The sequence below is a fragment of the Pseudomonas sp. SGAir0191 genome, assembly GCF_002812565.2.
Lineage (GTDB): Bacteria > Pseudomonadota > Gammaproteobacteria > Pseudomonadales > Pseudomonadaceae > Aquipseudomonas > Aquipseudomonas parafulva_B.
In genome coordinates, this window is the sequence record NZ_CP025035.2 from 4657235 (window position 1) to 4770275 (window position 113041).

Below are 113041 nucleotides of genomic sequence, written 5' to 3' on the forward strand. Positions count from 1 at the left end.
TGTTGGCGCCAATCAGCTCGGCGATGTAGGTGCTGTGGTGCTGCACCTGGTAGTTGCCGCCCAGTGCGCCGTATTCATTCTTGAGTACATGGAAGCTGTGCGGGTCGCAGGTGACGATGCGCTGGAACTTGTACTTGGCCAGGGTCTGGATATTGCGTTTGGCCAGTTGCTGGAACGTCGCTTCGTCACCCAGGCGGCGCGCCACGTCGCCGCTGTCGCGCTCCTCCAGGCCCAGCACGGCGAAGTCCACACCCGAAGCCTTGAGTACCTTGACGAACGAACGCAGCGTGCGCTGGTTGCGCATGTCGAACGCGCCGTCGCCCACCCAGAACAGCACCTCGGTGCTCTTCACCTCGGACAGCAGCTTGAGGTTCAGGTCGGCAGCCCAGTTCATGCGGCCACCCGGGGCGAAACCACCGGGGTTGTCAGTGGCAATCAGGTTGTCGAGCACCTCGGCACCCTTGTTCGGGGTGGCGCCCTTTTCCAGGGTGAGGTGGCGGCGCATATCGACGATGGCATCGACGTGCTCGATCATCATCGGGCACTCTTCAACGCAGGCGCGGCAAGTGGTGCACGACCAAAGTGTCTCGGCATCCACCAGGCCGTTGACGATCGGCTGGTGCGGATGGCCACCATGCTCGCCAATCGGCTTGCCGGGGTAAGGGCTGCCGGCGAACTTGGCGTCAGTGCCACCGGCCAGGCCGACGACCATGTCCTGGATGAGTTTTTTCGGGTTCAGCGGTTGGCCGGCAGCGAAGGCCGGGCACATGGCCTCGCACTTGCCGCATTGCACGCAGGCGTCAAAGCCCAGCAGCTGGTTCCAGGTGAAGTCCACCGGCTTTTCCACGCCAAGCGGCGCACGTGGGTCTTCCAGGTCCAACGGCTTGAGGCCGGTCGAGCGGCCGCCACCGAAACGCTCGGCGCGCCGGTGCCAGGCCAGGTGCAGGGCACCGGCGAAGGCGTGCTTCATGGGCCCGCCCCAGGTCATGCCGAAGAAGAGCTCCGACACGCCCCACAGCACGCCCAGGCCCAGAATGCCGACCATCACCCAGCCGCCCGTGTTGGCCGGCAGAATACCGGCCACCGGCAAGGTGGCGATGAAGAAGCTGGCAGCAAATACCAGCAGGCTCTTGGGCAGGCGCATCCACGGGCCCTTGGACAGGCGCGAAGGCGGGTTCAGGCGACGCTTGAAGACGAAGATGGCGCCGGTGAACATGATCACCGTGGCCAGCAGCAAGGCGTAACCCAGGATCTTGCTCTGCAGGCCAAAACCGTGCACCAGGATCGCCAGCAGCGCCGAGAGCACGAAACCACCAGCGGTGGCCACGTGGGTGTTGGACATGTACTTGTCGCGCTCGACCACATGGTGCAGGTCCACCAGGTAGCGGCGCGGCATGGCCAGCAGGCCGCCGACCAGGTCCACCTTGGAGGGCCGGCCACGGCGCCACATGTTCACACGGCGCAGCGCACCGAGCACGGCAAGCCCGAGCGCGGCGAACAGCAGGATGGGTAGAAGGGTGTTCAACATGGGAAGCTCCCACAACAGCTAGATTCTTGCGCCACCCCGAAGGCCAGCGCGGGCCCCTGTAGGAGCGGCCTGTTGCCGCGAAAGGGCTGCGGAGCGGCCCCAGCATCCGTGGTACTGATCAAATGCTGGGGCCGCTTCGCGACCCTTTCGCGGCGCAAGGCCGCTCCTACAGGGGGGCCAGTCCCGCTTTCAGAAAGGCGGTGCGATCAGAAGTCCTTGCACAGACGCAAGGCATCGTAGATCGCCGCATGCACGTTACGCTGGGCCACACAGTCGCCGATGCGGTACAGCAGGTAGCCTTCGCCTGGCTGGCTCAGGATCGGCTGTGGCTTGATGGCGAACAGCGCCTCCACGTCGATCTGGCCCTTGTTGCGCGAGCCGTCCTTGAGGGCGTAGTACAGCTGCTCGTCCGGACGCACGCCGTTCTCCACCACCACCTGATCGACCACCCGTTCTTCCTTGGCGCCGGTGTACTCGTTCTCCAGCACAGCCACCAGCTTGTCGCCCTCGCGGTAGACTTTCTCCAGCATCATGTCCCCGGTCATGATCACTTCCTTGGGGTACATGCTGCGGTAGTAGGTCGGGAAGGTCGTACCGCCCATGGCCACACCCGGCTTGATGTCGTCGGTGACGATCTCGACCTGGCTCCCCTTGTCAGCAATGAAGTCGGCCACCGACATGCCGGTGAACTCGCAGATGGTGTCGTACACCAGCACGTTCTTGCCCGGCGCGACCTTGCCATCGAGCACGTCCCAGCTGCTGACCACCAGCCCTTCTGCCGCACCCCAGTGTTCGTTCTGCTCCAGGAACGAATGCCCGCCCACGGCCAGCACGATGATGTCCGGGCGCAGATCCTGGATGGTGTCTACATCGGCCGCGGTGCCCAGGCGCAGGTCCACCTTCAGGCGGGCCAGTTCCAATTGGTACCAGCGGGTAATGCCAGCAATCTGGTCACGTTGCGGCGCTTTGGCCGCGATGGTGATCTGGCCACCGATCTGGTCGCGTTTTTCGAACAGGGTCACATCGTGGCCACGCTCGGCGGCCACGCGCGCCGCCTCCATGCCGGCAGGGCCGGCACCGACGATGACGACCTTGCGCTTGGCGCCGGTGGTCTTCTCGATGATATGCGGCACGCCCATGTACTCACGGGAGGTCGCGGCGTTCTGGATGCACAGCACATCCAGGCCCTGGTACTGACGGTCGATGCAATAGTTGGCGCCGACGCACTGCTTGATCTGGTCGATCTGGCCCATCTTGATCTTGGCGATCAGGTGCGGGTCGGCCATGTGTGCACGGGTCATGCCGACCATGTCCACATAGCCACCTTCGAGAATCCGGGTGGCCTGGTTCGGGTCCTTGATGTTCTGCGCGTGCAGGACCGGGACCTTGACCACTTCCTTGATGCCAGCTGCCAGGTGCAGGAACGGCTCTGGCGGGTAGCTCATGTTCGGAATGACGTTAGCCAAGGTGTTGTGGGTATCGCAACCCGAGCCCACCACACCGATGAAGTCGAGCATGCCGGTGCCATCGTAGTAGGCAGCGATCTGCTTCATGTCCTCGTGGCTGAGGCCATCGGGGTGGAACTCGTCGCCGCAGATCCGCATGCCCACGCAGAAGTCGTCGCCCACTTCGGCACGCACGGCCTTGAGTACTTCCAGGCCGAACTTCATGCGGCCTTCGAAGCTGCCGCCCCACTCGTCGGTACGCTTGTTGACGCGCGGGCTCCAGAACTGGTCGATCATGTGCTGGTGCACCGCCGACAGCTCGACGCCATCGAGGCCACCTTCCTTGGCACGGCGCGCCGCCTGCGCGTAGTTACCGATCACCCGCCAGATCTCTTCCACCTCGATGGTCTTGCAGGTGGCGCGGTGCACCGGTTCGCGGATGCCCGAGGGCGACATCAGGGTCGGCCAGTTGAAGCCATCCCAGCGCGAACGACGACCCATGTGGGTAATCTGGATCATGATCTTGGCGCCATGCTTGTGCATGGCGTCGGCCAGGTTCTGGAAGTGCGGAATGATACGGTCGGTGGACAGGTTGACCGACGACCACCATTCCTGCGGACTGTCGATGGCCACCACGGACGAGCCGCCGCAGATCGCCAAGCCGATGCCACCCTTGGCCTTCTCTTCGTAATACTTCACATAGCGGTCGGTCGTCATGCCGCCGTCAGTGGCGTAGACCTCGGCGTGCGCGGTGCTGAGCACGCGGTTGCGGACGGTCAGTTTGCCGATCTGGATCGGCTGGAACATTGCTTCGAATGCCATGACGCTATCTCCGGCTTACAACGGCTTCGTTACGAACAGGCCATCTTCGTGGCCTTCTTCCGACCCGCCATATACCTGCTCGGCAACGGTGCGGATCGAGCTGCCGCGGGCAGCGAGAATCTGGTCCATGGCACCGGCGAACCAGCCAGTGAACATGTAGTCGACCTTGCGGCCGCACTTGCCATAGACGTAGACGAAAGCCGAGTGCTTGAGCTTGACGCTGCACGTGCCCTTGTCCAGGTCGATGTCCTGGATCTCGAACAGCCCCCAGCCACGCTGGCTCAGGCGTTTCATGTAGTGCTCAAAGACCGCGACCCCTTCCAGGCCATGGCACTCGGCTTCCTTCTCGCACCAGTGCCACGCCGACTTGTAACCGGCCTTGTAGAGAATTTCGGCGTACTTGTCGGCGCCCAGGACTTCTTCGATGCCCATGTGGTTGTTGACGAAGAAATGGCGTGGCACGTACAGCATCGGCAAGGCGTCGCTGGTCCAGACACCGGTCTCGCTGTCAACTTCGATTGGCAATTGCGGGGCGATCTTGGCCATGGAAACTCAACTCCAGAAAAAATTTTTATTGGGTTGCCCCGGCGTTGCTGGCAGGGGCTTGAAGCTTGGAGAGCGGCTTATTCGCCCCAGACGTCTTTCAACACGTTGACCCAGTTCTCGCCCATGATCTTGCGAACCACGCGCTCGGAGTGGCCACGTTTGAGCAAGGTCTCGGTGAGGTTGGGGAACTCGCCCACGGTACGAATGCCCAGTGGGTTGATGATCTTGCCGAAGTTGGTCAGGCGACGGGCGTAGCCCTTGTCGTGGGTGAGGTATTCGAAGAATTCCTTGCCGTGACCTTGGGTGAAGTCGGTACCGATGCCGATGGCATCTTCACCCACGATGTTCATGGTGTACTCGATGGCTTCGGCATAATCGTCGATGGTCGAGTCGATGCCCTTGGCCAGGAACGGTGCAAACATGGTCACGCCGACGAAACCTCCGTGGTCGGCGATGAACTTCAGTTCCTCATCGGACTTGTTGCGAGGGTGCTCCTTGAGGCCCGATGGCAGGCAGTGGGAGTAGCACACCGGCTTTTTCGATTCGAGGATGACTTCTTCGGAGGTTTTGGAGCCGACGTGGGACAAGTCGCACATAATGCCCACACGGTTCATCTCGGCAACGATCTCGCGACCGAAGCCTGAGAGGCCGCCGTCGCGCTCGTAGCAGCCGGTGCCTACCAGGTTCTGGGTGTTGTAGCACATCTGCACGATGCCCACGCCCAGCTGCTTGAACACCTCCACGTAACCGATCTGGTCTTCGAAAGCATGGGCGTTCTGGAAGCCGAAGAGAATACCGGTCTTGCCCAGTTCCTTGGCCTTGCGAATGTCGGCGGTGGTGCGCACGGGCATCACCAGGTCGCTGTTCTCGCGGATAAGCTTCTGGCTGGCGGCGATCTGGTCGACGGTGGCCTTGAAACCTTCCCAAACCGACACGGTGCAGTTGGCGGCGGTAAGGCCACCTTTGCGCATATCCTCGAACAGCTCGCGGTTCCACTTGGCGATGATCAGGCCATCGATGACGATGCTGTCGGCGTGTAATTCGGCTGGGCTCATCAGGCGTCCCCTTTTATTGAATGGGCTGGCGCCAAACCTTGTGCCGGCGCTTTGGGGCCAGCATATGCCTGTGCCCCGAGGCGCCCCGATGCAAAAACGACAGGGGGTTTGCCGAAAGCGTCAACGCGCGACAACACGCGCTCTGGCGCGGTCTGTGGCGATGAGACCCAGTCTCGATAACGACCATGGAAGGTCCTTTGATGAAGAATCTGCCCAGGTGATACCGTACGCGCCGAGAGTGCGCGAGAATCGTCGGCATTCGTCAGCCGATGGAGGAAACAGCGAATGAAAGCGATGGCAGGGATGGTACTGCTGGCCGTGGTGGCGGTAGCCCAGGCCGGTGAGGAGGAAAATACCCCGTGTGACAACGTCGAGACCGAGGCGCAAGCCCATGCCTGCGCAGCGTTCAACAAGCAAGCCTCCGAGCGGGAGCTGAAATCGGCTTATGACGAACTTCTCCAGCGCGTTCATGACGCGTTCGACGACAAAGGCAGCATTGCAGCAACGATGATCGAGCGCTTGAAACAGGCTCAGGGACTATGGACGCAGCTTCGCGATGCCGATTGCAAGGCAGAAACCTTCGCCCTGCCAACTAACGGCGGGGCTTACCAGGCAGCCTGGGACACCTGCGTCGCACAGCGCACTGATGACCGGTCCGAGTACCTGCAATCGATTCTGCAACAGTAGAGCGGGACTGCCTAATTAGTAAAGTTTGCGGCTTATTCATCAAACTGCCTCGTATCAAAGTGAGTGCCAAGTGCCCTTATCCAAGGCGCTTCACCCACTTAACAGGAGTCGCAGATATGACCGTGAACCTCACTAAAACCGACATGGACAGTGCCACCGCAGCCTTGAAGAAAGAGGGCGAAGAGCGGGCCGTCATGGTGGCCAACACCGTGTGCATCTTCGCACCAGACGTACCGGCCAGTATCGCTGAAGACGTGCTGGACGGCATGCGCCTGATGAACCTGTCGGCAAACAAAGAAGTTCGACAAGGAAACGCAGCAGCGCGAGTGGTACAACTTCTGCAATGACGGGCCGGGCAAATTTGGCTGGCCGCTCACTGGCGCCGCCCACGTTGAAGAGGCAATCGACAAGGACACCCATACTCTGGCAACCCTGGTACCGGAAATCGTCTCGGTGCAGATTGGCCACAGTCATCGCCTGAACCGCTGCGTCAAACGCTCTTTCGAAGTGATCGCCGAGACACCCAAGGCTCAGCAGCTGCTTGAAGAAAGCGCCGCGAGCGTTTCTGGTAAATCCAGCGCCGTGCAGGTTTCGACCTGCGAAATGTCGCCACAGGGGCTGCCGATCATGCACATGACCAGTGTTCAACTGAGCTACGACAAAGCTGAGAAGACTGCCGGCGCCACTGGCCGCACCCTCGACAAATCCAATACCCGTGTGTATCGCGGTTCGCAACAGGGTTCGTTCAGCATCCGCCACTTCAATGCCATGCGTCATTTTCTGAACAACCTGGAGCGCTACGGCGCCTTTTTATTCGAGCGGACTACCAGGACGATACCGTACGTGCCCACCGAGACAGTTTTCGAAAACATCTTCTCGGGTTGATACCTGTCCCCAAAGGCAAGAATCTCAAGTTCCAACGTGTGGGCAACGACATTCTGCAGGGCCTGAAGCAGCCAGACCTGGCCTTGCTGAAGACTCGATCGGCAAGCTCACACATGCTCATCGACTTCGACACTGACGAGGCGCACGGCCCGTGGCCATCACTCTGCACACGGCCTGCTCGACCCACCCAGATACGAGTCGAACCAAGGCGTTGCTTTAACTGGATCACCTGGGTATCCGGCTTGTCGATGAGTACGCAGCGCTGCACAGAGACTGCGTGGAGCGACGTCTCGAGGCGCATAGCAGCATCGATCACTCCTAATTCGGCGGTGACGACTTCACGATCTTGCGCTCCTCGCGTGGGCAGCGCCCGAAGCGTCGCTTGTAACGTCGGGTGAAGTACGACGGCAGTTCAAAACCGCATGCCACGCTGACCTGGGTGATCGTCATCTGGGTCTGGCGCAGCAACTGGCAGGCCTTGTCCAGGCGCAGGCCAAGGTAAAAGCCGCTGGGCGTATCGTTGAGATGCAACCTGAACAGGCGCTCCATCTGACGACGCGTGATCATCACGCGCGCGGCCAGTTCCGTTGTATCAAGGGGGTGCTCGGTGTGCTTTTCCATCTCTGTGATCACCTGCACCAGCTTGCGGTTGCTGATGCCATAGCGTGCAGCGATCTGCATGCGCTGATGATCCTGGCGCGGTCGAATACGGCTCAACACGAACTGCTCGGAAACCTGCACGGCGAGCTCGGCGCCATGGGCCTGGGCGATCAGATCGAGCATCAAGTCGATCGAAGCGGTCCCGCCCGCACAGGTGATGCGTTGCCGGTCAATTTCGAACAGCTCCTGGGTGGCATGCAGGCTGGGATAGTTTTCCCTGAACGCATCCAGCGCCTCCCAATGCACGGTCGCACGATGACCATCAAGCAAGCCTGCCTCGGCCAGTACCACAGCGCCGGTATCGATACCGCCCAGCATGACGCCCTCGTGACCCAGGCGCCGTAGGCTTTGCTGAAGCTTGGGGGCGTAGCAGCCCAGGGGTTCGAAGCCTGCCACGATCAGCAATGTACGGCAGGGCATATGCGCGCCCAGCGCTGCATCGGCATTGACTGACATGCCATTGCTGGCGTTCACGGCGCTCCCATCCAGGCTCAATACCTGCCAGTGGTATGCCTGGGCTTTGAACCTGTTGGCCACGCGCAGGGGCTCCAGGGCACTGATGAACCCCATGGCAGAGAAACCGGGTAACAACAGAAAGTGGATGATCTGCGCCATGGCATGCTCCAGCGAACAGGTCGCCTGCGTGCAAATGTTGGTCGCCGGCGTGCGATTTTCAATAGTGCCACCAGCGTAGCGTGTTCACACGGTCCGCAGAGGCCGCCACCATAACAATCTGTACTGCCGATGGAGAGCCACCATGCACAGCTTGATCCGCCGCAGCCTGTTGACCTTGGCCCTGACCAGCCTTGCTACCCCCTCGCTTTACGCCGCCGATGCCGCTGCTTGCAAGAATGTCCGTCTGGGCGTGGTCAACTGGACCGATGTGATCGCGACCAGCGCCATCGCCCAGGCTTTGTTCGATGGCCTGGGTTACACCACCAAGCAGACCAGCGCGTCGCAGCAGATCATCTTCGCTGGCATTCGCGACAAACGCCTGGACATGTTCCTGGGCTACTGGAACCCGATCATGACCCAGACCATCACCCCCTTCATCGATGCCGGGCAGGTCAAGGTCATGGACAACGCCAGCCTCGAAGATGCCCGGGCCACCTTGGCAGTGCCCAAATACCTGGCGGACAAGGGGCTGCGCACCTTCGCCGATATACACAAATTCGAGAAGGAACTGGGCGGCAAGCTCTATGGCATCGAGCCGGGTTCGGGCGCCAACACCCAAATCAAGGCCATGATCGCCAAGAACCAGTTCGGCCTGGGCAAATTCCAGCTGGTCGAGTCCAGCGAAGCGGGCATGCTGGCCGCCGTGGACCGGGCAGTACGGCGCAAGGAAGCCGTGGTGTTCTTCGGCTGGACCCCACACCCCATGAACGTGAACATCGACATGGTGTACCTCGGGGACAGCCAGGACGCGCTCGGCCCGGACGAAGGCCGCGCGACGGTGTGGACCGTCACCGCACCCGATTATGCAGCGCGCTGCCCCAATGCCAACCGCCTGTTGGCCAACCTGAGTTTCAGCGCCGAGGACGAGAGCCGCATGATGCAGCCACTGCTCGATCACAAGGATGCGCTGGAGTCGGCGCGCCAATGGCTCAAGGATCACCCCGAGGACAAGGCCCGCTGGCTTGAGGGTGTAACCACCTTCGATGGCAAGCCGGCCGCCGACAATCTCAAGCTTACCGCCAACTGAAACAGCCCCATCACCGACAAACCAGCCCCTACAGATCCATGGACACCAAGGTTCGTCCAGAACCTTGCAGGGGTCGGCTTGCCGGCGAAAAGCCCACAACAGATCGCACAGGATCCCCCATGAACCACGACGTCATCATTACGTGCGCCCTGACCGGCGCCGGCGACACTGCCTCAAAAAGCCATCTGGTCCCCGTCACGCCGAAGCAGATCGCTGCAGCGGCCGTGGAAGCCGCCAAGGCCGGCGCCACGGTGGTCCACTGCCACGTACGCGACCCGCAGACGGGGCGCTTCAGCCGTGATGTGGCCCTGTATCGCGAAGTCATGGAGCGCATTCGCGAAGCCGACGTGGACATCATCGTCAACCTCACTGCCGGCATGGGCGGCGACCTGGAAATCGGGCCCGATGAAAACCCCATGGCATTCGGGCAGGGCACTGACCTGATCGGCCCGCTCGAACGCCTGGCCCACGTGGAGGCGTTATTACCGGAAATCTGCACCCTGGACTGCGGCACCCTCAATTTCGGTGACGGCAATTCCATCTACGTTTCCACGCCCGCGCAACTACGCGCCGGCGCCCGGCGCATTACGGAGCTGGGGGTCAAGGCAGAGCTGGAAATCTTCGATACCGGCCACCTGTGGTTCGCCAAGCAAATGATGAAGGAAGGGCTGCTCGACAACCCCTTGTTCCAGCTGTGCCTGGGAATACCGTGGGGCGCACCGGCTGACACCACCACTATGAAAGCCATGGTCGACAACCTGCCCGCCAATGTCACCTGGGCCGGCTTTGGCATCGGCCGCATGCAGATGCCCATGGCCGCGCAGGCCGTGTTGCTCGGCGGCAACGTGCGAGTCGGCCTGGAAGACAACCTGTATCTGGATCGTGGCGTACTGGCGAGCAACGGCCAGTTGGTCGAGCGCGCGTTAGAGATCATTTCGCGCCTGGGTGCCCGAGTCCTGAGCCCCGCCGAAGGCCGGGCGAAGATGAACCTGAACCGTCGCTGATCGCTTCTGGAGACCCGCATGAACTTCATCACTGACATCAAGACATTTGCCGCGTTGGGCAGCGGCGTGATCGGCAGCGGCTGGGTTGCACGCGCCCTTGCCCATGGCCTGGACGTGATTGCCTGGGACCCGGCGCCAGGCGCCGAACAGGCCCTGCGCAAACGCATTGACAACGCCTGGCCTGCCCTGGAGAAACAGGGCCTTGCGCCAGGCGCATCGCAAGCCCGCCTGACCTTTGTCGATACCGTTGAAACGTGCGTGCGCGAGGCTGATTTCATCCAGGAAAGCGCGCCTGAGCGGCTGGACTTGAAGCTCGACCTGCATGCACGGATCAGCGCCGCTGCCAAACCCGATGCGATCATTGCCAGCAGCACGTCGGGCTTGTTGCCCAGCGAGTTCTACGCCTCGGCCGTTCACCCTGAGCGCTGTGTGGTAGGCCATCCTTTCAACCCGGTGTACCTGCTGCCGTTGGTCGAGATCGTCGGCGGCAAGCAGACTGCGTCGCAGGCCATCGAGGCGGCCAGCACTGTTTATACCGCCCTTGGCATGCGGCCACTGCACGTGCGCAAAGAAGTCCCCGGTTTCATCGCCGACCGGTTACTCGAAGCGCTGTGGCGCGAGGCGCTGCACCTGGTCAACGACGGGGTCGCCACCACGGGTGAAATCGACGACGCCATCCGTTTTGGCGCGGGCCTGCGCTGGTCGTTCATGGGCACCTTCCTGACCTACACCCTGGCCGGTGGCGATGCCGGCATGCGTCACTTCATGTCGCAATTCGGGCCGGCACTGAAGCTGCCGTGGACCTACCTGCCGGCGCCTGAGCTGACCGACACGCTGATCGACGATGTGGTGGAAGGTACGTCGCAGCAATTGGGTGATCGCAGCATCGCCGCGCTGGAACGCTACCGGGATGACACGCTGCTGGCGGTGCTGGCAGCGGTGACCACCAGCAAGGCCAACCATGGCATGTCGTTCAGCGACTGAGGAGAGCACGATGCCGGCATTGATCACCTACCGGACCCAAGTGCTGGAAGACTGGGTCGATTACAACGGGCATCTTCGCGATGCCTTCTACCTGCTGATCTTCAGCTACGCTACTGATGCATTGATGGAGCAGATCGGGCTGGACGCCGACAGTCGTGGACGCAACGGTCGTTCGCTGTTCACCCTGGAAGCACACATCAATTACTTGCATGAAGTGAAGCTGGCCACCGAAGTGTGGGTGCAGACACAGATCATCGGCCTCAACAGTAAGCGCCTGCATATCTATCACAGTTTGCACATTGCAGATTTCAACGACCCCTTGGCAGCCAGTGAGCAGATGTTATTGCACGTCTCTTTGAACCCACCGAAGGCGTGCCCATTCGATGAGCAGACCACCGAATGTTTGCAACGCCTGATTACCCTCCAACGCGACGTGCCACCGCCTGCGTACGCAGGACGCACGATGAGTCTTTCGCCCCGCCAATCCGGGCCGAGCGAAGTGCCAACAGGCTAATTGACCCAGCTGTTCATGGCGCTCATCGTGGCGGTCAATCCACCGCTCGCCATTGCTGATCATCGCCTCCCTTACAGAGCGCCAGTGTAGGCGACGGCTTTTTTCAGACAGCGCCTGTTAAAGAAGCGGTGAAGCTTGCTGCCCGGGGGCTTGAGGCTCAGACCAACGCCAACGCTGCAGCGGGTTAGAGGCATCGCAGTAAGTTAGCTCCACCCTATCGCCTGCTGCCTCGACAGCCAGGCAAAAGCCGTTGTCGGGTTTACCCCACCCCAACATGAACGAACCGTCTATTTGAAAAAACGGGGTCCAGACCAGCCAGGGGGCCTGTTTCGGGTCTGTGCAGCGTGTCAACACCAAATCCCCGCGAAGATCAAATGAACCGACGCACTTATTTGAGCTGTTCAGCGATAGGGTGAAATTGTCGTTGATGTAAATTCGCTTCCAGATGAACTCCGGATTGGGCTCGGCACTTTCTGGGCATGCACGAGCAACCAGCGCCCTCTGCTCCACAGTTGTCAGGCACGTGGTCTTACCGCTTTCCTGATGGCCGTGGTTGATAAGGTAGGGAGGCATGGGCGGATAAAAGTTCTCGACCGTTTCCCTGTACTCATCAAACTGACGCGCAACATCATGGTTTTGAACCGTGCCCAACGCTACGTTTTCATATGTCAACCGCGGATTAGAGAAGTAAGGTATTGCGCCGTGGGAGGTGATCTGCCGAGTATAGAAGTTTGGCGAGTAATGGCGATAACCATGGTTGTAACTTTGGGTGGGATCAGTGCCCTCTAACCCGTGGCCAGCACCAAGATTGTGCCCAAGCTCATGAGCGAGAGAGACCGTACAGCTGATGGTATTGAAGCCTGTTTCCTTTCGCGACCAGCTGTAGGCATTCCCACATATTGAAGTCTCAACGTTATATAGTGACACCAAATCTGCCCCTGACGACGTTCGCCAGGTGGCGACTTGAGCGCCCAACGCACTGTCAGGATTTGCCATTTCCTTCAGCATTACCCACTGGTTTTTTGAATCTTCGCTGTAATCGGCATCGAAAAAGCCCGCCAACTCGTACGTGAGCGGCACTCGGCTGTTGATCAAATACTGGTTAGCATCCTGCAAGGCTTGCACCAGCTCGGTTCGATAATGGGGGGATCGTGACCGACGCTCATTGGTTGTTACGAACATAACCCTGATCGTACTGTGAGGGGATTGGGCAGACTTTTTAGCGCCTTCAACCTGAGGGGAACCCGACGGTGCAATGAAGTTGCCATCGGGTGGCATCTTGGTTTCATCGACCTTGATCAACACATGCTGACCTGCGCCTGTCGGCTCCAGCCTATAGCGCTGTCCTGCAACGTGAATATTGCCTACGACCTGATCGTCGTCCCGGACCAGCGAGATCCAGCTGAATGGATCAAAGTCCACTTCGTCAGAGGACGTATAACGTTGCCTTCTATCAGACGACACATCACCGATCCACCCATGCATTCCCGCCACGTCGCTGGACCGCCTGAGATTGAAGCGAACGATGCCTTGTTCAGGCATTTTGACTGCAAGCTCGGAGTTATTAGCACCCAGCAGTGCAGGCTTGATATTGACCAGCCATACCGTTTGCGAAGAGGGGGCTGTCAACAATGTTGATAGTGAAGGATAGACACCAAGCCGAGATGCGAGCATGTCCAACGTGTGACGATCCGTCCGTGTCTCTTCGAAGAGCAGCGCCTCGCCGCCACCGTCATCAGTCACTTGATTGACTCCGTAAGAGCATGCTGAAATCAACACAAAAAGCTGGGCCAACGACGCAAGCTTCCAGTTCACACGCTTCATATTCAAGCCTCCCTTTCCAGAGACTGTATTGGAAGGCGTTGTGCATAGCCTGCCAACTATCAGAAATACCAGGCGCAAAAAAATAACCCCGGAAAGCCGTGAGCATCCGGGGCCAAGAGCGAGCAACATCCACTGTGCACGAGTGAGGGTGACCAAACCCTCCGTAGCGGTAGATGACTAGAGTGTGCGCAGTTCCCGGGCAGCGGATTTAGCCGGAAACGACCTGTTCATAGCCAAAGCGGCCACTCTGCCCTTTCGAGGTTGCGAGCATGAAGGCGGCGTCACAGAATCGGTCGTGATCACTGCAGCACTCTCTATGCGATAAAAGGGACAACAGCCATGATGCATGCCGATTTGATTGATCAAGACGACCTGGCGGGCCATCTGCGGGCACGCGGGTTCGACATTCCGGCCGGTGCCAGCGCCGAGCAGGCGTGTGAGGCCGTAGTACGCGGGCTCACCGAACCGAACGCGCGGGCGCTCAAGGGGATGGTCGAGCAGATGTACGCGGGCAGCGCCACCCTGTTACCGGCCGTGCGGCAGGCGATTGATAAACAGCTGCTGCCAGCCTTGGCGCAATTCAACAAGCGCGCCTGAGCGATTTCCGATGCCGGCGTGATCGTCGGCAAGCCGGCCCCTAGAGAGGCCGCGCGATGCCGGCGAACGGGCTGCAGCGCAGCCCTGAACCCTTAGAGCCTTACACTGGCAAACGTTGACTCATTACGCGCCTGGCTCAATGCCGCCATCGGACCACTGTGGGGCGACAGGGTGATGGCCTGTGGAATCGGCATCATCGCCACCTGCTGGGTGGTATTGGAGCCAACACGCTCGTCGCGCGGTGGAATGCCGAAGTATTCGCGGTAGCACTTGGAGAAGTGCGGCGTGGACACGAAGCCGCAGACCGAAGCCACCTCGATGATCGACATCGGCGTCTGCTTGAGCAACTGGCGTGCGCGTATCAGCCGCAGCTTGAGGTAATAGCGCGAAGGCGAGCAGTGCAGATACTTCTGGAACAGCCGCTCCAGCTGCCGACGCGACACGGATACGTAGACGGCGAGTTCGTCCAGGTCGATTGGCTCCTCGAGGTTGGCTTCCATCAGCGCGACGATTTCCTGCAGTTTCGGCTGATTGGTGCCCAGCATGTGCTTGAGCGGTACGCGCTGGTGATCCTGCTCGTTACGGATGCGCTCGTAGACGAACATCTCGGAAATGGCCGCTGACAATTCCCGACCATGGTCGCGGCTGATCAAGTGCAGCATCATGTCCAACGGCGCGGTGCCGCCAGAGCTGGTGAAGCGGTTGCGGTCGAGCGTGAACAGGCGGGTGCTCATGTTGACCCGTGGGTAGGCCTCCTGCATGGCCGCCAGGCATTCCCAGTGCACGCTGCAATCGAAGCCGTCGAGCAGGCCGGCACAGGCCAGCGCCCAACTGCCGGTGCACACCGCCCCAAGGCGGCGCGATTGGCGAGCCTGGGCTTGCAGCCAGGTCACGTGCTCACGCGTCACGGTGCGCTGGATACCCACACCGCCACAGACGATGACCGTGTCCATGGGGGGCGCGCTGTGCATGGCAGCATCGGGTGTGATCTGCAAGCCGTCGCTGGCCCAGACCTGGCCGCCATCGACGGTCAGGGTATGCCAGCGGTACAGCTCGCGGCCGGACAGCTGGTTGGCCATGCGCAGCGGCTCGACCGCCGAGGCCAAAGAAATGAGGGTGAAGTTGTCCAGGAGAAGAAACCCGATGGACTGGGGGGTTGTGCGGTTCTGGGTTGGGTTCCCGGAGGTGTACGACGTCATCGCGATTTCTCCTCACACAAATGCAGGGCGTGCCTCAGGCGGACACTGATTTCTTGTTATTGCCCCGGGGTCGTCCACGGGGCTTGGTTGTCTATCACTACGCAAACGCCGTGCCTGAAATTGAACAGCTATCCAAAAAAACCTGAAAACGACCTACTCAGTCGTCAAAATCAGGACTTTCCTACAAGTCTGTTACAACCCTCAAACAGGCGTTCTAGGCGGCATGCGTGTAACCCCTGAGCACTTTGGTGACACGCATTACCCAAGTTGCCCAGAAACGACACTCTTGAGTGTCACCGACAACGCCTGCACCGATCGCGACATCCGACTGACGGTAGGCATCGTCTTGCACGTTTTAAGGTCACGAGGTGGTGCTTTGCACCGTTATGATGAGCGTGGTGCCAGCGCCGATCGCTCGACGATGACACCGCAGGTCGAAGAAGTGCATCAGCACTCGATGGCGCTGACGGCAAGGCCGCCGCGCGAGGTTTCCTTGTACTTGTCGTGCATGTCGGCACCTGTATCACGCATGGTGCGGATCACCTGGTCGAGGGAGATGAAATGCTCGCCATCACCACGCAACGCCATCTGCACAGCGTTGATGGCTTTCACTGCAGCAATTGCATTGCGCTCGATGCAGGGCACCTGCACCAGTCCGCCTACCGGGTCGCACGTCAGGCCCAAATTGTGCTCCAGGGCAATCTCGGCTGCGTTTTCAACCTGGGGCGGGGTAGCGCCCAGTACCTGGGCAAGTCCTGCAGCGGCCATGGCGCAGGCCGAGCCCACTTCACCCTGACAGCCCACCTCGGCCCCTGAGATCGAGGCGTTCTTCTTGCACAGGATGCCCACGGCGGCGGCCGCCAGGAAGAAATCCACCACGCTGGACTCGTCCACCTCGTCACTAAAGCGCATGTAGTAGTGCAGCACCGCCGGAATGATGCCGGCCGCGCCATTGGTAGGCGCGGTGACCATGCGCCCGCCTGCGGCGTTTTCCTCGTTCACGGCCAAGGCGAACAGGTTGACCCACTCCATGGCGCTCATGGTCGAGCCGATCACGTTGGGCTTGCCGATTTCCTGCAGGCTGCGGTGCAGCTTGGCAGCACGACGACGGACATTCAGCCCGCCAGGCAGCGTGCCTTCGTACTTGAGCCCATTGTTGACGCACTCCTGCATGGCATCCCAAAGCCTGTGCAGGCCGGCCCGAATTTCTGCCTCGCTGCGCCAGACCCGTTCATTGGCCATCATCAATTGCGACACACTCAGGTCGTTTTGCTTGCACAGGCGCAACAGCTCGGCCGCGCTGTTGAAATCGTACGGCAGCACGGTCTGGTCGGCGTCCAGCACGCCACTGGCGGCCTGGGCGGCATCGACCACGAAGCCACCGCCGACTGAGTAGTAGGTGTCTCGGTGAATTTCGCCCTGCTCGCCTTCTGCCACAAGGGTCATGGCGTTCGGGTGGTAAGGCAGGTTCTCGTCAAGCAGCAGCATGTCACGGGCCCAGACGAAGTCGATGGGCAGGCGATTATCGAGCCTGAGCACCTGGGTTTCGCGCAGGTCGGCAATACGCGGAACAATCTGGGTAGGGTCGATGGCGTCTGGCCATTCGCCCATCAGCCCCATGATGGTGGCGTTGTCGGTTCCATGGCCGATACCGGTAGCCGACAGCGAACCATACAGGCGCACCTCGACCCGCTTTACCTGTTCCAGCTCGCCGCGCTCGCGCAGCCCCTGGACAAACAGGGCACCGGCTCGCATGGGGCCGACGGTATGCGAGCTGGAAGGCCCGACACCGATCTTGAACAGGTCGAACACGCTGATGGCCATTGTCGAATCACCTCTTGCTGGGCTTGTCTGTACGCGCAATGCGCAGGGCGGGGCAGCTGCTAGGCTGGACTGCAGGCCGCCTTCAATGCACGCATCATCGGGCTTTTGCCACCCTGCTCGCCGTCTGCAACCGACGTAGTCTTGTCCAGCCGCGCCGCCTGTTTTGCAGGCTCAGTGCGCCGCTTTCCGGTGCCTTGGTGACGCAAAAAAGCGGCAGGATGGGTAGAAGAATCCATAAGCGACATTGCCCATACTGGATGCGACCCGTTGCGTACTGGATACGACCCCACCAGTAGGCGATTGCCCGGCGCTGGAGGATTATCGAAAGCGACTCGTAAAGCACGGCCACGCAACCTGCCCTCTGCAGGCCTGATCGATCGGACCCTCAGAACGTCCGACGAACCACGCGAACCCGAAGACAAAATCACAGGAGTCCACCCATGAAAGGTTCACCCACGCTGTTGCTGGTCGCGTTGCTGTCCGCACCGGTACTGGCCCAGGCCGCAGAACCCGAGCAGTGCCAGACGGTGCGGTTTTCGGATGTCGGCTGGACCGACATCACGGTAACCACGGCCACCACCAGCGCTGTGCTCGACGCCCTGGGCTACAAGACGCACACCACCATGATCTCAGTGCCGGTGACCTACAAGTCGCTGGCCGCCGGCAAGGACCTGGACGTGTTTCTCGGCAACTGGATGCCGACCATGGAGAACGACATCAAGCAGTACCGCGACGCCGGTACGGTCGAAACCCTGCGCGCCAACCTGGAAAACGCCAAGTATACGCTCGCAGTACCGCAAGCCCTGTACGACAAGGGCTTGAAGGATTTCAGCGACATTCCCAAGTTCAAGGATGAGCTAGGCGGCAAGATCTACGGGATCGAGCCGGGCAACGATGGCAACCGCACCATCCAGAGCATGATCGACAAGAACGCCTTCGGCCTGAAGGACGCCGGCTTCAAGATTGTCCAGTCCAGCGAGGCCGGCATGCTTTCCCAGGTGGACCGCTCGCAGAAACGTGGCGAGGCCATCGTGTTCCTGGGATGGGAGCCGCACCCGATGAACACCCGGTTCAAGATGCAGTACCTGACCGGTGGCGATGAGTTCTTCGGCCCCGATTTCGGCAAGGCGACGGTGTACACCAATACCCGCAAGGGGTATGCGCAGGAATGCAGCAACGTCGGCCAACTGTTGAAGAACCTGTCGTTCGAGCTCAAGGACGAAAGCACCATGATGGGCTATGTCCTGGACGACAAGATGAAGCCTGACGCCGCTGCGCGCAAATGGCTCAAGGACAATCCCGGCAAGCTGGACACCTGGCTGGCAGGCGTGACCACTGTGGATGGCAAACCTGGCCTCGAGGCGGCCAAGGCCAAGCTGACGCAATAACCGAACTACGCAGTAGCGCTACCTCGGGGCAGGACCGTGCCCGCCCCGGGTTGATTTCAATCTACGCAGGTGGAAGCTCGCTATCATGCTTATCGATCAGAAAATACCCCTGGGCCAGTACATGTCCTCGTTCGTCGAGTGGCTGACCCAGCACGGCGCGAATTATTTCGACGCCATCGCCCAAGGCCTGGAGTTCATGATCCATGGCGTCACCAGTACCCTGACCTGGTTCAACCCGCTCGTGCTCATCGCCCTGTTCGCTGCACTGGCGCACCTGATCCAGCGCAAGTGGGCATTGACCGCCTTCGTCGCATTGTCCTTCCTGCTGATCCTCAACCTGGGCTATTGGCAGGAAACCATGGAAACCCTGGCCCAGGTCAGCTTCGCCACCGTGGTCTGCGTGGCCATCGGCGTGCCGCTGGGTATCGTCGCCGCACACAAGCCGATGTTCTACACCGCCATGCGGCCGGTGCTCGACCTGATGCAGACGGTCCCCACCTTCGTCTACCTGATCCCTACCCTTACCCTGTTCGGCCTGGGCGTAGTGCCTGGGTTGATCTCGACGGTGGTGTTCGCCATCGCCGCCCCCATCCGCCTGACCTACCTGGGCATCTGCGATGTCCCCCAGGAACTGATGGACGCCGGCAAGGCCTTTGGCTGCTCGCGCCGTCAACTGCTCACCCGTATCGAACTGCCCCATGCGATGCCGAGCATCGCCGCAGGCGTCACCCAATGCATCATGCTGTCGCTGTCGATGGTGGTGATCGCCGCCCTGGTGGGCGCCGACGGCCTGGGCAAACCCGTGGTCAACGCACTGAACACTGCCGATATTTCCCTGGGCTTCGAAGCGGGCCTGGCAATCGTGCTGCTGGCGATCATGCTCGACCGTATCTGCAAGCAACCGGAGCTGCCGGCCAGGAGTGAAGCATGAGTATCATTCGATTCGAAGACGTCGACGTCATCTTCTCCAACAAGCCACGCGAAGCGCTGTCGTTGCTGGACCAGGGCAAGACCCGCGAAGATATTCTCAAGCAGACCGGCCTTGTGGTCGGCGTAGAGAAAGCCAACCTGGACATCCAGAAAGGAGAGATCTGCGTACTCATGGGCCTTTCCGGTTCGGGCAAGTCCAGCCTGCTGCGCTGTATCAACGGGCTGAACACCGTGAGCCGCGGCAAGCTGTTCGTGGAGCACGAAGGCAAGCACATCGATATCGCCCACTGCACCCCGGCTGAACTGAAGATGATGCGCACCAAGCGTATCGCCATGGTGTTCCAGAAGTTCGCCCTGATGCCTTGGCTCACGGTGCGCGAGAACATCAGCTTCGGCCTGGAAATGCAGGGCCGCCCCGAGAAGGAACGGCGCAAGCTGGTCGACGAAAAACTCGAACTGGTAGGCCTGGCCCAGTGGCGCAACAAGAAGCCCGATGAATTGTCCGGCGGCATGCAACAGCGCGTAGGCCTGGCACGCGCGCTGGCCATGGACGCCGACATCCTGCTGATGGACGAACCGTTCTCGGCCCTGGACCCTTTGATCCGCCAAGGCCTTCAGGACGAATTGCTGACCCTGCAGAGCCAGCTGAACAAGACCATCGTCTTCGTCAGCCACGACCTGGACGAGGCGCTCAAGCTGGGCAGCCGGATCGCGATCATGAAGGACGGACGGATCATCCAGTACAGCAAGCCCGAGGAAATCGTGCTGAACCCGGCCGATGAATACGTGCGCACCTTCGTGGCCCATACCAACCCGCTGAACGTGCTGTGCGGACGCAGCCTGATGCGCTCGCTGGACAACTGCAAGCGCGTCAACGGTTCGGTCTGCCTGGACCCCGGCGGCGACTCGTGGCTGGACCTGGGTGAAGGCAATTCGATCAAGCGTGCGCGGCAAGGCCAGAATGGCCTGGAGATGCAGAACTGGGCGCCTGGGCAGGCAGTGGAAGGCCTGAGCCGCAGGCCAACCCTGGTGCATGCCGATATCGGCATGCGTGAGGCCCTGCAGATTCGCTACCAGACTGGCAACAAGCTGGTGCTGCAGGAAAACGACAAAGTCGTGGGCATTCTGGGAGACACCGAGCTGTATCACGCGTTGCTGGGCAAGAACCACGGTTGATTGCACGAGGGCCGCACTCGCGGCCCTCTTCTTTGAGGGGAGCGGTTCGCGCTGCGGACTGGCTTGCCTACATCTTCAGAAACGCTTTACAGGCTGCCAATTCATCAGGTTAGAATCGGTTGGCACGCGACCTGCTAGCAAACATCGAATACGCGCTACCACGTCTTCCCTCCTCGTTGTCCCGGAGTACCTGCCTTTGGATGCCAGTACCATCAATAGCCTGTTCCTGATCGGCGCATTGCTGGTAGGGGCAAGCATCCTGGTCAGTTCGCTGTCGTCGCGGCTCGGCATCCCGATTCTGGTCATCATCCTGGCCGTCGGCATGATCGCTGGCGTGGACGGGGGTGGCATCATTTTCAACAACTACCCGACCGCCTACCTGGTGGGCAACCTCGCGCTTGCCGTGATCCTGCTCGACGGTGGTCTGCGCACGCGGGTAGCAAGCTTCCGGGTCGCCTTGTGGCCGGCGCTTTCGCTGGCAACGGTCGGGGTCATGATCACCACGGCGTTGACCGGCATGGTGGCGGCCTGGTTGTTCGACCTGAGCCTGATCCAGGGCCTGCTGATTGGCGCCATCGTCGGCTCCACCGATGCCGCGGCGGTCTTTTCACTGCTGGGCGGTAAAGGCCTGAACGAACGGGTCACCGCCACGCTGGAAATCGAATCGGGTAGCAACGACCCGATGGCGGTGTTCCTCACCGTGACCCTCATCGACATGATCGCCAGCGGCCAGACCGGGCTGCACTGGAGCCTGCTGGGCCACCTGCTGCGCGAGTTCGGCATCGGCGGGCTGCTGGGGTTGGGCGGCGGCTGGGTGATGCTGCAACTGGTCAACCGCATCAACCTGGCAGGCGGCCTGTACCCGATACTGGTCGTGGCCGGTGGCCTGGTGGTCTTCTCGCTGACCAACGCCCTGCATGGCAGTGGTTTCCTGGCGGTCTACCTGTGCGGGCTGGTACTGGGCAACAAGCCGATCCGCAGCCGCCACGGCATTCTGCACATGCTCGACGGCATGGCGTGGCTGGCCCAGATCGGGATGTTCCTGGTGCTGGGCCTGTTGGTGACGCCTCACGACCTGCTGCCTATCGCCCTGCCGGCATTGGGCCTTGCCCTGTGGATGATTCTGGTCGCACGCCCCTTGTCGGTGGTCGCCGCACTGCTCCCCTTCAAGGCGTTCCACGACCGCGAGAAGGCCTTCATTTCCTGGGTGGGCCTGCGCGGCGCCGTGCCCATCATCCTGGCGGTATTCCCGTTGATGGCCGGCCTGCCGGACGCCCAGCTGTTCTTCAACCTGGCGTTCTTCATCGTCCTGGTTTCGCTGCTGGTGCAGGGCACCAGCCTGCCCTGGATGGCCAAACTGCTCAAGGTGACGGTCCCGCCAGACCCGGCGCCCATTTCACGCTCGGCACTGGAAGTGCACATCACCAGCGAATGGGAGATGTTCGTCTATCGCCTGGGTGCCGAAAAGTGGTGCATTGGCGCAGCGCTGAGGGAGCTGAAGATGCCAGAGGGCACGCGCATCGCCGCGCTGTTCCGTGGCGAACAATTGCTACACCCTTCGGGCAGTACGGTGCTGGAAGTAGACGACATGCTGTGCGTGATCGGGCATGAGCACAACCTGCCTGCACTGGGCAAACTCTTCAGCCAGGCACCCCAGCGCGGGCTGGACCTGCGCTTCTTCGGCGACTTCGTGCTCGAAGGCGATGCCGAGCTCGGCGCCGTGGCATCGCTCTACGGCCTCAACGTCGACAGCCAAGATGCCCACATGCCGCTGGCGCAGTTCATCCGACAGAAGGTCGGAGGCGCGCCAGTGGTAGGCGACCAGGTCGAATGGCATGGCACGATCTGGACCGTGGCGACCATGGACGGGAACAAGATTCAGAAAGTGGGCGTCAGATTCCCCGAAGGATCGCGACCAGGACCAGGATTGTTCCTCTAAACTTCGTTTCTGCCTGATCCACAAGTAGTCTGCCTATGTCCTTTCGCCTGCACCTTCGCACAGCCCTGCTCGGGCTGTGCCTTTGCCTTCCCCTGGCGGTCGCCGCCGCTGAAGCCCCCACCACCGCCAGCGTCCAGGAAAGCCTCGACAAGATCGCCGAGCGCAAGCTACCCGAAGCCGATCAGAAGGCCCTGCAGCAAGTGCTCGAGCAGACCCTCGGCCTGCTGGCCAGCAAGGAAGACAACGAACGCAAGCTGGCTGCCCTCAAGCAGCAACTGGCCAGCGCGCCCAAGGAAACCAGCGACAGCCAGAAAGAGCTGGCAAGGCTCAAGCAGAGCTCGGTGCAGTCGGTGGCCCAGCGCTACGCCAACCTCGGCGTGCCGCAGCTCGAGCAGATGCTCAGTGAGCGCACTACCCAGCAAGGCGAGCTGCAAAAAGCGCTGTCCGAAGCCAACAGCCTGATCATCAATTCGCAGACCCGTCCCGAAAGGGCCCAGTCCGAGATCAGCAGTAGCCAGGCGCGGGCCCAGCAAATCAACAGCATCCTCAAAAGCGGCAAGGACGCGGGCAAGCCTGTCAGCCCCGACCTGCGCAACCAGCTCAACGCCGAACTGGCCTCGCTCAACGCCCTTACCCAGTTGCGCCGCCAGGAGCTGGCTGGCAACAGTGTGCTGCAGGACCTGGGCAATGCCCGCCATGACCTGCTGATCGAGCGCACAGCACGCCTGGAACAGGAAATCCAGGACCTGCAGACCCTGATCAATGACAAACGCCTGGCCCAGTCCCAGGAAACCGTCACACAGCAGTCGATCGAAGCCCAGAAAGCCGGCGGCAGCAGCCTGCTGGCCACCGAAAGCGCAGCCAACCTCAAGCTGTCCGACTACCTGCTCAGAAGCACCGACCGGCTCAACGAACTGACCCAGCAGAATCTGCGGACCAAGCAGCAGCTCGACACCTTGACCCAGGCCGACCAGGCGCTGGACGAGCAGATCAGCGTTCTCAAAGGCAGCCTGCTGCTGTCCAAGATCCTGTACAAACAGAAACAGACCCTCCCGCATCTCAAGCTCGACCGTGACCTGGCTGACCAGATCGCTGACACACGCCTGTACCAGTTCGAGGTCAATCAGCAGCGCGAGCAGATGAGCAGCCCGGTCAGCTACGTGGACAAACTGCTGGCAGCCCAGCCCCCCGAAACCGTCACCCCCCAGTTGCGCAAGGCATTGCTGGAAGTGGCCATCACCCGCAGCGACTTGCTCGAACGCCTGAACCGGGAGCTGTCGGCCCTGCTCAACGAATCCATTACCTTGCAGCTGAACCAGAAGCAGCTGCTGGGCACTGCCCAAAGCCTGCGTACTACGCTGGACGAGCAGATGTTCTGGATACCCAGCAACAAGCCATTGGACTGGGACTGGCTGGCCTATGTGCCGCAACGCCTGGCTGACCAGGTGGCGGACCTGCCGTGGGGCTCGGGCCTCAAGGAGCTGGCTGACGGGTTGAGCCAGCGGCCGTTGCTGTTCCTGCCGCTGTTGCTGGTGATCGGCGCGTTGCTGTGGCGACGCAAGTACCTGTACCAGCGCCTGGGCAAGGTGCACCAGGACATCGGCCATTTCCGCCGCGACAGCCAGTGGCACACCCCTCAGGCGATCTTGATCAACATCCTGCTGGCGATGCCGGTGAGCCTGGGTCTTGCGCTGTGCAGCTATGCCTTGCAGATCGACGCCCGCGGACAGAACGCCAACCTTGGCGCGGCGCTGTGGCAACTGGCCCAGGCCTGGCTGGTGTTCTATACGGCCTACCGCATTCTCTCGCCTGGCGGGGTGGCCGAGATTCACTTCCGCTGGTACAAGCCGCAAGTGGAGTTCCTGCGCGGCTGGGTCCGGCGTCTTGGCACCGTGGTGCTGGCATTGGTAGGGGTGGTGGCGGTAGCCGAACACCAGCCCTCGGCGCTGGCCGACGACGTGCTGGGGATTGGCGTGGTACTGACTTGCTACGCATTGATGGCCTGGTTGCTCAGCCGCCTGTTGCTGAGCAGCCCTGCCCACCGCGACACCTCGCTGTTTCGCAAGGCAGTGGGTGTGGCGTTCACGGCCTTGCCCATCGCCCTGTTCATCGCCGTGTGCTTCGGCTACTACTACACGGCGCTGAAACTCACCGACCGCCTGATCTACACCCTCTACCTGCTGCTGTTCTGGCTGGTGATCGAGGCGGCATTCGTACGCGGGCTGTCCGTGGCCGCCCGACGCCTGGCCTACCAGCGCGCGCTCAGCAAGCGGGCTGCGGCCAAGGAAGGGCTAGATGGCGAAGTCGTCGTCGAAGAACCGACGCTGGATATCGAACAGGTCAACCAGCAGTCCCTGCGCCTGATCCGCCTGGCCTTGCTCGGCGGTTTCATCGCCGGCCTGTACTGGGTGTGGTCGGACCTGCTCTCGGTGTTCGCCTACCTCAACAACTTCGTGCTGTACGAATACACCAGCGGTACAGGCGCTGCGGCGAGCATGGTCCCCATCAGCCTCGGTGACCTGCTCGGCGCACTGGTGATCGTGGGCATCACATTCGCCCTGGCCGGCAACTTGCCCGGCCTGCTGGAGGTGCTGGTACTGTCGCGGCTGAACCTGGCCCAGGGCAGCGCCTACGCCACCACCACGCTGCTGTCCTACACCATCGTCGGCGTCGGCATCGTCAGCACCCTCTCCACCCTGGGGGTCAGCTGGGACAAGCTGCAGTGGCTGGTCGCCGCGCTGTCGGTAGGCCTGGGTTTCGGCATGCAGGAAATCTTCGCCAACTTCATTTCGGGCATCATGATCCTGTTCGAACGCCCGGTGCGTATCGGTGACACCATCACCATCGGCAACTTGTCGGGCACGGTGAGCAAGATCCGCATCCGCGCCACCACCATCACCGACTTCGACCGCAAGGACATCATCGTCCCCAACAAGACGTTCATCACCGGGCAACTGATCAACTGGTCGCTCACCGATACCGTCACCCGCGTGACCCTGAAGCTGGGCATCGACTACGGCTCGGACCTGGACCTGGTGCGCGACCTGCTGCTCAAGGGTGCACATGAGAACCCCCGGGTACTCAAGGATCCCGAACCCCTGGTGTATTTCCTGCAATTCGGCGAAAGCTCGCTGGACCACGAACTGCGCATGCATGTCCGTGACCTGGGCGATCGCAACCCGACGCTGGACGAGATCAATCGCTACATCAACCGGGAATTCAAGGCGCACGACATCAAGATCTCCGTACGCCAGGTCGAAGTCTTCCTGATGGACCCCAAAGCCGGCAAACAACAGTTGATACCGATGGACTCGCCAAAATCCGATGGCACTCCACCGGTGTGATTGGACTCCATAGGGCAGATACGCCCGTTCCACCCGCGAGGGCCTGGTCCTCGCTCACGGCCGGTCCGCCCGCACAGGGCCACGCAGCGGCCTCTTGCCACCCCGACTCAGGAGCAGCCCCGTGAAAGCGCTCGACCAGCTCACCTTCGACAACCGCTTCGCCCGCCTGGGCGACGCATTCTCTACCCAGGTACTGCCTGAGCCCATCGCAGACCCTCGCCTGGTCGTCGCCAGTGCGTCGGCCATGGCGCTGCTCGACCTGGACCCGGCCCAGGCCGAGCTGCCGTTGTTCGCCGAGCTGTTCAGCGGCCACAAGCTCTGGGAGGGCGCCGATCCGCGGGCGATGGTGTACTCCGGCCATCAGTTCGGCGGCTACAACCCGCGCCTGGGGGACGGGCGCGGCCTGTTGCTGACCGAGGTGGTCAACGATGCCGGTGAACATTGGGACCTGCACCTCAAGGGCGCCGGCCAGACACCCTACTCGCGCATGGGCGATGGCCGTGCCGTGCTGCGGTCCTCGATCCGTGAGTTTCTGGCCAGCGAAGCCTTGCATGCCCTGGGCATACCCAGCAGCCGCGCCCTGTGCGTGATCGGCTCCAGTACCCCGGTGTGGCGCGAAACCCAGGAAAGCGCTGCCATGCTCACCCGCCTTGCCCAGAGCCATATCCGCTTTGGCCATTTCGAGTACTTCTACTACACCCAGCAGCCCGAGCAGCAGCGCGTGCTGATCGACCATGTACTCAATGAGCATTACCCGCAGTGCAAAGACGCCGAACAGCCTTACCTGGACATGTTCCAGACCATCGTCGAGCGCAATGCCGAGCTGATCGCGCGCTGGCAAGCGTACGGTTTCTGTCACGGCGTGATGAACACCGACAACATGTCGATCCTGGGAATCACCTTCGATTTCGGTCCGTTCGCATTCCTCGACGATTTTGATGCCAACTTCATCTGCAACCACTCCGACGACCGCGGCCGCTACAGCTATGCCAATCAGGTACCGATCGCCCATTGGAACCTCAGTGCGCTGGCCCAGGCCTTGACCACGGTGATCGATGTCGAAGCGCTCAAGCAGGCGCTGGCGCTGTTCCTGCCCCTGTACCAGGCCCATTACCTGGACCTGATGCGTCGCCGGCTCGGCCTGACGACGGCCGAGGACGAGGACATGGCCCTGGTCGAGCGCCTGCTGCAACGCATGCAGAGCGGTGGCGTGGACTACAACCTGTTCTTCCGCCGACTGGGCGATCAACCGCTGGCCGACGCGCTGCAATCGGTACGTGACGACTTCGTCGGCTTGGCGGGTTTCGACGCCTGGGCGGTGGACTATCAAGCGCGCTGCGAACGTGAGCCGAACCAAGCTGCCGGGCGGCGTGAGCGCATGCACGTCGTGAACCCGCTGTATGTGCTGCGTAACTACCTGGCGCAGAACGCCATCGAAGCGGCCGAGGCAGGTGACTACACTGAGGTCAGGCGCTTGCATCAGGTGCTCAGCCGCCCGTTCGAGGAACAGACCGGGATGCAGGCCTATGCAGCGCCGCCCCCTGCCTGGGGCAAGCACTTGGAAATCAGTTGCTCGTCCTGAAACCCACTTACTCGAACGGAGATGAAATGACCGATTCGCTGGTTGTCCCTTGCCCTCACTGCAACGGCCTGAACCGCTTACCCGCCGACCGCCTGGGCGATGCGCCCAAGTGTGGCCGCTGCAAGCAGCAGGTGGTGCTCCAGGCGCCGTTCGTGCTGACCGAGAGCAGCTATGCAAGCCAGGTCAAAGGCGACCTGCCCTTGCTGATCGATGTCTGGGCCGATTGGTGCGGCCCCTGCAAGGCCTTCGCGCCAGTGTTCGAACAGGCGGCCCGCCATTTGAGTGGCCGCTGCCGCCTGGCCAAGCTCGACAGCGAAGCCAACCGCACCCTGGCCGGGCAACTGGGCATTCGCTCGATTCCGAGCCTCATCCTGATGCGCAACGGCCGCGAGGTCGCGCGCCAGGCGGGGGCTCTTCCCCTTCAGGCACTGCTGGAGTGGCTGCGCAGCCGGGGGGTTTGACCTCAGGTACCTGCCAGCAGCGACTCATAGGGGATACGCAGCCCCTCGTGCAGACGTCTGATCATGGAAAGACTCAGCCTGCGCTTTCCATTCAAGACCTCAGACACCCGACCACTGGACCCGATATAGGGCTCTAAGTCTCGAGGGGTAAGACTTTGTTGTTCCATGCAGAACTTGATGGCTTCCAGAGGGGTAGCCGACTGAATGGGATAGTGCTTGTTTTCATACACTTCAATCAGGGTAACGAGTACTTCCATTTCATCGGCTTCGGGGGTGCCCGGTTCGGCTTGGAAGATAGCCTCAAGCCGCCGAAAGGCCGCGTGCAGATCCTCATCACTGCGAATAGGCTTAATATTCACACACTGTCTCCACGTCAATTTCGTCATAGCGTTCATGGGTGCCGACGAATTTCACCCAGGCGATACCCGCCTTATATTGCATTTCCACGACGAGGCGATATTTATTACCGCCAATGTTGAAAACAATGCGGTTCCTTCCACAGATGCTAGCGTTGCCGAGCTGATCTTTCACATCCTGCGGCGTCAGCCAAGTAGCTTTGATCACTAGGTCATACCAGCTTTCCAATGCAGCCTTGGCATCGTGATTACCGGGCATCTCCCAAGATTTCACCAGGCTGCTCTTGGCAATCACCCGCATTTCGCTATTCTCCCGTTTTGGGAGATTATGATCAGCACCAGACTTTTACGCAAGCTGCACCTACTCATCCCCACCCAGCAAATCATGCAGCGCCACGAATTGCTGGGTCAGTTTGTGGCGGGGGTCGAGGTGGATCAGGGGCAGGCTGGCGTGGTGCGACTCACGCATCTTCACCGAACTGCCCAGATACACCGGCAGCACCGGCAAGCCTTCGGCCAGTAGCGCGTCCAGTATCTGCTGCGGCAGGCTGGCACGGGGCTGGAACTGGTTCACCACGATGCCCTCGACGATCAGGTGTTCGTTGTGGTCTTCCTTGATGTCCTCGATCTCGGCCAGCAGCCCGTACAGGGCCTGGCGCGAGAAGCTGTCGCAATCGAACGGGATCAGTACACGGTCCGCTGCGATGAGCGCCGAGACGGCGTAGAAGTTGAGAGCCGGCGGGGTGTCGATGTAAATCCGCTCATAGTCTTCACTCAAGTTTTCGAGCAATTTACGCAGCTTGTTGATCTTGTGCTTGGCTTCGAGCTTGGGTTGCAGGTCGGCCAACTCAGAGGTGGCGGTGACCACGTGCAGGTTGTCGAATGGCGTCTGGTGGATTTCGACCTTGTTCTTCTTCGCTCCAGGTCCGCCGGACAGGCTTTGCTTGAAGAAATCGGCGATCCCCATGGGAATGTCTTCGCCCACCAGCCCAGTGAGGTACTGGGTCGAGTTGGCCTGTGCATCCAGGTCGATCAGCAAGGTTCGGTAGCCTTCATGGGCGCTTACCGCTGCCAGGTTGCAGGCGATGCTGGACTTGCCCACCCCGCCTTTCTGATTGAACACCACGCGTCGCATGACTGAGCTCCGGATAGGGACGAGGTTCCGAGTATGTGGCGACGCTGTGTTCATGACCAGCGCTGCTACAGCGACCGCCCACCACGCGTGGCGCCATGCCGGCTGTCGGAAAAAGGAAACTATTCAATCGGACCACGCCACATCCGCTTGAAGGCGTTGTCTCTTTGGATCCGAATCCATTGCTACATCACCGCCGCACCGGGATAATGCGCGCCACTCGATGAACGCACCACCCCTGACAGGCAGGCGCCGAGTCGTTCGCTCGGCATGGAAGCCCCTCAGGGCGGGAAGAAGACCACCGTGATCACCTTCAACATCACCCAATGGCGTGCATGGGCTCCAGGCCTTTCGGCGCCTGCCGACTGGCACGCCTGGGCTAGCGGCAGTTCGCCATCGAGTGCAGACGCCTGCGCGCCTGACGTGGCCTTCCTGCCGGCCATGCAGCGTCGTCGGCTGAGCCACATGGCGCGCATGGCGTTCGCGGTGGCCTGGCCATTGGCAGAGGGCCAGCCGCCGCTGCCGCTGGTGTTCGTTTCACGCCACGGTGAAACACCCCGCACGTTTTCGATTCTGGGCGAACTGGCTGCCGGGCAGCCGCTGTCCCCTACCCAGTTCAGCCTCTCGGTGCACAACGCGGTCATCGGCCTGTGGTCGATCCTGCGCGGTTCCACCTGCGAGATGACGGCTCTGGCCGCTGCCGGGGATGGTTTCGAACAAGGCGTGGTAGAAGCCGCAGCGCTCATGGCTGATGGCGCCCCAGCCGTGCTGCTGATCGTCACCGAAGAGCAGCCACCACCGGCCTATGGCCCCTGGATAGACGACGTACCGTTCGCCTACGCGCTCGGCCTGTTGCTGACCCCGGGCCGGCAATGGCAGCTGGCGCCCGGCGAGGTCGCCGCGTCACCTGCCGTGCCTGCGCTGCCTCACGGCCTGGCCTGGCTCAAGGCCATGCTCAACGGCCGCGCCGATTTCACTCACACAGGGAAGCGTCGTACATGGAATTGGCACCGACAGCCGTGAGCAGGCCAGGCGACGCCTATATCTGGCGCCTGCTGGCCACCGCCACGAGCTTTATGCTGTTTGGCGTGGGCTGCCTGACCCTGCGGCTATTCGTGTTTCCGCTGCTGGCCTGCCTGCCCGGTGGCCGGGCACGGCACCGCGAGCGGGCCCGGCGCACCATCAGCTGGCTGTTCTGGCGCTTCGTGCAGTTCATGCGCGCCATGGGTGTGCTGACCTACGAAATTGACGGGGCCGAGCGCCTGGGCCGGCCGGGCCAGATGATCATCGCCAATCACCCGTCCCTGATCGACGTGGTGTTCCTGATCGGCCTGGTACGCCAAGCCAATTGCGTCGTGAAGCAGAGCCTGTTCGACAACCCGTTCACGCGCGGGCCGGTCAGCGAGGCGCAGTACATCGGCAACGATGGCAGCATGGACATGCTCGACACCGCCGTCGCCTCGCTGCAACAGGGCCAGACCCTGGTGATTTTCCCGGAAGGCACGCGTACCTCGCCCGGTCAGCCGCCGGCCTTTCACCGCGGCGCGGCTGCGATTGCCCTGCGCGGTGCAAGCGTCATCACCCCTGTCACCATCAAGGTCAGCCCGACCACGCTGACCAAGAACGAACCCTGGTACCGCATACCCGGCAGGCGGGTGCACTTCACCCTTTCGGTGGGCCCGGACGTGCATCCCGACGCCTACACGGCCCTGGGCCCTGCGCCCAAAGCTTCCCGTCTGCTCAACGATTATCTGCACAACTACTACATCAAGGAGCTCGCCGCCGATGAGCGCGCCACAGCAAAACCTCAACCGTGATCTCAAGCAACTGATCATCGACGCCCTGGGCCTGGAGGACATCAGCGTCCAGGACATCGACGACGAACAGACCCTGTTCGGCGAAGGCCTGGGCCTGGATTCGGTTGATGCGCTCGAGCTCGGCCTGGCCATCCAGAAGCGCTATGGCATCAAGATCGACGCCGATGCCAAGGACACCCGCAACCATTTCAGCAGTGTCGCCGCCCTGGCGGCGTTCGTCACCGCCCGTCAGGCCGCCTGAGACCGCATCATGCAAACCCGTGAAGACATCTTCAACATTCTGCGCGACGCCTTGGTCGAATTGTTCGAGCTCGAGCCTGAGCGCGTTAGCCTGGACGCCAACCTCTACCAGGATCTGGAGATCGACAGCATTGACGCCGTCGACCTGATCGATCACATCAAGCGCCAGACAGGCAAGAAGATCGCCGCTGACGAGTTCAAGTCGGTGCGTACCGTCAACGACGTGGTCGAGGCTGTGTTCCGCCTGGTGAACCCGGCGGCATGAAGCGACTGATCGGCGCCGGCCTGCTGATCGCCGGGCTGCTGTATCCGTTCGCCGTGCATTTCGGCATGGCGCACTACGCCCCCTGGCAATTTGGCCTGCTGCTCGGCGGCCTCTGGCTGGCACGTGCGCTGAGCGCGCCTCGCCGGCCCGGCAGCCTGTGGATGACAATCGCCGCCCTGGCGTTCTGTGGGCTGCTGGGGCTATCGGACAGCCAGGCACTGCTGCGTTGGTATCCGGTGCTCATCAGTACCTTCATGCTGGGGCTGTTCGGTAGCAGCCTGGTGCACGGCATGCCGGTGGCCGAACGCCTGGCACGTTTGAGCGACCCGGCGTTGCCGCCGCGCGCTGTGCGTTATACCCGGCAGGTCACCCAGGCCTGGTGCCTGTTCTTCCTGCTCAACGGCCTGATCGCGGCCGCCCTTACGCTGTGGGCGCCGTTGGGCTGGTGGACGCTCTACAACGGCGTGATCGCCTATGCCGCGATGGGCGTGCTGTTCGCCCTCGAATGGCTGATTAGACAACGTGTGCGAGGACGCTCATGAACTGGATCAACCTCGAACACCTGCTGCTGCCGCTGGATGCGCCGCGCCAGGTGACCCAAGCCCCCGGCCTGGACCACGCCGAACTGAGCCAGCAGGCGCTGCGCCTGGCCGGTGGCCTGCGTGCGCGGGGTGTTCGCCGATTGGCGGTGCACCTGGAGGACGCCGCGCAACTGGCCGCCGTCCTGCTCGGTGCATGGCGGGCCGAGGTCGAGGTCTTGCTGCCGGCCGACCTGCAACCGGCCACCCGCGAGCGCTGGAATGCCCACGTAGACCTGTGGCTCACGGATCTGGCTGAGGATACATCGCCCAACAGCTTGCTGGACGCACCCTTGCCACCTGCCATTCTGGACCTGGCCCGGTGCCGCATCAGCCTGTGTACCTCCGGGTCAAGCGGCGAGCCCAAGCGCATCGACAAGCAGGTCACGCAACTGGCCAGCGAGGTGAATGCGCTGGAGCACCTGTGGGGCAAGGCTCTGGGCCCTGCCTGGATCATCGGCAGCGTCGCTACCCAGCACATCTACGGCCTTCTGTTCCGCGTGCTGTGGCCCTTGTGCGCCGGGCGCGGGTTCGAGCGCCGCCAATTGCCGTTCCCCGAGGACCTGCAACGGGCCAGCCGCGCCCACCCGGCCTTTGCCTGGGTCGCCAGCCCGGCGCTGCTCAAGCGCATGGGCGAAAACCTCGACTGGCCAGCCCTGCAACCGGTGCGCAAGGTGTTCTCGTCAGGCGGTGAGTTGCCCGCCGATGCAGCCGAGCGCCTGCACCAGCGGCTGGGCCAATGGCCAGCAGAGATCCTCGGCAGCTCGGAGACCGGCGGGATCGCCTGGCGCCAGGGGCAGTCGTTGTGGCAGCCGTTTGCCGGTGTACAGCTCAGCCAGAATGACCAGGGGGCGCTGTGCATCGCCTCGCCCTACCTCCCAGCGGGGCATGTGGAACACAGCGCCGACGCCGTCGAATTCTCGTCCGACGGGCGCTTTCGCTTGCTGGGGCGACTGGATCGGATCGTCAAGCTCGAAGAAAAACGAATTTCTCTCCCCATGCTCGAACAGGCCTTGTGCACGCATCCATGGGTGTCTGAAGCACGTCTTGGCATGATCGAAAACGGCCGGGCCAGCCTAGGCGCCGTGCTGGTGCCGACCCCCGCAGGCCTGCACGCCCTGCGCAACCAGGGGCGGCGGGCCTTGGTCGAGGCCCTGCGCAGCCACCTGGCAGGCCACTGCGAGGCGCTGGCACTGCCACGCCGTTGGCGCCTGGTGCAGCACTTGCCGCTCAACAACCAGGGCAAGCTGACCCAGGCTGCGCTGCAGGCATTGCTGCTGGCGCCTCGCAGCATGGCCCCGCATGTGCTGGAACAGCACCGCGAAGGTGACGAGCTCCAGCTCAAGCTCGGCGTGCCCCTGGACCTTGCCTGTTTCCCAGGGCATTTTCCCCGCACGCCGGTGTTGCCCGGTGTGGTCCAGATCGACTGGGCCGTCGCGCTGGCCGCTGAGCTGACCGAGTCGCCGCTGCGCTTTGCTGGCATGGAGGTGCTCAAGTTCCAGCAGTTGGTGCGGCCCGGCGATGAGCTGGCGCTGAGCCTTCGCCTGGACACGTCACGCGGCAAGCTTTACTTCGCCTTCACCTGTGCCGGTCAACCGTGTTCGAGCGGCCGGGTTCTGTTGGAGAACGCCTGTGCATAAGCCCTGCGCGGTGATCCCGGTCTACAACCACGAACAGGCCGTCCCGGCGGTCGTGGACGATTTGCTGCGCGCGGGCCTGCCCTGCGTGCTGGTCGACGATGCCAGCGATGCAGGCTGCGCGCAGGTGCTCGCCCGGCTGGCCGAACAGAGGGATGTGTTCCTGGTCACCCTGCCTGTCAACCAGGGCAAGGGCGGTGCAGTCATGGCCGGCCTGCGCGAGGCGGCGCGACTGGGCTTCAGCCATGCGTTGCAGGTCGATGCCGATGGCCAGCACGACCTGGGCGATGTGCAGACGTTTCTGGAGCATTCCCGCCATGCCCCCCAGGCACTGGTATGCGGTTATCCACAGTACGACGCCAGTGTGCCCAGAGGGCGGCTTTACGCGCGTTACCTGACCCACGTCTGGGTGTGGATCAACAGCCTGTCGCTGCAGATTCCCGATTCCATGTGCGGGTTTCGGGTCTATCCGCTGCCAGCCACGCTGGCCCTGATCGACAACGTGCGCCTTGGCAAGCGCATGGACTTCGACCCGGAAATTCTCGTGCGCCTGGCCTGGCGCAACCAACCGATGCGCTGGTTGCCGACGCGGGTACATTATCCACAGGATGGCCTGTCGCATTTTCGCCTGGTCCACGACAACGCACTGATCTCCAAGATGCACGCCAAGCTGTTCTTCGGCATGCTGGTGCGAGCACCTGCAATCCTCTGGCGTCGGTGGCAGTCATGAGCACACCGTCGCAGCACTGGGCCGACCACCAGGAGCGGGGTAGCTTCTGGCTGATGAAGTTGACTGCCACCCTGGTACGGTTGCTTGGCCGCCGTGTGCTCAGCCCATTGATCCACCTGATCGTTGCCTACTTCTTCCTGTTCGGTCGCCGCGCCCGCCGCAGCGCGTGGCAGTACCAGCAACGCTTGCACCAATGGAACGCCGGGCAGACGCCTGCCCCAAGCTCATGGCAGGTCTTTCGTCAGTTCATGGCCTTTGCCGAGGCCCTGCTGGACAAGCTTGACGTGTGGAACGGCAAGCTGCGCATCGAGGATATCGAAATCCACGACCCGGCCGGCTTGCGTCAGCAACTGCGCGGCGCCCGCGGGCAGATGCTGGTGGGGGCCCACCTGGGCAACCTGGAAGTCTGCCGGGCCCTGGCCGAAATCGGCGAGCAGGTGACCATGAACGTGCTGGTGCACACCCGCCATGCCGAGCGCTTCAACCGCCTGCTGGGCGAGGCGGGAGCCACCAATCTGCGACTGATCCAGGTCAGCGAGCTGGACCCTGCGGTGATGCTGCAACTGTCCGAACGCCTGGAGCGTGGTGAATGGCTGGCCATCGCTGGGGATCGCGTGCCACTGCATGGCGGGCGCACTGTCGAGGTGGACTTTCTAGGCCATCGCGCCGCCTTCCCGCAGGGCCCATGGTTACTGGCGGGCATGCTCGAATGCCCGCTCAACCTGCTGTTCTGCCTCAAGCACGACGGCCGCTATCACGTCACCCTCGAACCTTTTGCCGAACGCCTGCAATGGCGACGTGGCCAGCGCGATCAAGTCATCGCCCAATGGGCCGCCCGCTACGCCGATCGCCTGGGCCACTACTGCACGCGCGCACCCCTGCAGTGGTTCAATTTCTACCCTTTCTGGAAGACCGATGACGATGCAAGCGCATGAACCTGTCACGTTCGGCGAATCGCCGCTGGCTATCGAAGACGTCGTGGCGCTGGCCGAAGGTCGTGCCACGGCACACCTGCAGGACGATGCTGCCTACCGCGAGCGCATTGCCCGCGGGGCGCGCTTTCTCGACACCCTGCTCGACAAGGAAGGGGTGATCTACGGCGTGACCACCGGCTACGGTGACTCCTGTGTCGTGGCCGTGCCGCTTGAACACGTCGAGGCGCTGCCACGCCACCTCTACACCTTCCACGGTTGCGGCCTCGGCAAGCTGCTGGACGCCTCGGCCACTCGCGCAGTGCTGGCTGCACGCCTGCGTTCACTCAGCCACGGCGTATCGGGTGTTCGCCTGGAACTGCTCGAGCGCCTGCGCGACTTCATTGCCCACGACATCCTGCCGCTGATCCCCGAAGAAGGTTCGGTAGGCGCCAGTGGCGACCTTACCCCGCTGTCCTACGTAGCCGCGACGCTCTCGGGCGAGCGCGAGGTGATGTTCCAGGGTCAACGCCGCCGCAGCGCCGACGTGCACCGCGAACTGGGCTGGCAGCCCCTGGTGCTCAGGCCCAAGGAAGCCCTGGCCCTGATGAACGGCACGGCAGTGATGACCGGCCTTGCGTGCCTGGCATTTGCCCGCGCCGATTATCTTCTGCACCTGGCAACCCGGATCACTGCATTGAACGTGGTTGCCTTGCAAGGCAACCCCGAGCACTTCGACGAGCGCCTGTTCGCCGCCAAGCCGCACCCTGGCCAGGCGCAGGTCGCCGCCTGGCTGCGCCAGGACCTGGCGATCGACGCCCCCCTGCCGCCCTTGCACCGCCTGCAGGACCGCTATTCGCTACGCTGCGCGCCCCATGTCCTGGGGGTGCTGGCCGATAGCCTGGGCTGGTTGCGCGGTTTCATCGAAACCGAGCTCAACAGCGCCAACGACAACCCGATCATCGACGGTGATGCCGAGCGCGTGCTGCACGGTGGGCACTTCTACGGCGGGCACATCGCCTTTGCCATGGACAGCCTGAAAACCCTCGTCGCCAACGTGGCCGACCTGCTCGACCGACAGCTCGCGCTGGCGGTGGATGTGCGTTACAACCACGGCCTGCCGAGCAACCTGTCGGGCGCACCGGCCGAGCGCGCCATGATCAACCATGGGTTCAAGGCTGTGCAGATCGGGGCCAGCGCGTGGACCGCCGAAGCGCTCAAGCAGACCATGCCCGCCAGCGTGTTTTCGCGCTCAACCGAATGCCACAACCAGGACAAGGTGAGCATGGGCACCATCGCCGCCCGCGATGCCCTGCGGGTCCTGGAGCTGACCGAGCAAGTCGCCGCCGCGGCACTGCTGGCCGCCAATCAGGGCGTTTGGTTGCGCAGCCAGCAGGCTCAGGCACACCCGTTGCCCCCTGCGCTGGCGCAGATGCATGAGGCGTTGCTGCAGGAGTTCGCGCCGGTCATCGAAGACCGCGCACTTGAAGGCGACCTGCGCCACTGCCTGGTGCGCATCGGTCAACGTCACTGGAGGCTGCATGCGTAACCCTGGCGTTTTCCACGTCGACACCGAAATCATCGTGCCGTTTTTCGATGTCGACAGCATGCATGTGGTCTGGCACGGCCATTACGTGAAGTACCTGGAAGTGGCGCGATGCGCCCTGCTCGACCGCCTGGCGCACAACTATGTGCAGATGCAGGCCAGCGGCTATGCATGGCCGGTGATCGACCTGCAGCTGCGCTACATGCGCGGCGCGACGTTCGGCCAGCGCCTGAATGTGAGGGCCAGCCTGGTGGAATGGGAAAACCGCCTGAAGCTGCATTACCTGATCAGCGATGCCGTGACCGGGGAGCGCATGACCCGTGCCAGTACGGTTCAGGTGGCCGTGCACATCGACAGTGGCGAGATGCAGCTGGCCTCGCCGCAGGCCATGCTCGATGCCGTGCAGCAGGTGTTGCCATGACCCCTGCGCTAAAACGGCTGGCCCGCGTGCTGGCAACGCTGGCGGTGCTGATCGTCAGCCCCTTGAGCGCAGCCTTCGACCTGGACGACCTGCAACGCCAGCTCAGCGCACCTGCGGTGGTCAAGGGCCCATTCATTCAGGAAAAACACCTGCGTGCCCTGCCCCAGCCCTTGCTGAGCGAGGGTGAGTTCGTGCTTGCCCGTGATCATGGCCTGCTCTGGATGCTGCATACCCCCCTGCGTCAGGACTACCGGATCGACGCCCAGGGCATTGCCCGGCGCGACCCGAGCGGCTGGCAAGTGCTGCCAAGCCGCAGCGCCGGTGCGCAGCAAAACCAGCTGTTCTTTGCCGTGCTGCAAGGTGACAGCACCGGGCTGCAGCGTGATTTCGAACTGGCGTTGAGCGGCGATGCAACCCAGTGGCAGCTGCGTCTGACCCCACGCTCGTTGCTGCTCAAGCAAATCTTCAGCCGCATCGATATCAGCGGTGGGCGTTTCGTGCAGCGCATCGAGCTGAGCGAGACCCAAGGCGACAGCACGGTATTGCGCCTGCCTGAAAGCACCGGTGCGGCCGAGCTGAGCGACATGGAGCGCAGTGACTTTGCCGACTGAACGCCAGTTGCCACGCCTGTTCGTCTTCGTGCTGCTGATCATGCTGGCCATGGCCGGCTGGCAGTGGCACCGCGGCGCGCCTTTGTCTGCCGACTTGATGGCGCTGGTGCCCGGCGCGACCCAGGATCCTCTGGTGCAACAGGCCGAGCAGCGGATGCAGGAGCCACTGAACCGCGAGTTGCTGCTTCTGGTCGGCCACGCTCAGCGACCACAGGCAGTGGCGCTGGCACAACGGTTGGCGAATCAGTGGCAGGCCAGTGGCCTGTTCGAAAAGGTGCAGTGGAGCCTGGACACCGACCTGCAGGCGGTGCGAGACCAGTTGCTCAAAGGTCGCCTGGCCATGCTGCCGGCATCTGACCGGCAACAATTGCAGCAGCAGCCGGACGCCTTCGTGGCGCAGCGCGTCCAGAGCCTGGTCGACCCCTTTGCGGGGTTCAGCCTGGTGCCGGGCCAGGACGACTGGTTAGGGCTGACCGGGCGCATCCAGAATGCCCAGCCCAAGCCCGCGAACGTGGAACTGGACACCGCCAGCGGTGCCTTGATTGCCCAGGCCGAAGGGTATTACTGGGTGCTGGTGCGCGCGCGCACCCTGGGCAATGCCTTCGACATGCATCTGCCCCTACAGGTGGCGGATTTGCTGGCCCAGGGGCGTGTGCAGGCAAGCGCCGTCGATGCGCGGTTGCTGGCCGCCAGCGGCCTGCTGCACGCCGCCGCCGGCCAGCAGCAAGCCAGCCGGGAGATCACCTGGGTAGGCGGCGGGGCAACGCTGGGTATCTTGCTGTTGCTATTGCTGGCCCTGCGCAGCGTGCGCGCGCTGCTGGCGTTCGTGCCCGTGCTAGTCGGCATGCTGTTTGGCTCAGTGGTGTGCGTGGCAGTGTTCGGCCAGATGCATGTCATGACCCTGGTCCTGGGCTCCAGCCTGATCGGGGTCGCGATAGACTATCCGCTGCATTATCTGACCAAGAGCTGGAGCCTCAAGCCCTGGCAAAGCTGGACGGCCGTGCGCCTGACCCTGCCAGGCATGAGCCTGAGCCTGGCCACCAGTTGCATCGGCTATCTGGCATTGGCCTTCACCCCATTCCCGGCGCTGACCCAGATTGCCGTTTTCTCCGCCGCTGGTCTGATGGGCGCCTACCTTAGTGCGGTGTGCCTGGTTCCGGCCCTACTGACCAAGGCTCAACTGCAACCCGCGGATTGGCCGATGCGTATCGCCCAGGCGCTCACCCGCTGGCGTGATGCATTGCTGCGCAAAGTGCCGAGCGCAGCGTTGCTGGCCCTGCTACTGCTGTTCTGCGCCAGCGGCCTCTGGCACCTGCAGACCCACAACGATATCCGCCAATGGGTGGGCACGCCGCCGCAGCTGTTGCAGCAAGCCCAGGCAGTAGCACGCATCACCGGTTACCAGCCCACCAGCCAGTTCTACCTGGTGCGGGCTGCCGACCAGCAGCAATTGCTCGAACGCACCCAGCAGTTGGGGGCCAAGCTGGACGAGTTGGTGGCGCTGGACAAGCTCAAGGGCTACATGAGCCTCGGCCAACTGGTCGCTACCCCTGCCGAGCAAGCACAGGTGCGCGAGGCCTTGGCTGCGCTACCTGAGCATTGGCAGCCTCTGCTGGCGCTCGGCGTTCCCCAAGCGGCCCTGGACGCTGAAGTCGCGCAACTGCGCGCACTGCCACTGCAGCGCATCGACGACGTGCTGGCAGGCCCATTGGGCGAGGCATGGCGACCCTTGTGGCTGGGCAGCGCAGGTGACGGCGTTGCTGCCATCGTCAGCCTGCAAGGCTTGTCTGACGCCGCCCTGTTGCGGTTGCAGACGCAGGACCTGCCCGGTGTACAGCTGGTTGATCGACTCGGCGAGCTGAACCAGTTGTTCGCCGCCACCCAGGTCAGCGCAGCGGAGCTCAAACTGCTTTCGTGCGCGTTGATTTTGATGCTCCTGGCCGTGCCTTTCGGGTTGCGGGGCTCTTTGCGCATCGTGGCCTTGCCGCTGCTGGCTGCGCTGTGCAGCCTGGCGAGCCTCGGCTGGCTGGGCGAGCCGTTGACACTGTTCAGCCTGTTCGGGCTACTGCTGGTGACAGCCATCAGCGTCGACTACGCCATCCTCATGCATGAGCGCATCGGCGGCGCCGCGGTGAGCCTGCTCGGAACCTTGCTGGCTGCGTTGACCACATGGCTGTCGTTCGGCCTGCTGGCACTGTCCAGCACGCCGGCCGTCAGCAACTTTGGCGTGGCGGTGAGCCTGGGGCTGGTGTTCAGCTTCCTGCTGGCGCCTTGGGCAGCGCCCCGCGAGGGAGCGCACGACCGCTCATGATGATCGTTATCTTCTGGGCGCTGGCGCTGGCGCTCTTCACCCTGGCCAGCAGGCTGGGCAAGCGCCTCGGGTTGATCCCGATCGTCAGCCATCTGTTGCTGGCAACACTGGTGCTCCCTGCCTTGATGGGCCTGTGGGTGACGCCGCATTGGCGCTTGGAGGGCACTGCGCTGATCGCACCGGCATGGGTAAAAACGCTCTACGGCGGTAGTTTCGCCCTGTTGCTCGGCCACATTCTGATCGACGTACTGGCGCTGCGCCCGGACCGCCAGGCGCTGAAACTTGCCGTGCCCAGTTTCCTGCTGCCGTTCGCCTGCGGTATCGCCTGTGCCTTCTGGGTGATAGGGCTGAGCGGTGTCGGTGCACTGGCACTGGGGCTGGTGTTCGCGATCACCGCCATACCGGTGCTCTACCTGTATCTCCAGGCAATCGGTTATCCCCTGGCGGCCAGCCGGCGGTTGTTGCAGGCTGCCATCCTGATCGACCTGGCATGCTGGCTGTTGCTAGGGGTAGGCCAGGGCAGCCTAGACCCCGGCACACTGGCCTTGCCGCTACTGGCGGCACTGCTGCCGTGGCCGTTGCACGCACTGGGTTTGCGTGCGCCTTCGCTGTATGGCGCGTTGTTCCTGGTGCTGTTGTTCATTGCCGAACACTACAAGCTCAACGCACTGGTGCTGGGGGTTGGCTATCTGGCGTGCCTGGCCTGGCTCAAGGTCGCGGCGGCATTGCCGCTGCCAGAGCGGTACAACCGCCGCGTGCAGCAGGGTTTGGCGGTACCCATGATCCTGACCTACGGCGTGGTGCAGATCGATGCCCATCAAGCCTTGGGGCAGTTGGACGCGTGGCAGCTAGTTGCCTTGCTGGTGCTTCCGATCGTCAGCAAGTTGCTGGGCAACTGGCTGGGCCTGTGCTGGGCTGCTCCGTCGCCCGGCGCTGCCGGCAAATGGCGCGAGAGCCTGCTGCTGAACATTCGCGGCCTCAGTGAAATCGTTTTCCTCAACCTGCTGCTTTCCCAGCAGTTGATCACCCCAGCGGTGTACTTCGCGCTCATGCTGATGAGCCTGGTCGCCACCCTGATGCCGGCGCTGGCTGGCCTTCATCGCCTTCCACTCAACACAGAACCCATGGCAAGGAGCCCGCATGCCAAACCTTGAAACCCAACAACGCGAGGTCCTGGTCATCGGTGCCGGGCCTTCCGGCGCCATCGCGGCGGCCTTGCTCAAGCGCAGCGGGCACGACGTACTGGTGATCGAGCGTCAGCGTTTCCCGCGTTTTTCCATCGGCGAAAGCCTGCTGGCGCACTGTCTGGACTTCGTCGAAGAGGCGGGCATGCTGGACGCCGTGCAGGCGGCAGGTTTCCAGTACAAGAATGGCGCTGCATTCGCCTGGGGCGACGAATACACCGCCTTCGACTTCGGGCAGACCTTCACGCCAGGCAAGACCAGCACCTTCCAGGTGCAGCGTGCCCGCTTCGACCAGATACTGGCCGACCAGGCCCAGGCTCAGGGCGTGGAAATCCGCTACGAGCATGAAGTTGTCAGCGCCGACATGGGCGGGCCACAGCCGCAGGTGGTGGTGCGCCGGCCCGATGGCAGCGAGTACCTGCTCCAGGCCCAGTTCGTCCTGGATGCCAGCGGCTACGGCCGCGTGCTGCCGCGCCTGCTGGACCTTGAAGCCCCGTCCGCTTTCCCAGTGCGCAAAGCGGTCTTCACGCACATCGAAGACCGCATCGACCACCCCGGCTTCGATCGCGACAAGATCCTCATCACCACCTACCCCGAGCACCGTGACGTCTGGTTCTGGACCATTCCCTTCAGTGATGGCCGCACCTCGTTGGGGGTAGTGGCCGCCGCTGAGCGCTTTGCCGCTGCCCCTGACGACCTCGATGCGTGCCTGAAGCACTTCGTGGCGCAAGCGCCTGGCCTGGCCAAGGTGCTGGCCAATGCAGTCTGGGACACCCCGGCTCGCACCATCGGCGGCTATTCGGCCAACGTGAAGGCGCTGCATGGGCCGGGCTACGCCCTGCTGGGCAATGCAGCGGAATTCCTTGACCCGGTGTTCTCCTCCGGTGTCACCATCGCCATGCGCTCTGCCAGCATGGCTGCCGGCCTGCTGCACCGCCAGCTGCAAGGGGAGGCAGTGGACTGGCAGAGCGCGTTTGCCGAGCCGCTGCAGCGTGGCGTCGATACCTTCCGTGTGTACGTGGAAGGCTGGTACGACGGCAGTTTCCAGGATGTGATCTATCACCCCGGCAGCTCACCGGAGATTCGCGCCATGATCAGCTCCATACTGGCCGGGTATGCCTGGGATACACGTAACCCGTTCGTCGCCGAGCCGCGGCGCCGGCTGCGTACCCTGGCCGAACTGTGCGCAAGGGACACCCCATGACCCAGCGCCCGTTCCTGAGCGAGACTTATGTGGAAGAAACCCGCATCGGGTTTCGCTTCCTGAGCAGCCACACCTGGCAGCATCACGTGCTGCGGGTGGCAATCGATGACCTCGCCCGGCTCTTCGCAGGCGCCCTTCCCCAGGCGCCGGTTCTGCTCGATGCCGGCTGCGGGCAGGGCAAGTCGTTCAAGCACCTGCAGCAGGTATTCGCCCCCTCCAGGCTGCTGGGCACCGACGCCGATCCGCACAGCCTCGACCTCAGCGCAGCCGAGGCCAAGCGCCTCGGTATCGAGGTGGAGTTGTCAGGCGGTGACTGCGCCAGCCTGCCCTACCCCGATGCCAGCATCGATGTACTGTTCTGCCACCAGACCTTCCATCACCTGGTCGAGCAGGAAAAGGCCCTGGCCGAGTTCTACCGCGTACTCAAACCGGGCGGCTACCTGCTGTTCGCCGAGTCCACGCAAGCCTATATCGATACCTGGGTCATTCGCTGGTTCTTCCGTCACCCCATGCACGTGCAGAAAAGCGCCGAGGGCTATCTGCACATGCTGCGCGTGCAGGGGTTCGCGTTCGGGCCCGACAACGTGTCCTATCCCTACCTGTGGTGGAGCCGGGCCAAGGACTTCGGCCTGCTGGAGCGCCTGGGCCTGCGCAAGCCTCCACCGGTCGGCGAACGCGATGAAACGCTGGTCAATGTAGTGGCTCGCAAGCCCTTGGAGCACGCATGAAACCCTGGATGGCGCTTGCCCTTTGTCTGATGCTCGGTGCCTGTGCCGTTAGGGCACCACTGCCCGCATCCCTTCCGGCGCTTGCCCTGCCGCAGCAACTGCATGTTGAGCGCACCCAGGCCGGGCAGCGCCAGGACTGGCTACTGGTGATCCAGGACGAGGGCGGCCGTCTGCGCTGGTCGCTGCTCGACCTGCTGGGTATTCCCCAGGCGCGACAAGTGCTGGACGGCCAGCAATGGCAGGCCGACGGCTTGCTGCCACCTAACCCGGCGGCCCGCGAGTTGTTCGCCGCCGTGCTGTTCGCCCTCACGCCACAGGACCAGCTGGCCCGGTTGTATCCCCAGGCCCGGGAGCAGCAGGGGCAGCGTTGGCTGGGCGCGCGCTGGCGGGTAACCTACCGCACGGCCCACGCGTTTGACTTGCACCTGGACCAAGGCCTGCGCTATGTAATCGACCCCCTGCCCCGTGAGCACACACCATGACCGCCTACCTCAATGCCCTGGGCCTGATCTGCGCCCTGGGCCATGGCCAGGCCGACGTCGCCGCACGCCTGTTTGCCGGCGACTGTTCAGGGATGCGGCCCGCCCCAGGCTGGATTCCCGAGCGCCAGCCTCCGGTGGGCGCCGTGACGCAGCCGCTGCCAGCCGTCCCCTTGCCGGAGCAGCACAGCCGCAACAATCAGCTGTTGTACGCCGCCGCGCTGCAGATCGAGCCCGCCCTGCGCCAGGCGATTACGCAATACGGTGCCCACCGTGTCGGGGTGGTCCTGGGTACCAGCACCTCGGGCATCGCCGAAGGCAGTGCCGCCATTGGCCACTTCCTGGCGAGCGATCACTTCCCGGCCGATTATCACTATGCCCAGCAAGTGTTGAGCGCGCCGGCGGACTTTCTCGCCGACTGGCTGCAACTCGGCGGGCCGGCCTATGTGATTTCAACCGCGTGCACCTCCAGCGGCCGCGCGCTGCTGAGCGCTCGGCGTCTGCTGGACCTGGGCGTATGCGATGCGGTGTTGTGCGGCGGGGTGGACAGCCTCTGTCACCTCACGCTCAACGGGTTCAGCGCCCTGGAAGCGATCAGCGAGCGCCGCTGCAATCCGTTCTCGGCCAACCGCGACGGCATCAACATCGGCGAGGCTGCCGCCTTGTTCTTGATGACCCGCGCGCCTGAAGCGCAAGGCGAGCGCATCGCCCTGCTCGGCGCAGGCGCCAGTTCCGACGCCCACCACATCTCCGCGCCCGACCCAACTGGCGCCGGTGCCTTGCAGTGCATGGGCAAAGCGCTGGACAATGCCGGGCTTGAGCCCGCGCACATCCATTACCTGAACCTGCACGGCACCGCCACGTCCCATAACGACGCCATGGAAAGCCTGGCCGTCGATACCCTGTTCGGCGCCGGCCTGCCGTGCTCATCCAGCAAGCCGATGACGGGCCATACCCTGGGCGCTGCCGGTGCGCTCGAGGCGGCGTTCTGCTGGCTGAGCCTGAGCAGGCACAACCCGTTGGGCTTGCTGCCGCCGCACTTGTGGGACGGCCAGCCCGACCCTGCCCTGCCTGAACTGACCCTGGTCGACGGCAGCCAGCGCCTGGCAACCCATGGCCCACGGCGACTGATGAGCAACTCGTTCGCCTTCGGCGGCAACAACGTCAGCCTGATTCTTGGAGACATCGCATGATCACCTGGCCCCTGGCCGAGCTGCTGCCCCATGCTGGCGACATGATCCTGATCGATCACATCGAGCACTGTGACGAGGAGCAGATCAGCACCCGTACCACCGTACGGCCCGGCGCACTGTTCAATCGCGCCGATGGCAGCCTGCCGGCCTGGTTCGGCATCGAGCTGATGGCCCAGAGCGTCGCCGCCTACGCCGGTTGCCGGGCGCGACGCAATGGCCAGGCCGTCGAGCTGGGTTTTTTGCTCGGTGCCCGCAAGTACACGTGCGATGTCGAGTTTTTCCCGGCCGGCGCCCAATTGCATGTCCATGCCCAACGCTCGCTCGAAGACGAGAACGGCATGGGCGTTTTCGAATGTCACCTGCGCGGCCCCGGCATCCACGCCACCGCCCGCCTGAATGTGTACCGCCCGCCGCAAGCGGCCAGCTACCTGGCCGAAGCGGGCCCTGAGGAGCCCCTTTCATGACTGATACCATCCTGGTGACCGGTTCGAGCCGTGGAATCGGCCGTGCCATCGCCCTGCGCCTGGCACGTTCGGGTTACGACCTGGTACTGCATTGCCGCAGCGGCCGGTCCGAAGCCGATGTGGTGGCCGATCAAGTGCGTGCTCTGGGGCAGCAGGCGCGCGTATTGCAGTTCGACATCGGCGAACGCGCCGCCTGCCGCTTGGCGCTCGAAGCCGACGTGGAGGCGCACGGTGCCTACTACGGCGTGGTGTGCAATGCCGGCCTGACCCGCGATGGCGCCTTCCCCGCGCTGACCGACGAGGATTGGGACCAGGTGCTGCGGACCAACCTGGACGGTTTCTACAATGTGCTGCAGCCACTGACCATGCCCATGATCCGCCGCCGCGCGCCGGGCCGCATCGTCTGCATCACCTCGGTTTCAGGGCTCATCGGCAACCGCGGGCAGGTCAACTACAGCGCTTCGAAGGCGGGCCTGATCGGGGCGGCCAAGGCCTTGGCAATCGAACTGGGCAAGCGGCGCATCACCGTCAACTGCGTAGCGCCCGGGCTGATCGACACGGCCATGCTCGACGAACATGTGCCGGTGGACGAACTGATGAAGATGATCCCTGCCGGGCGCATGGGCACCGCTGAAGAGGTAGCAGGCGCCGTCAACTTCCTCATGTCGCCGGAGGCCAGCTACATCACCCGCCAAGTGCTGGCGGTCAACGGGGGGCTGTGCTGATGCGCCGCGTGGTCGTCACCGGCATGGCCGGCATCACCTCGCTGGGCAATGACTGGGCAACCATTGCCGGTCATTTCGCCAGCCAACGCAGTGGTATCCGCCGCATGGACGAGTGGGACCGCTTCGAGGAAATGAACACGCGCCTGGCCGGGCCCATCGATGATTTCAAGGTCCCGGCGCACTGGACGCGCAAGCAGCTTCGCAGCATGGGCCGGGTGTCGCGCCTGGCCGTTGGCGCTGCCGAACAGGCCCTCGCCGATGCAGGCTTGCTCGGCGACCCGAGCATTCGCGATGGCCGCATGGGCGTTGCCTGCGGCTCGTCCACCGGCAGTACCGACGAGATCAAGGCGTTCGGCAACATGCTGCTCAACTCGGTGGCCGACGGGCTCAACGCCAATTCCTATGTGCGCATGATGCCGCACACGACCGCCGCCAACATCAGCATTTTCTTCGGCCTGACCGGGCGCCTGATCCCCACGTCCAGTGCCTGCACCAGCGGCAGCCAAGGCATTGGTTATGCCTATGAAGCCATCAAGTACGGGCGCTTGCCGATGATGCTGGCCGGCGGTGCCGAAGAACTGTGCCCGACCGAGGCCATGGTCTTCGACGCCCTCTATGCCACCAGCCTCAAGAACGACACGCCGCACCTCAGCCCGCGCCCCTACGACTGCGGCAGGGATGGCCTGGTGATCGGCGAAGGCGCCGGCATGCTGGTGCTCGAAGAGCTTGAGCATGCACAGGCGCGAGGCGCGAAGATTCATGCCGAGATCATCGGTTTCGGCAGCAACGCCGACGGCCAGCACACGACCCGACCCGAACAGTCGACCATGCGCCGGGCCATGGAACTGGCGCTCGAAGACGCAGGCCTGACACCGGAGGCGATTGGCTATGTGAACGGCCATGGCACCGCGACCGAGCAAGGCGACATCGCCGAAACCCTGGCCACCAGCAGCCTGTTCGGCCCACGCATGCCCCTCAGTTCGCAGAAGAGCTTCCTGGGCCATACCCTGGGGGCGTGCGGTGCGCTGGAGTCCTGGTTCAGCATCGAAATGATGAACAGCGACCGCTATGTGCACACGCTGAACCTGGACGCGGTAGACCCTCGCTGCGGCGAACTGGACTACCTGCGTGGTGAGTTCCGCCACATGAGCCACGGGTTCGTGATGAACAACAATTTTGCCTTCGGCGGGGTCAACACGTCGCTGATCTTCCGCCGCTGGCCCTGACCCTCGATAGGAGCGCAAGGAATGTCCTCACTGCTACGCGCCGCTGCACTAGGGCTGGTACTGGCCGGCCTTGCCGGTTGTACCTCCAAGCCGGTGCTCAACCCCTCGGAACAACTGGCTGCTGCCACCCCTTACACCCAGCAGCAGGTCCAGCAGGCGATCCTCAAGGCCGTCGTCGAGCGCGGCTGGACGGCCCGTTCGGTGGGCGCCTCGGTCATTCAGGCCGACATCACCGTGCGCAATACCTTCTACGCCGCCGTGGATATTCACTACAGCGCCAGCCAGTTCCGCATCGATTACCGCGATAGCCGCGAACTGGGCTATGACGACGGCAAGATCCACCGCAACTACAACCGCTGGGTCTACAACCTGGACCGCAGCATCGTGCGCCAGCTCAACGCACTGTCCGCCGATCAGCTTGTGCAACGCAGCAACGCCTCATCAAACCACTGACCAAGGAAGACCCCGATGCGCTTGAAAACCCTGACCGCCGCCACCGCCCTGCTGCTCGCTGCCCTACCCGGCCTGAGCCAGGCTCGCGACACGGCGCTGTACCTGCCGTTCGAAAAGGTTGTGCAGCAGATGCTCGCCGAGAAGAAGCTCGATGGCTCGGTCAAATTCTACCTGGCCGGTGTAAAGCCGCGCGGCAAGGTCACCGTGATCAGCCCCAACTCGGTCACCAACAAGAAAACCAACGCCTTCAACAAGAGTGACGAGGCTGCCTGTGAGTGGGCCCTGCAATCCGCGTTGCTGACCTTGCAGGACGCTGCTCGCAAGGCCAACGCCAATGCCGTGACGAACATCGCCAGCTACTACAAACGTAACGAGCGCAAGGACGCTTCCACCTACGAATGCCACGCCGGTGCAGTGATTGCCGGTGTTGCGCTCAAGGGTGACCTGGCCCGCGTCAACTGATGACCCGCCCCGCTCACCGGGCTGGTTTCATCCCTGAACCTGCCCGGTGAGCAGCTCGGCAAACGCCTCGGCCATCGCCGACCTGCGGCACTGGCGCTGTACCAGCCAGACCGCCGAGGTGGCTTGCTCGTCCAGCAAGGTGCGGTACACCACGCCCTCGATGCGCATGCGCTGATAGGACGCCGGCAGCACCGACACCCCAAGCCCCGCCGACACCAGGCCGATGATGGTCATGGCCTCCCCTGCTTCCTGCGCGAAATGGGGACTGAAACCCGCCTGGCGCGCCAGATCCAGTAACTGCGCGTACAAACCACTGCCGTAACTCCGTGGAAAGAAAACGAAAGGCTCGTGGGCCAGCGCTGCCAGGTGCACACCCTGCTCGGCGCCGTTGGCCAGCGCATGGGAGGCGTTGATCACTGCCACCAAAGGCTCACGAAACAGTTCGGTCGCAACCAGGCCGCCGGCCAACGGCATGGGTCGCATCAGCCCCACTTCGATGGACTCATCGAATACGCCCTGCGCCACTTCGCGGCTGCTCATTTCCATGAGGTTCAAATGCACGGCTGGAAAGCGCTGCCGGAACGCATGAATCGCCTTGGGAATTTTCGATGTGAACGGGGCCGAGGATGTGAAGCCGATCTTCATTTCACCCAGTTCACCCAACTGTGCGCGGCGGGCGACATCGGCGGCCTTTTCGACCTGTGCCAACACCTGGCGAGCCTCTTCCAGAAACAGTCGCCCGGCCTCGCTGAGCTCGACACGGCGGTTGGTCCGCTCGAACAGCCGCGCACCGAGTTCCTGCTCGAGCGCAAGGATCTGTTGGCTAAGTGGCGGCTGCGAGATGCCCAGTTGCTGGGCTGCCCGGCCGAAGTGCAACTCTTCGGCAACCGCGACGAAATAGCGTAAGTGGCGCAGCTCCATCACCCACCTCTCATAGGTCGTGAAACGTCTTAATTATGTCGAACAATATATTGGACCTAATTATTAGCCAGCTATATGATTTTTTCACTGCCCCTGAGGTTCTTGCCCGTGAAAACCGCTGTAGCCCTCGTATCGACCAAACCCGAACCCGAGCCTGTGACCTCGCACGACGCCTGGATCGAAAAGGGCACCCCGGCGTTCATGAGAACGGTACTGGCGCTGTTCAGCGGCGGCTTCGCCACCTTTGCCCTGCTCTACTGCGTACAACCGATGATGCCCTTGCTGTCGAAGGAATTCGGCATCAACGCTGCACAGAGCAGCCTGGTGCTTTCGGTCTCCACTGGCATGCTGGCGCTTGGGCTGCTGGTCACGGGCCCGATCTCTGACCGCATCGGCCGCAAGCCAGTGATGGTGGCGGCCCTGGGCTGCGCGGCCTTGTCCACGATAGCCAGCGCGCTGATGCCGACCTGGGAGCTGGTCCTGGCAACTCGGGCCTTGGTCGGGTTGTCGTTGAGCGGGCTGGCGGCCGTGGCCATGACCTACCTCAGTGAAGAGATCCACCCACAGCACATTGGCCTGGCCATGGGCCTTTACATCGGCGGCAATGCCATCGGCGGCATGTGCGGGCGCCTGATCACAGGCGTGCTGATCGATTTCGTCAGCTGGCACGCGGCATTGCTCACCTTGGGAAGCCTGGCACTGCTGGCGGCCATCGTGTTCTGGAAGGCATTGCCCGAGTCGCGCAACTTCCAGCCCCAGACCCTGAACCCACGCACGCTGGTCAACGGGTTCCTCATGCACTTCAAGGACGCCGGCCTGCCCTGGCTGTTTCTCGAAGCCTTCCTGCTCATGGGCGCCTTCGTCACGCTGTTCAACTACATCGGCTACCGCTTGCTGGCCGAGCCTTATCACATGAATCAAGCCCTGGTGGGTTTGCTGTCGGTCGTCTACCTGTCTGGCATCTACAGTTCGGCCCAGGTGGGCGCTCTGGCCGACAGGCTGGGACGGCGCAAGGTGTTCTGGGCCAGCATCGTGGTCATGGGCGGCGGCTTGCTCATGACCCTGACCCAGCCGCTGTCGCTGATCATCCTGGGCATGCTTGTCTTCACCTTCGGCTTCTTCGGGGCCCACTCGGTGGCCAGCAGCTGGATCGGGCGCCGAGCGCTCAAAGCCAAGGGGCAGGCCTCCTCGCTGTACCTGTTCTGTTACTACGCCGGTTCAAGCGTGGCGGGCACGGCTGGCGGGGTGTTCTGGCACCATTGGGGCTGGAACGGCATTGGCCTGTTCATTGGATGCTTGCTGGCGGTGGCCCTGATGGTGGCGTTGCGCCTGAGCACCTTGGCGCCGAAGGCCGCCTGAAGAGGGGGGGAAGGCGGCAACGCAGGCAGGCCGGTTCAAGGCGCAGTGAAACCGCCGAGAGCCGGCCTGCCTGCGACAGGAACGCTGGATCAGTTGATGATCTCGACCCGGTCCACGTCGACCTCGCGGCTCATCAAGTGTTTTTCGACTTCACCGATCAGCTTGACCTTGGTCTTGTCATTGAATGGTGTGGGCGGCAGGTCCTCGTCATCGATCTCGACCGTAATGGTGCCGGTGCTGTCCTTGAATTCGTATTTGTCATCGTTGTCGAGCTTGCGGGTCACGTAGCCCTGCAAGACCACCGGCGTATCGTCCGCGGCCTCGCTGGCAGCGGCCACGGTGGCAATCGACTGCGCACCAGGGCCGGTGTAGCCGCCTGACGCCAGTGCAGCGGTGCTGAACAAGGGGGCAAGGATCAGGGCAAGGTAGCGTGCTTTCATGGGAGCGGGTCCTATCTCTGTTGGAGTAGGACCAGCCTAGCGAGCACCGCTGAATTGAAACTTAATGCGACAATCTCGCTGCACTCAGCCCCGGCCGGGCCACGCAGCGTCGTGCGCTGTCACAAGCGGCTCACAGGTGATACTGCGCCGACAGCTCGTGCACGGCGTTGATGAAAGCGCCCGCGTTTTCAGGATCGACCTCCGGCGTGATGCCGTGGCCCAGGTTGAACACATGGCCGCTGCCGTGGCCGTAGCTGGCCAGGATGCGTGCCACTTCCGCACGAATGGCCTGCGGCCGGGCATACAGGACGGTCGGGTCCATGTTGCCCTGCAAGGCGACCTTGTCACCCACCCGGCGACGGGCATCGCCGATGTCGCAGGTCCAGTCCAGCCCCAGGGCATCGGCCCCTGCTTCAGCAATGCTTTCCAGCCACAGGCCGCCATTCTTGGTGAACAGAATGACGGGGACCTTGCGCCCGTCGTGTTCGCGAATCAGGCCGCTGACGATCTTGCGCATATAGGCCAGGGAGAACTCCTGATAGGCCGCCGACGACAGGTTACCGCCCCAGGTATCGAAGATCTGCACGGCCTGGGCACCGGCCAGGATCTGCCCATTGAGGTAGGTGGTCACCGACTGCGCCAATTTGTCCAGCAACAGGTGCAGTGCCTGCGGATTGTCATAGGCCATGGCCTTGGTCTTGCGAAAATCCTTGGAAGAGCCGCCTTCGACCATGTAGGTGGCCAGGGTCCAGGGGCTGCCGGAGAAGCCGATCAGCGGCACGCGGCCGTTGAGTTCGCGGCGGATGGTACTGACCGCGTCCATCACATAGCCCAGGTCTTTCTGCGCGTCGGGAACAGGCAGCGCCTCGATGTCTGCCGGGGTGCTGACCACCTTCCTGAAACGCGGGCCTTCACCGGTTTCGAAATACAGGCCCAGGCCCATGGCGTCCGGGATGGTGAGGATGTCCGAGAACAGGATCGCCGCATCCAGCGGGTAACGGTCCAGCGGCTGCAGGGTCACTTCGCAGGCGAACTGCGGGTTCTTGCACAGGCTCATGAAGTCGCCGGCCTTGGCGCGGCTGGCGCGGTACTCCGGAAGATAGCGGCCGGCCTGGCGCATCATCCAGACCGGGGTCACGTCAACGGGTTGCTTGAGCAGAGCACGCAGGAAACGGTCGTTCTTCAGGGCAGTCATGTCGGCATCCGGAAAAATAGTGGGGGCATTTTCTCAGACACCGACATAAAAGGCACGGTCGGGGCCATGCGTTTTGTTTTTTGCGTGCTTCAGGTCAAGCATTCCCGGGCAGGTCTGGGCGCTTGTCCCTGGCAAATGAGGCCGCCCAGCGACCCCACGTGACCTGCCAGGGCGCGCTTAGACTTCCAGGTAGTCCAGGATGCCTTCGGCTGCGGTGCGCCCTTCGAAGATCGCGGTCACGACCAGGTCCGACCCGCGCACCATGTCGCCACCGGCGAACACTTTCGGGTTGCTGGTCTGGTGCTTGAACCTGCTCTTCTCCGGCGCCACCACACGGCCCTGGCTGTCGAGCTGGATATCGTGCTGCTCGAACCAGGAGGCAGGGCTAGGGCGGAAGCCGAACGCGATCACCACCGCATCGGCCGGCAGGATCTCTTCGGAGCCTGGGATCGGCTCCGGGCTACGGCGCCCACGCGCATCAGGCTCGCCCAGTCGGGTCTCGACCACCTTCACCCCCTCGACCTTGTCCTCGCCGACAATGGCGATGGGCTGGCGGTTGTAGAGGAACTTGACCCCCTCTTCCTTGGCGTTCTTCACTTCCTTGCGCGAACCCGGCATGTTGGCTTCGTCGCGGCGATAGGCACAGGTCACCGACTGGGCACCCTGGCGAATCGAGGTGCGGTTGCAGTCCATGGCCGTGTCACCACCACCCAGGACCACGACTTTCTTACCCTTCATGTCGACGAAATCTTCAGGCGACTTCTCGAAACCCAGGTTGCGGTTGACGTTGGCGATCAGGAAATCCAGAGCATCGTGCACCCCTGGCAGGTCCTCGCCAGGGAAGCCGCCTTTCATGTAGGTATAGGTGCCCATGCCCATGAAGACTGCGTCGTACTCAGCCAGCAACTGCTCCATGGTCACGTCCGTGCCCACGTTGGTGTTGAGGCGGAACTCGATACCCATGCCGGTGAAGACTTCGCGGCGATTGCTGAGCACGCTTTTCTCGAGCTTGAACTCAGGGATGCCGAAGGTCAGCAAGCCGCCGATTTCCGGGTTCTTGTCGAACACCACGGGCGTCACGCCGGCGCGCACCAGTACGTCTGCGCAGCCCAGGCCAGCCGGGCCGGCACCGATGATGGCCACGCGCTTGCCGGTTGGCTTGACCTTGGACATGTCCGGGCGCCAGCCCATGGCGAAGGCCGTGTCGGTGATGTACTTTTCCACCGAGCCGATGGTCACGGCGCCAAAACCGTCGTTCAGGGTGCAGGCACCTTCGCACAGACGGTCCTGTGGGCATACGCGCCCACAGACTTCGGGCAAGGTGTTGGTCTGGTGCGACAGCTCGGCGGCCGCCAGGATGTTGCCCTCGGACACCAGCTTCAACCAGTTGGGAATGAAGTTGTGCACGGGGCACTTCCACTCGCAATACGGGTTACCGCAGCCCAGGCAACGGTGCGCCTGTTCCACGGACTGCTGCGGCTTGAAGGGTTCGTAGATTTCCACGAACTCTTTCTTGCGCTGGCGCAGCAATTTTTTCTTCGGGTCCTTGCGGCCCACTTCGATGAACTGGAAGTCGTTATTCAGACGTTCAGCCATTTTTCAAAACCTCTTAACAGCAGCCGCACGCTACACGCTGCAAGCCGCAAGACGATCACTTGAGCCGGGCAAACCCTGGGCGGCTCCGTTCGAGCGCCCAGGGTTGGTCACGTGCAGCTGTTTACTGCGGGTTGGCGCGGGTGCTGGACAGCAGTTGCTTGAGGTTGGCCGCCTTGGGCTTGACCAACCAGAAACGTCGTACGTAGTCGTCCAGGTTTTCGGAGAGCTCGCGCCCCCACTCACTGCCGGTTTCATCCACATACTCGGCAAGAACCCGCGCCAGGTGGCTGCGGTAAGCCTCCATCGCTTCACCACTGATGCGCTGGATTTCCACCAGTTCGTGGTTGAGCTTGTCGACGAAGCTGTTGTCCATGTCGAGCACGTAGGCGAAACCGCCCGTCATGCCAGAGCCGAAGTTGTAACCGGTCTTGCCCAGGACGCAGACGAAGCCACCGGTCATGTACTCACAGCAGTGATCACCAGTGCCCTCTACCACGGCGTGGGCACCAGAGTTGCGTACAGCGAAGCGCTCGCCCGCCGTACCGGCAGCGAACAACCTGCCACCGGTAGCGCCGTACAGGCAGGTGTTGCCGACGATTGCGCTGTGCTGGGTTTCGAACGGGCTGCCAGCCGGCGGCACGATGGTAACCTTGCCACCGGTCATGCCCTTGCCGACGTAGTCGTTGGCGTCACCCTCAAGGTACAGGTTCAGGCCGCCGGCGTTCCAGACGCCGAAGCTCTGGCCTGCGGTGCCTTTGAAACGGAACGTGATCGGCGCACCGGCCATGCCCTGGTTGCCATACAACCGGGCGATTTCACCGGAGACACGCGCACCGATGGAACGGTCGCAGTTGCAGATGTCGAGCGCGAACTCGCCACCGGCCTGGTCACGCACAGCCGGCATGGCCATTTCGACCATCTTCTCGGCAAGCTCGCCCCTGTCGAAGGGCGGGTTTCTGTCCACCTCGCAGAATTGCGGCTTGTCGGCCGCAATGTGCGAGCTGCCCAACAGCGGGGTCAGGTCCAGGTGGTGCTGGCGCTCGGTGTCGCCCGGCAGTACCTCGAGCAGGTCGGTGCGCCCGATCAGCTCGCCAAGGCTGCGCACGCCAAGCCTTGCCAGCCACTCGCGGGTTTCCTCGGCAACGAAGGTAAAGAAGTTGACGACCATGTCGACCGTGCCGATGTAGTGATCCTTGCGCAGCTTGTCGTTCTGGGTCGCCACGCCGGTCGCGCAGTTGTTCAGGTGGCAGATACGCAGATACTTGCAGCCCAGCGCGATCATTGGGGCGGTGCCGAAGCCGAAGCTCTCGGCACCCAGGATGGCAGCCTTGATGACGTCCAGGCCGGTCTTGAGGCCGCCGTCAGTCTGTACCCGGACCTTGCCGCGCAAATCGTTGCCGCGCAGTGTCTGGTGAGTCTCGGCCAGGCCCAGTTCCCACGGCGCGCCCGCATACTTGATCGAGGTCAGTGGCGATGCGCCCGTGCCGCCGTCGTAGCCCGAGATGGTGATGAGGTCGGCATAGGCCTTGGCCACGCCAGCGGCGATGGTACCGACACCTGCCTCTGCCACCAGCTTGACCGAAACCAGCGCCTGCGGGTTGACCTGCTTAAGGTCATAGATCAGCTGCGCCAGGTCTTCGATCGAGTAGATGTCGTGGTGCGGTGGGGGCGAGATCAGCGTCACGCCCGGTACGGCATAGCGCAGCTTGGCGATCAGGCCGTTGACCTTGCCGCCGGGCAGCTGGCCGCCCTCGCCGGGTTTGGCGCCCTGGGCCACCTTGATCTGCAACACTTCGGCATTGACCAGGTATTCAGGGGTCACGCCAAAGCGGCCGGTCGCCACCTGCTTGATCTTGGAACTCTTGAGGGTGCCGTAGCGGGCTGGGTCTTCGCCGCCTTCGCCGGAGTTGGAGCGCGCGCCCAGGCGGTTCATCGCCTCGGCCAAGGCTTCGTGAGCCTCTGGAGACAGCGCACCCAGCGAGATACCGGCAGAATCGAAGCGCTTGAGGATGGCGTCGAGCGGCTCGATCTGCTCCAGCGGCAACGGCTGGTCGGCCACCTTGACCTTCAACAGGTCGCGAATCATCGACACCGGACGCTGGTCGACCAGCGTGGTGTACTCCTTGAACTTGGCGAAGTCGCCCTGCTGCACGGCCGCTTGCAGGGTGTTGACCACGTCGGGGTTATAGGCGTGGTATTCGCCACCGTGGACGAACTTCAGCAAGCCACCCTGCTGAATCGGCTTGCGCACGCTCCAGGCCTCGGCAGCCAACAGCTTCTGGTCACTCTCCAGATCGACGAAGCGCGCACCCTTGATACGGCTCGACACACCCTTGAAGCTCAGCCCGACCACTTCTTCGGCAAGGCCGATGGCTTCGAACAACTGGGCGCCCCGGTAGGAGGCGACCGTGGAGATGCCCATTTTCGACAGGATCTTGAGCAGGCCTTTGGAGATGCCCTTGCGGTAGTACTTGAAGACCTCGTCCAGATCGCCCAGCACTTCGCCCGTGCGGATCAGGTCGGCCAGCACTTCATAGGCCAGGTACGGGTACACAGCCGAGGCCCCGAAGCCCAGCAGCACGGCGAAGTGGTGCGGGTCGCGGGCGGTGGCGGTTTCCACCAGGATGTTGCTGTCGCAACGCAGGCCTTGCTCGGTCAAGCGGTGATGCACTGCACCTACGGCCAGCGAAGCATGCACCGGCAGCTTGCCGGGTGCGATGTGGCGGTCGCTGAGCACCAGTTGCGTCTTGCCCGCGCGCACGGCCTCTTCGGCCTGGTCGGCGATGTTGCGGATAGCCGCTTCCAGCCCGACGGCCTCTTCGTAGTTCAGATCGATCAACTGACGCTCGAAGCCGTCACGCTCCAGATTCATCAGCGAGCGCCACTTGGCCGGCGAAATGACGGGCGAGCTCAGGATGACGCGTGAGGCATGCTCTGGCGACTCCTGGAAAATGTTGCGCTCGGCGCCCAGGCAGATCTCCAGCGACATCACGATCGCTTCGCGCAATGGGTCGATCGGCGGGTTGGTGACCTGGGCGAACTGCTGGCGGAAGAAATCGTACGGCGAGCGCACGCGCTGCGACAGCACGGCCATCGGCGTGTCGTCACCCATTGAACCGACCGCCTCCTGGCCCTGCTCACCCAAGGGGCGCAGCACCTGGTCACGCTCCTCGAAGGTGACCTGGAACATCTTCATGTACTGCTTGAGCTGGTCAGCGTCGTAGCTGGCCACACCCTGGTCGTCGGTCAGGGTCGCCTGGATCCGCGTGGCGTGCTGACGCAGCCAGCGCTTGTACGGGTGGCGAGACTTGAGACGGTCATCGATGGCATCGGTGTCGAGGATCTGCCCGGTCTCGGTGTCCACCGCCAGGATCTGCCCAGGCCCGACACGGCCCTTGGCCAGTACTTCATCAGGCTGATAGCCCCACACCCCGATTTCCGAGGCAATGGTGATGTAGCCGTTGGTGGTGGTGACCCAGCGCGCCGGGCGCAGCCCATTGCGATCGAGCAGGCATACCGCGTGGCGGCCTTCGGTCATCACGATGCCGGCCGGGCCGTCCCATGGCTCCATGTGCATGGAGTTGTATTCATAGAAGGCGCGCAGGTCGGCGTCCATGGTCTCGACGTTCTGCCAGGCTGGCGGCACCAGCATGCGCACGCCACGGAACAGGTCGATACCGCCGGTCACCATCAGTTCAAGCATGTTGTCCATGCTCGAAGAGTCTGAGCCGACGCGGTTGACCAGCGGGCCGAGCTCTTCGAGGTCGGGGATCTGGTCATTGGCGAACTTGGTCCGCCGGGCCATGGCCCAGTTCCGGTTACCCGTGATGGTATTGATCTCGCCGTTATGGGCGAGGAAGCGGAAGGGCTGCGCCAGTGGCCACTTCGGCAGGGTGTTGGTGGAGAAGCGCTGGTGGAACACGCAAATCGCGGTTTGCAGGCGCTCGTCGCTCAGGTCTGGGTAGAACGCAGCCAGGTCCCGCGGCATCATCAAGCCTTTGTAGATGATGGTCTTGTGCGAGAAGCTGCAAATGTAGTGGTCGGCGTCATGGGCATTGGCTACCGACGAACGGCGACGGGCGCTGAACAGCTTGATGGCCAGTTCCTGATCGCTCAGGCCGTCGCCGCCGATGAATACTTGCTCGATCTGCGGCAAGCGTTCCAGGGCCAGGCAGCCCAGCACGCTGGTGTCGATCGGCACCTTGCGCCAGCCCACCAACTGCAGGCCGGCCGCACGGATTTCACGGTCCATGTTGGCGCGAGCCGCTTCTGCCTTTATCGGGTCCTGGTTGAAGAACACCATGCCGACGGCGTACTGCCTGGGCAATTCGACGGCAAAATGTTCCTGGGCCATGGCACGCAGGAACTGATCGGGCTTCTGCATCAGCAGCCCGCAACCGTCGCCGGTCTTGCCGTCGGCGTTGATACCGCCGCGGTGCGTCATGCAGGTCAACGCCTGCATGGCGGTTTGCAGAAGGTGATGGCTGGGCTCGCCCGTCATATGGGCGATCAGGCCAAAACCACAGTTGTCCTTGAATTCTTCGGGATGGTACAGACCTGTTTTCATAGACACATTCTCACCAGGTTCACCCCTCAACGGAGGCAAATCTCTTTTTTAACAACCACTTACCATCCACGCCGATCAAACGCCAGCTTTTTTGCGGTGGCCATGGAAAACCATTGTTGCACAGCGACAGCGACACTCACAAATTTTCATGTCTCACCATTGAAAATTTATGTCGCATTTTTGAATGTATTGATGCCACCAACCAAGTGGCGACTTTACTGGACTCTGAAGCGATTCAGCCAGAGCTGCGTGGGTGGCTTGTGGCCGACAGCCCGGGACAGAAAAGCCTGCCGCGCTTGGGCGCAGCAGGCTAGACGAAAACCAGAATTCGCTTGGCTACAGGGCAGCGGGGTGATGCTGCCCGGAAGGTATCAGCGGGCCGAAGCCAGCTCTTGTTGGACGCTGGCGACAGTACGTGGCCAAGGTTTACCAGCCTGGACCTTCGCTGGCAAGTTCTTGATGGCGGCCACCGCTGCATCGCGGTTGGCGAAGTTGCCGTAGGTGACCACGTACAGCGGCTTGCCCTGCAGGGACTTGCGGAAGTAGCGATAGTCGCCACCTTGGGCTTTCACAAAGGCCTGGGCCGACGCTTCGGAGCTAGTCCCCAGAATCTGCACCACGTAGTTGCCCGGCTTCTGGCCGGTGTACCAGGCGCTGTTGCCGCTGCCACCTGACGCTGATTTTTCAGCAGGTTTCTCGGCAGCCTTGGGCGCGGGCTTGGCCACCGCCACCTGGGTAGGTGCAGGCTCAGGCTTGGCCGGCGTGGTCTGCTTGGGCTGTTGCGTGACCGCCGGCTTGGGCGTGGAGGTAATCGGCTGGGCAGGCGCCGGCGCTGGGCCTGCAGACACGCCCTGTGGCGGTGCGATGGTGGTGACCGTAGGTGGCGGATTGCCCGGTTGCAGCGCGGTATCACCCGCCGGGCTGCCTTCTTCGCCCTCGCCCATGCCTGCTGCCTGGGCCAACGGTTCACGCATCACCGGTTGCGACTGCCCGCCCAACGGCAGGGGCTTGGGCTGGGAAGAGCCGGAGAACTCGATTGCCGCGCTGGAATTGCCGTCGCCAAGGGGCAACTGGGCTTGGGCTGCGGGTGCATCTTCAGGGGCCTTGTCGCCCTTGCGGGGCATCAACACCGCCGCGGCCACGGCGACGACGACCACGGCGGATAGCGCGAGTACGTGTTTTTTAGGCATCTTGAACCCCATGGCTGGTCGCTTTGCCGTCGTGCGGCTGGCGATCATGGCTTCGATCAGAGTGTCACGGGCAACCTGGTTGATAGTGCCAGGCCACCCATCGGCATTTTCATGGATATCGGCGATCTGCTCCCGGCTGAACACCTCGATACCCCGACCGGCACCCACCAGGCGCTGTTCGAGGTATTCGCGGGTTTCTTCCTCGCTGTACGGCGCAAGTTCAATGATGTGGAAGCGTTCTTCCTCGATATTCAACTCATCGAGCCCTGCAATCAGCGATGGCTCACCGAACAGGAAGACATGCGGACGCCCTTCGGGAACGCCTGCCGCCAATTCCAGCAACGCTTGGAGTGCCGACTCGTCCAGTTGTTCCGCATCGTCCACCAGTAGATACACTTCCTGGCCAGTCAGGGCCAGTTGCACCATCTTGGACAGGATGCTCTGTACCTGCGGCTCGGCCACATCCAGGTATTGCGCGATCTGGCCGAGAATACTGGCAGCATCGCCGGCACTGCGGGCCGACACCACGACGCTCTGCACCGACTGCTTGTTGGTGCTGGCCGCCAGCGCCTGGCGCAGCAGGGTCTTGCCGCTGCCCAGAGGCCCGGTGACCACCAGCATCAGGTGGCTGTAGCGAGCCAGGTGGTGCAGCTGTGCCAGAACCGGCTTGCGCTGGGCGGGGAAGAACTTGAAGCCCGGTACGCGTGGTGCGAACGGGTCGTGGCTCAGTTGGTAATGGTCGAGAAAGGCCTCATCGGCGTGCAAACTGGTCATTGCGCTGTCACAACCTCAAAGCTGGGCCACGATCGCGCGGTAATCCGCCGACAGCGTGGCCTGAAGAATCTCATTGGGATAGTCGTCGGTGACCACGGCCTCGCCTAGCTGGCGCAGCAGCACCAAGCGCAGACGGCCGTCCAGCACCTTCTTGTCGACCGCCATGTGTTCCATGAAATGCGCCGGAGTCATTTCCTGTGGGGGCACCACCGGCAAGCCTGCTTCCAGCAGCAAGCCAATGCCGCGGTCGCGTTCGGCCTGAGTGATCCAGCCCAGCCGCATGGACATCTCCAGCGCCATGGCCGTACCTGCTGCCACGGCTTCGCCATGCAGCCAGACGCCATAGCCCATATGGGTTTCGATGGCGTGGCCGAAGGTATGGCCAAGATTGAGCGTGGCCCGAACACCCGACTCGCGCTCGTCAGCCCCTACGACGGCTGCCTTGGCCGCGCACGAGCGACGGATGGCTTCGGTCAACGCTACTGGGTCAAGACTGCGCAGCGCCGGCATATTTTCTTCGAGCCAGGCCATGAAAGGCTTGTCACAGATCAAGCCGTATTTGATGACTTCGGCCAACCCGGCAGACAGCTCACGGGCTGGCAGGGTCCCGAGCGTCGTGGTGTCGATCACCACGGCGTTGGGCTGGTAGAACGCGCCGACCATGTTCTTGCCCAGTGGGTGATTGATGCCGGTCTTGCCGCCAACCGACGAATCCACCTGCGACAGCAGGGTGGTGGGCACCTGGATGAAATCCACACCGCGCTGATAGCACGCCGCGGCAAAACCGGCCATGTCGCCGATCACGCCGCCACCGAGGGCCACGACGGTAGTGCGCCGATCGTGGCGGGCCGTCAGCAGGCCATCGAAGATCAGCTGCAACGTTTCCCAGTTCTTGTGGGCCTCACCGTCAGGCAGTACCACCGGCAGTACGCTATAAGCCCCCAAGGTCTTGCTCAGGCGCTCCAGATAGAGCGGCGCCACAGTTTCATTGGAAACGATGGCAACCTGACGGCCCGCGATATGCGGCGTCAGCCACTCAGGCTGGTCAAGCAGGCCTTCGCCAATGTATATCGGGTAGCTGCGCTCGCCCAGGTCGACCTTCAGTGTCTGCATGTATCCCCACAATGAGCTGGTGCACGGCGCCTTTGGCAGGCAAGCCACGCGGTATCGTTGAACCTCGCCTTGGCGCAGGAGGCCGAGAATAGTCCCGGGTTAGCGGGGCGGCAACTGCTGCAGGCGCTCGAGAATGTCGATCACTACCATCCGCGGTGGCCGCTCGTCGGTTTGCACCACCAGATCGGCAATTTCACGGTAGAGCGGGTCTCGGGTTTCGAGCAAGGCGCGCAGGGTCGCCTCCGGGTTGGCGGTACGCAGCAATGGCCGGTTGCGATCGCGAGCGGTGCGGCCGACCTGCTGCTCGACCGAGGCATGCAGGTAGATCACCCGGCCGCCCTGGTGCAGCGCGCGGCGATTGGCCTCGCGCATGACAGCCCCGCCGCCGGTGGCAACGACCACGCCATCGAGGCTGCACAACTCGGCGATCATGGCCTGCTCGCGGTCACGGAAACCCGGCTCGCCTTCCTTGTCGAAGATCCACGGGATGTTGGCACCGCACCTCAGTTCGATTTCCTTGTCGGAATCCCTGAATGGCAGGCGCAGCTCTTTGGCCAATAGGCGCCCGATGGTGCTTTTACCAGCACCCATGGGCCCCACAAGTATCAAATTTCGCACAGAATCAACGACTCACAGCAATCGTCTGGTCACTCATGATACGCGGAGTCAGGAAGACCAGCAGCTCGGATTTTTTCTCTTGTAATACATCGCGTCGAAACAGCCGTCCAACATACGGCAGATCGCCAAGAAATGGCACCTTGTCCACCACATTGTTTTGCGTGGTCGAGTAAACGCCACCGATCACGATGGTCTGCCCGTTCTCGACCCTGACCTTGGCATTGACCTCGTTCTTGCGAATGGGCGGGACGTCATTCAGGGCATTGACGTAGTCAGGTTCGTCCTTGGTCACTCTCACGGTCATGACGACACTGTCATCGGGCGTGATCTGCGGCGTTACTTCCAGTGAAAGCGAAGCCTCGCGAAACGATACGGTTGTAGCGCCGTTCTTGTTGGACTGCTGGTAAGGCACCTCGGTACCTTTGAGTATCCGCGCCGTCTCCTTGTCAGCGGTCACTACCTTGGGCTGCGAGATGATCTCGCCCTCACCGCTCTTTTCCATGGCGCTGAGCTCAAGATCAAGGAGCACGTCGCCGCGCAACAGACCAACGCCAAGGCTGCTGCCCCGCTCGACGCCCAAGTCAACGAACAGGTCCTTGCCCGGTCTCGGCACGGTGCTGTACAGGTCGCCACCCCATCGCACCCCCAGGCCTTTCTGGTAGTCGACGTTGGCCTCCACGATACGGGCTTCGATCGCGACCTGACGCACGGGCACATCCAGCTGGGCGATCAGTTGCCGAATCTCGGCAAGTCGATTCGCCGGCTGGTGGACCACCAGCGTGTTGGTACGCTCATCCACACCCAGGCTGCCCCTGCCGGCAAGGATGCCGTCCTCAGACAGGCTCGCCAACAATAGCTCGGACAAATCTGCGGCCTTGGCATAGTGGATACGCATCAGTTCTCGACGCATGGGCTGTTGTTGCACGTCGAGTGAATTTGCGGTGTCCTCGAACGACTGCGCGCTCAGGGTCGAAAGCGGTGCGATCAGCAGTACATTGCCGTCCTGGCGTCGACCCAGGCCCTTGCTGCGCAATACCAGGTCGATCGCTTGATCCCAGGGGACATCTTCCAGCCGCAAGGTGACGCTCCCTTGGACGTCGTCGCTGGCGACCAGGTTGATACCGGCATGGTCGGCAAGCACCTGCAGCACGGCGCGTACCTCGACATCCTGAAAATTCAGTGACAGCCGTTCACCCTGGTAGGGGGCGGCCATTGCCGTCAACGGCAACAGCAGGGTTGCGAGTAGCCATTTCCATGTCTTGCTCATCCAGGATCAGGGCCTCCTTGCCCGCAGGTGTTGCCATAGAGATAAACGCAACGCGCTCGTGCCATGCACCGTCCATGAACCAGTGTTCGCGAATTTCCACCTGACCCGAATCGATATGTGCAACGACCCCTTGATCGCGCCCGACCCGGTCACCCAGGCGTACCCGATGAACCCTACCGGCTGCCATCAACAGCGCTTCGTGAGCCTGTGCCCGCGACAGACTGCCAACCATGCGCACCTGCGACAGCGGCACGCTTGCCAGCCCGCGATCAGGCAGTTGGTCCTGCTGCGGCCTGAATGGATCGACGTGCGGTGCCGCCACGGGCATGCGTGCCGGCAGCTGGGCCAATGCCTGTGCCGGCAGCATTGGGACGGTTGCCTGGAAGGCATCGACCTGCAGCCGCAGTTGCACCATGCCAGGCTGCCCGGTGACAGGTTCCAGGCTCATGTCGCCAGTGCGCAGCAGCCGAGCCTGGCCAAGCCACTCGAACAACCATTGCCGCACGCCGGCATACTCGCCTTTGACCCGCAGTTCCAGCGGCACCTGTTGGTAATCACCGTGGGTTTGCGCCTCTTGCACCCGCAGCAGCTCGATGAGCAAGCCGTGGGCGCGGCCCAACGCCGCGATGTGATCCACCAGGTCGCTCATGTCCTGGCCGGCGGCCATGTTCCACAGGGCCACCTGCAAGCGTTGCTCGGCCTCAGCCACCGCGGCGCGCAGGCTGTCGAGCCCCGCGCGTTCTGCGTTCAAGGCCGATTGCCGCTCATCCAGCGCCTGGGCCCTGGCCTGCTCCCGGTCCATTTGCTGCAGCGCTGCTGGCAGGCGTATCGCGCAGCCCAGGGCGAACAGACAACAGGCCAGCAGCACCGGCGCCATGCGCTTGGCCCGCACGGACTGCCCGAACGCCGACGCGCGCTCAAAGGCCGCCTGCAGTTTCATGACCAGGACGCCGCGACGCGTGCTGTCAGCAGGAACTGATCGGCACGGGGCAGGCTTTTGATCTGCTTGAGTTGCAGGTCGATCAACATGCCCGAGCGACCCAGGTCCCGCATGAACTGGGCGATCACGGCGCCAGAGGGAGCCAGGCCTGTTATCTGCAGGTGGCTGGCTTCAAATTGCAGGCCCAACAACTGCACAGTAGTTGGCAGGGCGCGCTCAAGGTCCGTGAACAACCCCTCCAGGATGCGCTGCTCAGCGCGCAGCGTCTCAAACCGGGAAAGCTGGCTCGACGACGCGGCGTGCTGGTCCTGCAGCTGTGCCCTGGACGCTGTGGGCTCACTCAGGACCGCCAATTCAGCCGCTCGCTGCTTGTTATCGGCCGCCTGCAAGTGGGCCCGTTGACGCGCCAGCTGATCGACCGTTGTCACGGCGCACAGGGCCGCCAATGCGCTTGCCAACAGCTGGTTGCGAAAGCGCCGAATGGCTGCTTGCCGCTTCCGCTCGCGCCAAGGCAGCAGGTTGAACCGGATCATGCCCGCAACCCTCCTGCCGCCAGCGTGCTGGCAAGCAGCATGGGGCCGCCGAGACATTCGAGCCCGCCGGGTGCAGGCAACGGCCGGCAACGTACGTTGAGCCTTTCGCTCATCGCTTGCAGGTGCCGATGGGTCATGCAGGCACCGCTTGACACCCACAGGCCTGCCGGCAGCCCCTGCGACACGAGCGCCGCGACAACCTGCTCTGGCAACTCGCCCGGCAGCAGGGGTTCAGTCGCCGTCCACTCCCATCGCTGGCAGACGCCCTGGGGTTGCCAGCGATGCAGCACAATGTTTTGCCGATCGATCCGCAACAAGGCGGCCTGATCCGAAAATGCAAGCGGTAACAGGCGGGCAAGGGCGATTGTGTCGACCTCGACGGCTTCCAATTGCAGCCCCGCTTGCGTCACCATCGATTGCACCAGTGCCAGCGTGCTTTGCCGGCAAGCCGCCACCATCACGTCAATACTGTTCGGCTCATCAAGGCTGGGACCCAGCACATGAAAATCCATGGCCAAGTCATCCAGTGCAAAAGGCAGTAGCCGCTCGGCTTCGGCGAGCAACTGCGCTTCGATCTGTTCCTCACAAGCCTGGCGCGGCAGGCGGCACGGCTTGCAGATCACCTGGTCGGCTGGCAGCGCCATGGCCACTCGATGCTGGCGTAGACCGTGACGTTCGAAGGCGCGCCGCAGCGCAGCTGCAGCATGTGCTGGCTGGGCCATCCAAGTGGTGGCCGCTGGCTGTCGGTAGGATTCCTGTGTCTGGCACAGCACCTCAAAGCCCCGCTTGCGTTTACGCAACTGCACCACCCGCACCGCATTCTCGACGATTTCAATCCCTGTAAATGAACCGGCACCCTTGCTAAAGCGTCCAAGCATCGCGGCCTCCCTGCGCTCGATACCCCCTGGGGCGTTCCCTGAACCCGGCCGCCGCCAGACGACGAGCAGCCCGGGCGGTAACCCCGGCGTGGCGAAAAATGCTTATAATGCCCGGCGTTTTCCGGCCCGCCGGGCCTGCGTGCAATCCATTCACAACCTGGACACCGAAAAGCCTTGATACGTCTGCTTAAGTTCTTCTGGTGGTCTTCCGTCGCAGCCATCTGCGCGCTCGTACTCGGTGTGAGCGGTGCGTTTCTGTATCTTAGCCCCAACCTGCCTTCGGTCGATTCGCTCAGAAGCATCCAGTTGCAGATCCCCCTCAAGGTGTTCAGCAGCGACGGTAAGCTGATCGCCGAATTTGGCGAAATGCGCCGTTCCCCGATCCGCTTCTCGGAGATTCCGCCACAGTTCATTCAGGCACTTCTGTCCGCCGAGGACGACAATTTCCTCAACCACTATGGCGTCGACCCCAGCAGCCTGATGCGCGCGGCCACACAGCTGGTCAAGACCGGCCATATCCAGACCGGTGGCAGCACTATCACCATGCAGGTGGCGAAGAACTTCTTCCTGACCAGCGAACGCAGTTTCTCGCGCAAGACCAACGAGATTTTGCTGGCACTGCAGATCGAGCGCGAGCTGACCAAGGACGAAATTCTTGAGCTGTACGTGAACAAGATCTACCTGGGCAACCGCGCGTACGGCATCGATGCCGCCGCCCAGGTTTACTACGGCAAGTCGATCCGTGACGTGAGCCTGGCGCAGATGGCGATGATCGCGGGCCTGCCCAAGGCGCCGTCACGCTTCAACCCGCTGGCCAACCCGGTCCGCGCCAAGGAGCGCCGTGACTGGATCCTGGGCCGCATGTACAAGCTCGGCAAGATCGACGAGGCAAGCTACCAGGCCGCCCTGGCCGAACCGCTGAACGCCCGCTATCACGTGCCCACGCCGGAGGTGAATGCGCCCTTCGTCGCCGAAATGGCCCGCGCCGAGATGGTCGGCCGCTACGGCAGCGACGCCTACACCGAAGGCTTGCGCGTGACCACCACCGTGCCGAGCGACACCCAGGAAATCGCCAACAAGGCGGTGCTCAAGGGGTTGACCGACTACGATCAGCGCCATGGCTACCGCGGCCCCGAGGCGCGATTCCCTGGGCGCACCGTGGCGGCCTGGAGCCACGAATTGGCCAGGCAGCGCACACTGGGTGGACTGGAACCGGCCATCGTTACCCGCGTCGAGAAGACCGGCATTCAAGTGCTGACCCGCAACGGCAAGGAACAGACCGTGGCCTGGGATACCATGAAGTGGGCGCGTCCGTTCATCAACACCAATGCCCAGGGCCGTGCACCTCAGTCGCCGGCAGACGTTGCCCAGGTCGGCGATCTGGTGCGCCTGCAGCGCCTGGATGACGGGTCGTTGAAATTCAGCCAGGTGCCCAGCGCCCAGAGCGCGCTCGTCACCCTGGACCCAACCAGCGGCGCCATCCGTGCACTGGTCGGCGGCTTCTCGTTCGAGCAGAGCAACTATAACCGTGCCATGCAGGCCAAGCGCCAGCCTGGTTCGAGTTTCAAGCCCTTCATCTACAGCGCAGCGCTCGACAGCGGCTACACCGCTTCCAGCCTGGTCAACGACGCGCCGATCGTGTTCGTCGACGAATCGGTGGACAAGGTCTGGCGCCCCAAGAACGACACCAATACGTTCCTCGGCCCGATTCGCATGCGCGAAGCCCTGTACAAGTCACGTAACCTGGTTTCGATCCGGTTGCTGCAGGCCATGGGCATCGACCGCACCATCGACTACATCGCCAAGTTCGGTTTCAACAAGCAGGACCTGCCCCGTAACCTGTCGCTGGCACTGGGTACCGCCACCCTGACGCCGATGGAAATCGCCACCGGCTGGAGTACGTTCGCCAATGGCGGCTACAAGATCTCGCCCTACCTGATCGACCGTATCGAGAGCCGCAATGGCGAGACGCTGTTCACGGCCAACCCGCCACGCGTTCTCCAGGGTTCGGAAGACAACGCCGGGCTGGCCGCTCCCGAGCAGCCCATCAGCACTGGGCAGGTTCCAGGTGAGCCCGCCGGCTCGTTCGACCAGGCGCCCGCACCACAAGCCCCGGCAGTGGCCGAGCGCATCATCGACGGCCGTACCACCTACATCCTCACCAGCATGCTGCAGGACGTCATCAAGCGCGGTACGGGCCGCCGAGCCCTGGCACTGGGACGCACCGACCTGGCAGGCAAGACCGGTACCACCAACGAATCCAAGGATGCCTGGTTCTCTGGCTACAACGCCGACTACGTGACCACGGTATGGGTTGGTTTCGATCAGCCCGAAACCTTGGGTCGTCGGGAATACGGTGGCACTGCCGCACTGCCGATCTGGATGGGCTTCATGGGCCCTGCCCTGCAAGGCCGGCCGGAGCACCCGCCCGCGCAGCCTGAAGGCATCCTGAGCCTGCGGGTCGATCCGGTCAGTGGCCGGGCTGCCTCGGCAAGTACGCCCAATGCCTATTTCGAGCTGTTCAAGGCAGAGGACTCGCCACCCTCGGTGGATGAACTGGGTAACGGGACTGCACCGGGTAGCCCGCTTCCAGCCGATGAAGCAACGCCAATGGATCTCTTCTGATATCCAACCGGAACCCTGACAGGGCTGCAACGCGGCCCTGGCATTAGGCGCGATGCCGGCGATTTCCCGCGAACCCTTCGTTTTTCCAGCCATGAAAAAACCCGGCAGTCATGGCTTGATGCTGTCTTGATATCGTTGGGGCCGCTTCGCGGCCCATCGCGGCACAAGGCCGCTCCTACAAAGTTCCGCGAAACCGTCAACTCAGACTTCACGCGATCAATGTAGGAGCGGCCTTGTGCCGCGATGGGCTGCGAAGCAGCCCCACGTATACAGCATCAGGCCATGACAGCCGGGTTAGTTAGTGCAGAACGACGATCAGCCGTTGAACACGTCGTCAACGTTCTTGAGCGGGTAATGCTTCGGATACGGCAGCGTAGCGACGCCCGACTCGATGGCAGCCTTGGCCACGGCGTCGGAGACGACTGTGATCAGGCGTGCATCCAGCGGCTTGGGAATGATGTACTCACGGCCGAATTCCAGGCCATCCACACCGTAGGCTTCGCACACTTCCTTGGGAACCGGCTGCTTGGCCAGGTCTTTCAGGGCGATGGCCGCAGCGATCTTCATTTCTTCGTTGATACGCTTGGCTCGAACGTCCAGCGCGCCGCGGAAGATGAACGGGAAGCCCAGTACGTTGTTGACCTGGTTCGGATAGTCGGAACGACCAGTGGCCATGATCACGTCGTCGCGCGTGGCATGGGCCAACTCAGGGGCGATCTCGGGATCGGGGTTCGAGCAGGCGAACACGATCGGGTTGGCGGCCATCGACTTCAGGCCTTCAGCGCTCAACAGGTTCGGACCGGACAGGCCCACGAACACGTCAGCACCCTCGAGGGCATCGGCCAGGGTACGTTTGTCGGTCGCGTGCGCGAACTGCGCCTTGTACTGGTTCAGGTCGTCACGGCCAGCGTGGATAACGCCGCTGCGGTCGATCATGAAGATGTTCTCGACCTTGGCACCCATGCTGACCAGCAGCTTCATGCAGGAAATGGCCGCTGCACCAGCGCCCAGGCAGACGATCTTGGCGTCTTCGAGGGTCTTGCCAGCGATTTCCAAGGCGTTGATCATGCCGGCGGCCGTTACGATGGCGGTGCCGTGCTGGTCATCGTGGAAGACCGGAATGTCGCACTGCTCGATCAGGGTGCGTTCGATCTCGAAGCACTCTGGCGCCTTGATGTCTTCAAGGTTGATGCCACCGAAGGTGATCGAAATGCGGCGTACCGTATCGATGAACGCCTGCGGACTCTCGGACTCGACTTCGATGTCGAACACATCGATACCGGCGAAACGCTTGAACAGAACACCCTTGCCTTCCATGACAGGCTTGGACGCCAGCGGACCCAGATCGCCAAGACCGAGAATGGCAGTACCATCGGAAATCACGGCAACCAGGTTGCCTTTGCCGGTGTACTTGTAGGCCAGCTCCGGATCACGACCGATCTCACGCACAGGCTCTGCCACACCTGGGCTGTAAGCCAAGGCGAGGTCACGGGCGGTGGCGGTGGGCTTGGAGAGCTCGACGCTCAGTTTCCCTGGACGAGGGTGAGCGTGATATTCGAGAGCGGCGGTTTTCAGGTCTGACATGTTGGGCATTCCGCTATTGGCTGTTCTGACGGACCGCCGAGGATACGCAAAGAGTCCAGCCGTCACAAGACTGGCCGGTCACTCGTGTCAAGGCCTCTAGCCTAAGACTTTATGCTACAACCCACGGGGCATGCAGGCTTCAGTGTGTACAATCTTCTGTAGAAATGTCTACATCTTTTATCTCTGTACACGGTCGAGCATGCTGACGTCTGTGAGAGTCAGCTGCCAGCGTCGCTGACCTGACGTGTAGGAAGCCTTACGTGATCCGCTGCGAATCCAACCCCTGGCCTCGACCTTTTGCCCCTTGAGGTTATCGAAGAAACCTGTGGGGAATGCACGGCGCAGACGAGCGGGTATATGAAGCGTCACGGCGCTGTCGAGGGTCACTCGAATGCCCGCGCGGCTCCGTTCGATGGCGGTGACGCGGCCTGACACCAGCGCAAAACCTGGCTTGCGCACTGCATGGGCGGGCACCACCGGTGAGCGCTTCCACACACCGACAGCCGCCTGACGCGCAACTGACTCGGCACTTTGCTGGCAGCGGCTGAGCTCAGTATTGGGTGCGAAGGCGATGCGGTATGCAAGGCCTTCGCTGAGCAGCTGCGCCTCAACGTTATGCCCCTCATGGCTGTACAGGTGGGCCAGCGTGCGACCGTACCGGTCTTTGCCTTCCTTACCGCGTACCAAGCCAACGCGCCCGTCACTGGCCTTGATCAATGCTTGCAAGCGTTTTCGGGCAGCCTGGGCAAAAGGCTCATCCGCTTGCCCCTTGCGGCCGATTTCGGGGGCATTGATCCCGATCAGACGCACACTGCGGCCATCGACCAAGCGCACGGTGTCGCCATCGACCACATGCCGTACGGCGACCCATTGCGCACGTGCCGGGGGCGGGCAGAAAGCCAGCGCCTGGGATGCCCAGCAAACGAGCATAAAAAAAGCGCCCACAAGGGGCGCTTTTCTCTGCAACGCTGCGAAACCCAAAGGGTTCGCCACGCGCATCAGTCTTTCTTGGTACCGAACATGCCGAAGCGATCGGCGAACTTCTGTACGCGGCCGCCGGTGTCCAGGACTTTCTGCTTACCGGTGTAGAAAGGGTGGCACAGGTTGCAAACGTCGATCGACAGGGTATCGCCCAGGGTCGAACGGGTTTCGAATTTGTTGCCGCAGCTGCAGGTGACAGCAACTTCTTCGTAGTTCGGATGGATATCAGCTTTCATGGTCACTTCCTCGAGCTGCGTGCCGCCACCCAACACCAATTGTTGAATACCGCACGTAATTAGGCGGCAAATCATACCAGAGCATGGCGCCAGCGCAAGTTGTCGCTTGTACCGACCGTCGTCTGCTAGGCTCGCCAGTTCTGAAACGCCCCCGAGACCATTCGCGTGCCCGACGTCATCCTGCGCCTTGCCCTGCCCTCCCCGCTGCGCCGCCTGTTCGACTACAAGGCGCCGGTCGGCATGGCGAACCAGACATGGATGCCTGGCATGCGCCTGCGCGTGCCGTTCGGGCGGCGCGAGATGATCGGCGTCCTGGTAGAAGCGGGTGCCGAAAGCGAGGTGCCGGCTGACAAGCTCAAGCCCGCCAGCGCCCTGCTCGACCCGGTATCGCCCATTCCAGCCTCGCTGTTCAAGCTGTGCCTGTGGACCGCCCAGTACTACCAGCACAGCCTGGGTGACACCTTGAGCTGGGCGCTTCCTACCCTGCTGCGTCAGGGTGAACCTGCCGAGATGCGTCAGGAACGCTTTTGGCATGCAGCGCCGGGCGCTCGCCTTGAAGACCCGCGCATCGCGCGTGCACCTCGCCAACGCGATGCGCTCAAGACCCTGGCTCAGCACCCGCATGGGGTGGCCCACAGCGTGCTGTCGAAGCTCAACCTCAACAAGGACAGCCTTGACCTGCTGTTGGCCAAAGAGCTGGTGTGCGTGGAAATACGCCGCCAACGCCCGGCCGAACGGCGTGAGCATTGGCTGGCCCAATCGGAATTGCCCCTGAACGAAGAACAGCGTGATGCCTTCGATGCCGTGCTCGGCGGTTTCGGGCAGTTCGGCGCTTTTCTGCTGGCGGGCGTCACAGGAAGCGGCAAGACCGAGGTTTACCTGCAACTGATTCGCGAAACGCTCGAAGCAGGCAAGCAAGCCCTGGTATTGATCCCGGAGATCAACCTGGGGCCGCAGACACTGGCGCGTTTCGAGCAGCGCTTCAACGCCCGCATTGCCCTCGTGCACTCGAACGTCAGCGACCGTGAGCGCCTCGATGCCTGGCTGGCGGCGCGTGACGGCGAGGCAGACATCATCATCGGCACACGCTCGGCCTTGTTCACGCCCATGAAGAACCCGGGCCTGATCATCATCGACGAGGAACACGACGGCTCTTATAAGCAGCAGGAGGGCCTGCGCTACCACGCCAGGGATCTGGCGCTGGTGCGCGCGCATCAGGAGAACGTGCCGATCGTGCTTGGCTCGGCCACGCCCTCCCTGGAAACCCTGCACAATGCAGTAAGCGGCCGCTATCGGCTACTGCACATGACTCAGCGCGCAGGCGGTGCGCGTGCACCACGCATGTTGCGCCTGGACGTGAAAAGCCTGCCGCTGGACAGCGGCATCAGCGGCCCGCTGCAGCAGGCCATTGGTCAGACCCTGGAGGCGGGACAGCAGGTACTGGTGTTCCTCAATCGCCGTGGCTTCGCGCCAACCCTGTTGTGTCACGATTGCGGCTGGCTGTCCGAATGCCCACGGTGCGATGCGCGCATGACGGTCCACCAGCGCTCCGGCGTGCTGCGCTGCCACCACTGCGGCTACGACGAGCGGCTGCCGCATCATTGCCCACAATGCAAGCACGTGGACCTGCGCCCTGTCGGGGCCGGCACCGAGCGCGCCGAAGAGCGCCTGAAGGTGTTGTTCCCGGATTATCCCGTGCTGCGCGTGGACCGCGACAGCACCTCGCGCAAGGACGCGATGCACCAACTGTTCACAACCATTCAACGCGGCCAGCCAAGCCTGCTGGTCGGTACGCAGATGCTCGCCAAAGGGCATCACTTCCCCCGGGTGACGCTGGTTGCCATTCTCGATGCCGATGGCGGTCTGTTTTCCGGGGACTTCCGCGCCAGTGAACGCATGGCCCAATTGATCGTACAGGTCGCTGGCCGTGCAGGACGGGCGGAAGAGCCCGGCAAAGTCATCATTCAGACGCACTTGGCAGACCACCCTTTGCTGGTTCAACTGACCGAGCAGGGCTATTTTGCCTTCGCCAAACAGGCGCTCGACGAACGCCGCTCCGCCGGTTTACCGCCCTTTTCGCACTTGGCCCTGTTGCGCGCCGAAGCGCACAAGCCGGGGCAGGCCGAGGCGTTTCTGGATGAAGCCTGCACAGCGGCCGAGCGCCTGATGGCGCAGCAGCGCCTGCCCGGCATCGAACTGCTTGGCCCGGTACCGGCGCCCATGGAGCGCCGAGCGGGGCGCTTTCGCGCACAACTGTTGTTGCAGGCCAGTACCCGTGCCCCTCTGCACCGCCTCATCAGCGCCTGGCTACTGGTGCTGGAGCAACTGCCAAGCGGGCGCCAGGTACGCTGGTCGGTGGACGTCGACCCGGTGGATCTTTACTGAAGGCACGTTTGAAGCGCCACGCCGCGCGCGGCGTGGCTGCATCAGGACCCAGCGAAGGCTTTCAAGTTGCTCCGTGCCTGGGCACGTGCCTGCCAAAGGTTGGCAACGCGCGCCCAGCCACGGATAATGCCCAGTTTTTCCACCAGCGCATCCAGGCGCCCGCCGCGCTTGCGGTCGAAAAGAGATTCCTATGAAAGACACCATTCGCCAGCTGATCCAGCAAGCCCTCACCCAACTCGTCAACGACGGTGTGTTGCCTGACGGGCTGTCGCCGGCGATCCAGGTGGAAAACGCCAGGGACAAGACCCACGGCGATTTCGCCAGCAACATTGCCATGATGCTGGCCAAGCCGGCCGGTATGAAGCCGCGTGACCTGGCCGAAAAACTGATCCAGGCCCTGCCGGCCAGCGCCGACATCAGCAAGGTCGAGATCGCAGGTCCGGGCTTTCTGAACTTCTTCCAGAACACCGCTGCGCTGGCCGCCCGCCTGGACGCAGCGCTTGATGATCCTCGGCTTGGCGCGCGCAAGGCTGGCCCTGCGCAGAAGGTGGTGGTCGACCTGTCGGCGCCGAACCTCGCCAAGGAAATGCACGTTGGTCACCTGCGCTCGACCATCATTGGCGACAGCGTGGCGCGGGTACTCGAGTTCCTGGGTGACCAGGTGATCCGCCAGAACCACGTAGGCGACTGGGGCACCCAGTTCGGCATGCTGCTGGCATACCTCGAAGAAAACCCGATCACCAGCGACGAACTCTCCGACCTGGAAAACTTCTACCGTGCGGCCAAGAAGCGCTTCGACGAATCCGAAGCCTTCGCCACGCGCGCGCGCGGGTTGGTGGTCAAGCTGCAGGCGGGTGACCCTGACTGCCTGGCCCTGTGGACACGGTTCAAGGACATCTCGCTGTCGCACTGCCAGAAGACCTACGAACTGCTCAACGTCAAGCTGACCATGGCTGACGTCATGGGCGAAAGCGCCTACAACGATGACCTGGCCAATGTCGTCGCCGAACTCAAGGCCAAGGGCCTGTTGGTCGAAGACCAGGGTGCCCAGTGCGTGTTCCTGGAGGAGTTCAAGAACAGCGAAGGCGAACCGCTGCCCGTGATCGTGCAGAAGGCCGATGGTGGCTACCTGTACGCGACCACGGACCTTGCCGCGGTGCGCTACCGCAGCAATGTGCTCAAGGCAGATCGCGCCCTGTATTTCGTCGACCAACGCCAGGCGCTGCACTTCAACCAGGTATTCGAAGTCGCTCGCCGCGCCGGCTTCCTCGGGCACCCGATGCAGATGGAGCACATGGGCTTCGGCACCATGAACGGCGCCGACGGCCGCCCGTTCAAGACCCGTGACGGCGGCACGGTCAAGTTGATCGACCTGCTCAACGAAGCCAAGGACCGTGCGTATGCGCTGGTGAAGGAAAAAAACCCAGGCCTGCCCGAAGACGACCTGCGTCGCATCGGTGAGGTGGTGGGTATCGGTGCGGTGAAATATGCCGACCTGTCCAAGCACCGTACCAGCGACTACAGCTTCAACTTCGAGTTGATGCTCAACTTCGAAGGCAATACGGCCCCCTACCTGCTGTACGCCTACACCCGTGTGGCCGGGGTGTTCCGCAAGCTGGGCAAGGGCTTTGACGAAGTCGAAGGCACTATCGTGCTGCAAGCGCCTCACGAGCAGGACCTGGCCGCGCGCCTGGCCCAGTTCGGGGAAATTCTCAACAACGTAGCCGACAAGGGCACGCCACACGTCTTGTGCAGCTACCTGTACGACCTGGCAGGCCTGTTCTCCAGCTTCTATGAAAATTGCCCGATCCTGGCTGCCGAGACGCCCGAGCAGCAACAAAGCCGCCTGCGTCTGGCAGCGCTGACCGGGCGCACCCTCAAGCAAGGTCTGCAACTGCTCGGCCTGGAAACTCTGGAGCGCATGTAAGGTGGCTGCCAAGAAGAAACCTGCCCCCAAACGTGGCGCCAGTCGTCAGACGGCGCCCGCCAAGCAGCCCATGCCCGGCTGGGTATGGCTGGCAGTCGGCCTGACCATCGGTGCGTTCATCGTGTTTCTGATGAAGCTCGAACCCGGTGGCGGCGATATCAAACGCACCAAGCCCGAACAGCAGAAAACCGAAAAGACGGTCGAAGCCGGGAAGTCGACCCAGGCCACGCCGCAACAGCCGGTAAAGCCCAAGTACGACTTCTACACCTTGCTGCCGGAGTCGGAAGTCATCGTGCCGCCTGAGGCAGTGCCCGAGAAGACGCCACCTGTGCCAGCCCAGCCGGTCACCCCAGTGACCCCGGCAGAGGCCGCCAAGATCGACACCGCACGCGCCCAAGCTGCATTGCTGGGCCAGACGCCACCGCCCGCGCCTCCGGTGATCAAGCCGGCGGCAACCACACAGTTCTTCCTCCAGGCAGGCTCGTTCCGCAAGCAGGCCGATGCCGACAAGGTGCGCGCGCAGATCATCCTGCTGGGGCAGAGCGTGAAAGTGGAGTCCGGCACGGTGAAGGACGAAACCTGGTACCGGGTGCTGGTCGGGCCGTTCAGCAACCGCGAGCAGTTGACCGTCGCCCAGAAGCAATTGGCCGGCGCGGGCTTCAGTAACCTGCTGCTGCAACAGCGTCAGACCCGCCAATAGCAGTCAGTGCCCACAGGCTGGCGCGGCCTGGCCAGGCCGCGCCAGCGTTTCTAACGGTCAGCGCTGGCCGGCATTGCGCTCGGACACCTGCCCGTTCAACGTCCAGAAGTCATACAGAACGCCCACCAGGAACAACCCGCCCGTGCAGAAGTAGATGATGGCGGTGATCCACTTGCCTTGATAAAGGCGGTGCAGGCCGAAGATGCCCAGGAACGTCAGCAGTATCCAGGCGATGTTGTAGTCGATTCGGCCAGAGTGGAAACGCAGGTCGGCTTCGCGGTCCATGGCCGGGATCAGGAACAGGTCGATGAGCCAGCCAATGCCCAGCAGCCCGAAGGTGAAGAACCAGATCGTCCCGGTGACGGGCTTGCCGTAATAGAAACGGTGCGAGCCGGTGAAGCCGAAAATCCACAGCAAGTAGCCGATCACCTTGCTGTGGGTGTCGTGGAAGGGCGCGCCCTGTTGATAAGTGTTCATGCATGGCCCTCGTGGGTTGCTGATTAAATTTTCTAAAAAAAGTTGTGACTTTTTCCGCCAAGGCCGACGGATGGTAAGCAAGAATCGACCAGCGGATCAAAATTTGATCAAAAAGCTGTTATAAAGTTGCGCGCCCAACACACAACTATTCATAAGAGCTTCATCTATGCCGCCTTTGATCAAGACATGGCTGACCCTCTGCCTACTATTGCCCCTGGCCGCCCACGCCACCAACCGTGAGCAACGTCTTCCCAACGGCTTTACCGGCTACACCACCAACGCCTCGGTAAAGCGCTCGCCCATCAAGCAGACCACCCTGCACGCCCGCCCTGGCAACGCTGCCAGTAAATCGCGTGGCAAGACGGTGGCGGCTGCTTCGAGCAAGCAAAGCAGCGCCGTGCTCGATCGTGCCGTGAACATGCTCGGCACCCCTTATGTTTGGGGCGGTACCAGCCCGAAAAAAGGGTTCGATTGCAGCGGCCTGGTTCGCTACGCCTTCAACGACGTGGCTGAGGTCAACCTGCCTCGCACTTCCAGCGCCATGGCCAGCGGTCACGGCACCAAGGTTGCCAAGGGCGATCTCAAGCCGGGCGACCTGATCTTCTTCAACATCAAGAGCCGCCGCGTCAACCATGTTGCCATCTACCTGGGCAATGACCGCTTCATTCATGCGCCGCGTCGCGGCAAGCGGGTGAGCATCGATAGCCTAAGCAAGCCCTATTGGCAGAAACACTACGTGGTCGCCAAACGCGTACTGCCCAAGGAAAAGCAACAGCTTAGCCTGGCCAAGCGTTAACCCTGCCTCATAACAACCCCATGGAGGGCCGCTCCGCTGCCAACCCTAGGTGGTGGGTGCGGCCCTGGTTGCATCACTCAGCGAGCAGCCCGCGCGCTTGAAGTTGCCTCATGGCCCCGTCCAAGGTTTGCATACCCTCTGCCGCGCCGGTCTGCATCACCGAATGGAGCTGGGCCATGCGCCCTTCGCGGATCAGATTGCGGACTGCATCCGTCACCACCAGCACTTCTCGCGCCGCGACCCTCCCACCGCCCCGGCGGCCAACCAGCACTTGCGCCACTACCACTCGCAGCGAGTCTGCCAGCATCGCGCGCACCCATGCCTTTTCCTGCGCAGGGAATACCTCTACTACCCGGTCGATGCTGTTCACCGCTGAGCGTGTATGAACGGTTGCCAGTACCAGATGACCCGTTTCGGCGGCACGCAGTGCAAGACGAATGGTTTCCAGGTCCCTCAACTCGCCCAGCACGATCACGTCGGGGTCCTGACGCAACGCACTGCGCAGGCCTTGGGCAAAGCTGCAGCAATCTCGGCCGACCTCACGCTGGTTGACCACACCCTGATGGCTGGCATGGACGACCTCGATCGGATCCTCGAGGGTGACGATGTGCAGCGCGCGCTCGCGGCTCATCTGATCGAGCAGGGCTGCCAACGTGCTCGTCTTGCCACTGCCCGTCGGCCCACCTATGAGCACCAGACCGTCACGGTATTGGCCAATGGTTTGGGCAATCTCGCCCAGGCCGAGCGCTTCGGCGCAGGCGATCCGCGCGGGGATCAAGCGGAACGTGAGCGCAGGGCCGTTCATCTGCCTGAACAGGTTCACGCGAAACCGCCCAAGCGCGGGCAGCTCCAGTGCCAGGTCCAGGTCGTGACCGGCGACCCACTGTCGATACGGGTCGGCGTCGAGCAACGATTCCATGCTTCGCATCAATCCATCCGGCGTTGCTATCGGCACGGGCAGGCGTTGCAGCACGCCATGCACGCGCACCGTCGGCGCCTGGCCTGCAGCCAGGTGCAGGTCGCTGGCACCTGCCTTCAAGGCAAGCGCCAGCAGGTCTGTCACATCCATGAGACTCCCCATCTGCCTTCAACCAGGTAAAATGCGGCGACACTTCAGCTGCCGGCCTCGATCTATGTCCACCCTAGCAGACAACCTTTCCTCGATTCGCGACCGCATCAACCGGGGTGCCCAGGCTGCCGGGCGTAATCGCGCCGACGTCCGGTTGCTAGCCGTCAGCAAAACCAAGCCGGCCGCCGCCATACGCGAACTCCACGCCGCGGGCGTACATGATTTCGGGGAAAACTACCTACAAGAGGCGCTGACGAAACAACAGCAACTCATCGACCTGCCTCTGACCTGGCACTTCATTGGCCCTATTCAGTCGAACAAGACCAAGGCCATTGCCGAGCATTTCGACTGGGTGCATTCCGTGGATCGCCTGAAAATCGCCCAACGCCTTTCAGAACAGCGCCCAGTTGGCCTGGCGCCGCTCAACATCTGCCTTCAGGTGAACGTCAGCGGTGAAGCCAGCAAGGCCGGTTGCGCACCCGCGCAACTGCCCGCACTGGTGGAGGCCGTGGCTGCCCTACCCAACCTGCGTTTGCGTGGGCTGATGGCAATCCCCGAACCTACCGATGATCGTAACGCCCAGGAAGCAGCGTTCGCCCAGCTGCGCCAGTTACAGGACGCGCTCGGGCTGGGCCTGGACACCCTGTCCATGGGCATGAGCCATGACCTGGAAGCGGCAATTGCTCAAGGCGCGACCTGGGTCCGTATCGGCACCGCCTTGTTTGGTGCCCGCGACTACGGCAACGCTTGATGACATGCTTAACTCACTTTTCCTAACAAGGACCTGACATGAGCAAGACACGTATTGCCTTTATCGGCGCCGGCAACATGGCCGCAAGCCTGATCGGCGGTCTGCGTGCCCAGGGCGTGGAGGCGTCGCACATCCGCGCCAGCGACCCCGGTGCCGAAACCCGTACCCGCCTCCAGGCCGAACAGGGCATCGAAACCTTCGAGCACAATGCACAGGCCATCGAAGGCGCCGATGTGATCGTGCTGGCGGTCAAGCCGCAGGTGATGAAGACCGTGTGCCAGGCCTTGCGCGATGACCTGAAGGAAGGCCAGCTGATCGTGTCCATCGCTGCGGGCATCACCTGCGCCAGCCTGCAGAGCTGGGTAGGCAGCCACCCGGTGGTGCGCTGCATGCCCAACACGCCGTCGCTGCTGCGCCAGGGCGTCAGTGGCCTGTACGCCACAGCCGAAGTCACGACCGAGCAACGCCAGCAGGCCGAGCAACTGTTGTCGGCGGTAGGGACGGCGCTCTGGCTCGAACAGGAGCAGCAACTGGATGCAGTGACCGCCGTCTCCGGTAGCGGCCCTGCGTATTTCTTCCTGCTGATCGAGGCCATGACTGCGGCGGGCGAGAAGCTCGGCCTGCCTCGGGAGACGGCCACCGAGCTGACCTTGCACACGGCGTTGGGCGCCGCCCGCATGGCGGTTGCCAGCGATGTGGACGCCGCCGAATTGCGCCGCCGCGTGACATCACCTGCCGGCACCACCGAAGCCGCTATCAAATCGTTCCAGGCCAGTGGTTTCGAGGCCATCGTGGAGCAGGCGCTGCACGCTGCAGCCACACGCTCCGCTGAGCTGGCCGAGCAACTGGGCAAATAAGGAGTTTCAAATGAATGCACTGTCCGGCGCCGCGATTTTCGTGGTGCAAACACTGGTCAGCCTGTACCTGGTGATCGTCCTGTTGCGCTTTGTGCTGCAACTGGTCAAGGCCAACTTCTACAACCCGCTCAGCCAGTTCACGGTGCGCGCGACCCAACCGCTGCTCAAGCCGATCCGCCGGATCGTACCCAGCATCGCCGGGCTGGATACCTCATCGCTGCTGCTGGCCGTGCTCATCCAGGCCCTGCTGATGGGGTTCGTGCTGATGGTGACCTACGGCACCTTCGGTGATGTGCTGCACCTGCTGTTGTGGGCCATTATCGGCATCACCTCGCTGTTCCTGAAAATCTTCTGGGTGGCAATGATCGTCATGGTGATCGTTTCCTGGGTAGCGCCGAACAGTCACAACCCGGCGGCCGAGCTTGCGTATCAGATCAGCGAGCCGGTGCTGGCGCCGTTCCGCCGTATCGTGCCAAACCTGGGGGGCATGGATATTTCGCCGATCTTCGCGTTCCTGGCCATTCAGGTCATCCAGTCGTTCGTCATGCCACCACTGGCTGCCTACGCTGGCATGCCGCAGGAGCTGTGGCGGATGATCTGACCCGGCAGCACCCTGGCGACAAGCCTGCGCTTGCCGCTGGGGGTGGTGCTCTTTAGACTTACGCCTCCGTCAAGCGTGAGCAGGGTCGATGTCCACTGTCTTTCCAGAAGATTCCGTCGGTCTGGTCGTGCCCCAGACCGCCCGGTTCGACGAGCCGCTGGCTCTGGCCTGCGGCCGTTCGCTGAGCAGCTACGAGCTGGTCTACGAAACCTATGGCACGCTGAACGCCAGCGCGAGCAATGCGGTACTGATCTGCCATGCCCTCTCTGGGCACCACCATGCCGCGGGCTACCACGCCGCCACTGACCGCAAGCCGGGTTGGTGGGACAGCTGCATCGGCCCAGGCAAGCCCATCGACACCAACCGCTTCTTCGTGGTCAGCCTGAACAACCTGGGCGGCTGCAATGGCAGCACCGGGCCAAGCAGCATCAACCCGGCCACTGGCAAGGCCTATGGCGCCGACTTCCCAATCCTGACCGTCGAAGACTGGGTTCACAGCCAGGTCCGCCTGGCAGAGCGCCTGGGCATCGCGCAGTGGGCCGCCGTGGTGGGTGGCAGCCTGGGCGGCATGCAAGCGCTGCAATGGACCATCAGCTATCCCGAGCGCGTGCGCCACTGTATCGATATCGCCTCGGCGCCCAAGCTGTCCGCGCAGAACATCGCGTTCAACGAGGTGGCGCGCCAGGCCATTCTCACCGACCCCGAGTTCCATGGCGGCTCGTTCCAGGATCAGGGTGTGATTCCCAAGCGGGGCTTGATGCTGGCACGCATGGTCGGGCATATCACCTACCTGTCGGATGACTCGATGGGTGAGAAATTCGGTCGCGAGCTCAAGAGTGACAAGCTCAACTACGACTTCCACAGTGTGGAGTTCCAGGTCGAAAGCTACCTGCGCTACCAGGGCGAAGAATTCTCCGGGCGCTTTGATGCCAACACGTACCTGCTGATGACCAAAGCACTGGACTACTTCGACCCGGCGGCGGCGCACAATGGCGATCTGGCCGCGACCCTGGCCCATGTCAAGGCCAACTACTGCATCATGTCGTTCACTACCGACTGGCGCTTCTCGCCGGCCCGCTCGCGGGAAATCGTCGATGCTCTGATGGCGGCGCGCAAGAACGTCTGCTACCTGGAAATCGACTCGCCCTACGGCCACGATGCCTTCCTGATTCCCACGCCTCGCTACATGCAGGGTTTCTCGAACTACATGAACCGCATTACCCTTTGAGGACAGCATGAGAGCCGATCTGGAAATCATCCACGACTGGATTCCCGCCGGCAGCCGGGTACTGGACCTGGGCTGTGGTACCGGCGAGCTGCTGGCTTCGCTGCGCGACCGCAAGCAGGTCACCGGCTACGGCCTCGAAATCGACGGGGACAATATCGCCGCCTGCGTGGCCAAGGGCGTGAACGTCATCGAGCAGGACCTGGACAAAGGCCTGGGCAATTTCGCCAGCGACAGTTTCGATGTGGTGATCATGACCCAGGCCTTGCAGGCGGTGGAGTACCCCGACCGCATCCTGGACGAAATGCTGCGCGTCGGCCGCCAGTGCATCATCACCTTCCCCAACTTCGGTCACTGGCGCTGCCGGTGGTACCTGGCGACCAAAGGCCGCATGCCCGTCTCGGACTTCATGCCGTACACCTGGTACAACACCCCTAACATTCACTTCTGCACCTTCGCCGACTTCGAAGAGCTGGTCCACGAGCGCAAGGCCAAAGTGCTGGACCGGCTGGCGGTGGATCATATGCACCGCAACGGTCTGGGCGGCCGGCTGTGGCCTAACCTTCTGGGCGAAATCGGTATCTACCGCGTCAGCAGCCCCGGCCTGCAGGCACATCAACTCGCAGTCTGACCCAGGAGAATCTGCACCATGCGTCGCCTTGCCCTGCTTTTGATCAGCCTGTGTCTGGCAATGCCAGCACTGGCAGCCGATACTGCACGCGCTGCTCGCAAAGAGGTATTTGGCGATATCACGGTGCACTACGGCGCGTTTACCTCAAGCATGCTCACCCCGCAGGTCGCAGCGGCCACAGGCCTGGTCCGTAGCCGTCACCAGGGCGTGCTCAGCCTCACTGTACTCAGAGCCGGCAAACCCATCACGGCCGTGGTCAGCGGCGCGGTCAAGGACCTGACCGGGCGCAAGCAGCCCCTGGCCTTCAAGCAGGTCACCGACCACGGCACCGCGTCTTACGTCGCCCAATTCAAGATCGAACACCCTGAGACCGTCGTCTTCGAGCTAGGTGTCCAAGCCGGTGGTGTCAGTCACTCCTTCAGCTTCAACCAGGACGTTTTCCCAGGCGAATGATGAATTTCCAGCAACTCGTATTGGCCAGCCATAACGCCGGCAAACTCAAGGAACTGCAGGCGATGCTCGGTCAATCCGTGCAATTGCGATCGATTGGCGAATTCAGCCAGGTCGAGCCGGAAGAAACCGGCCTCTCGTTCGTCGAGAACGCCATCTTGAAAGCCCGCAATGCCGCGCGCATTTCCGGGCTGCCCGCCTTGGCGGACGATTCCGGTCTGGCCGTGGATTACCTGGGAGGTGCACCTGGCATCTACTCGGCGCGTTATGCCGACGGCCAGGGCGATGCCGCCAATAACGCCAAGTTGCTCGACGCGCTGAAGCACGTACCCGAGGCCGAGCGCGGTGCGCAGTTCGTCTGTGTATTGGCGCTGGTACGGCACGCCGATGATCCGTTGCCAATCCTGTGCGAAGGCCTGTGGCACGGTCGCATCCTGCTCAAGGCAAGCGGCGAACACGGGTTTGGCTACGACCCACTGTTCTGGGTGCCAGAACGTGATTGCTCAAGCGCCGACCTGACCCCGACTGACAAGAACCAGATTAGCCACCGTGCCCGCGCCATGGCACTGCTGCGTCAACGTCTGGGCCTGGCATGACCCTGACGTCGTCGCTCATCCAGGCACCGGGCATCAGCCAGTTGCCGCCGTTGGCGTTGTACATCCACATCCCGTGGTGCGTGCGTAAATGCCCCTACTGCGACTTCAATTCCCATGCCGCAGGGCCTGAGTTGCCCGAAGCGGCCTACGTTGCGGCGCTGCTGACCGACCTTGACCAGGAACTGGCCGCAGTCCAAGGCCGCGTCATCACCTCGATCTTCTTCGGTGGTGGCACACCAAGCCTGTTCAGTGCCGATGCCCTGGGCCGGTTGCTGCGCGGCGTCGAGCAACGCATCCCATTCGCTTCGGACATTGAGATCACCCTGGAAGCCAACCCGGGAACGTTCGAACAGGACAAGTTCAAGGCCTATCGCCAGACCGGCATCAACCGCCTGTCCATTGGCGTGCAGAGTTTCCAACCCGCCAAGCTGCAAGCGCTGGGCCGCATCCACAACGGCGAGGAGGCGATCCGCGCTGCTGGCATGGCAAGGGCCGCAGGCTTCGACAACTTCAACATGGACCTGATGCATGGCTTGCCCGACCAGTCGATGGACGACGCCCTGGGCGATCTGCGTCAGGCAATCGAGCTCGGGCCCACGCACCTGTCCTGGTATCAACTGACGGTAGAGCCCAACACCGTATTCTGGAACCAGCCGCCCGAGCTGCCCGAGGACGATATCCTCTGGGACATCCAGGAAGCCGGCCAGGGCCTGATGGCGGCCAACGGGTTCGGCCAGTACGAGGTGTCTGCCTACGCTCAGCCCGAGCGCGCTGCCCGCCACAACCTCAACTACTGGCGCTTCGGAGACTTCATCGGCATTGGTGCCGGGGCCCATGGCAAGCTCACCTATGCGGACGGCCGTATCGTACGCACCTGGAAAACCCGGTTGCCCAAGGACTACCTGAACCTGGCCAAACCGTTCAAGGCCGGCGAAAAACCGTTGCCCGAGGACGAGCTGCCCTTCGAGTTCCTGATGAACGCGCTGCGCCTGACCCAGGGTGTGGAAGCGCAGCTGTTCACCGACCGCACCGGATTGCCGCTCGCACGGCTCGCCCAAGCTCGTCGCCTGGCAGAACAAAGAGGGCTTTTGCAGGTCGAACCGGATCGACTGGTGGCAACGCCCAGGGGCCAACTGTTCCTCAATGACTTGCTGCAGTATTTCTTGACCTAAGGATGACCCATGGATCTGGTACTCGACCTGCTCGCGACGATTTCCCGCTGGAGCCGTAGCAACTTGTCGGAGATTTCTCTGGCGTTGGTAGGCTGTCTGCTGGTGCTGTTCGGGACGGACATCAAGGCCTGGGCCGAGCAGCGCCTGGGCGGGCTGACAGGGGCCCTGCGGGTGCCGCTGATGGCATTGCTGGTGATGATCGGCAGCGGCGCGGCCTTGATCTACGCCACACCCTGGGTTTTGAAGGGGCTGAGCCAGTTCAACAACTACGCGTTGGCACCTGTGCTGCTGGTGGTCCTGGCGCTGATCGGCGTGGTGGCGGATCGTCGCGGCTGAAGCTGTAGCAGTCCAGGCGCCTTTTACGTAACGCCCTGGCGTTAGCCCCCGTGGTTGTCGGCACTCAAAAACCGACCTTGCAGAATGATGCTGTTCATCAAGATCGCTGGGGCCGCGCCGTGGCCCCAAATAATAGCGCTTGCAAGGCAGCTTTTTGTCCATCCGCACAGCGTCCGGCTTAGGGGGTCACGCGGTCTTTTCGAATTTCAGGTCCCAGACACCATGGCCCAAGCGCTCGCCGCGGCGTTCGAACTTGGTGATCGGCCGCTCGGTCGGGCGCGGCACGTAGGTACCGTCCGCTGCTTGATTGCGATAGCCAGGGGCTGCATTCATCACTTCCAGCATGTACTCGGCATAGGGTTCCCAATCCGTGGCCATGTGGAACACGCCGCCGGGCTTGAGCTTGCGCCGTACCAACTCGGCGAACGCCAGCTGGACGATGCGGCGCTTGTGGTGGCGCGCCTTGTGCCAAGGGTCAGGGAAGAACAGCATCAGGCGGTCAAGGCTGTCGTCGGCCACGCAACGGTTCAATACCTCGATGGCATCGCAATCGTATACCCGCAGGTTGGTCAGCCCTTGGGTGAGCACGCCATTGAGCAGCGCCCCTACGCCTGGGCGATGGACCTCGACACCGATGAAGTCCTGCTCAGGCGCAGCGGCGGCCATTTCCAGCAGGGAATGACCCATGCCGAAGCCGATTTCCAGCGTGCGCGGTGCCGAGCGGCCGAAGACCTGGTCGTAGTCGACCGGACTGTCCGCCAGCGGCAGGATGTACAGCGGCCCACCCTGGTCCAGGCCGCGCTGCTGGCCTTCGGTCATGCGCCCGGCACGCATCACGAAGCTCTTGATGCGGCGGTGTGGGCGGGCGTCGCCGTCGGCGGCGTTCGGCAGATCTTGCGAATCAGTCATCAGGGGCTCTTACTTGATCAGACCATCCAGCGGCGAAGAGGCGCTGGCATAGAGTTTCTTGGGCATGCGGCCGGCCAGGTACGCCATGCGACCCGCCACGATGGCGTGCTTCATGGCCTCGGCCATCAATACCGGTTGCTGGGCATGGGCGATGGCCGAGTTCATCAGCACCGCCTCGCAGCCCATTTCCATGGCGATGGTGGCGTCGGAGGCAGTGCCTACCCCAGCATCCACCAGCACCGGTACTTTGGATTCTTCGAGGATGATCTGCAGGTTGTAGGGGTTGCAGATGCCAAGCCCCGTACCGATCAGGCCAGCCAGGGGCATGACGGCGATACAGCCGGATTCGGCCAGTTGGCGGGCGATGATCGGGTCGTCGCTGGTGTAGACCATCACGTCGAAGCCATCCTTGACGAGCACCTCGGCGGCCTTGAGGGTTTCGATTACGTTGGGGAACAGGGTTTTCTGGTCGGCCAGCACTTCCAGCTTGACCAGGTTATGCCCATCGAGCAGCTCCCGGGCCAGGCGGCAGGTACGCACCGCTTCGACGGCGTCATAGCAGCCGGCAGTATTGGGCAGAATGGTGTAGCGGTCCGGTGGCAGTACGTCCAGCAGGTTCGGCTCGCCCGGGTTCTGACCAATGTTCGTGCGGCGCACCGCGACAGTCACGATCTCGGCACCCGAGGCCTCGATGGCCTGGCGGGTTTGCTCCATGTCACGGTACTTGCCGGTGCCTACCAGCAGGCGCGACTGGAAGGTACGCCCGGCCAGGGTGAAGGGCTTGTCGCTGCGAACGTTGCTCATCGTTGTTCCTCGGGAAAAGGTTGCTGGGCCTGCGGTTGGGTTGCCGACAGCGGTCAGCCGCCACCGATGGCGTGCACCACTTCGACCTGGTCGCCATCGCTCAGCGCGGTGGTGACATGCTGACTGCGCGGCACGATGTCCTGATTCAGCTCCACCGCCACGCGGCGGCCAGCCAGCTCAAGGCGTGCCAGTAGCCCGGCGACGCTTTCGCCAGCAGGCAATTCGTAGGGTTCACCGTTCAGTTGGATACGCATGCTCACGGCCACCATTGTTCTTTGGGGCCCGCATTCTAGCGCCGAAAGGCCGCGCAACCCAAGGCCACCGCACGCCATTAGTCGTTAATGTGGACTGGGCAGTCAGCCCAGTCGCCACGCGGCGAGCCCAAGACAAAGCCACCCTGCCAGGAAGCACAGGCCACCGATGGGCGTGATCATGCCCAGCTTGCTGATGCCGGTCAGCGTCAGCAGGTACAGGCTGCCGGAGAACAGCACGATACCCAGCACGAACAGATAACCAGCCCAACCCACCAGCCGGCCAGGCAGATGCACCGCCAGCAATGCCACGCCAAACAGCGCCAGCGCGTGAACCAGTTGGTAGGTGACACCGGTGTGGAAGATAGCCAGGTAGTCAGCGCTGAGTCGATTTTTCAGGCCGTGGGCTGCAAAGGCGCCCAGGGCCACGCCGGTAAAGCCGAAAAAAGCGGCAAGCATCAGGAAGCTGCGAAGCATGAGACGACTCCTCGAATCGGGTCTGTATAATGGCCCTTCCCAAACGTCCGGCCAAGCCACCCTATGCTGCGAAACCTTCTCCGACGTCTTCTGCGCGCCCTGCTCTGGTTTGCTGCCGTCAGTATCGTGCTGGTTCTGGTGTTTCGCTGGGTGCCCCCGCCCGGTACGGCGTTGATGCTCGAGCGCAAGGTGCAATCGTGGGTGAGCGGCGAACCGATTGACCTGCAGCGCGAATGGGTGGGTTGGGACCATATCTCCGATGACCTCAAGGTGGCGGTCATCGCTGGCGAAGACCAGAAGTTCGCCAGCCATTGGGGGTTCGACATACCCGCCATCCAGGCAGCCCTGGCTTTCAACGAGCGTGGCGGTAGCGTGCGCGGGGCCAGCACCCTGACCCAACAGGTGGCCAAGAATCTGTTCCTGTGGCCGGGGCGCAGCTGGCTGCGCAAGGGGCTGGAAGCATGGTTCACCGGCTTGATCGAGCTGTTCTGGACCAAGCAGCGCATTCTTGAGGTCTACCTGAACAGTGCCGAGTGGGGCCAGGGTGTGTTCGGCGCCCAGGCAGCCGCTCGCCACCACTTTGGTGTGGAGGCCAGTCAACTCAGCCGGCAACAAGCCGCGCAACTGGCCGCGGTGCTGCCCAGCCCTCTCAAGTGGAGTGCTGGCAAGCCAAGCACCTACGTGGCCAGCCGTGCTGGCTGGATTCGCCGCCAGATGAGCCAGCTGGGTGGGCCAAGCTACTTGATGCAATTGGACACATCACGCAAGCCCTGAGCCTGGCACCGCGTACAGGGCAGACATGAAAAAGCCGCTGTTTCCTTGCGGGACAGCGGCTTTCTTGTCGAACAGAGAACGATCAGGCTGCGATCAAGGCCTTGACCTTGTTCATCGCGTTCTTCTCCAACTGGCGAATACGCTCGGCCGACACGCTGTATTTCTCGGCCAGCTCATGCAGGGTAGCTTTCTCTTCGGCCAACCAGCGCTGGTACAGAATATCCCGGCTACGGTCATCCAGACCCTGCAAGGCCTCATGAAGGTTGCTGGTGGAGTTGTCGCTCCAGTCTGCATCTTCAAGCTGTACCGCCGGGTCGTAACGGTGGTCTTCCAGGTAATGCGCAGGCGACTGGAAGGCACTGTCGTCATCGGCTTCGGCTGCCGGATCGAACGCCATGTCGTGACCGCTCAGACGGCTTTCCATCTCGCGGACTTCACGAGGCTCGACCCCCAGGCTTTCGGCAACCCGATGCACTTCGTCGTTATTCAACCAGGCCAGACGCTTTTTCTGGCTGCGCAGGTTGAAGAACAGCTTGCGCTGGGCCTTGGTGGTCGCCACCTTGACGATCCGCCAGTTGCGCAGGATGAACTCGTGAATCTCGGCCTTGATCCAGTGCACGGCGAACGACACCAGGCGCACGCCCATTTCGGGGTTGAAGCGCTTGACGGCCTTCATCAGGCCAACGTTGCCTTCCTGGATCAGGTCGGCCTGGGCCAGCCCATAACCGGCATAGCTGCGGGCGATATGCACGACGAACCGCAGGTGGGCCATTACCATCTGCCGAGCAGCTTCGAGGTCCTGCTCGTAATAGAGACGCTCAGCCAGATCACGCTCCTGCTCGACAGTCAGCAGCGGGATGCTGTTGACCGTATGCACGTAGGACTCCAGGTTTGCACCGGGGATCAGGGCATACGCAGGTTGCAACGATGTGGTCATTCAAGAACCTCCGACTTACTGAACTCGCGCTTTTCAGGCGCTGCCTACATAGACCTGGGGCCCAGATACAAGTTCCAACGGGCACGCCCAGGCCAATGCTGGCCAATAAAAACTATCGCGGCGCCAGCTCGTTCAAGTGGCGGGCGACTGCAATCCATGCACCGATATACCCCAACAGCACCGCTCCGATCAAGAGCGACAGACCATCGGAGGCAGGTACGCCACCCAAGGCGAAATCGCTGCCATACAGACCGGACAGGCTCACCACGGCCTCGTTCAGCCACCCTAGGCCAAACGCCAGGATGGCCCAGGCCAACAGGCCCGCGCCCAGGCCGTACAAGGCCCCCATGTACAGGAAAGGCCGGCGTACGTAAGCATCGGTGCCCCCCACCAGCTTGATCACTTCGATCTCGACACGGCGGTTCTCGATATGTAGACGAATTGTGTTGCCAATTACTAAAAGCAGCGCAGAAATGAGCATGACGGCCAGCCCGAAAACGAACCGGTCCCCAAGCTTGAGGATGGCCGCCAGCCGCTCGACCCACACCAGGTCCAGCTGCGCTACATCGACGCGCGGCAACTCCGATAGGCGCTGACGCAACGCTTCCAAGGCCGGCTTGTCGACTTCGGTCGGGGTCACCACGACCACGCCGGGCAGTGGGTTGTCGGGCAACTCACGCAGTGCCTCGCCCAGGCCCGATTGCTGCTGGAACTCCTGCAGCGCCTGCTCGCGACTGACATACTGCGCCTCTGCTACGCCAGGCATGCCCTTGATTTCATCGCGCAACGCCTCGCCGTCACGGCTGCTGGCATCGAGCTTGAGGTACAGGGATATCTGCGCGGCGCGCTGCCAGGACCCACCCAACTGCTCGATGTTCTTGAGCAGCAACGACAGCCCCATGGGCATGCTCAGCGCCACGGCCATCACCATGCACGTGAAGAAGCTGCCAATGGGCTGCTTGCCCAGTCGCCGTAAGCTATCCGCCAGGCTGGCGCGATGGCTCTCGAGCCAGGCATGCATGAGCGATCGCAGGTCCGGGCCGTCGTCGTCGGAGCCTGCGCCACGTTTCTTCGCAGGCTGTGGGTCGGCAGGTTTAGGCGCGACGCGCTCGGAGACCTTCGGTGATCGTGTCGTACTCATTGTCCGGCCTCCCCGTCGCCGATCAGACGCCCGCGCTGCAAGGTGAGCATGCGGTGACGCATGCGCGCGATCAGGGCCAGGTCGTGGCTGGCGATCAGCACCGTTGTACCCAATCGGTTGATGTCCTCGAACACCCCCATGATTTCCGCAGCCAGGCGCGGGTCCAGGTTACCCGTTGGCTCGTCAGCCAGCAGCAGGGCTGGCTGGTGCACGATGGCGCGGGCGATACCCACGCGCTGCTGCTGGCCGGTCGACAGGTCGGCAGGGTACAGCTCGCCTTTGTCGACCAGAGACACCCGCTCCAGCGCCGAGTCCACGCGCTTGGCGATCTCGGCCTTGGACAGGCCCAGTATCTGCAGGGGCAAGGCAATGTTGTTGAAGACCGTGCGGTCGAACAGCAACTGGTGGTTCTGGAACACCACGCCTATCTGGCGGCGCAGAAACGGGATCTGCGAATTGCTGATCTGGCCCAGGTCCTGCCCGGCCAGCATCAGTTTGCCGCTGGTAGGACGCTCCATGGCCAGCAGCAGGCGCAGCAGCGTACTTTTACCTGCGCCCGAGTGCCCGGTGACGAACAGGAATTCGCCCCGACGCGCCCGGAAACTCAGCTCGTGCAGCCCCACGTGGCCGTTGGGGTAGCGCTTGGCAACCTGTTCGAATCGAATCATGGTCAGTCTCGCTCGGCGAACAGGGCCTTGACGAACGGCTCGGCCTCGAAGGTGCGCAGGTCATCGATCCCTTCACCCACACCGATGAACCGGATAGGCAGCTTGAATTGCTTGGCCAGGGCGAAGATGACACCCCCCTTGGCGGTACCGTCGAGCTTGGTGAGCGCAAGGCCGGTCAGCTCCACGCTCTGGTGGAAATACTTGGCCTGGCTGATGGCGTTCTGGCCAGTACCGGCGTCGAGCACCAGCAGCACTTCGTGCGGTGCATCGGGATCGAGCTTGCCGATGACGCGACGGACCTTCTTCAGCTCCTCCATCAGGTTGTCTTTGGTGTGCAGGCGCCCGGCGGTATCGGCGATCAGCACATCCACGCCCCTGGCCTTGGCTGCCTGCACCGCGTCGAAGATCACCGAAGCGGAGTCGGCGCCGGTGTGCTGCGCGATCACCGGGATGCGGTTACGCTCACCCCACACCTGCAATTGCTCGACCGCCGCGGCCCGGAAGGTGTCGCCTGCAGCGAGCATCACTTTCTTGCCTTCCATTTGCAGCTTCTTGGCCAGCTTGCCGATGGTGGTGGTCTTGCCGGCGCCATTGACGCCTACCACCAGGATCACATAAGGCTTGTTCTGCGCCGCCACGACCAGCGGCTGCTCGACAGGCCTGAGCAACGCGGCCAGCTCTTCCTGCAAGGACTTGTACAGCGCATCGGCGTCGGCCAGCTGCTTGCGAGCCACCTTCTGCGTCAGGTTCTGAACGATGGTGGACGTGGCCTCCACCCCGACGTCGGCGGTCAGCAGGCGAGTCTCGATCTCGTCGAGCAAGTCGTCGTCGATGACTTTCTTGCCTAGGAACAGGCTGGCCATGCCTTCGCCAATGCTGGCGCTGGTTTTCGACAACCCCTGCTTGAGGCGGGCGAAAAAGCCTGCTTTCACAGGCTCGGCCTGGGTGGCCTCGACGGGCGGGGCAGCCTCGGCCTCGACGTGCGGATCGACCTTGGGCGGCTCTGCAATGGGCTGGACTGCTGGCGCAGGCGCCGGGCGATCCGGAATGACCGGTGGCGCCTTGGCTTGCAGATCGGGCACAAGCGCCACGGGTTCTTCTGCAACCGGCAGCACCAGATTGCTCACGGGGGCAGGGATTTCGGCTTCAGGCACAATCGCCTGTACAGGCGCGGGCACGTGCGGTGCAGGGTCGACAACCGGCGCCGGTGCCTCGGGCACGGCGACCTCGGGCAAGGGCTCAGGCGTCACGGGAGCAGAGAGTGTAGGCTCCGCACGCGGCGCAACGACCGGGGCCGCAGCGGCGTGCTCGTCCAGCGGCGCAGGCACCTCCGCTCGCTCGGGATCAGCTGGTGCGGGCGCTTCGACAGCTGGGGATTTTTCCGCCGGCACGTCCGCTTGCGCAGGTGGCTGCGGCTTCTTGCGGAACCAGCCGAACAGGCCTTTCTTCTCGCCAGCCTCGGCCGGCGCTTTTTTGTCGTCGTTGGAACCAAACATGGAAGACGGCTATCTCAGGGTAGCGATGGCCCGCTAGGGCGCATCAGGAATTCTTTCTACGCAGAACAGACTATCTAGAAGCCGGCTGGTTCATGCGCAACGTTTTGTCTTGATGTCCTGCAGGCCAGAACGGCGACAGGCATGGTCGCCAGGCAACCGGATCAGTATCCTAGCACCTCCTGGCCTGCCGACGCTAAACCCAGCGGGCCGCCGAACAGGTTAAACACCGTATGAATGCTCTAGCCCGCCGCGCCGCTGGCCTGTTGCTCGGCACGCTGTGCCTCCCGCTTGCGGCCTTCGCCGCCGATGTGCAACCCACCCACGAATTCATCCTGGATAACGGCCTCAAAGTGGTCGTGCGCGAAGACCATCGCGCGCCAGTGGTGGTCTCGCAAATCTGGTACAAGGTCGGCTCCAGCTACGAGACGCCTGGCCAGACCGGCCTTTCCCATGCGCTCGAGCACATGATGTTCAAGGGCAGTGCCAAGGTCGGCCCCGGCGAAGCCTCGCGTATCCTGCGGGACCTGGGCGCCGAAGAGAACGCGTTCACCAGCGACGACTACACCGCCTACTACCAAGTGCTGGCGCGTGATCGCTTGCCGGTTGCCTTCGAGCTGGAGGCTGATCGGCTGGCCAGCCTGCGTCTGCCAGCCGACGAGTTCAGCCGTGAAATCGAGGTCATCAAGGAAGAGCGCCGCCTGCGCACCGATGACCAGCCCAATGCCAAGGCGTTCGAGCTGTTTCGGGCCATGGCCTACCCAGCCAGTGGCTACCACACCCCGACCATCGGCTGGATGGCCGACCTGGAGCGCATGAAGGTCGAGGAGCTGCGCCACTGGTACACCTCGTGGTATGCGCCCAACAACGCCACGCTTGTGGTGGTGGGCGATGTCACCGCCGAGGAAGTCAAGGGCCTGGCCCAGAAGTACTTCGGCGCTATCCCTCGCCGGGACACACCTGCGGCCAAGCTGCCGCTGGAGCTGGCTGAGCCCGGCCAGCGTCAGTTGACCCTGCACGTGCGCACCCAGCTGCCAAGCCTGATCTACGGCTTCAACGTACCCGGCCTGCCCACGGCCAAGGACCCTCGCACGGTGCATGCCTTACGTCTGATCTCGGCCTTGCTCGACGGCGGCTACAGCGCACGCATGCCCGCACGACTGGAGCGCGGGCAGGAACTGGTGGCCGGCGCCTCGTCCAGCTACAACGCCTTCACGCGCGGCGACAGCCTGTTCCTGATTTCAGCCACACCCAACGTGCAGAAGCAAAAAACCCTGGCAGACGTGGAAAAGGGCATCTGGCAACTGCTGGATGAACTCAAGACTACTCCGCCCGCGGCAGAAGAGCTCGAGCGCGTGCGCGCCCAGGTCATCGCCGGGCTGGTGTATGACCGCGACTCAATCAGCAGTCAGGCAACCACCATAGGCCAGCTGGAAACCGTCGGGCTGTCCTGGAAGCTGATCGACAGCGAGCTGGACGAACTCAAGCGCGTTACCCCTCAGGACATCCAGCAAGCTGCCCGTACCTATTTCACCCGCGAACGCCTGAGCGTTGCCCATGTTCTGCCCGAGGAGTCCGCTCATGAGTGACCGTCGCTTGCACCGCCCCCACTGGCTGGCTACAGGTATCTGTACCTGGGCATTGACGGCTGCGCTGGCCGTACCGGCACTGGCCCAGGACGCTGCCAAGGCTGGCAATGCACAAGCCCGGCAGGCCAACACTCTACAGTCCCTGGCCGAGCTTGACGGCAAGGCGCCCACCACCCGCCAGTTGAACATCCAGCACTGGAACACGGCTGAAGGCGCGCGGGTGCTGTTCGTCGAGGCCCGCGAGCTTCCGATGTTCGACCTGCGCGTGACCTTCGCTGCCGGCAGCAGCCAGGACGGTGACACACCAGGCCTGGCGGCGCTGACCAACGCCATGCTCAACGAAGGCGTACAGGGCAAGGATGTGACGGCCATCGCCCAGGGCTTCGAGGGCCTGGGCGCAGATTTCGGTAACGGCTCGTACCGCGACATGGCCGTCGCCTCGCTACGTAGCCTCAGTGCCAAGGACAAGCGCGACCCGGCCTTGAAGCTGTTTACCGAAGTCACAGGCAAGCCCACCTTCCCGGAGGATGCGCTCAAACGGCTCAAGAACCAGATGCTGGCCGGCTTCGAATACGACAAGCAGAACCCCGGCAAGCTTGCAGGCAAGACGCTGTTCGCCAACCTGTACGGCGAACACCCTTATGCGCATCCCAGCGATGGAACACCGCAAAGCATCACTGGCATTACCCTGGAGCAGTTGCGAGCGTTTCACGCCAAGGCCTACACGCCTGGCAATGCCGTCATCGCACTCGTGGGTGACCTGAACCGCAGCGAAGCCGAGGCAATTGCCGCGCAGGTTTCAGCCGGCCTGCCCAAAGGCCCGGCCTTGCCTGCTCCAGCCCAACCGACGGAGCCCAAGGCAGGCTTCACCCACATCGAGTTTCCGTCTCAGCAGACCCACCTGATGCTCGCAGAGCTGGGTATCGATCGCCAGGACAAGGATTGGCCAGCCCTGTCACTGGGCAATCAGATCCTCGGGGGCGGCGCGTTCGGGACGCGGCTGATGAGCGAGGTGCGGGAAAAGCGCGGCCTGACCTACGGGGTCTATTCGGCCTTCAGCCCAATGCAAGTGCGCGGCCCGTTCATGATCAACCTGCAAACCCGCGCCGAGCTCAGCGATGGGACATTGAAGCTGGTTCAGGGTATTCTGGCCGACTACCTGCGCAGCGGTCCTACCCAGCAAGAACTGGACGATGCCAAGCGCGAGCTGGCCGGAAGCTTCCCGCTCTCCAATGCCAGCAATGCCAGCATCGTCGGGCAACTGGGCGCCATCGGCTTCTACAACCTGCCATTGAGCTGGCTGGAAGACTTCATGCAGCAGTCCCAGGCCCTGACCGTCGAACAGGTTAAAGACGCCATGAACAAGCACCTGTCTGCCGACAAGCTGGTCATCGTCACGGTTGGCCCGAAGGTGCCGCAGAAGCCACTGCCAGCCCCCACTGATAAACCCTCCGGGCAACCGCTCGGGGTACCGGAGCACTAATGCCAAGATCCAACCCTCCCGCCCGCCAGCAACCGGGCCAGAGCAAGGGCCAGGGCCACCTGCGCATCATCGCGGGCCAATGGCGCAGCCGTCGCCTGGCCGTGCCCGACGGTGAGGGCTTGCGCCCTACGCCTGACCGGGTACGCGAGACGGTTTTCAACTGGCTGGCACCTTACATCGAGGGCGCGCACGTGCTCGATGCCTTCACCGGCAGCGGAGCATTGGTGCTGGAGGCCCTATCGCGCGGGGCCGAGGACGCCGTGGCGCTGGACAGCAACCCTGCGGCCATCGCCAACCTCAAGAACAACCTCGAGCTCCTGCGCTGCCCACGGGGGCAGATCCTGCAGACCGATGCCTTGCGTTATCTGCAAGGCCCTGCAAAAAAGCAGTTCGACCTGGTGTTCCTTGATCCACCCTTCCATCAACAGTTGCTGGCAGACACCTGCAATCTGCTTGAACAGCACCAGTGGCTGAGCGAGCAAGCATGGGTATACACCGAGAGCGAAGCGGCTCCATCGACCTTGCAGTTGCCTGCCAACTGGCGCCTGCACCGGGAGAAAAAAACCGGACAGGTGCACTATGCGCTGTGGCAACGGGGCTAGTTATATAGCGCAGGCCAGGTCTTGCATTGACTGATGCTGCTCGGGTCTCTAGCCACCCGAGCACCTCAGCATGACCGTATCACTCTCTGCGCCTTCACTGGCCGATGATGTCTCGGCGGCGCTTGCCTCTCTTGCAAGCGCCAGCCCTTCCCCTCTCCAGCATTTCACGCTTGAAAACGGCCTGTCCGTCTACCTGAGGCAGCAAAGCCGAAATGCCCTTGCCGCCGTCCAGCTCTGGTACAACGTCGGTACCCGTCATGAGCCGGCAGGGCAGACCAACCTCTCGCACTTGCTCGAACACGTCATCTTCGAAGGCAGCCGCAAGCTTGAGCCTGGACAGTACGCCAAGGTCGTTGCCCGCCTTGCAGGAAAGGCCAGTGCCAGTACTCACCTCGACGCCACCTCTTTCGACATGCTGCTGCCTGCATCGCGCCTGCCCGTTGCGCTCGAACTGTTGGCAGATGCCATGGACACAGCCACATTCGGGTTGCCCGAGTTGGCACGAGGCGCCAAGGCAATCGCTGACGAACGACGTCTGAAGGTGGACGCCCAGCCCCTCCAGCAAGCTTACGACCGTCACCTGGCCTTGGCTCACGGCAGCAGTCCGTATGCGACCCCAAGCTTCGGCTCGGCGATGGATCTAGAGAACATCGACCTTCCAACCCTGCGGCAGTGGTACACCACCCATTACCGGCCTGACAACGCCACGCTCGTCGTGGTGGGCAACGTAGAACTGGAAACGTTGAAACAGCAGGTCGAAATGTACTTCGCGCACGTGGAGCGCGGCCAGCTGGCAGACTCGCCTTTTCCCCGCTCAGACATGCCGATGGCGGAACGCAGCCAGGCCGTCAGCTTGCCGGGGCTTAGCCATGGCCTGCTGATGTCCTTTAACGTCCCCAGCTGTGCCACAGCCAGCGATGCGCTCACGAGCAAAACCCTTGAGCTGATTTGTGAATTGCTAGGCGAGGGCTCTAGCGCTTGGCTGTATGCCGAACTTGTCAGGAAACGGGGCCTGCTGACAGGCGCTGCCGCAACCTATGACCCCCTTGTACGTGGCGACACCGTCATCACCTTCAAAGCCTACGTAAACACGCTTAATGCCAGCCTGGAACACGCTACTGAAGCTATCTACGAGCAAATAGTACGCCTGCAAACTGAAGCCTTGCCTGCTGAACAGTTGCAGCGAATAAAACTGCGAATGCTCGCCCGCCAACTGTTCTCTCTCGACAGCGCAACGGCCCAAGCCTCGCAAATCGGCGCCATGGCCGCGACAGGGCAGCCAGCAACCCTGATCGACGAACATGCGCGCCTGATCTCGATCATCGACAGCGCCCAGGTGCAGCAGGTAGCGCGCACTTATCTTGGGCGTGAGCGGCTGACCACCACCTCTCTTCTACCAGGAGCGCAAGCATGACCGACGATCAGATACGCCAACCAGCACCAGTGCTGTGCCAGGGACCTGCCATCGATACTGCTCGGCAAGCGATGGCAAGGCTGACCTCGACCCAGAATGTCGAACTTGACCAGCCCCCCGCACTGCTGGCCACGGCTGAGCGGTGGGAGACAGCGGAAGGTACAAAGGTCACTTTCATGGCTGCGCATGATCGCCCCATGATTGATCTAGTGCTGCGATTCCGGGCAGGTAGCGCACTTGATGGCGATCATCCAGGGCTGGCCGCGCTGACCCTCTACAGCCTTGATCAGGGCACACAAACCCTTAGTGCGGCGCAGTTTGCCGAGCATATGGCTGCAAGGGGCGCCATCGTGGGGCGCTCGTTGAGCGAGGAATATGCCACGATTACGCTAAGGTGCCTGAACACACCCGGCTTGCTGCGAGCTGTTTCGCAAGCGCTGGCGCAAATGTTGGCCCGCCCAGCGTTTCGCGCAGAGGACGTTGCGGTGATACGTGATCGAATAGCGCTCGACCAAGGCCGGCAAAAACTCAATCCGTTGGCACGCCTGATCAATACGACCACCGCTCATATATTCAGCGGTCATCCGTACGCTTCGCACGCCGATGCAGCGATCATCGGCCCCTTGACCACTGACCAAGTGCGGGCCTTTCATGCAAAGGCTTACTCGGCCAGTAACCTCGTTATAGGACTGGTTGGCGACCTAAGCCGAGACGATGCGGAGCAACTGGTCAATGACCTGATAGGTGATTTGCCACGGCAGTGGGCGGCACAGCCACCGTCCATGCTGACTGAGCAGTCGGCGCTGTCACGCCACATTGCGCACCCTGGCAGTGCAATTCAGGCAATGCTGACCCTGGCCGTCCCCGTGCTACCCAGCAACCCGGTCTATGCTGCACTGGAGTTGCTGACCGAAATTCTTGGCGGCAACTACGAGGCGCGCTTACCTCAGGAACTGCGCCATGTGCGAGGGCTGACGTACACGGTCACCACAAAACTGAGGCACTCGGATGCGGGAACACTGTTGCACGTACACTGGGACGTCGCCCCGCAATACCGGGAAGCTTCACATGCCCTGGTCGCAGGCATGCTGGATTGCCTCCATGAATTTGGACCAACGCAGGTGGAGTGCGATATGGCCGTCAACCAGATCGCTGCTCGGCTGCATCGCGAAATGGCCGACAGCGCAGAGCTGGCAGCGACACTGGCCACGCACAGTCATCAGGGCCTGCCCGCCGATTACCTGACCACCCATCTGGACAGGCTTGCTTCACTGACCCCTGCCCATCTTCGCGAAGTGGCGCAGGTGTGGTGGCGCAACGCACCTCGGGTATTCGTCACCTTCGGCCCCGATGCCGAGCAGTCCCCCTTGCCTACGCCGGAGCTAGCTCAGCGATAGACGAGCACGGGGTGAGGCGAGTCAGTGAAAGCTGATACAGGCGCTGTTTCATGGCACTCTAGCCGGGCACATCACGAGTGGCCCAGCATGCCAAGTTCCAGCGCCCTGTTTCATCCTGCCAAAGGCCTTTCCAACCCCCACCTGCAAACATTGTGGGGGCCCCTCTGGCGCAAAATCCCAGCGCTGCAACGCGACCGCGAACGCATCTGGCTGGCGGACGGGGATTTCATCGACCTCGACTGGCATGGCCCGCACCAGCCCCATGCGCCGCTGGTGCTAGTGCTTCATGGGTTGACGGGGTCATCGGGCTCACCCTATGTCAAAGGCCTGCAACAGGCGCTGCACTCACAGGGCTGGGCCAGCGTCGCAGCGAACTGGCGGGGCTGTTCTGGGGAGCCGAACCTGCTGCCGCGCAGCTACCACTCTGGCGCCAGCGAGGATCTGGCTGAAATCATCAGCCACTTGCGTGCCAAAAGGCCTCTGGCCCCCCTGTCCGCGGTCGGCTACTCCTTGGGAGGCAATGTCCTGCTCAAATACCTGGGCGAACAGGGCGACGACAGCCAGTTGCAGGCAGCAGTAGCCGTCTCCGTGCCTTTTCGCCTGGACCAGTGTGCCGATCGTATCGGCCTTGGATTTTCAAAGGTGTATCAGGCGCATTTCATGCGCGAGATGCTGGCCTACGTGCAGATCAAGCAGCGCTTGTTCAAAGACCAGGGCCACCCAGAACGTCTGGCAAAGCTGGAGCAGCTCGGGCCACTGCGCGGCTTGCGCACGTTCTGGGATTTCGACGCCAAGGTCACTGCACCGCTGAACGGTTTCCAGAATGTGCACGACTATTATCGCCGCGCTTCAAGTGGCTTCTACCTGGGCCAGAACCGTACTCGGACCCTGATCATCCAGGCCAGCGACGACCCCTTCGTCTCGCCCCTGAGCTTACCAACGGCAAACGAGCTGGCCCCAGAGACCGAGCTGGAGTTGCATGCCCATGGCGGCCATGTCGGGTTCGTCGACGGCAGCCTGCGAAAACCGGGCTATTACCTGGAGCGCCGGATTCCGCAGTGGTTGCGCGAAGGTATGCAGAGGACGGCTTACTGATCGCCCGTTGCCACTGCATGCTCAGGGCGGGTGATCCATTCACTCCATGAGCCTGCATACAGTTTGCCGAGCGGGTAGCCTGCCAACGCCAACGCGAACAGGTTATGACACGCCGTTACCCCCGAACCACAGTACGCAACCAGTTGCTCAGGCGCACGCCCCTGCAGTTGCTGCTCGAAACGTTGTCTGAGTTGCTCGGGCGGCAGAAAACGGCCATCGCTGCCAAGGTTTTCGGTGAAAGCGGCGCAGCGTGCTCCAGGGATATGCCCTGCCACTGGGTCGATGGGTTCCATGTCGCCACGGAAACGTGGCAATGCGCGCGCATCCAGCAGGGTCAGGTCTGCGCTGCCCAGGCGCTGATCCAGGCCATCGGCATCGATCAACATCGCATCATCGGGCTGGCCGCTGAAGTTGCCTTCGCGCCGGACTGGGGGATCCAGGCTCAATGGCAGGTGCGCGGCGTGCCAGGCGGTCAGGCCGCCGTCCAGCAGGGCAACACCACTGCGTTTGCCCAGCCAGGCCAGCAGCCACCAGCCTCGCGCGGCATAGGCGCCGGTACCGTCGTCGTACAGCACCACTTCGCTCTCGTTATCCACGCCCCATTCGCGCAGGCGGGCTACCAGCTTTTCTGGATCGGGCAGCGGGTGACGCCCTGTCACTCCCTTGCTGACCGAGCCGCTGAAGTCTCGTTCAAGGTCGGCAAAGTGCGCCCCTTCGATATGACCCAGGGCGTAACTGCGCTGACCGTAATCCACATCCTCAAGGGCGAAGCGACAGTCGAGAATGACAAGGTTTGGTGAATCCAGCCGCTCAGCCAACTGCTGCGGGGTGATCAACTGCGCAAGTGACATGACAATCTCCTGATCGATGTAATCCCAGGCCCTGGCGCTAGTGCTCAAGCGCCTGAATGAACGGTACGTGAAACTCGCTGCACAAGGCTTGCACCGCTTTGCGCGCAGGCTCGGTGACGAATCCCAGCTCAAGGGCCAGCACCTGATACACGCCCCGCTTGAACGCTTCTTCACCCAGGTGCGCTGCATGCTCCCGGGTCGTGCTGAGAAAGCGCACCCATGAGGTGAGCACGATCCAGGCGTTGATGGTCAGCGACTCCTGCTGCGCGGCGTTCATCGCCAGGATACCCGCCTCGACGAAACCGCGGTAAATGGCCTTGCCCTGACGCATGCAGCGTGCGGAGAAGCGCCGATAACGGGCTGCCAGCTCAGCATCGCTACCCAGTAGATGCTCCAGGTCGCGGTGCAGGAAACGGTAGTTCCACATCGCAGCCAGCAGTGCCTGCAGGTAGAACCGCTTGTCCTGCACCGCCAGCGGGCGCCCCTGCGGCGGGCGCAGAAAGCTGTCTACGTGCGCTTCGTACTGGCCGAACAAAACCGCAATAATCGCCTGCTTGTTGGGGAAGTGGTAATACAGATTGCCGGGCGAGATGCCCAGGTGCGCCGCGATATGGTTGGTGCTGACGCTGCGCTCGCCCGACTGATTGAACAGCTCAAGGCTGCTCTGGACGATTCTCTCGCGGGTCTTGATGGGCCGGGCCATGTCCAGCTTCCTGTCTACGGAGCAGTGAAAACCGCCATGGTACGAGGTATTGCCAAGGTGTTGCACGGTACCCAAGCGCTGCGCCCTCGCACCATCGGCTGGCCCAAAGTATAGTGCCTTGGCCGGCCGCATGACTTGGCCGGGCGCAGTCGCTGCGCTACCATCCGACTCCCCAACGCACTCCAGCCAGGATGACGCGATGAACCGAGTGTTGTACCCGGGTACTTTCGACCCCATTACCAAAGGCCATGGCGATCTGGTCGAGCGCGCCTCGCGGCTGTTCGACACCGTGATCATTGCAGTGGCCGCCAGCCCCAAGAAAAACCCTTTGTTCCCGCTGGAACAACGCGTGGAGCTGGCCCGTGAGGTCACCAGGCACCTGCCCAATGTCGAAGTCATCGGCTTTTCCTCGCTGCTGGCGCATTTCGCCAAGGAGCAAGGTGCCAATGTGTTCCTTCGTGGTTTGCGTGCAGTGTCGGACTTCGAATACGAGTTCCAGCTGGCGAACATGAACCGTCAACTGGCCCCCGACGTCGAGAGCCTGTTTCTTACGCCGTCGGAGCGGTACTCGTTCATCTCGTCGACCCTGGTTCGCGAAATCGCCGCACTGGGGGGCGATATCAGCAAATTTGTGCACCCGGCCGTGGCCGATGCGCTGACTGAACGCTTCAAGAAATAAAGCCGCTGTTTCAGATCGTCGCGCCTGCGTGCACTGCAGGCGCGAATGCGGCACAATTGTGCCCATTGCGTTGAACATGCCCGGGCGCTGAGCCCCGGCCGGAGCCCCCATGTCCCTGATCATCACCGACGATTGCATCAACTGCGACGTCTGCGAACCCGAGTGCCCCAACGAGGCCATCTCCCAAGGCGAAGAGATCTACGTGATCGACCCCAACCTGTGCACCCAGTGCGTGGGTCATTACGACGAGCCGCAGTGCCAACAGGTCTGCCCGGTCGACTGCATCCCGCTGGATGAGGCGCACCCGGAAAGCCAAGAGCAGCTGATGGCCAAGTACCTGAAGATCACCGGCAAGGCCTGACGCTGCCGGCCATCGGCATGCCCGCGCCTTGCTCCTGCGTAGCGATCATCCCGAAGCGCGCAAAGCCTCAGCGCTGGCAGCGCGGGCAGAACACGCTGGCGCGCTGGCCAAGCTTCACATCCCGCAATTCGGTGCCACACACTTTGCAGGGCAAGCCGCCGCGCCCGTAGGCGAACAGTGTCTGCTGGAAATATCCTGGCTGGCCGTCACCGCCGATGAAATCGCGCAGCGTGGTGCCGCCAAGCTCGATGGCGGCCGCCAGCACGCGTTTGATCTCGATGGCCAGCTTCAGGTATCGCGCCCGCGAAATGCCACCGGCCGCGCGGCGCGGATCAATGCCGGCAGCGAACAGCGCTTCGGTCGCATAGATGTTGCCTACGCCAACGACCACGGCGTTGTCCATGATGAAGGGCTTGACCGCCATCGAACGGCCTCGGGACAACTGGAACAGTCGCTCACCGTCAAACAGGTCGGTCAGTGGCTCGGGGCCAAGTCGCAGCAGCAACGCATGATTGAGCGGGTCCTGGCTCCAGAGCATGGCGCCAAAGCGGCGCGGGTCGGTGTAGCGCAGCATCAGACCGGATTCGAGCTCGATGTCCACGTGCTCATGCTTGCCAGCCGGCAAGCCCGCCTCCACCAGCCGTAGATTGCCCGACATGCCCAAGTGGCTGATCAGGGTCCCTACTTCGGCATTGATCAGCAGGTACTTGGCCCGGCGCTCGACCGTGACGATGCGTTGCCCGGAGAGCCGCACGTCCAGGTCCTCCGGAATAGGCCAGCGCAAGCGGCGGTCACGCACGACCACGCGGCTGACGCGCTGACCTTCGACATGCGGTGCAATGCCGCGCCGGGTGGTCTCTACCTCGGGTAACTCAGGCATGTATCAGTGCCCACCTAGTTCTCGGATGTTCTGTTTGAGGTTATCGAAGTCGTATTCCGACAAGCCTATGTAATCGAGCACCAGCGGCCCCACTACGTTCCATTCCTGATCCACCGTCTGGTTGCCCAATACCCGGTAGGAGGCACAGATGTGCTCGGCCATCTTGAGCACCGCCAACAGGTTTTTCATCTGGCTCTGGTTGTTGCGGGCGCTGTCATCGCGAAACACTGCCAGCGCGTTGTGGTGGTTGGCGATGGCGCCGGTCAGGTGTTCGGGCAGGCGCCAGGACTTGGCCGTGAAATAGCCGACGACGGCATGATTGGTGTTGAAGGCGCGGTTCTCGGTGTCCACCACGCGGGTCTGCTCGTTGGTTTTTGCATAGGCCTCTTCGAGCACATCCATGTACGTGGGGAAGCGCTTGAGCATCAGCGGAACGCCGCAATCGTGGAACAGCCCGAGGGTATAGGCTTCGTCGGCGGGCTGGATACCCGTGCGCTTGGCCAGCGTCAGGCAGGTCATTGCCACATCCTGCGCGGTATCCCAGAACCGGTTGAGGGTGACGATGGTTTCATCGCTCATTTCACCCTTGATCGACTGCGCGTTGATCAGGTTGATGATCGAACGACTACCCAGCAAATTCACCGCACGCTGGATCGAGCCAATCTTGTTGGACAGGCCAAAGTGCGCCGAGTTGACCAGCTTGAGCAAGGCCCCCGACAACCCAGGGTCCTGAGCGATCAGTTTGGCGATGGTTTCCAGGTCCGGGTCAGGCATGTACTGCTCGAACTGCAAATCGACCATGATCTGCGGCTGCGGCGGAATGGTGATGCCTTGCAAGGCTTGCTGGATCTGTTCGGCGGTGAGTTCTTGGGACATGCGTGCACACTCGTATGGGACTGCCGATTCTACCGCGATGCACCCCACAGAACTAACCGCTGGATCAGTGAACTTGAACTTTCATGAGCGCGGGTGGGCCTGTTTCTCATATTCATCGAGTAAAGGAGCAAGGCCCATGGGTACTGAACTGAACGGCAAGCGCGTGGCTATCCTGGTGACTGATGGCTTCGAGCAGGTGGAATTGACAGGCCCGCGTGACGCCCTGCAGCAGGCGGGCGCCCAGGTGCACGTGCTGAGCGAGAAGCAAGGCACGGTGCGCGGCTGGAACCACGACGAGCCCGCGGACGAATTCAAGGTCGACGGCACCTTCGACAGCGCCAGCGAACTCTACGATGCCGTGGTCCTGCCAGGCGGCGTACAGAACTCGGACACCATCCGCCTGGTTGAAGGCGCGCAGAAAATCGTCAAAAGCCATGACAAGGCCGGCAAACCGATTGCCGTGATCTGCCACGGCGGCTGGTTGCTGATTTCGAGCGGCTTGACTCAGGGCAAGCGCATGACCAGCTTCAAGACCCTGCAGGATGACCTGCGCAACGCTGGCGCCGAGTGGGTCGACGAAGAAGTGGTGGTTGACGGGAACCTGATCAGCAGCCGGCAGCCCGATGACATCCCTGCCTTCAACAAGGCACTGATCCAGGCCCTGTCGTCCTGACAGCTGGCGCTCAGCATTAAGGTTGGGTAGGGGTTATACTCCCGCTCTTTTTTCCGGAGCGACGTCATGTCCCTGCCCAGCCTTCGCCTCAAAGCCAATGCCGACCGCCGCCTGCGCGCAGGTCATCTGTGGGTCTACAGCAACGAGGTAGACGTTGCCGCCACCCCGCTGCAAGGCTTGCAGGCCGGCCAGCAAGCCGTGCTCGAAGCCGCCAACGGTAAGCCACTGGGCATCGTTGCCCTGAGCCCCAATAACCTGATCTGCGCCCGCTTGCTGTCACGCGACGTCAAGCTGCCACTGGACAAGTCACTGCTGGTGCACCGCCTGAACGTGGCCTTGTCACTGCGCGAGCGCCTGTTCGACAAGCCGTGCTATCGCCTCGTCTATGGCGATTCCGATTGGCTGCCGGGGCTGGTCGTCGATCGCTTCTTCGACATCCTGGTGGTGCAACTGGCGTCGGCAACCATGGAAGCGCATAAGGATGAGGTGATCGCGGCGCTGGTCCAGGTGCTCAAGCCAAGCGGCATCCTGTTCAAGAACGATTCGGCAGCCCGTGATGCCGAAGGCCTGCAGCGCTATGTCGAAACCGTTTACGGTGAAGTCCCGGATTGGGTTCCGCTGGAAGAAAACGGTGTTCGTTTCGAAGCCCCGGTCCGTGAAGGCCAGAAAACCGGCTGGTTCTATGACCACCGCATGAACCGTGCACGCCTGGCCCCCTATGTGCAGGGCAAGCGCGTACTCGACCTGTTCAGCTACATCGGCGGTTGGGGTGTGCAGGCGGGTGCCTTCGGCGCCAGCGAAGTGTTCTGCGTCGATGCCTCGGGTTTTGCCTTGGATGGCGTTGAACGCAACGCCGCGCTCAACGGTATTGGTGAGAAGCTGACCTGTGTCGAGGGCGACGTCTTCGAAGCCTTGCGCGAACTCAAGGCAGCCGAGGAGCGCTTCGACGTGATCATTGCCGACCCGCCCGCCTTCATCAAGCGCAAGAAAGACCTGAAGAACGGCGAGGCGGCTTACCGTAGGCTCAACGAGCAGGCCATGCGCATGCTGAACAAGGACGGCATTCTGGTCAGTGCTTCTTGCTCGATGCACCTGCCCGAAGACGACCTGCACAACATCCTGCTGACCAGTGCCCGTCACCTGGACCGCAACATGCAGCTGCTCGAGCGCGGTGGTCAGGGCCCTGACCATCCGGTGCACCCGGCGATTGGTGAAACCCGCTACATCAAGAGCATCACCTGCCGGTTGTTGCCCAACAGCTGAGCCATGACGGGGGCCTGGGTGGCCCCCGATCGTTTCAGAGTTCAAGCACCTGGGTCGCGATACCGAAGTACACCAATACCCCTGCTGCGTCGGCAATGGACGTGATCAATGGCCCGCTGGCCGTGGCGGGGTCCAGCTTGAGCCGGCTCAGCAGAAACGGCAGGCTCATGCCGATCAGGCTGCCGACCAGCACGATCACCACCATGCTGCTGGCCACGATCAAGGCGATCTGCGGGCCGCCACGCAGCAGCCCAAGCGATGCCACGGCTACCGCCATGGTGCAGCCCAGCAGCAGCGCGACGCCAAATTCGCGCCCCAGCATTCGCCCCCAGTCGCTCAGCGTCACCTCGCCTGTGGCCAGGCCTCTGACCATGAGGGTTGCCGACTGGGAGCCTGCATTGCCGCCGCTGTCGACCAGCAGTGGCAGAAAAAACACCAGGGCGATATGCGCGGCAATGGTTTCTTCGAAGGCCGCGATGCCTGCCCCTGAGAACAGGTTGCCGAACACCAGCAGCACCAGCCACAGCACCCGCTTGCGGTACAGCAATCCGAGGGTCGCGTGCCGCAGGTCACCGATGGTACTGGTGATGGAGGCGCCTTTGTGGAAGCTTTCGGTGGTTTGCCGCCGTTGCGCATCGAGCGCAGCGTCGACGGCACTAACAGCGATGGTTTTATCGATAGGGTTTTGCATGAAGTTCTCCAGGCGCCGACCAGGCGCCTGCAGGCTTCAGCCTCGCGGACTCAAGCCCTCGGCAGCCCTGGCGGCGGCGCGCTCAGTGCCAGGTTGCAGTTCGTGACGAACCGGTAACTGGGAAGGTCCATTGAGGGTTATCTCGTCAAGCCGCACATGCGGCGGCCGAATGATAATGGCAAGTCAGGCGCAGGTCAGCCTCACACGGATCGTTTCAGACGGTTCCTACAACTTCGGGTTTTCGCCCAAAACCGCCACCCGGACACATCGTCATGCCTTCCCGGCGCCAGCGGTGTAGAATCGGGCTATTCATCGCCAGTCATCCCCCGGCGGGTTTATGAGCTCTGGCCAAGCACGCGGCGATCCCGCGCGGTCTTCGGCCCCATCCGTGCCAGTGGCAACCGGCCTGCGGTACAGAGGACAAGAGAAGCTCACTCCCCTTTCTGTGACCTGATTAAGCCGCCAGGAGTGTTTCATGCCTGATTATCGTTCCAAGACTTCCACCCACGGCCGCAACATGGCAGGTGCACGCGCCCTGTGGCGTGCCACCGGCATGAAGGACGAAGACTTCAAGAAGCCGATCATTGCCATTGCCAACTCCTTCACCCAGTTCGTGCCGGGCCATGTGCACCTCAAGGATCTGGGCCAGCTGGTCGCTCGCGAGATCGAGCGCGCCGGTGGCGTGGCCAAGGAATTCAACACCATCGCGGTCGATGACGGCATCGCCATGGGTCACGACGGCATGCTGTACTCGTTGCCCAGCCGTGAAATCATCGCCGACGCGGTGGAGTACATGGTCAACGCGCACTGTGCCGATGCCATCGTCTGCATCTCCAACTGCGACAAGATCACCCCCGGCATGCTGATGGCTGCCTTGCGCCTGAACATTCCGGTAATCTTCGTCTCCGGCGGCCCGATGGAAGCCGGCAAGACCAAGCTGGCCAGCCATGGCCTGGACCTGGTCGACGCCATGGTCATCGCCGCCGACAGCACGGCTTCCGACGAAAAGGTCGCCGAATACGAGCGCAGCGCCTGCCCTACCTGCGGCTCGTGCTCTGGCATGTTCACCGCCAACTCGATGAACTGCCTGACCGAGGCGTTGGGCCTGGCCCTGCCGGGCAACGGTTCCACCCTGGCCACCCACTCGGACCGCGAGCAGTTGTTCCTGACGGCCGGCCGCACCATCGTCGAGCTGTGCAAGCGGTACTACGGCGATAACGACGCATCGGTCCTGCCGCGCAGCATCGCCAACTTCAAGGCATTCGAGAACGCCATGATGCTGGACATCGCCATGGGTGGCTCGACGAACACCATCCTGCACCTGCTGGCTGCGGCGCAGGAAGGCGAAGTGGCATTCGACCTGCGCGACATCGATCGTCTGTCGCGCAAGGTGCCGCAGCTGTGCAAGGTGGCGCCCAACATCCAGAAGTACCACATGGAGGACGTGCACCGCGCCGGCGGTATCTTCAGCATCCTGGGCTCGCTGGCCCGTGGCGGCCTGCTGCACACCGACCTGCCCACCGTGCATAGCCGCAGCATGGAAGAAGCCATCGCCAAGTGGGACATCACCCAGACCGACGACGAGGCAGTGCATACCTTCTTCAAGGCTGGCCCGGCCGGCATCCCGACCCAGACCGCGTTCAGCCAGTCGACGCGTTGGGAAACCCTGGATGACGACCGCGAGAACGGCTGCATCCGCAGCTTCGAGCACGCTTATTCACAAGAAGGTGGTTTGGCCGTGCTGTACGGCAACATCGCCCTGGACGGCTGCGTGGTGAAAACCGCCGGTGTCGACGAATCGATCCACGTGTTCGAAGGCACGGCCAAGATCTTCGAAAGCCAGGACAGCGCCGTGCGTGGCATCCTCGCCGACGAAGTGAAGGCCGGCGACATCGTGATCATCCGCTACGAAGGCCCGAAAGGTGGCCCGGGCATGCAGGAAATGCTGTATCCAACGTCGTACCTCAAGTCCAAGGGCCTGGGCAAGGCGTGCGCCCTGCTCACCGACGGCCGCTTCTCGGGAGGCACCTCGGGCCTGTCCATCGGTCATGCCTCGCCGGAAGCCGCAGCAGGCGGCGCCATCGGCCTGGTGCGCGACGGCGACAAAGTCCTGATCGATATCCCCAACCGCTCGATCAACCTGCTGGTCAGCGATGACGAGCTGGCCGAGCGCCGCGCCGAGCAGGACAAGAAGGGCTGGAAACCGGCTGAGGTACGCCCGCGCAAGGTGACGACAGCCTTGAAGGCCTACGCCCTGTTGGCGACCAGTGCCGACAAAGGTGCCGTGCGCAACAAGGCGATGCTCGAAGGGCTGTGATACCCATCCAGCATGACGAGAACCGGCGCTTCGAGCGCCGGTTTTTTATTGCCAAGACAGCGGCCTCGCGCATCCATCACGGATGCAACCTGCTCACTGAATCTGTTCAGGCGTCACGATCACCCAGTTCTTGTCCGCCGTCACCGGCAACCCTTCCTTGGCCTGGGCTGCTGCCTGCCTGGCGATCATTCCTTCGAGCTGCTCCATGTACTTGGGCTTGCGGTTTATCCACAGGTGGATCCCGCCCTTGGCGACATCCACGCCATGAAACTGCATATAGCCATCGCTGGTCGGGGTATCGCCGCCCACCAGCACGGGCTTCTTCCATTCATCGATGTAGGTCAGGATCGCCGCTTGCTTGCCCGCCATCCACGTGGCGGGCGTCCACAGGTAAGGGGTCAGTTCGAGCCCTTCATTAGCCTTGGCATCGTAGTGCCCAGCGCTGATCTGCTTGCGTGCCGTGGTCAATTGCCCCGTGGCACGATCCTTGAGCAGCAGGCTGACCCCGATGACGTTCTGCGGCTTCACGTTGTAGCCATACTTGGGATCAGAGGCGACCATGCGCACCAGCTCTTCGGAAGCGGCTGACACCACGTAGACTTCAATGCCGTTCTCCATCAACTTGTTGTACAGCTCGGCCTGGCCCTTGAAGACCTTGGGCGGCTGCACTTCGATGGCCTTGACCTGATCCCCGTCGTAGTAGGTGCTGGGCACAGGCTTGCCGGATGCCATGAGCGCGTCTACCTGTTCTTTCAGTTCCTTGAGGGTGAAGCCGGAAAACACTTGCGCCACCCAGGGGTAGCAGACCATGTCGTCGATCTCACACAGCCGGTAGTAGTAGCTGAACAGGCTTTCCTTGTGCTCGGCGCTGTCCTTGAAGGGGATGAGTTTCAGCGAAGAGTCCAGCTTGTCACGGCTCAGCAGCCCTTTGTTCTCCATGAATGGCAACAACGCTTCTTCAAGGTCGTAGCGGTAGCTGGTGTTGTCCATGTCGAACACCGCGTAGTTACCTTTATGGGCGTTGGCGGTGATCATGCGGTCGAGCTGTGTGGCGGCTTCGGCTGGCCAGTGGTCAAGCTCGGTTGCGAAGGTTTGCCAGCTGAACAGCAGGGATAGGCCGATGGCGGCGGTTTTGAGCGCAACGTTCATGTACGAATCTCCTGAAACGACTGACAGACGCTAGTTGAGTGAGCCCTGTCGGCACCGCTCGATTGCGACCTTTACGCCCCAGTAAACGCCGTGTTCATTGCAATCCACGACGTCTCTATATTCCATTTGCGACTATATAAATTCCATTTGGGTATAAATTCGTTTGTTTTCAGGCTGTTAGCATTTCCGCTCGCAATCGCACATAGAGGCGGCGACTCATCTTCTCGTTTCCGGAGCTTCAATGAACCTGCCACTGCTGCTAAACCTGCTGGCGTTCCTGGCCTTGTTGCTGGGACTGGCGCAGACCCGCCGTACCGACTGGAGCCTGGCCAAGAAAGTGCTGCTGGGCCTGGCACTTGGCGTGGGCTTCGGCCTGGCCCTGCATACGATCTATGGCGCAGGGCACCCCGTGCTCAAGACCACCATCACCTGGCTGGACCTGGTCGGTAACGGCTACGTAGGCCTGTTACAGATGATCGTCATGCCGCTGATCTTCGCCTCCATCCTCAGCGCCGTGGCGCGTCTGCACAATGCCTCTTCCCTGGGGCGCATCAGCGTCCTGAGCATCGGCACGCTGCTGCTGACCACGGCCATCGCTGCCCTGATCGGCATCCTGCTGACCAACCTCTTTGGCCTCAGTGCCGAAGGCCTGGTGGCAGGCGCCCAGGAGAGCGCACGCATGCAGGTGATCCACAGCGACTATGCAGGTAAGGTCGCCGACCTCAACATCCCGCAACTGCTGCTTTCGTTCATCCCCAGCAATCCGGTTGGCGACCTGGCGCGGGCCAAGCCGACATCGATCATCAGCGTGGTCATCTTTGCCGTCTTCGTCGGCCTGGCCGCCTTGCAGTTGATCAGGGACGACGCCGAAAAGGGTCAGCGTGCACTCTCGGCCATCGATACCCTGCAAGCCTGGGTGATGCGCCTGGTGCGCGTGGTCATGAAGCTCACGCCTTACGGCGTGCTGGCATTGATGACCAAGGTGGTGGCCAGCTCGAACATGGAAGACATCCTCAAGTTGGGCAGCTTCGTGGTCGTGTCCTACCTAGGCCTGGCGCTGATGTTCGTGGTCCACGCCATCATCCTGGCGGCGATCGGGGTCAGCCCGCTGCGCTTCTTCCGCAAGGTATGGCCCGTACTGACCTTCGCCTTCACCAGCCGTTCGAGCGCTGCCAGCATCCCGCTGAACATCGAGGCCCAGACGCGTCGCCTGGGCGTGCCGCAGTCTATCGCCAGCTTCAGCGCCTCATTCGGGACCACCATCGGTCAGAATGGCTGTGCCGGGCTGTACCCTGCCATGTTGGCGGTGATGGTCGCGCCAGCGGTTGGCATCGACACCTTCGATCCGCTGTGGATCGCCACGTTGGTGGCCATCGTCACGCTCAGTTCGGCCGGTGTGGCCGGAGTTGGCGGCGGCGCTACCTTCGCCGCGCTGATCGTGCTGCCGGCCATGGGCTTGCCGGTGGAGCTGGTGGCCCTGCTGATTTCGGTGGAGCCGCTGATCGACATGGGCCGTACGGCGTTGAACGTGAACGGTTCGATGACGGCAGGCGTGGTAACCAGCCAGCTGCTCAAGGAAACCGACAAGCAGGTACTGGCCGATGATGAACACGCAGCATTGAGCCATACCTGAGTTCACGGGGGCCGCACAGCGCGGCCCTTTCATTGCGCAACAGGCGTCAGGCCTTGTCCCACACCTCGAAGTGATACAACGGCTTACCTTCCTCAGCCTGCGCCTGACTGGACAGCAGCGTCCACTGCTTGCGATCGATATCCGGGAACCAGGCATCGCCCTTGGGCGACAGCTCGACCCGCGTCACGTACATCCGGCTGACGAGTCCTTGCTCCAGCGCCTGCCCGTAGAGCTGCGCACCACCGATCAGCATCAGCTCGTCGACACCTTGCTCGCGCGCCCACTGATCAGCCCGCACCAGCGCGTCTTCCAGCGAAGCGAAAACTTCGGCACCGGCCAGTTCCAGCCCGGGCTGCCTGCTGATCACGATAT

The 113041-nt window shown here is 62.6% G+C and carries 107 protein-coding genes and 1 pseudogene (2 of these 108 cut by a window edge); 65 read left to right on the forward strand and 43 right to left on the reverse strand.

All coding sequences use genetic code 11. The annotated features are described in order from the left end of the window. The 4 genes from dgcB to CWR53_RS20920 form a co-directional block, all read right to left on the reverse strand. On the reverse strand, nt 1-1528 hold the 5' portion of the coding sequence (gene dgcB, locus CWR53_RS20905) for a dimethylglycine demethylation protein DgcB (RefSeq protein WP_100852397.1). 428 nt of this gene lie to the left of the window's left edge; the window shows 1528 of its 1956 coding nt (coding positions 1-1528); it begins with the start codon at nt 1526-1528; the stop codon falls past the left edge of the window. Nucleotides 1529-1734: 206 nt separating this feature from the next. Next, nucleotides 1735-3795, reverse strand: a complete 2061-nt coding sequence (gene dgcA / locus CWR53_RS20910) for a dimethylglycine demethylation protein DgcA (protein WP_027913555.1) — start codon at nt 3793-3795, stop codon at nt 1735-1737. A gap of 15 nt (nt 3796-3810) precedes the next feature. Continuing rightward, the gene (locus tag CWR53_RS20915) at nt 3811-4341 is read right to left on the reverse strand and encodes a DUF5943 domain-containing protein (RefSeq protein WP_013970507.1); all 531 of its coding nucleotides are present in this window, start codon (nt 4339-4341) and stop codon (nt 3811-3813) included. Between the two features lie 77 nt (nt 4342-4418). Beyond that, entirely contained in the window at nt 4419-5396 is a 978-nt protein-coding gene (locus CWR53_RS20920; protein WP_023532386.1) for a dipeptidase, read from the reverse strand. Between the two features lie 285 nt (nt 5397-5681). On the opposite strand from CWR53_RS20920, the gene CWR53_RS20925 reads away from it, so the two are divergent. From CWR53_RS20925 to CWR53_RS23305, 3 genes are all read left to right on the forward strand, one after another. Further along, nucleotides 5682-6083, forward strand: coding sequence for a lysozyme inhibitor LprI family protein (locus tag CWR53_RS20925; protein WP_058602962.1), 402 nt, complete (start codon nt 5682-5684; stop codon nt 6081-6083). A gap of 116 nt (nt 6084-6199) precedes the next feature. Further along, a complete protein-coding gene (locus tag CWR53_RS23300) occupies nt 6200-6430 on the forward strand; it encodes a hypothetical protein (RefSeq protein ID WP_258313177.1) in 231 nt (76 codons plus the stop codon). A 106-nt stretch (nt 6431-6536) separates the two neighbouring features. Then, nucleotides 6537-6968: a hypothetical protein gene (locus tag CWR53_RS23305; protein WP_258313178.1), complete on the forward strand. Its 432-nt coding sequence runs from the start codon at nt 6537-6539 to the stop codon at nt 6966-6968. Between the two features lie 318 nt (nt 6969-7286). On the opposite strand, the gene CWR53_RS20935 is transcribed toward CWR53_RS23305, so the two are convergent. Then, nucleotides 7287-8243 (reverse strand): GlxA family transcriptional regulator, encoded by a 957-nt coding sequence (locus tag CWR53_RS20935; RefSeq protein WP_100852398.1) that lies wholly within the window; start codon nt 8241-8243, stop codon nt 7287-7289. 142 nt (nt 8244-8385) lie between these two features. On the opposite strand from CWR53_RS20935, the gene choX reads away from it, so the two are divergent. The 4 genes from choX (at nt 8386) to CWR53_RS20955 (ending at nt 11832) form a co-directional block, all read left to right on the forward strand. Continuing rightward, nucleotides 8386-9330: a choline ABC transporter substrate-binding protein gene (gene choX, locus CWR53_RS20940; RefSeq protein WP_100852399.1), complete on the forward strand. Its 945-nt coding sequence runs from the start codon at nt 8386-8388 to the stop codon at nt 9328-9330. 119 nt (nt 9331-9449) lie between these two features. Then, on the forward strand, nt 9450-10334 hold the full coding sequence (locus tag CWR53_RS20945; protein WP_100852400.1) for a 3-keto-5-aminohexanoate cleavage protein: 885 nt from the start codon (nt 9450-9452) through the stop codon (nt 10332-10334). 18 nt (nt 10335-10352) lie between these two features. Further along, entirely contained in the window at nt 10353-11318 is a 966-nt protein-coding gene (locus tag CWR53_RS20950) for an L-carnitine dehydrogenase (RefSeq protein ID WP_100852401.1), read from the forward strand. A 10-nt stretch (nt 11319-11328) separates the two neighbouring features. Next, nucleotides 11329-11832: a thioesterase family protein gene (locus tag CWR53_RS20955; RefSeq protein ID WP_058602957.1), complete on the forward strand. Its 504-nt coding sequence runs from the start codon at nt 11329-11331 to the stop codon at nt 11830-11832. Nucleotides 11833-11949: 117 nt separating this feature from the next. On the opposite strand, the gene CWR53_RS20960 is transcribed toward CWR53_RS20955, so the two are convergent. After that, a complete protein-coding gene (locus tag CWR53_RS20960) occupies nt 11950-13656 on the reverse strand; it encodes a hypothetical protein (protein ID WP_058602956.1) in 1707 nt (568 codons plus the stop codon). Between the two features lie 339 nt (nt 13657-13995). Between CWR53_RS20960 and CWR53_RS20965 the strand changes: the two genes are divergently transcribed. Further along, nucleotides 13996-14253: a hypothetical protein gene (locus CWR53_RS20965; protein WP_023532364.1), complete on the forward strand. Its 258-nt coding sequence runs from the start codon at nt 13996-13998 to the stop codon at nt 14251-14253. Nucleotides 14254-14345: 92 nt separating this feature from the next. Here the strand turns inward: CWR53_RS20965 and CWR53_RS20970 are convergent, their stop codons facing one another. Together CWR53_RS20970 and CWR53_RS20975 are read right to left on the reverse strand one after the other, a co-directional pair. Continuing rightward, complete coding sequence (locus CWR53_RS20970) at nt 14346-15452, reverse strand: GlxA family transcriptional regulator (protein ID WP_023532694.1); 1107 nt, start codon at nt 15450-15452, stop codon at nt 14346-14348. Between the two features lie 447 nt (nt 15453-15899). Then, nucleotides 15900-17276 (reverse strand): L-serine ammonia-lyase, encoded by a 1377-nt coding sequence (locus CWR53_RS20975; RefSeq protein WP_100852402.1) that lies wholly within the window; start codon nt 17274-17276, stop codon nt 15900-15902. Nucleotides 17277-17716: 440 nt separating this feature from the next. Here CWR53_RS20975 and CWR53_RS20980 point away from each other — a divergent pair, with 440 nt between their 5' ends. The 7 genes from CWR53_RS20980 (at nt 17717) to trxC (ending at nt 28096) form a co-directional block, all read left to right on the forward strand. Then, nucleotides 17717-18664, forward strand: a complete 948-nt coding sequence (locus CWR53_RS20980; protein ID WP_100852403.1) for a choline ABC transporter substrate-binding protein — start codon at nt 17717-17719, stop codon at nt 18662-18664. Between the two features lie 82 nt (nt 18665-18746). Further along, nucleotides 18747-19595, forward strand: a complete 849-nt coding sequence (gene choW / locus CWR53_RS20985) for a choline ABC transporter permease subunit (RefSeq protein WP_178102701.1) — start codon at nt 18747-18749, stop codon at nt 19593-19595. Beyond that, complete coding sequence (gene choV, locus CWR53_RS20990; RefSeq protein WP_100852404.1) at nt 19592-20770, forward strand: choline ABC transporter ATP-binding protein; 1179 nt, start codon at nt 19592-19594, stop codon at nt 20768-20770. The genes choW and choV overlap by 4 nt, the downstream gene beginning before the upstream one ends. A 196-nt stretch (nt 20771-20966) precedes the next feature. Next, nucleotides 20967-22709: a potassium/proton antiporter gene (locus CWR53_RS20995; RefSeq protein WP_058602953.1), complete on the forward strand. Its 1743-nt coding sequence runs from the start codon at nt 20967-20969 to the stop codon at nt 22707-22709. A 35-nt stretch (nt 22710-22744) separates the two neighbouring features. Then, complete coding sequence (mscK, locus tag CWR53_RS21000; RefSeq protein WP_100852405.1) at nt 22745-26053, forward strand: mechanosensitive channel MscK; 3309 nt, start codon at nt 22745-22747, stop codon at nt 26051-26053. A 121-nt stretch (nt 26054-26174) separates the two neighbouring features. Beyond that, on the forward strand, nt 26175-27635 hold the full coding sequence (gene selO / locus CWR53_RS21005; protein WP_100852406.1) for a protein adenylyltransferase SelO: 1461 nt from the start codon (nt 26175-26177) through the stop codon (nt 27633-27635). 26 nt (nt 27636-27661) lie between these two features. Then, nucleotides 27662-28096, forward strand: a complete 435-nt coding sequence (gene trxC / locus CWR53_RS21010) for a thioredoxin TrxC (protein WP_058602950.1) — start codon at nt 27662-27664, stop codon at nt 28094-28096. Between the two features lie 2 nt (nt 28097-28098). Here the strand turns inward: trxC and CWR53_RS21015 are convergent, their stop codons facing one another. The 3 genes from CWR53_RS21015 to CWR53_RS21025 are packed head-to-tail and all read right to left on the reverse strand — an operon-like array spanning nt 28099 to nt 29587. After that, on the reverse strand, nt 28099-28455 hold the full coding sequence (locus tag CWR53_RS21015) for a type II toxin-antitoxin system HigA family antitoxin (protein ID WP_100852407.1): 357 nt from the start codon (nt 28453-28455) through the stop codon (nt 28099-28101). Beyond that, nucleotides 28445-28753 carry a type II toxin-antitoxin system HigB family toxin gene (locus CWR53_RS21020; protein WP_100852408.1) on the reverse strand — a complete coding sequence of 103 codons (309 nt, stop codon included), beginning with the start codon at nt 28751-28753 and terminating at the stop codon, nt 28445-28447. The genes CWR53_RS21015 and CWR53_RS21020 overlap by 11 nt, the downstream gene beginning before the upstream one ends. A gap of 60 nt (nt 28754-28813) precedes the next feature. Beyond that, entirely contained in the window at nt 28814-29587 is a 774-nt protein-coding gene (locus CWR53_RS21025; protein ID WP_100852409.1) for a ParA family protein, read from the reverse strand. 300 nt (nt 29588-29887) lie between these two features. On the opposite strand from CWR53_RS21025, the gene CWR53_RS21030 reads away from it, so the two are divergent. From CWR53_RS21030 to CWR53_RS21135, 22 genes are read left to right on the forward strand one after another with little or no spacing between them, the layout of a single operon-like run. Then, nucleotides 29888-30607 (forward strand): beta-ketoacyl synthase chain length factor, encoded by a 720-nt coding sequence (locus CWR53_RS21030; RefSeq protein ID WP_058603079.1) that lies wholly within the window; start codon nt 29888-29890, stop codon nt 30605-30607. Next, the gene (locus CWR53_RS21035; RefSeq protein ID WP_058602946.1) at nt 30583-31401 is read left to right on the forward strand and encodes a 1-acyl-sn-glycerol-3-phosphate acyltransferase; all 819 of its coding nucleotides are present in this window, start codon (nt 30583-30585) and stop codon (nt 31399-31401) included. The genes CWR53_RS21030 and CWR53_RS21035 overlap by 25 nt, the downstream gene beginning before the upstream one ends. Beyond that, on the forward strand, nt 31370-31642 hold the full coding sequence (locus CWR53_RS21040) for a phosphopantetheine-binding protein (protein ID WP_058602945.1): 273 nt from the start codon (nt 31370-31372) through the stop codon (nt 31640-31642). Before CWR53_RS21035 ends, CWR53_RS21040 begins: the two co-directional genes overlap by 32 nt. A gap of 9 nt (nt 31643-31651) precedes the next feature. Next, a complete protein-coding gene (locus tag CWR53_RS21045; RefSeq protein WP_058602944.1) occupies nt 31652-31906 on the forward strand; it encodes an acyl carrier protein in 255 nt (84 codons plus the stop codon). Beyond that, the gene (locus CWR53_RS21050) at nt 31903-32448 is read left to right on the forward strand and encodes a hypothetical protein (RefSeq protein ID WP_058602943.1); all 546 of its coding nucleotides are present in this window, start codon (nt 31903-31905) and stop codon (nt 32446-32448) included. Before CWR53_RS21045 ends, CWR53_RS21050 begins: the two co-directional genes overlap by 4 nt. After that, a complete protein-coding gene (locus CWR53_RS21055) occupies nt 32445-34124 on the forward strand; it encodes an AMP-binding protein (protein WP_100852410.1) in 1680 nt (559 codons plus the stop codon). The genes CWR53_RS21050 and CWR53_RS21055 overlap by 4 nt, the downstream gene beginning before the upstream one ends. Beyond that, entirely contained in the window at nt 34117-34851 is a 735-nt protein-coding gene (locus tag CWR53_RS21060) for a glycosyltransferase family 2 protein (RefSeq protein WP_100852411.1), read from the forward strand. The genes CWR53_RS21055 and CWR53_RS21060 overlap by 8 nt, the downstream gene beginning before the upstream one ends. Next, complete coding sequence (locus CWR53_RS21065) at nt 34848-35786, forward strand: glycosyl transferase (RefSeq protein ID WP_100852412.1); 939 nt, start codon at nt 34848-34850, stop codon at nt 35784-35786. The genes CWR53_RS21060 and CWR53_RS21065 overlap by 4 nt, the downstream gene beginning before the upstream one ends. Next, nucleotides 35767-37311 (forward strand): histidine ammonia-lyase, encoded by a 1545-nt coding sequence (gene hutH / locus CWR53_RS21070; RefSeq protein WP_100852413.1) that lies wholly within the window; start codon nt 35767-35769, stop codon nt 37309-37311. The genes CWR53_RS21065 and hutH overlap by 20 nt, the downstream gene beginning before the upstream one ends. Then, on the forward strand, nt 37304-37729 hold the full coding sequence (locus CWR53_RS21075) for a thioesterase family protein (protein WP_058602938.1): 426 nt from the start codon (nt 37304-37306) through the stop codon (nt 37727-37729). The genes hutH and CWR53_RS21075 overlap by 8 nt, the downstream gene beginning before the upstream one ends. Continuing rightward, nucleotides 37726-38340, forward strand: a complete 615-nt coding sequence (locus CWR53_RS21080) for an outer membrane lipoprotein carrier protein LolA (RefSeq protein ID WP_058602937.1) — start codon at nt 37726-37728, stop codon at nt 38338-38340. Before CWR53_RS21075 ends, CWR53_RS21080 begins: the two co-directional genes overlap by 4 nt. Continuing rightward, nucleotides 38330-40651 carry an MMPL family transporter gene (locus CWR53_RS21085; RefSeq protein ID WP_181405498.1) on the forward strand — a complete coding sequence of 774 codons (2322 nt, stop codon included), beginning with the start codon at nt 38330-38332 and terminating at the stop codon, nt 40649-40651. The genes CWR53_RS21080 and CWR53_RS21085 overlap by 11 nt, the downstream gene beginning before the upstream one ends. Beyond that, nucleotides 40648-41805 carry a hypothetical protein gene (locus CWR53_RS21090; RefSeq protein WP_058602935.1) on the forward strand — a complete coding sequence of 386 codons (1158 nt, stop codon included), beginning with the start codon at nt 40648-40650 and terminating at the stop codon, nt 41803-41805. Before CWR53_RS21085 ends, CWR53_RS21090 begins: the two co-directional genes overlap by 4 nt. Further along, complete coding sequence (locus tag CWR53_RS21095) at nt 41792-43039, forward strand: NAD(P)/FAD-dependent oxidoreductase (RefSeq protein WP_100852415.1); 1248 nt, start codon at nt 41792-41794, stop codon at nt 43037-43039. Before CWR53_RS21090 ends, CWR53_RS21095 begins: the two co-directional genes overlap by 14 nt. Further along, nucleotides 43036-43767: a class I SAM-dependent methyltransferase gene (locus tag CWR53_RS21100; protein WP_100852416.1), complete on the forward strand. Its 732-nt coding sequence runs from the start codon at nt 43036-43038 to the stop codon at nt 43765-43767. The genes CWR53_RS21095 and CWR53_RS21100 overlap by 4 nt, the downstream gene beginning before the upstream one ends. Further along, nucleotides 43764-44249 (forward strand): hypothetical protein, encoded by a 486-nt coding sequence (locus tag CWR53_RS21105; RefSeq protein WP_100852417.1) that lies wholly within the window; start codon nt 43764-43766, stop codon nt 44247-44249. The genes CWR53_RS21100 and CWR53_RS21105 overlap by 4 nt, the downstream gene beginning before the upstream one ends. Beyond that, nucleotides 44246-45439 carry a beta-ketoacyl-[acyl-carrier-protein] synthase family protein gene (locus tag CWR53_RS21110; RefSeq protein ID WP_100852418.1) on the forward strand — a complete coding sequence of 398 codons (1194 nt, stop codon included), beginning with the start codon at nt 44246-44248 and terminating at the stop codon, nt 45437-45439. The genes CWR53_RS21105 and CWR53_RS21110 overlap by 4 nt, the downstream gene beginning before the upstream one ends. After that, a complete protein-coding gene (locus tag CWR53_RS21115) occupies nt 45436-45903 on the forward strand; it encodes a hotdog family protein (RefSeq protein WP_100852419.1) in 468 nt (155 codons plus the stop codon). Before CWR53_RS21110 ends, CWR53_RS21115 begins: the two co-directional genes overlap by 4 nt. Continuing rightward, nucleotides 45900-46628, forward strand: a complete 729-nt coding sequence (gene fabG / locus CWR53_RS21120) for a 3-oxoacyl-ACP reductase FabG (protein ID WP_058602930.1) — start codon at nt 45900-45902, stop codon at nt 46626-46628. Before CWR53_RS21115 ends, fabG begins: the two co-directional genes overlap by 4 nt. After that, complete coding sequence (locus CWR53_RS21125; RefSeq protein WP_100852420.1) at nt 46628-47854, forward strand: beta-ketoacyl-ACP synthase; 1227 nt, start codon at nt 46628-46630, stop codon at nt 47852-47854. Before fabG ends, CWR53_RS21125 begins: the two co-directional genes overlap by 1 nt. Nucleotides 47855-47875: 21 nt before the next feature. Beyond that, nucleotides 47876-48307 (forward strand): hypothetical protein, encoded by a 432-nt coding sequence (locus CWR53_RS21130; RefSeq protein ID WP_058602928.1) that lies wholly within the window; start codon nt 47876-47878, stop codon nt 48305-48307. Nucleotides 48308-48322: 15 nt separating this feature from the next. After that, entirely contained in the window at nt 48323-48769 is a 447-nt protein-coding gene (locus CWR53_RS21135; RefSeq protein ID WP_027913518.1) for a hypothetical protein, read from the forward strand. 27 nt (nt 48770-48796) lie between these two features. Here the strand turns inward: CWR53_RS21135 and CWR53_RS21140 are convergent, their stop codons facing one another. After that, the gene (locus CWR53_RS21140) at nt 48797-49690 is read right to left on the reverse strand and encodes a LysR family transcriptional regulator (RefSeq protein ID WP_100852421.1); all 894 of its coding nucleotides are present in this window, start codon (nt 49688-49690) and stop codon (nt 48797-48799) included. Nucleotides 49691-49891: 201 nt separating this feature from the next. Here CWR53_RS21140 and CWR53_RS21145 point away from each other — a divergent pair, with 201 nt between their 5' ends. Continuing rightward, nucleotides 49892-51049 (forward strand): MFS transporter, encoded by a 1158-nt coding sequence (locus CWR53_RS21145; RefSeq protein WP_241493063.1) that lies wholly within the window; start codon nt 49892-49894, stop codon nt 51047-51049. A gap of 89 nt (nt 51050-51138) precedes the next feature. Here CWR53_RS21145 and CWR53_RS21150 read toward each other — a convergent pair whose 3' ends face one another. The 11 genes from CWR53_RS21150 to pilM form a co-directional block, all read right to left on the reverse strand. Beyond that, nucleotides 51139-51489: a YgiW/YdeI family stress tolerance OB fold protein gene (locus CWR53_RS21150; protein WP_058602925.1), complete on the reverse strand. Its 351-nt coding sequence runs from the start codon at nt 51487-51489 to the stop codon at nt 51139-51141. Nucleotides 51490-51619: 130 nt separating this feature from the next. Further along, nucleotides 51620-52684: a uroporphyrinogen decarboxylase gene (gene hemE, locus CWR53_RS21155; protein WP_058602924.1), complete on the reverse strand. Its 1065-nt coding sequence runs from the start codon at nt 52682-52684 to the stop codon at nt 51620-51622. A 177-nt stretch (nt 52685-52861) separates the two neighbouring features. Continuing rightward, on the reverse strand, nt 52862-54280 hold the full coding sequence (locus CWR53_RS21160; protein WP_058602923.1) for an FAD-dependent oxidoreductase: 1419 nt from the start codon (nt 54278-54280) through the stop codon (nt 52862-52864). Between the two features lie 121 nt (nt 54281-54401). Further along, on the reverse strand, nt 54402-58847 hold the full coding sequence (gltB, locus tag CWR53_RS21165) for a glutamate synthase large subunit (RefSeq protein ID WP_100852422.1): 4446 nt from the start codon (nt 58845-58847) through the stop codon (nt 54402-54404). Between the two features lie 371 nt (nt 58848-59218). Continuing rightward, nucleotides 59219-60811 (reverse strand): SPOR domain-containing protein, encoded by a 1593-nt coding sequence (locus CWR53_RS21170; protein WP_100852423.1) that lies wholly within the window; start codon nt 60809-60811, stop codon nt 59219-59221. Nucleotides 60812-60826: 15 nt separating this feature from the next. Next, on the reverse strand, nt 60827-61924 hold the full coding sequence (gene aroB, locus CWR53_RS21175) for a 3-dehydroquinate synthase (RefSeq protein ID WP_058602920.1): 1098 nt from the start codon (nt 61922-61924) through the stop codon (nt 60827-60829). Between the two features lie 99 nt (nt 61925-62023). Next, nucleotides 62024-62542, reverse strand: coding sequence for a shikimate kinase AroK (aroK, locus tag CWR53_RS21180; RefSeq protein WP_027913510.1), 519 nt, complete (start codon nt 62540-62542; stop codon nt 62024-62026). 4 nt (nt 62543-62546) lie between these two features. After that, the gene (locus CWR53_RS21185) at nt 62547-63809 is read right to left on the reverse strand and encodes a type IV pilus secretin PilQ (protein WP_100852424.1); all 1263 of its coding nucleotides are present in this window, start codon (nt 63807-63809) and stop codon (nt 62547-62549) included. Continuing rightward, a complete protein-coding gene (locus tag CWR53_RS21190) occupies nt 63733-64749 on the reverse strand; it encodes a pilus assembly protein PilP (RefSeq protein WP_100852425.1) in 1017 nt (338 codons plus the stop codon). Before CWR53_RS21190 ends, CWR53_RS21185 begins: the two co-directional genes overlap by 77 nt. Next, nucleotides 64746-65282 carry a PilN domain-containing protein gene (locus CWR53_RS21195; RefSeq protein ID WP_100852426.1) on the reverse strand — a complete coding sequence of 179 codons (537 nt, stop codon included), beginning with the start codon at nt 65280-65282 and terminating at the stop codon, nt 64746-64748. Before CWR53_RS21195 ends, CWR53_RS21190 begins: the two co-directional genes overlap by 4 nt. After that, complete coding sequence (gene pilM, locus CWR53_RS21200) at nt 65279-66160, reverse strand: type IV pilus biogenesis protein PilM (RefSeq protein WP_100852427.1); 882 nt, start codon at nt 66158-66160, stop codon at nt 65279-65281. The genes CWR53_RS21195 and pilM overlap by 4 nt, the downstream gene beginning before the upstream one ends. A gap of 174 nt (nt 66161-66334) precedes the next feature. Here pilM and CWR53_RS21205 point away from each other — a divergent pair, with 174 nt between their 5' ends. Then, nucleotides 66335-68785 carry a penicillin-binding protein 1A gene (locus tag CWR53_RS21205; RefSeq protein WP_100852428.1) on the forward strand — a complete coding sequence of 817 codons (2451 nt, stop codon included), beginning with the start codon at nt 66335-66337 and terminating at the stop codon, nt 68783-68785. A 315-nt stretch (nt 68786-69100) separates the two neighbouring features. Here CWR53_RS21205 and CWR53_RS21210 read toward each other — a convergent pair whose 3' ends face one another. From CWR53_RS21210 to rpmE, 3 genes are all read right to left on the reverse strand, one after another. Next, nucleotides 69101-70369 carry a malic enzyme-like NAD(P)-binding protein gene (locus CWR53_RS21210; RefSeq protein WP_023532374.1) on the reverse strand — a complete coding sequence of 423 codons (1269 nt, stop codon included), beginning with the start codon at nt 70367-70369 and terminating at the stop codon, nt 69101-69103. A gap of 177 nt (nt 70370-70546) precedes the next feature. Beyond that, nucleotides 70547-71368: a thermonuclease family protein gene (locus CWR53_RS21215; protein WP_058602913.1), complete on the reverse strand. Its 822-nt coding sequence runs from the start codon at nt 71366-71368 to the stop codon at nt 70547-70549. Continuing rightward, nucleotides 71368-71586 carry a 50S ribosomal protein L31 gene (rpmE, locus tag CWR53_RS21220; protein ID WP_058602912.1) on the reverse strand — a complete coding sequence of 73 codons (219 nt, stop codon included), beginning with the start codon at nt 71584-71586 and terminating at the stop codon, nt 71368-71370. Before rpmE ends, CWR53_RS21215 begins: the two co-directional genes overlap by 1 nt. 165 nt (nt 71587-71751) lie before the next feature. Here rpmE and CWR53_RS21225 point away from each other — a divergent pair, with 165 nt between their 5' ends. The 3 genes from CWR53_RS21225 (at nt 71752) to CWR53_RS21235 (ending at nt 76598) form a co-directional block, all read left to right on the forward strand. Beyond that, on the forward strand, nt 71752-73971 hold the full coding sequence (locus CWR53_RS21225) for a primosomal protein N' (RefSeq protein WP_100852429.1): 2220 nt from the start codon (nt 71752-71754) through the stop codon (nt 73969-73971). 190 nt (nt 73972-74161) lie between these two features. Continuing rightward, the gene (gene argS / locus CWR53_RS21230) at nt 74162-75898 is read left to right on the forward strand and encodes an arginine--tRNA ligase (RefSeq protein WP_058602910.1); all 1737 of its coding nucleotides are present in this window, start codon (nt 74162-74164) and stop codon (nt 75896-75898) included. A gap of 1 nt (nt 75899) precedes the next feature. Next, nucleotides 75900-76598 carry an SPOR domain-containing protein gene (locus tag CWR53_RS21235; protein WP_023532748.1) on the forward strand — a complete coding sequence of 233 codons (699 nt, stop codon included), beginning with the start codon at nt 75900-75902 and terminating at the stop codon, nt 76596-76598. A gap of 57 nt (nt 76599-76655) precedes the next feature. Here the strand turns inward: CWR53_RS21235 and CWR53_RS21240 are convergent, their stop codons facing one another. Further along, nucleotides 76656-77075 (reverse strand): TM2 domain-containing protein, encoded by a 420-nt coding sequence (locus CWR53_RS21240; protein WP_058602909.1) that lies wholly within the window; start codon nt 77073-77075, stop codon nt 76656-76658. 166 nt (nt 77076-77241) lie between these two features. Between CWR53_RS21240 and CWR53_RS21245 the strand changes: the two genes are divergently transcribed. Then, nucleotides 77242-77871, forward strand: coding sequence for a C40 family peptidase (locus CWR53_RS21245; RefSeq protein WP_100852430.1), 630 nt, complete (start codon nt 77242-77244; stop codon nt 77869-77871). Between the two features lie 73 nt (nt 77872-77944). Here CWR53_RS21245 and CWR53_RS21250 read toward each other — a convergent pair whose 3' ends face one another. Next, a complete protein-coding gene (locus CWR53_RS21250) occupies nt 77945-78940 on the reverse strand; it encodes a type IV pilus twitching motility protein PilT (protein ID WP_100852431.1) in 996 nt (331 codons plus the stop codon). 64 nt (nt 78941-79004) lie between these two features. On the opposite strand from CWR53_RS21250, the gene CWR53_RS21255 reads away from it, so the two are divergent. The 9 genes and pseudogenes from CWR53_RS21255 (at nt 79005) to CWR53_RS21295 (ending at nt 85559) form a co-directional block, all read left to right on the forward strand. Next, nucleotides 79005-79691, forward strand: a complete 687-nt coding sequence (locus CWR53_RS21255; protein ID WP_100852432.1) for a YggS family pyridoxal phosphate-dependent enzyme — start codon at nt 79005-79007, stop codon at nt 79689-79691. A gap of 38 nt (nt 79692-79729) precedes the next feature. Continuing rightward, nucleotides 79730-80548, forward strand: a complete 819-nt coding sequence (gene proC / locus CWR53_RS21260) for a pyrroline-5-carboxylate reductase (RefSeq protein WP_100852433.1) — start codon at nt 79730-79732, stop codon at nt 80546-80548. Between the two features lie 10 nt (nt 80549-80558). Next, nucleotides 80559-81149, forward strand: a complete 591-nt coding sequence (locus CWR53_RS21265) for a YggT family protein (protein ID WP_058602904.1) — start codon at nt 80559-80561, stop codon at nt 81147-81149. 88 nt (nt 81150-81237) lie between these two features. Then, nucleotides 81238-82377, forward strand: a complete 1140-nt coding sequence (locus tag CWR53_RS21270; RefSeq protein ID WP_058602903.1) for a homoserine O-acetyltransferase — start codon at nt 81238-81240, stop codon at nt 82375-82377. A 7-nt stretch (nt 82378-82384) separates the two neighbouring features. Further along, nucleotides 82385-83005, forward strand: a complete 621-nt coding sequence (gene metW / locus CWR53_RS21275; protein WP_058602902.1) for a methionine biosynthesis protein MetW — start codon at nt 82385-82387, stop codon at nt 83003-83005. Between the two features lie 18 nt (nt 83006-83023). Further along, entirely contained in the window at nt 83024-83458 is a 435-nt protein-coding gene (locus CWR53_RS21280) for a DUF4426 domain-containing protein (protein WP_078479279.1), read from the forward strand. Further along, on the forward strand, nt 83455-84051 hold the full coding sequence (gene rdgB, locus CWR53_RS21285) for an RdgB/HAM1 family non-canonical purine NTP pyrophosphatase (protein WP_100852434.1): 597 nt from the start codon (nt 83455-83457) through the stop codon (nt 84049-84051). Before CWR53_RS21280 ends, rdgB begins: the two co-directional genes overlap by 4 nt. A 35-nt stretch (nt 84052-84086) precedes the next feature. Continuing rightward, nucleotides 84087-85223, forward strand: a pseudogene (hemW, locus tag CWR53_RS21290) (radical SAM family heme chaperone HemW); the annotation flags it as partial. A gap of 9 nt (nt 85224-85232) precedes the next feature. Beyond that, nucleotides 85233-85559: a DUF3392 domain-containing protein gene (locus CWR53_RS21295; protein ID WP_023532330.1), complete on the forward strand. Its 327-nt coding sequence runs from the start codon at nt 85233-85235 to the stop codon at nt 85557-85559. A gap of 186 nt (nt 85560-85745) precedes the next feature. Here the strand turns inward: CWR53_RS21295 and trmB are convergent, their stop codons facing one another. The 4 genes from trmB to CWR53_RS21315 all read right to left on the reverse strand — a co-directional run bounded on the left by trmB (nt 85746) and on the right by CWR53_RS21315 (nt 88000). Continuing rightward, nucleotides 85746-86468: a tRNA (guanosine(46)-N7)-methyltransferase TrmB gene (gene trmB, locus CWR53_RS21300; RefSeq protein WP_058602898.1), complete on the reverse strand. Its 723-nt coding sequence runs from the start codon at nt 86466-86468 to the stop codon at nt 85746-85748. A 9-nt stretch (nt 86469-86477) separates the two neighbouring features. Beyond that, nucleotides 86478-87272 carry a thiazole synthase gene (locus CWR53_RS21305; RefSeq protein ID WP_058602897.1) on the reverse strand — a complete coding sequence of 265 codons (795 nt, stop codon included), beginning with the start codon at nt 87270-87272 and terminating at the stop codon, nt 86478-86480. A 53-nt stretch (nt 87273-87325) separates the two neighbouring features. Then, complete coding sequence (gene thiS, locus CWR53_RS21310; protein WP_058603078.1) at nt 87326-87526, reverse strand: sulfur carrier protein ThiS; 201 nt, start codon at nt 87524-87526, stop codon at nt 87326-87328. 102 nt (nt 87527-87628) lie between these two features. Next, nucleotides 87629-88000, reverse strand: coding sequence for a DUF423 domain-containing protein (locus CWR53_RS21315; RefSeq protein ID WP_027913492.1), 372 nt, complete (start codon nt 87998-88000; stop codon nt 87629-87631). A gap of 63 nt (nt 88001-88063) precedes the next feature. Here CWR53_RS21315 and mtgA point away from each other — a divergent pair, with 63 nt between their 5' ends. Beyond that, a complete protein-coding gene (gene mtgA, locus CWR53_RS21320) occupies nt 88064-88774 on the forward strand; it encodes a monofunctional biosynthetic peptidoglycan transglycosylase (protein WP_100852436.1) in 711 nt (236 codons plus the stop codon). An 82-nt stretch (nt 88775-88856) separates the two neighbouring features. Here mtgA and rpoH read toward each other — a convergent pair whose 3' ends face one another. The 4 genes from rpoH to ftsY form a co-directional block, all read right to left on the reverse strand. Continuing rightward, a complete protein-coding gene (rpoH, locus tag CWR53_RS21325) occupies nt 88857-89711 on the reverse strand; it encodes an RNA polymerase sigma factor RpoH (protein ID WP_100852437.1) in 855 nt (284 codons plus the stop codon). A gap of 112 nt (nt 89712-89823) precedes the next feature. After that, nucleotides 89824-90852, reverse strand: coding sequence for a permease-like cell division protein FtsX (gene ftsX / locus CWR53_RS21330; protein ID WP_058602895.1), 1029 nt, complete (start codon nt 90850-90852; stop codon nt 89824-89826). After that, complete coding sequence (gene ftsE / locus CWR53_RS21335) at nt 90849-91520, reverse strand: cell division ATP-binding protein FtsE (RefSeq protein WP_023532835.1); 672 nt, start codon at nt 91518-91520, stop codon at nt 90849-90851. Before ftsE ends, ftsX begins: the two co-directional genes overlap by 4 nt. 2 nt (nt 91521-91522) lie before the next feature. After that, nucleotides 91523-93016 (reverse strand): signal recognition particle-docking protein FtsY, encoded by a 1494-nt coding sequence (ftsY, locus tag CWR53_RS21340; RefSeq protein ID WP_058602894.1) that lies wholly within the window; start codon nt 93014-93016, stop codon nt 91523-91525. 230 nt (nt 93017-93246) lie between these two features. Between ftsY and CWR53_RS21350 the strand changes: the two genes are divergently transcribed. The 6 genes from CWR53_RS21350 to CWR53_RS21375 all read left to right on the forward strand — a co-directional run bounded on the left by CWR53_RS21350 (nt 93247) and on the right by CWR53_RS21375 (nt 100593). Beyond that, on the forward strand, nt 93247-94602 hold the full coding sequence (locus CWR53_RS21350) for a pitrilysin family protein (protein WP_100852438.1): 1356 nt from the start codon (nt 93247-93249) through the stop codon (nt 94600-94602). Continuing rightward, the gene (locus CWR53_RS21355; RefSeq protein WP_100852439.1) at nt 94595-96085 is read left to right on the forward strand and encodes a pitrilysin family protein; all 1491 of its coding nucleotides are present in this window, start codon (nt 94595-94597) and stop codon (nt 96083-96085) included. Before CWR53_RS21350 ends, CWR53_RS21355 begins: the two co-directional genes overlap by 8 nt. Further along, nucleotides 96085-96687: a 16S rRNA (guanine(966)-N(2))-methyltransferase RsmD gene (rsmD, locus tag CWR53_RS21360; RefSeq protein ID WP_058602891.1), complete on the forward strand. Its 603-nt coding sequence runs from the start codon at nt 96085-96087 to the stop codon at nt 96685-96687. Before CWR53_RS21355 ends, rsmD begins: the two co-directional genes overlap by 1 nt. A gap of 70 nt (nt 96688-96757) precedes the next feature. Next, the gene (locus tag CWR53_RS21365; RefSeq protein ID WP_100852440.1) at nt 96758-98101 is read left to right on the forward strand and encodes a pitrilysin family protein; all 1344 of its coding nucleotides are present in this window, start codon (nt 96758-96760) and stop codon (nt 98099-98101) included. Next, nucleotides 98098-99498 carry a pitrilysin family protein gene (locus tag CWR53_RS21370; RefSeq protein ID WP_100852441.1) on the forward strand — a complete coding sequence of 467 codons (1401 nt, stop codon included), beginning with the start codon at nt 98098-98100 and terminating at the stop codon, nt 99496-99498. Before CWR53_RS21365 ends, CWR53_RS21370 begins: the two co-directional genes overlap by 4 nt. Before the next feature lie 87 nt (nt 99499-99585). Beyond that, a complete protein-coding gene (locus CWR53_RS21375) occupies nt 99586-100593 on the forward strand; it encodes a hydrolase (RefSeq protein WP_100852442.1) in 1008 nt (335 codons plus the stop codon). Here CWR53_RS21375 and CWR53_RS21380 read toward each other — a convergent pair. Together CWR53_RS21380 and CWR53_RS21385 are read right to left on the reverse strand one after the other, a co-directional pair. Continuing rightward, nucleotides 100587-101444 (reverse strand): sulfurtransferase, encoded by an 858-nt coding sequence (locus CWR53_RS21380; protein ID WP_058602887.1) that lies wholly within the window; start codon nt 101442-101444, stop codon nt 100587-100589. The genes CWR53_RS21375 and CWR53_RS21380 overlap by 7 nt on opposite strands. Before the next feature lie 37 nt (nt 101445-101481). Beyond that, nucleotides 101482-102147 carry a TetR/AcrR family transcriptional regulator gene (locus CWR53_RS21385; protein ID WP_100852693.1) on the reverse strand — a complete coding sequence of 222 codons (666 nt, stop codon included), beginning with the start codon at nt 102145-102147 and terminating at the stop codon, nt 101482-101484. A gap of 199 nt (nt 102148-102346) precedes the next feature. Between CWR53_RS21385 and coaD the strand changes: the two genes are divergently transcribed. Both coaD and CWR53_RS21395 read left to right on the forward strand, forming a co-directional pair. Further along, entirely contained in the window at nt 102347-102826 is a 480-nt protein-coding gene (gene coaD / locus CWR53_RS21390) for a pantetheine-phosphate adenylyltransferase (protein ID WP_023532462.1), read from the forward strand. 109 nt (nt 102827-102935) lie between these two features. After that, the gene (locus CWR53_RS21395; protein WP_058602885.1) at nt 102936-103187 is read left to right on the forward strand and encodes a YfhL family 4Fe-4S dicluster ferredoxin; all 252 of its coding nucleotides are present in this window, start codon (nt 102936-102938) and stop codon (nt 103185-103187) included. A 67-nt stretch (nt 103188-103254) separates the two neighbouring features. Here the strand turns inward: CWR53_RS21395 and mutM are convergent, their stop codons facing one another. Continuing rightward, nucleotides 103255-104067 (reverse strand): bifunctional DNA-formamidopyrimidine glycosylase/DNA-(apurinic or apyrimidinic site) lyase, encoded by an 813-nt coding sequence (gene mutM / locus CWR53_RS21400; RefSeq protein ID WP_100852443.1) that lies wholly within the window; start codon nt 104065-104067, stop codon nt 103255-103257. A gap of 3 nt (nt 104068-104070) precedes the next feature. Further along, nucleotides 104071-104889, reverse strand: coding sequence for an HDOD domain-containing protein (locus tag CWR53_RS21405; protein ID WP_178091246.1), 819 nt, complete (start codon nt 104887-104889; stop codon nt 104071-104073). A gap of 190 nt (nt 104890-105079) precedes the next feature. On the opposite strand from CWR53_RS21405, the gene CWR53_RS21410 reads away from it, so the two are divergent. Both CWR53_RS21410 and CWR53_RS21415 read left to right on the forward strand, forming a co-directional pair. Beyond that, complete coding sequence (locus tag CWR53_RS21410; RefSeq protein WP_058602882.1) at nt 105080-105616, forward strand: type 1 glutamine amidotransferase domain-containing protein; 537 nt, start codon at nt 105080-105082, stop codon at nt 105614-105616. 66 nt (nt 105617-105682) lie between these two features. Further along, complete coding sequence (locus CWR53_RS21415) at nt 105683-106879, forward strand: class I SAM-dependent rRNA methyltransferase (RefSeq protein WP_058602881.1); 1197 nt, start codon at nt 105683-105685, stop codon at nt 106877-106879. A 34-nt stretch (nt 106880-106913) separates the two neighbouring features. Here the strand turns inward: CWR53_RS21415 and CWR53_RS21420 are convergent, their stop codons facing one another. Continuing rightward, a complete protein-coding gene (locus tag CWR53_RS21420) occupies nt 106914-107570 on the reverse strand; it encodes a magnesium transporter (protein ID WP_081322778.1) in 657 nt (218 codons plus the stop codon). A gap of 475 nt (nt 107571-108045) precedes the next feature. Between CWR53_RS21420 and ilvD the strand changes: the two genes are divergently transcribed. Beyond that, nucleotides 108046-109887, forward strand: a complete 1842-nt coding sequence (gene ilvD, locus CWR53_RS21425) for a dihydroxy-acid dehydratase (RefSeq protein WP_100852444.1) — start codon at nt 108046-108048, stop codon at nt 109885-109887. Nucleotides 109888-109980: 93 nt separating this feature from the next. Here ilvD and CWR53_RS21430 read toward each other — a convergent pair whose 3' ends face one another. Next, entirely contained in the window at nt 109981-111036 is a 1056-nt protein-coding gene (locus CWR53_RS21430) for a phosphorylcholine phosphatase (protein ID WP_100852445.1), read from the reverse strand. A 241-nt stretch (nt 111037-111277) separates the two neighbouring features. Here CWR53_RS21430 and CWR53_RS21435 point away from each other — a divergent pair, with 241 nt between their 5' ends. After that, nucleotides 111278-112669 carry an L-cystine transporter gene (locus CWR53_RS21435; protein WP_058638147.1) on the forward strand — a complete coding sequence of 464 codons (1392 nt, stop codon included), beginning with the start codon at nt 111278-111280 and terminating at the stop codon, nt 112667-112669. Between the two features lie 46 nt (nt 112670-112715). Here CWR53_RS21435 and CWR53_RS21440 read toward each other — a convergent pair whose 3' ends face one another. Beyond that, nucleotides 112716-113041: the 3' portion of a dihydrofolate reductase gene (locus tag CWR53_RS21440; RefSeq protein WP_100852446.1), read on the reverse strand. 190 nt of this gene lie beyond the right edge of the window; 326 of the gene's 516 nt are visible here — the last part of the coding sequence; the start codon falls outside the window, past its right edge — the gene reads right to left on this strand; it ends in the stop codon at nt 112716-112718.

Excerpts from the sequence above, each read along its gene's own strand:
- dgcA (WP_027913555.1), bottom strand. The coding sequence starts at position 3,795 with ATGGCATTCGAAGCAATGTTCCAGCCGATCCAGATCGGCAAACTGACC.
- CWR53_RS20915 (WP_013970507.1), bottom strand. The coding sequence starts at position 4,341 with ATGGCCAAGATCGCCCCGCAATTGCCAATCGAAGTTGACAGCGAGACC.
- CWR53_RS20920 (WP_023532386.1), bottom strand. The coding sequence starts at position 5,396 with ATGAGCCCAGCCGAATTACACGCCGACAGCATCGTCATCGATGGCCTG.
- CWR53_RS20925 (WP_058602962.1), top strand. The coding sequence starts at position 5,682 with ATGAAAGCGATGGCAGGGATGGTACTGCTGGCCGTGGTGGCGGTAGCC.
- CWR53_RS23300 (WP_258313177.1), top strand. The coding sequence starts at position 6,200 with ATGACCGTGAACCTCACTAAAACCGACATGGACAGTGCCACCGCAGCC.
- CWR53_RS20935 (WP_100852398.1), bottom strand. The coding sequence starts at position 8,243 with ATGGCGCAGATCATCCACTTTCTGTTGTTACCCGGTTTCTCTGCCATG.
- choX (WP_100852399.1), top strand. The coding sequence starts at position 8,386 with ATGCACAGCTTGATCCGCCGCAGCCTGTTGACCTTGGCCCTGACCAGC.
- CWR53_RS20945 (WP_100852400.1), top strand. The coding sequence starts at position 9,450 with ATGAACCACGACGTCATCATTACGTGCGCCCTGACCGGCGCCGGCGAC.
- CWR53_RS20950 (WP_100852401.1), top strand. The coding sequence starts at position 10,353 with ATGAACTTCATCACTGACATCAAGACATTTGCCGCGTTGGGCAGCGGC.
- CWR53_RS20955 (WP_058602957.1), top strand. The coding sequence starts at position 11,329 with ATGCCGGCATTGATCACCTACCGGACCCAAGTGCTGGAAGACTGGGTC.
- CWR53_RS20960 (WP_058602956.1), bottom strand. The coding sequence starts at position 13,656 with ATGAAGCGTGTGAACTGGAAGCTTGCGTCGTTGGCCCAGCTTTTTGTG.
- CWR53_RS20965 (WP_023532364.1), top strand. The coding sequence starts at position 13,996 with ATGATGCATGCCGATTTGATTGATCAAGACGACCTGGCGGGCCATCTG.
- CWR53_RS20970 (WP_023532694.1), bottom strand. The coding sequence starts at position 15,452 with ATGACGTCGTACACCTCCGGGAACCCAACCCAGAACCGCACAACCCCC.
- CWR53_RS20975 (WP_100852402.1), bottom strand. The coding sequence starts at position 17,276 with ATGGCCATCAGCGTGTTCGACCTGTTCAAGATCGGTGTCGGGCCTTCC.
- CWR53_RS20980 (WP_100852403.1), top strand. The coding sequence starts at position 17,717 with ATGAAAGGTTCACCCACGCTGTTGCTGGTCGCGTTGCTGTCCGCACCG.
- choV (WP_100852404.1), top strand. The coding sequence starts at position 19,592 with ATGAGTATCATTCGATTCGAAGACGTCGACGTCATCTTCTCCAACAAG.
- mscK (WP_100852405.1), top strand. The coding sequence starts at position 22,745 with ATGTCCTTTCGCCTGCACCTTCGCACAGCCCTGCTCGGGCTGTGCCTT.
- trxC (WP_058602950.1), top strand. The coding sequence starts at position 27,662 with ATGACCGATTCGCTGGTTGTCCCTTGCCCTCACTGCAACGGCCTGAAC.
- CWR53_RS21020 (WP_100852408.1), bottom strand. The coding sequence starts at position 28,753 with ATGCGGGTGATTGCCAAGAGCAGCCTGGTGAAATCTTGGGAGATGCCC.
- CWR53_RS21025 (WP_100852409.1), bottom strand. The coding sequence starts at position 29,587 with ATGCGACGCGTGGTGTTCAATCAGAAAGGCGGGGTGGGCAAGTCCAGC.
- CWR53_RS21035 (WP_058602946.1), top strand. The coding sequence starts at position 30,583 with ATGGAATTGGCACCGACAGCCGTGAGCAGGCCAGGCGACGCCTATATC.
- CWR53_RS21040 (WP_058602945.1), top strand. The coding sequence starts at position 31,370 with ATGAGCGCGCCACAGCAAAACCTCAACCGTGATCTCAAGCAACTGATC.
- CWR53_RS21045 (WP_058602944.1), top strand. The coding sequence starts at position 31,652 with ATGCAAACCCGTGAAGACATCTTCAACATTCTGCGCGACGCCTTGGTC.
- CWR53_RS21050 (WP_058602943.1), top strand. The coding sequence starts at position 31,903 with ATGAAGCGACTGATCGGCGCCGGCCTGCTGATCGCCGGGCTGCTGTAT.
- CWR53_RS21055 (WP_100852410.1), top strand. The coding sequence starts at position 32,445 with ATGAACTGGATCAACCTCGAACACCTGCTGCTGCCGCTGGATGCGCCG.
- CWR53_RS21065 (WP_100852412.1), top strand. The coding sequence starts at position 34,848 with ATGAGCACACCGTCGCAGCACTGGGCCGACCACCAGGAGCGGGGTAGC.
- hutH (WP_100852413.1), top strand. The coding sequence starts at position 35,767 with ATGACGATGCAAGCGCATGAACCTGTCACGTTCGGCGAATCGCCGCTG.
- CWR53_RS21075 (WP_058602938.1), top strand. The coding sequence starts at position 37,304 with ATGCGTAACCCTGGCGTTTTCCACGTCGACACCGAAATCATCGTGCCG.
- CWR53_RS21080 (WP_058602937.1), top strand. The coding sequence starts at position 37,726 with ATGACCCCTGCGCTAAAACGGCTGGCCCGCGTGCTGGCAACGCTGGCG.
- CWR53_RS21090 (WP_058602935.1), top strand. The coding sequence starts at position 40,648 with ATGATGATCGTTATCTTCTGGGCGCTGGCGCTGGCGCTCTTCACCCTG.
- CWR53_RS21095 (WP_100852415.1), top strand. The coding sequence starts at position 41,792 with ATGCCAAACCTTGAAACCCAACAACGCGAGGTCCTGGTCATCGGTGCC.
- CWR53_RS21100 (WP_100852416.1), top strand. The coding sequence starts at position 43,036 with ATGACCCAGCGCCCGTTCCTGAGCGAGACTTATGTGGAAGAAACCCGC.
- CWR53_RS21105 (WP_100852417.1), top strand. The coding sequence starts at position 43,764 with ATGAAACCCTGGATGGCGCTTGCCCTTTGTCTGATGCTCGGTGCCTGT.
- CWR53_RS21110 (WP_100852418.1), top strand. The coding sequence starts at position 44,246 with ATGACCGCCTACCTCAATGCCCTGGGCCTGATCTGCGCCCTGGGCCAT.
- CWR53_RS21115 (WP_100852419.1), top strand. The coding sequence starts at position 45,436 with ATGATCACCTGGCCCCTGGCCGAGCTGCTGCCCCATGCTGGCGACATG.
- fabG (WP_058602930.1), top strand. The coding sequence starts at position 45,900 with ATGACTGATACCATCCTGGTGACCGGTTCGAGCCGTGGAATCGGCCGT.
- CWR53_RS21125 (WP_100852420.1), top strand. The coding sequence starts at position 46,628 with ATGCGCCGCGTGGTCGTCACCGGCATGGCCGGCATCACCTCGCTGGGC.
- CWR53_RS21130 (WP_058602928.1), top strand. The coding sequence starts at position 47,876 with ATGTCCTCACTGCTACGCGCCGCTGCACTAGGGCTGGTACTGGCCGGC.
- CWR53_RS21135 (WP_027913518.1), top strand. The coding sequence starts at position 48,323 with ATGCGCTTGAAAACCCTGACCGCCGCCACCGCCCTGCTGCTCGCTGCC.
- CWR53_RS21140 (WP_100852421.1), bottom strand. The coding sequence starts at position 49,690 with ATGGAGCTGCGCCACTTACGCTATTTCGTCGCGGTTGCCGAAGAGTTG.
- CWR53_RS21145 (WP_241493063.1), top strand. The coding sequence starts at position 49,892 with ATGAGAACGGTACTGGCGCTGTTCAGCGGCGGCTTCGCCACCTTTGCC.
- CWR53_RS21150 (WP_058602925.1), bottom strand. The coding sequence starts at position 51,489 with ATGAAAGCACGCTACCTTGCCCTGATCCTTGCCCCCTTGTTCAGCACC.
- hemE (WP_058602924.1), bottom strand. The coding sequence starts at position 52,684 with ATGACTGCCCTGAAGAACGACCGTTTCCTGCGTGCTCTGCTCAAGCAA.
- CWR53_RS21160 (WP_058602923.1), bottom strand. The coding sequence starts at position 54,280 with ATGGCTGAACGTCTGAATAACGACTTCCAGTTCATCGAAGTGGGCCGC.
- gltB (WP_100852422.1), bottom strand. The coding sequence starts at position 58,847 with ATGAAAACAGGTCTGTACCATCCCGAAGAATTCAAGGACAACTGTGGT.
- CWR53_RS21170 (WP_100852423.1), bottom strand. The coding sequence starts at position 60,811 with ATGACCAGTTTGCACGCCGATGAGGCCTTTCTCGACCATTACCAACTG.
- aroB (WP_058602920.1), bottom strand. The coding sequence starts at position 61,924 with ATGCAGACACTGAAGGTCGACCTGGGCGAGCGCAGCTACCCGATATAC.
- CWR53_RS21185 (WP_100852424.1), bottom strand. The coding sequence starts at position 63,809 with ATGAGCAAGACATGGAAATGGCTACTCGCAACCCTGCTGTTGCCGTTG.
- CWR53_RS21190 (WP_100852425.1), bottom strand. The coding sequence starts at position 64,749 with ATGAAACTGCAGGCGGCCTTTGAGCGCGCGTCGGCGTTCGGGCAGTCC.
- CWR53_RS21195 (WP_100852426.1), bottom strand. The coding sequence starts at position 65,282 with ATGATCCGGTTCAACCTGCTGCCTTGGCGCGAGCGGAAGCGGCAAGCA.
- pilM (WP_100852427.1), bottom strand. The coding sequence starts at position 66,160 with ATGCTTGGACGCTTTAGCAAGGGTGCCGGTTCATTTACAGGGATTGAA.
- CWR53_RS21210 (WP_023532374.1), bottom strand. The coding sequence starts at position 70,369 with ATGTCAGACCTGAAAACCGCCGCTCTCGAATATCACGCTCACCCTCGT.
- CWR53_RS21215 (WP_058602913.1), bottom strand. The coding sequence starts at position 71,368 with ATGCGCGTGGCGAACCCTTTGGGTTTCGCAGCGTTGCAGAGAAAAGCG.
- rpmE (WP_058602912.1), bottom strand. The coding sequence starts at position 71,586 with ATGAAAGCTGATATCCATCCGAACTACGAAGAAGTTGCTGTCACCTGC.
- argS (WP_058602910.1), top strand. The coding sequence starts at position 74,162 with ATGAAAGACACCATTCGCCAGCTGATCCAGCAAGCCCTCACCCAACTC.
- CWR53_RS21240 (WP_058602909.1), bottom strand. The coding sequence starts at position 77,075 with ATGAACACTTATCAACAGGGCGCGCCCTTCCACGACACCCACAGCAAG.
- CWR53_RS21245 (WP_100852430.1), top strand. The coding sequence starts at position 77,242 with ATGCCGCCTTTGATCAAGACATGGCTGACCCTCTGCCTACTATTGCCC.
- CWR53_RS21250 (WP_100852431.1), bottom strand. The coding sequence starts at position 78,940 with ATGGATGTGACAGACCTGCTGGCGCTTGCCTTGAAGGCAGGTGCCAGC.
- CWR53_RS21255 (WP_100852432.1), top strand. The coding sequence starts at position 79,005 with ATGTCCACCCTAGCAGACAACCTTTCCTCGATTCGCGACCGCATCAAC.
- proC (WP_100852433.1), top strand. The coding sequence starts at position 79,730 with ATGAGCAAGACACGTATTGCCTTTATCGGCGCCGGCAACATGGCCGCA.
- CWR53_RS21265 (WP_058602904.1), top strand. The coding sequence starts at position 80,559 with ATGAATGCACTGTCCGGCGCCGCGATTTTCGTGGTGCAAACACTGGTC.
- CWR53_RS21270 (WP_058602903.1), top strand. The coding sequence starts at position 81,238 with ATGTCCACTGTCTTTCCAGAAGATTCCGTCGGTCTGGTCGTGCCCCAG.
- metW (WP_058602902.1), top strand. The coding sequence starts at position 82,385 with ATGAGAGCCGATCTGGAAATCATCCACGACTGGATTCCCGCCGGCAGC.
- CWR53_RS21280 (WP_078479279.1), top strand. The coding sequence starts at position 83,024 with ATGCGTCGCCTTGCCCTGCTTTTGATCAGCCTGTGTCTGGCAATGCCA.
- rdgB (WP_100852434.1), top strand. The coding sequence starts at position 83,455 with ATGATGAATTTCCAGCAACTCGTATTGGCCAGCCATAACGCCGGCAAA.
- CWR53_RS21295 (WP_023532330.1), top strand. The coding sequence starts at position 85,233 with ATGGATCTGGTACTCGACCTGCTCGCGACGATTTCCCGCTGGAGCCGT.
- trmB (WP_058602898.1), bottom strand. The coding sequence starts at position 86,468 with ATGACTGATTCGCAAGATCTGCCGAACGCCGCCGACGGCGACGCCCGC.
- CWR53_RS21305 (WP_058602897.1), bottom strand. The coding sequence starts at position 87,272 with ATGAGCAACGTTCGCAGCGACAAGCCCTTCACCCTGGCCGGGCGTACC.
- thiS (WP_058603078.1), bottom strand. The coding sequence starts at position 87,526 with ATGCGTATCCAACTGAACGGTGAACCCTACGAATTGCCTGCTGGCGAA.
- CWR53_RS21315 (WP_027913492.1), bottom strand. The coding sequence starts at position 88,000 with ATGCTTCGCAGCTTCCTGATGCTTGCCGCTTTTTTCGGCTTTACCGGC.
- mtgA (WP_100852436.1), top strand. The coding sequence starts at position 88,064 with ATGCTGCGAAACCTTCTCCGACGTCTTCTGCGCGCCCTGCTCTGGTTT.
- rpoH (WP_100852437.1), bottom strand. The coding sequence starts at position 89,711 with ATGACCACATCGTTGCAACCTGCGTATGCCCTGATCCCCGGTGCAAAC.
- ftsX (WP_058602895.1), bottom strand. The coding sequence starts at position 90,852 with ATGAGTACGACACGATCACCGAAGGTCTCCGAGCGCGTCGCGCCTAAA.
- ftsE (WP_023532835.1), bottom strand. The coding sequence starts at position 91,520 with ATGATTCGATTCGAACAGGTTGCCAAGCGCTACCCCAACGGCCACGTG.
- ftsY (WP_058602894.1), bottom strand. The coding sequence starts at position 93,016 with ATGTTTGGTTCCAACGACGACAAAAAAGCGCCGGCCGAGGCTGGCGAG.
- CWR53_RS21350 (WP_100852438.1), top strand. The coding sequence starts at position 93,247 with ATGAATGCTCTAGCCCGCCGCGCCGCTGGCCTGTTGCTCGGCACGCTG.
- CWR53_RS21355 (WP_100852439.1), top strand. The coding sequence starts at position 94,595 with ATGAGTGACCGTCGCTTGCACCGCCCCCACTGGCTGGCTACAGGTATC.
- rsmD (WP_058602891.1), top strand. The coding sequence starts at position 96,085 with ATGCCAAGATCCAACCCTCCCGCCCGCCAGCAACCGGGCCAGAGCAAG.
- CWR53_RS21365 (WP_100852440.1), top strand. The coding sequence starts at position 96,758 with ATGACCGTATCACTCTCTGCGCCTTCACTGGCCGATGATGTCTCGGCG.
- CWR53_RS21370 (WP_100852441.1), top strand. The coding sequence starts at position 98,098 with ATGACCGACGATCAGATACGCCAACCAGCACCAGTGCTGTGCCAGGGA.
- CWR53_RS21375 (WP_100852442.1), top strand. The coding sequence starts at position 99,586 with ATGCCAAGTTCCAGCGCCCTGTTTCATCCTGCCAAAGGCCTTTCCAAC.
- CWR53_RS21380 (WP_058602887.1), bottom strand. The coding sequence starts at position 101,444 with ATGTCACTTGCGCAGTTGATCACCCCGCAGCAGTTGGCTGAGCGGCTG.
- CWR53_RS21385 (WP_100852693.1), bottom strand. The coding sequence starts at position 102,147 with ATGGCCCGGCCCATCAAGACCCGCGAGAGAATCGTCCAGAGCAGCCTT.
- coaD (WP_023532462.1), top strand. The coding sequence starts at position 102,347 with ATGAACCGAGTGTTGTACCCGGGTACTTTCGACCCCATTACCAAAGGC.
- CWR53_RS21395 (WP_058602885.1), top strand. The coding sequence starts at position 102,936 with ATGTCCCTGATCATCACCGACGATTGCATCAACTGCGACGTCTGCGAA.
- mutM (WP_100852443.1), bottom strand. The coding sequence starts at position 104,067 with ATGCCTGAGTTACCCGAGGTAGAGACCACCCGGCGCGGCATTGCACCG.
- CWR53_RS21410 (WP_058602882.1), top strand. The coding sequence starts at position 105,080 with ATGGGTACTGAACTGAACGGCAAGCGCGTGGCTATCCTGGTGACTGAT.
- CWR53_RS21415 (WP_058602881.1), top strand. The coding sequence starts at position 105,683 with ATGTCCCTGCCCAGCCTTCGCCTCAAAGCCAATGCCGACCGCCGCCTG.
- CWR53_RS21420 (WP_081322778.1), bottom strand. The coding sequence starts at position 107,570 with ATGCAAAACCCTATCGATAAAACCATCGCTGTTAGTGCCGTCGACGCT.
- ilvD (WP_100852444.1), top strand. The coding sequence starts at position 108,046 with ATGCCTGATTATCGTTCCAAGACTTCCACCCACGGCCGCAACATGGCA.
- CWR53_RS21430 (WP_100852445.1), bottom strand. The coding sequence starts at position 111,036 with ATGAACGTTGCGCTCAAAACCGCCGCCATCGGCCTATCCCTGCTGTTC.
- CWR53_RS21435 (WP_058638147.1), top strand. The coding sequence starts at position 111,278 with ATGAACCTGCCACTGCTGCTAAACCTGCTGGCGTTCCTGGCCTTGTTG.